General features: G+C 68.9%; 107 protein-coding genes and 1 pseudogene. 62 read left to right on the forward strand and 46 right to left on the reverse strand.

What is annotated here, in order from left to right:
- The 5 genes from DES41_RS35400 to DES41_RS35420 all read right to left on the reverse strand — a co-directional run.
- On the reverse strand, positions 1-783 hold a 783-nt coding region (locus tag DES41_RS35400), incomplete at its 3' end, for an enolase C-terminal domain-like protein (RefSeq protein ID WP_281277266.1).
- Positions 784-806: 23 nt separating this feature from the next.
- Complete coding sequence (locus tag DES41_RS35405) at positions 807-1,256, reverse strand: nuclear transport factor 2 family protein (protein ID WP_114472387.1); 450 nt, start codon at positions 1,254-1,256, stop codon at positions 807-809.
- Positions 1,257-1,305: 49 nt separating this feature from the next.
- Positions 1,306-2,217, reverse strand: coding sequence for a 5-dehydro-4-deoxyglucarate dehydratase (gene kdgD / locus DES41_RS35410; RefSeq protein WP_114472388.1), 912 nt, complete (start codon positions 2,215-2,217; stop codon positions 1,306-1,308).
- Positions 2,218-2,246: 29 nt separating this feature from the next.
- Positions 2,247-3,218, reverse strand: a complete 972-nt coding sequence (locus DES41_RS35415) for a Bug family tripartite tricarboxylate transporter substrate binding protein (RefSeq protein WP_114472389.1) — start codon at positions 3,216-3,218, stop codon at positions 2,247-2,249.
- 87 nt (positions 3,219-3,305) lie between these two features.
- Entirely contained in the window at positions 3,306-4,106 is an 801-nt protein-coding gene (locus DES41_RS35420) for a FadR/GntR family transcriptional regulator (RefSeq protein ID WP_114472390.1), read from the reverse strand.
- Positions 4,107-4,226: 120 nt separating this feature from the next.
- Between DES41_RS35420 and DES41_RS35425 the strand changes: the two genes are divergently transcribed.
- From DES41_RS35425 to DES41_RS35475, 11 genes are all read left to right on the forward strand, one after another.
- A complete protein-coding gene (locus DES41_RS35425; protein ID WP_170168395.1) occupies positions 4,227-5,249 on the forward strand; it encodes a LacI family DNA-binding transcriptional regulator in 1,023 nt (340 codons plus the stop codon).
- A gap of 175 nt (positions 5,250-5,424) precedes the next feature.
- Positions 5,425-6,252 (forward strand): NAD-dependent epimerase/dehydratase family protein, encoded by an 828-nt coding sequence (locus DES41_RS35430; protein WP_114472392.1) that lies wholly within the window; start codon positions 5,425-5,427, stop codon positions 6,250-6,252.
- Between the two features lies 1 nt (position 6,253).
- On the forward strand, positions 6,254-7,141 hold the full coding sequence (locus tag DES41_RS35435; RefSeq protein ID WP_114472393.1) for an SMP-30/gluconolactonase/LRE family protein: 888 nt from the start codon (positions 6,254-6,256) through the stop codon (positions 7,139-7,141).
- 39 nt (positions 7,142-7,180) lie between these two features.
- Entirely contained in the window at positions 7,181-8,161 is a 981-nt protein-coding gene (locus DES41_RS35440) for a TRAP transporter substrate-binding protein (RefSeq protein ID WP_114472394.1), read from the forward strand.
- A 90-nt stretch (positions 8,162-8,251) separates the two neighbouring features.
- On the forward strand, positions 8,252-8,782 hold the full coding sequence (locus DES41_RS35445) for a TRAP transporter small permease (RefSeq protein ID WP_114472395.1): 531 nt from the start codon (positions 8,252-8,254) through the stop codon (positions 8,780-8,782).
- Position 8,783: 1 nt separating this feature from the next.
- Positions 8,784-10,070 carry a TRAP transporter large permease gene (locus DES41_RS35450; protein ID WP_114472396.1) on the forward strand — a complete coding sequence of 429 codons (1,287 nt, stop codon included), beginning with the start codon at positions 8,784-8,786 and terminating at the stop codon, positions 10,068-10,070.
- Positions 10,071-10,151: 81 nt separating this feature from the next.
- A complete protein-coding gene (locus tag DES41_RS35455; protein WP_114472397.1) occupies positions 10,152-10,916 on the forward strand; it encodes an SDR family NAD(P)-dependent oxidoreductase in 765 nt (254 codons plus the stop codon).
- Complete coding sequence (locus DES41_RS35460) at positions 10,916-11,926, forward strand: Gfo/Idh/MocA family protein (RefSeq protein ID WP_114472398.1); 1,011 nt, start codon at positions 10,916-10,918, stop codon at positions 11,924-11,926. Before DES41_RS35455 ends, DES41_RS35460 begins: the two co-directional genes overlap by 1 nt.
- 111 nt (positions 11,927-12,037) lie before the next feature.
- On the forward strand, positions 12,038-13,453 hold the full coding sequence (gene pyk / locus DES41_RS35465) for a pyruvate kinase (protein ID WP_114472399.1): 1,416 nt from the start codon (positions 12,038-12,040) through the stop codon (positions 13,451-13,453).
- A gap of 11 nt (positions 13,454-13,464) precedes the next feature.
- A complete protein-coding gene (gene eno / locus DES41_RS35470; protein ID WP_114472400.1) occupies positions 13,465-14,757 on the forward strand; it encodes a phosphopyruvate hydratase in 1,293 nt (430 codons plus the stop codon).
- Positions 14,758-14,759: 2 nt separating this feature from the next.
- On the forward strand, positions 14,760-15,929 hold the full coding sequence (locus tag DES41_RS35475; protein ID WP_114472401.1) for a glycerate kinase: 1,170 nt from the start codon (positions 14,760-14,762) through the stop codon (positions 15,927-15,929).
- On the opposite strand, the gene DES41_RS35480 is transcribed toward DES41_RS35475, so the two are convergent.
- Positions 15,898-16,788: a LysR family transcriptional regulator gene (locus DES41_RS35480; protein WP_114472402.1), complete on the reverse strand. Its 891-nt coding sequence runs from the start codon at positions 16,786-16,788 to the stop codon at positions 15,898-15,900. The two genes, DES41_RS35475 and DES41_RS35480, sit on opposite strands and share 32 nt — an antisense overlap.
- 83 nt (positions 16,789-16,871) lie before the next feature.
- Between DES41_RS35480 and DES41_RS35485 the strand changes: the two genes are divergently transcribed.
- Positions 16,872-18,416 carry an acetolactate synthase large subunit gene (locus tag DES41_RS35485; RefSeq protein ID WP_114472403.1) on the forward strand — a complete coding sequence of 515 codons (1,545 nt, stop codon included), beginning with the start codon at positions 16,872-16,874 and terminating at the stop codon, positions 18,414-18,416.
- Between the two features lie 3 nt (positions 18,417-18,419).
- Here the strand turns inward: DES41_RS35485 and DES41_RS35490 are convergent, their stop codons facing one another.
- Positions 18,420-19,667, reverse strand: a complete 1,248-nt coding sequence (locus tag DES41_RS35490) for an NRAMP family divalent metal transporter (RefSeq protein ID WP_114472404.1) — start codon at positions 19,665-19,667, stop codon at positions 18,420-18,422.
- Between the two features lie 362 nt (positions 19,668-20,029).
- Between DES41_RS35490 and DES41_RS35495 the strand changes: the two genes are divergently transcribed.
- Complete coding sequence (locus DES41_RS35495) at positions 20,030-20,731, forward strand: TetR/AcrR family transcriptional regulator (RefSeq protein ID WP_114472405.1); 702 nt, start codon at positions 20,030-20,032, stop codon at positions 20,729-20,731.
- Positions 20,732-20,913: 182 nt separating this feature from the next.
- Here DES41_RS35495 and DES41_RS35500 read toward each other — a convergent pair whose 3' ends face one another.
- Genes DES41_RS35500 through DES41_RS35510 form a run of 3 tightly spaced genes read right to left on the reverse strand, consistent with a single transcriptional unit; the run spans position 20,914 to position 24,883 of the window.
- Positions 20,914-22,344, reverse strand: coding sequence for a CoA-binding protein (locus tag DES41_RS35500; protein WP_114472406.1), 1,431 nt, complete (start codon positions 22,342-22,344; stop codon positions 20,914-20,916).
- Positions 22,341-23,894 (reverse strand): class I adenylate-forming enzyme family protein, encoded by a 1,554-nt coding sequence (locus DES41_RS35505; protein ID WP_114472407.1) that lies wholly within the window; start codon positions 23,892-23,894, stop codon positions 22,341-22,343. Before DES41_RS35505 ends, DES41_RS35500 begins: the two co-directional genes overlap by 4 nt.
- Positions 23,891-24,883 (reverse strand): Bug family tripartite tricarboxylate transporter substrate binding protein, encoded by a 993-nt coding sequence (locus DES41_RS35510; RefSeq protein WP_114472408.1) that lies wholly within the window; start codon positions 24,881-24,883, stop codon positions 23,891-23,893. Before DES41_RS35510 ends, DES41_RS35505 begins: the two co-directional genes overlap by 4 nt.
- 328 nt (positions 24,884-25,211) lie before the next feature.
- Between DES41_RS35510 and DES41_RS35515 the strand changes: the two genes are divergently transcribed.
- From DES41_RS35515 to DES41_RS35530, 4 genes are read left to right on the forward strand one after another with little or no spacing between them, the layout of a single operon-like run.
- Positions 25,212-25,769: a cytochrome b gene (locus tag DES41_RS35515; protein WP_114472409.1), complete on the forward strand. Its 558-nt coding sequence runs from the start codon at positions 25,212-25,214 to the stop codon at positions 25,767-25,769.
- Between the two features lie 26 nt (positions 25,770-25,795).
- A complete protein-coding gene (locus DES41_RS35520) occupies positions 25,796-26,350 on the forward strand; it encodes a YceI family protein (RefSeq protein ID WP_114472410.1) in 555 nt (184 codons plus the stop codon).
- A 53-nt stretch (positions 26,351-26,403) separates the two neighbouring features.
- Positions 26,404-26,991, forward strand: coding sequence for a YceI family protein (locus DES41_RS35525; protein ID WP_114472411.1), 588 nt, complete (start codon positions 26,404-26,406; stop codon positions 26,989-26,991).
- 55 nt (positions 26,992-27,046) lie between these two features.
- Positions 27,047-27,952 carry a DUF2167 domain-containing protein gene (locus tag DES41_RS35530; RefSeq protein ID WP_114472495.1) on the forward strand — a complete coding sequence of 302 codons (906 nt, stop codon included), beginning with the start codon at positions 27,047-27,049 and terminating at the stop codon, positions 27,950-27,952.
- A gap of 199 nt (positions 27,953-28,151) precedes the next feature.
- On the opposite strand, the gene DES41_RS35535 is transcribed toward DES41_RS35530, so the two are convergent.
- From DES41_RS35535 to DES41_RS35550, 4 genes are all read right to left on the reverse strand, one after another.
- A complete protein-coding gene (locus DES41_RS35535) occupies positions 28,152-28,742 on the reverse strand; it encodes a nucleotidyltransferase family protein (protein ID WP_342769701.1) in 591 nt (196 codons plus the stop codon).
- Positions 28,739-29,335 (reverse strand): isochorismatase family protein, encoded by a 597-nt coding sequence (locus DES41_RS35540; protein WP_114472412.1) that lies wholly within the window; start codon positions 29,333-29,335, stop codon positions 28,739-28,741. The genes DES41_RS35535 and DES41_RS35540 overlap by 4 nt, the downstream gene beginning before the upstream one ends.
- 119 nt (positions 29,336-29,454) lie before the next feature.
- The gene (locus DES41_RS35545) at positions 29,455-30,372 is read right to left on the reverse strand and encodes a PEP-CTERM sorting domain-containing protein (protein ID WP_147283051.1); all 918 of its coding nucleotides are present in this window, start codon (positions 30,370-30,372) and stop codon (positions 29,455-29,457) included.
- 188 nt (positions 30,373-30,560) lie between these two features.
- Entirely contained in the window at positions 30,561-31,724 is a 1,164-nt protein-coding gene (locus DES41_RS35550; protein WP_114472414.1) for a PQQ-dependent sugar dehydrogenase, read from the reverse strand.
- 246 nt (positions 31,725-31,970) lie between these two features.
- Here DES41_RS35550 and DES41_RS35555 point away from each other — a divergent pair, with 246 nt between their 5' ends.
- Positions 31,971-32,588: a C40 family peptidase gene (locus DES41_RS35555; RefSeq protein ID WP_211333159.1), complete on the forward strand. Its 618-nt coding sequence runs from the start codon at positions 31,971-31,973 to the stop codon at positions 32,586-32,588.
- Positions 32,589-32,610: 22 nt separating this feature from the next.
- Here the strand turns inward: DES41_RS35555 and DES41_RS35560 are convergent, their stop codons facing one another.
- Positions 32,611-33,528 carry a LysR family transcriptional regulator gene (locus tag DES41_RS35560; protein WP_245966030.1) on the reverse strand — a complete coding sequence of 306 codons (918 nt, stop codon included), beginning with the start codon at positions 33,526-33,528 and terminating at the stop codon, positions 32,611-32,613.
- Positions 33,525-34,274, reverse strand: a complete 750-nt coding sequence (locus tag DES41_RS35565) for a response regulator (protein ID WP_245966031.1) — start codon at positions 34,272-34,274, stop codon at positions 33,525-33,527. Before DES41_RS35565 ends, DES41_RS35560 begins: the two co-directional genes overlap by 4 nt.
- 60 nt (positions 34,275-34,334) lie before the next feature.
- Between DES41_RS35565 and DES41_RS35570 the strand changes: the two genes are divergently transcribed.
- Complete coding sequence (locus tag DES41_RS35570) at positions 34,335-36,470, forward strand: ATP-binding protein (RefSeq protein ID WP_114472416.1); 2,136 nt, start codon at positions 34,335-34,337, stop codon at positions 36,468-36,470.
- A gap of 7 nt (positions 36,471-36,477) precedes the next feature.
- Here the strand turns inward: DES41_RS35570 and DES41_RS35575 are convergent, their stop codons facing one another.
- Positions 36,478-37,836 (reverse strand): M16 family metallopeptidase, encoded by a 1,359-nt coding sequence (locus tag DES41_RS35575; RefSeq protein ID WP_114472417.1) that lies wholly within the window; start codon positions 37,834-37,836, stop codon positions 36,478-36,480.
- Between the two features lie 3 nt (positions 37,837-37,839).
- Positions 37,840-38,097 carry a helix-turn-helix domain-containing protein gene (locus tag DES41_RS35580; RefSeq protein WP_114472418.1) on the reverse strand — a complete coding sequence of 86 codons (258 nt, stop codon included), beginning with the start codon at positions 38,095-38,097 and terminating at the stop codon, positions 37,840-37,842.
- A 452-nt stretch (positions 38,098-38,549) separates the two neighbouring features.
- Between DES41_RS35580 and DES41_RS35585 the strand changes: the two genes are divergently transcribed.
- The 8 genes from DES41_RS35585 to DES41_RS35620 all read left to right on the forward strand — a co-directional run bounded on the left by DES41_RS35585 (position 38,550) and on the right by DES41_RS35620 (position 47,433).
- Positions 38,550-39,950: a cytochrome c gene (locus DES41_RS35585; RefSeq protein ID WP_114472419.1), complete on the forward strand. Its 1,401-nt coding sequence runs from the start codon at positions 38,550-38,552 to the stop codon at positions 39,948-39,950.
- A 17-nt stretch (positions 39,951-39,967) separates the two neighbouring features.
- Positions 39,968-40,513: a sugar dehydrogenase complex small subunit gene (locus DES41_RS35590; RefSeq protein ID WP_114472420.1), complete on the forward strand. Its 546-nt coding sequence runs from the start codon at positions 39,968-39,970 to the stop codon at positions 40,511-40,513.
- Entirely contained in the window at positions 40,510-42,147 is a 1,638-nt protein-coding gene (locus DES41_RS35595; RefSeq protein WP_114472421.1) for a GMC family oxidoreductase, read from the forward strand. Before DES41_RS35590 ends, DES41_RS35595 begins: the two co-directional genes overlap by 4 nt.
- Before the next feature lie 112 nt (positions 42,148-42,259).
- A complete protein-coding gene (locus DES41_RS35600) occupies positions 42,260-43,228 on the forward strand; it encodes a Bug family tripartite tricarboxylate transporter substrate binding protein (RefSeq protein WP_114472422.1) in 969 nt (322 codons plus the stop codon).
- Positions 43,225-44,460, forward strand: a complete 1,236-nt coding sequence (locus tag DES41_RS35605) for a CaiB/BaiF CoA transferase family protein (RefSeq protein ID WP_114472423.1) — start codon at positions 43,225-43,227, stop codon at positions 44,458-44,460. The genes DES41_RS35600 and DES41_RS35605 overlap by 4 nt, the downstream gene beginning before the upstream one ends.
- The gene (locus DES41_RS35610; protein WP_114472424.1) at positions 44,457-45,614 is read left to right on the forward strand and encodes an acyl-CoA dehydrogenase family protein; all 1,158 of its coding nucleotides are present in this window, start codon (positions 44,457-44,459) and stop codon (positions 45,612-45,614) included. The genes DES41_RS35605 and DES41_RS35610 overlap by 4 nt, the downstream gene beginning before the upstream one ends.
- 16 nt (positions 45,615-45,630) lie before the next feature.
- The gene (locus DES41_RS35615) at positions 45,631-46,629 is read left to right on the forward strand and encodes an acyl-CoA dehydrogenase family protein (RefSeq protein WP_114472425.1); all 999 of its coding nucleotides are present in this window, start codon (positions 45,631-45,633) and stop codon (positions 46,627-46,629) included.
- A 15-nt stretch (positions 46,630-46,644) separates the two neighbouring features.
- A complete protein-coding gene (locus tag DES41_RS35620) occupies positions 46,645-47,433 on the forward strand; it encodes a crotonase/enoyl-CoA hydratase family protein (protein ID WP_114472426.1) in 789 nt (262 codons plus the stop codon).
- On the opposite strand, the gene DES41_RS35625 is transcribed toward DES41_RS35620, so the two are convergent.
- Genes DES41_RS35625 through cysS form a run of 5 tightly spaced genes read right to left on the reverse strand, consistent with a single transcriptional unit; the run spans position 47,434 to position 51,772 of the window.
- The gene (locus tag DES41_RS35625; RefSeq protein ID WP_245966032.1) at positions 47,434-47,970 is read right to left on the reverse strand and encodes a methylated-DNA--[protein]-cysteine S-methyltransferase; all 537 of its coding nucleotides are present in this window, start codon (positions 47,968-47,970) and stop codon (positions 47,434-47,436) included. It lies immediately after the preceding gene.
- 24 nt (positions 47,971-47,994) lie between these two features.
- Entirely contained in the window at positions 47,995-48,654 is a 660-nt protein-coding gene (locus tag DES41_RS35630) for a histidine phosphatase family protein (protein WP_114472427.1), read from the reverse strand.
- Between the two features lie 8 nt (positions 48,655-48,662).
- Positions 48,663-49,637, reverse strand: coding sequence for an acetyl-CoA carboxylase carboxyltransferase subunit alpha (locus DES41_RS35635; protein ID WP_114472428.1), 975 nt, complete (start codon positions 49,635-49,637; stop codon positions 48,663-48,665).
- 20 nt (positions 49,638-49,657) lie between these two features.
- Positions 49,658-50,323, reverse strand: coding sequence for a DNA-3-methyladenine glycosylase family protein (locus DES41_RS35640; RefSeq protein WP_170168396.1), 666 nt, complete (start codon positions 50,321-50,323; stop codon positions 49,658-49,660).
- Between the two features lie 45 nt (positions 50,324-50,368).
- A complete protein-coding gene (gene cysS / locus DES41_RS35645) occupies positions 50,369-51,772 on the reverse strand; it encodes a cysteine--tRNA ligase (RefSeq protein WP_114472430.1) in 1,404 nt (467 codons plus the stop codon).
- A gap of 184 nt (positions 51,773-51,956) precedes the next feature.
- Here cysS and DES41_RS35650 point away from each other — a divergent pair, with 184 nt between their 5' ends.
- The 5 genes from DES41_RS35650 to DES41_RS35670 all read left to right on the forward strand — a co-directional run bounded on the left by DES41_RS35650 (position 51,957) and on the right by DES41_RS35670 (position 55,343).
- Complete coding sequence (locus DES41_RS35650) at positions 51,957-52,532, forward strand: tetratricopeptide repeat protein (protein WP_114472431.1); 576 nt, start codon at positions 51,957-51,959, stop codon at positions 52,530-52,532.
- Positions 52,533-52,602: 70 nt separating this feature from the next.
- Positions 52,603-53,193, forward strand: a complete 591-nt coding sequence (locus DES41_RS35655) for a peptidylprolyl isomerase (protein WP_114472432.1) — start codon at positions 52,603-52,605, stop codon at positions 53,191-53,193.
- 1 nt (position 53,194) lies between these two features.
- Entirely contained in the window at positions 53,195-53,701 is a 507-nt protein-coding gene (locus DES41_RS35660) for a peptidylprolyl isomerase (protein WP_114472433.1), read from the forward strand.
- Complete coding sequence (locus DES41_RS35665; protein ID WP_114472434.1) at positions 53,701-54,513, forward strand: UDP-2,3-diacylglucosamine diphosphatase; 813 nt, start codon at positions 53,701-53,703, stop codon at positions 54,511-54,513. The genes DES41_RS35660 and DES41_RS35665 overlap by 1 nt, the downstream gene beginning before the upstream one ends.
- Positions 54,510-55,343 (forward strand): M90 family metallopeptidase, encoded by an 834-nt coding sequence (locus DES41_RS35670; protein WP_114472435.1) that lies wholly within the window; start codon positions 54,510-54,512, stop codon positions 55,341-55,343. The genes DES41_RS35665 and DES41_RS35670 overlap by 4 nt, the downstream gene beginning before the upstream one ends.
- Here DES41_RS35670 and DES41_RS35675 read toward each other — a convergent pair whose 3' ends face one another.
- Entirely contained in the window at positions 55,344-56,243 is a 900-nt protein-coding gene (locus DES41_RS35675; RefSeq protein WP_114472436.1) for a LysR family transcriptional regulator, read from the reverse strand.
- Between the two features lie 209 nt (positions 56,244-56,452).
- Positions 56,453-57,628, reverse strand: coding sequence for a pyridoxal phosphate-dependent aminotransferase (locus DES41_RS35680; RefSeq protein ID WP_281277268.1), 1,176 nt, complete (start codon positions 57,626-57,628; stop codon positions 56,453-56,455).
- A 72-nt stretch (positions 57,629-57,700) separates the two neighbouring features.
- On the opposite strand from DES41_RS35680, the gene DES41_RS35685 reads away from it, so the two are divergent.
- Positions 57,701-57,931 carry a hypothetical protein gene (locus tag DES41_RS35685; protein WP_114472438.1) on the forward strand — a complete coding sequence of 77 codons (231 nt, stop codon included), beginning with the start codon at positions 57,701-57,703 and terminating at the stop codon, positions 57,929-57,931.
- A 3-nt stretch (positions 57,932-57,934) separates the two neighbouring features.
- On the opposite strand, the gene DES41_RS35690 is transcribed toward DES41_RS35685, so the two are convergent.
- On the reverse strand, positions 57,935-59,209 hold the full coding sequence (locus tag DES41_RS35690) for a branched-chain amino acid ABC transporter substrate-binding protein (protein WP_114472439.1): 1,275 nt from the start codon (positions 59,207-59,209) through the stop codon (positions 57,935-57,937).
- 99 nt (positions 59,210-59,308) lie between these two features.
- Between DES41_RS35690 and DES41_RS35695 the strand changes: the two genes are divergently transcribed.
- Complete coding sequence (locus tag DES41_RS35695; protein WP_114472440.1) at positions 59,309-59,695, forward strand: Hsp20/alpha crystallin family protein; 387 nt, start codon at positions 59,309-59,311, stop codon at positions 59,693-59,695.
- A 40-nt stretch (positions 59,696-59,735) separates the two neighbouring features.
- Here the strand turns inward: DES41_RS35695 and tsaD are convergent, their stop codons facing one another.
- Positions 59,736-60,764: a tRNA (adenosine(37)-N6)-threonylcarbamoyltransferase complex transferase subunit TsaD gene (gene tsaD, locus DES41_RS35700; RefSeq protein ID WP_114472441.1), complete on the reverse strand. Its 1,029-nt coding sequence runs from the start codon at positions 60,762-60,764 to the stop codon at positions 59,736-59,738.
- 66 nt (positions 60,765-60,830) lie between these two features.
- Here tsaD and DES41_RS35705 point away from each other — a divergent pair, with 66 nt between their 5' ends.
- The 8 genes and pseudogenes from DES41_RS35705 to cobA all read left to right on the forward strand — a co-directional run bounded on the left by DES41_RS35705 (position 60,831) and on the right by cobA (position 71,274).
- Positions 60,831-62,048 carry a nitrate regulatory protein gene (locus tag DES41_RS35705; protein ID WP_114472442.1) on the forward strand — a complete coding sequence of 406 codons (1,218 nt, stop codon included), beginning with the start codon at positions 60,831-60,833 and terminating at the stop codon, positions 62,046-62,048.
- A gap of 325 nt (positions 62,049-62,373) precedes the next feature.
- The gene (locus DES41_RS35710; RefSeq protein WP_114472443.1) at positions 62,374-63,630 is read left to right on the forward strand and encodes a CmpA/NrtA family ABC transporter substrate-binding protein; all 1,257 of its coding nucleotides are present in this window, start codon (positions 62,374-62,376) and stop codon (positions 63,628-63,630) included.
- A gap of 20 nt (positions 63,631-63,650) precedes the next feature.
- Complete coding sequence (gene ntrB, locus DES41_RS35715) at positions 63,651-64,574, forward strand: nitrate ABC transporter permease (protein WP_114472444.1); 924 nt, start codon at positions 63,651-63,653, stop codon at positions 64,572-64,574.
- Positions 64,571-65,377 (forward strand): ABC transporter ATP-binding protein, encoded by an 807-nt coding sequence (locus tag DES41_RS35720; RefSeq protein WP_114472445.1) that lies wholly within the window; start codon positions 64,571-64,573, stop codon positions 65,375-65,377. Before ntrB ends, DES41_RS35720 begins: the two co-directional genes overlap by 4 nt.
- A 122-nt stretch (positions 65,378-65,499) precedes the next feature.
- Positions 65,500-66,702, forward strand: a pseudogene (locus DES41_RS35725) (NAD(P)/FAD-dependent oxidoreductase); the annotation flags it as partial.
- A gap of 8 nt (positions 66,703-66,710) precedes the next feature.
- Complete coding sequence (locus DES41_RS35730; protein ID WP_114472447.1) at positions 66,711-69,482, forward strand: nitrate reductase; 2,772 nt, start codon at positions 66,711-66,713, stop codon at positions 69,480-69,482.
- A gap of 74 nt (positions 69,483-69,556) precedes the next feature.
- Positions 69,557-70,465, forward strand: coding sequence for a DNA-binding protein YbiB (gene ybiB, locus DES41_RS35735; RefSeq protein ID WP_114472448.1), 909 nt, complete (start codon positions 69,557-69,559; stop codon positions 70,463-70,465).
- Entirely contained in the window at positions 70,462-71,274 is an 813-nt protein-coding gene (cobA, locus tag DES41_RS35740; RefSeq protein WP_114472449.1) for a uroporphyrinogen-III C-methyltransferase, read from the forward strand. Before ybiB ends, cobA begins: the two co-directional genes overlap by 4 nt.
- Before the next feature lie 155 nt (positions 71,275-71,429).
- Here cobA and DES41_RS35745 read toward each other — a convergent pair whose 3' ends face one another.
- From DES41_RS35745 to DES41_RS38170, 4 genes are read right to left on the reverse strand one after another with little or no spacing between them, the layout of a single operon-like run.
- Entirely contained in the window at positions 71,430-72,524 is a 1,095-nt protein-coding gene (locus DES41_RS35745; protein ID WP_170168397.1) for a nucleotidyltransferase domain-containing protein, read from the reverse strand.
- A complete protein-coding gene (locus tag DES41_RS35750; protein ID WP_245966033.1) occupies positions 72,517-73,449 on the reverse strand; it encodes an HprK-related kinase A in 933 nt (310 codons plus the stop codon). Before DES41_RS35750 ends, DES41_RS35745 begins: the two co-directional genes overlap by 8 nt.
- Complete coding sequence (locus tag DES41_RS38640) at positions 73,446-73,727, reverse strand: hypothetical protein (RefSeq protein WP_170168398.1); 282 nt, start codon at positions 73,725-73,727, stop codon at positions 73,446-73,448. The genes DES41_RS35750 and DES41_RS38640 overlap by 4 nt, the downstream gene beginning before the upstream one ends.
- Positions 73,728-73,775: 48 nt before the next feature.
- On the reverse strand, positions 73,776-74,399 hold the full coding sequence (locus tag DES41_RS38170; protein WP_147283052.1) for a hypothetical protein: 624 nt from the start codon (positions 74,397-74,399) through the stop codon (positions 73,776-73,778).
- A gap of 346 nt (positions 74,400-74,745) precedes the next feature.
- On the opposite strand from DES41_RS38170, the gene DES41_RS35760 reads away from it, so the two are divergent.
- The 4 genes from DES41_RS35760 to DES41_RS35775 all read left to right on the forward strand — a co-directional run bounded on the left by DES41_RS35760 (position 74,746) and on the right by DES41_RS35775 (position 78,523).
- Complete coding sequence (locus DES41_RS35760) at positions 74,746-75,948, forward strand: BaiN/RdsA family NAD(P)/FAD-dependent oxidoreductase (RefSeq protein WP_114472453.1); 1,203 nt, start codon at positions 74,746-74,748, stop codon at positions 75,946-75,948.
- Positions 75,949-76,066: 118 nt separating this feature from the next.
- The gene (gene rpsU, locus DES41_RS35765; protein ID WP_007833691.1) at positions 76,067-76,279 is read left to right on the forward strand and encodes a 30S ribosomal protein S21; all 213 of its coding nucleotides are present in this window, start codon (positions 76,067-76,069) and stop codon (positions 76,277-76,279) included.
- A gap of 80 nt (positions 76,280-76,359) precedes the next feature.
- Complete coding sequence (locus tag DES41_RS35770) at positions 76,360-76,818, forward strand: GatB/YqeY domain-containing protein (RefSeq protein WP_114472454.1); 459 nt, start codon at positions 76,360-76,362, stop codon at positions 76,816-76,818.
- A gap of 94 nt (positions 76,819-76,912) precedes the next feature.
- Entirely contained in the window at positions 76,913-78,523 is a 1,611-nt protein-coding gene (locus tag DES41_RS35775; protein ID WP_114472455.1) for a DUF6600 domain-containing protein, read from the forward strand.
- Here the strand turns inward: DES41_RS35775 and pmbA are convergent.
- Entirely contained in the window at positions 78,520-79,890 is a 1,371-nt protein-coding gene (gene pmbA, locus DES41_RS35780; RefSeq protein ID WP_114472456.1) for a metalloprotease PmbA, read from the reverse strand. The genes DES41_RS35775 and pmbA overlap by 4 nt on opposite strands.
- Positions 79,891-79,976: 86 nt before the next feature.
- Between pmbA and yjgA the strand changes: the two genes are divergently transcribed.
- Together yjgA and mog are read left to right on the forward strand one after the other, a co-directional pair.
- Entirely contained in the window at positions 79,977-80,618 is a 642-nt protein-coding gene (gene yjgA, locus DES41_RS35785; protein ID WP_114472457.1) for a ribosome biogenesis factor YjgA, read from the forward strand.
- A complete protein-coding gene (gene mog, locus DES41_RS35790; protein WP_114472458.1) occupies positions 80,599-81,198 on the forward strand; it encodes a molybdopterin adenylyltransferase in 600 nt (199 codons plus the stop codon). Before yjgA ends, mog begins: the two co-directional genes overlap by 20 nt.
- A gap of 7 nt (positions 81,199-81,205) precedes the next feature.
- Here the strand turns inward: mog and cysE are convergent, their stop codons facing one another.
- The gene (gene cysE, locus DES41_RS35795) at positions 81,206-81,982 is read right to left on the reverse strand and encodes a serine O-acetyltransferase (RefSeq protein WP_114472459.1); all 777 of its coding nucleotides are present in this window, start codon (positions 81,980-81,982) and stop codon (positions 81,206-81,208) included.
- A 9-nt stretch (positions 81,983-81,991) separates the two neighbouring features.
- Positions 81,992-82,729 (reverse strand): RNA methyltransferase, encoded by a 738-nt coding sequence (locus tag DES41_RS35800; protein ID WP_114472460.1) that lies wholly within the window; start codon positions 82,727-82,729, stop codon positions 81,992-81,994.
- Between the two features lie 87 nt (positions 82,730-82,816).
- Between DES41_RS35800 and DES41_RS35805 the strand changes: the two genes are divergently transcribed.
- Positions 82,817-83,740: an inositol monophosphatase family protein gene (locus tag DES41_RS35805; RefSeq protein ID WP_114472461.1), complete on the forward strand. Its 924-nt coding sequence runs from the start codon at positions 82,817-82,819 to the stop codon at positions 83,738-83,740.
- A gap of 14 nt (positions 83,741-83,754) precedes the next feature.
- On the opposite strand, the gene DES41_RS35810 is transcribed toward DES41_RS35805, so the two are convergent.
- From DES41_RS35810 to DES41_RS35830, 5 genes are all read right to left on the reverse strand, one after another.
- Positions 83,755-84,861 (reverse strand): response regulator, encoded by a 1,107-nt coding sequence (locus tag DES41_RS35810; protein ID WP_114472462.1) that lies wholly within the window; start codon positions 84,859-84,861, stop codon positions 83,755-83,757.
- Between the two features lie 18 nt (positions 84,862-84,879).
- Entirely contained in the window at positions 84,880-86,214 is a 1,335-nt protein-coding gene (locus tag DES41_RS35815) for a glycerate kinase type-2 family protein (RefSeq protein WP_114472463.1), read from the reverse strand.
- A 40-nt stretch (positions 86,215-86,254) separates the two neighbouring features.
- Positions 86,255-87,217, reverse strand: a complete 963-nt coding sequence (locus tag DES41_RS35820) for a tripartite tricarboxylate transporter substrate binding protein (protein WP_114472464.1) — start codon at positions 87,215-87,217, stop codon at positions 86,255-86,257.
- Positions 87,218-87,321: 104 nt separating this feature from the next.
- Positions 87,322-87,825, reverse strand: a complete 504-nt coding sequence (locus DES41_RS35825; RefSeq protein ID WP_114472465.1) for a DUF1993 domain-containing protein — start codon at positions 87,823-87,825, stop codon at positions 87,322-87,324.
- A 74-nt stretch (positions 87,826-87,899) separates the two neighbouring features.
- On the reverse strand, positions 87,900-89,105 hold the full coding sequence (locus DES41_RS35830) for a urate hydroxylase PuuD (protein ID WP_114472466.1): 1,206 nt from the start codon (positions 89,103-89,105) through the stop codon (positions 87,900-87,902).
- 278 nt (positions 89,106-89,383) lie between these two features.
- On the opposite strand from DES41_RS35830, the gene DES41_RS35835 reads away from it, so the two are divergent.
- Both DES41_RS35835 and DES41_RS35840 read left to right on the forward strand, forming a co-directional pair.
- The gene (locus DES41_RS35835; RefSeq protein ID WP_114472467.1) at positions 89,384-89,932 is read left to right on the forward strand and encodes a hypothetical protein; all 549 of its coding nucleotides are present in this window, start codon (positions 89,384-89,386) and stop codon (positions 89,930-89,932) included.
- Positions 89,933-89,995: 63 nt separating this feature from the next.
- The gene (locus tag DES41_RS35840) at positions 89,996-90,670 is read left to right on the forward strand and encodes a GntR family transcriptional regulator (protein WP_114472468.1); all 675 of its coding nucleotides are present in this window, start codon (positions 89,996-89,998) and stop codon (positions 90,668-90,670) included.
- Positions 90,671-90,738: 68 nt separating this feature from the next.
- Here DES41_RS35840 and guaD read toward each other — a convergent pair whose 3' ends face one another.
- The 5 genes from guaD to xdhA are packed head-to-tail and all read right to left on the reverse strand — an operon-like array spanning position 90,739 to position 98,447.
- Positions 90,739-92,043 carry a guanine deaminase gene (gene guaD / locus DES41_RS35845; protein ID WP_114472469.1) on the reverse strand — a complete coding sequence of 435 codons (1,305 nt, stop codon included), beginning with the start codon at positions 92,041-92,043 and terminating at the stop codon, positions 90,739-90,741.
- A gap of 5 nt (positions 92,044-92,048) precedes the next feature.
- The gene (locus DES41_RS35850; RefSeq protein ID WP_114472470.1) at positions 92,049-93,350 is read right to left on the reverse strand and encodes an NCS2 family permease; all 1,302 of its coding nucleotides are present in this window, start codon (positions 93,348-93,350) and stop codon (positions 92,049-92,051) included.
- Positions 93,351-93,389: 39 nt separating this feature from the next.
- Positions 93,390-94,394, reverse strand: coding sequence for a LysR family transcriptional regulator (locus DES41_RS35855; RefSeq protein WP_114472471.1), 1,005 nt, complete (start codon positions 94,392-94,394; stop codon positions 93,390-93,392).
- A 23-nt stretch (positions 94,395-94,417) separates the two neighbouring features.
- Positions 94,418-96,847 (reverse strand): xanthine dehydrogenase molybdopterin binding subunit, encoded by a 2,430-nt coding sequence (gene xdhB, locus DES41_RS35860; protein WP_114472472.1) that lies wholly within the window; start codon positions 96,845-96,847, stop codon positions 94,418-94,420.
- Positions 96,848-96,866: 19 nt separating this feature from the next.
- On the reverse strand, positions 96,867-98,447 hold the full coding sequence (gene xdhA, locus DES41_RS35865) for a xanthine dehydrogenase small subunit (RefSeq protein WP_114472500.1): 1,581 nt from the start codon (positions 98,445-98,447) through the stop codon (positions 96,867-96,869).
- A 207-nt stretch (positions 98,448-98,654) separates the two neighbouring features.
- Here xdhA and DES41_RS35870 point away from each other — a divergent pair, with 207 nt between their 5' ends.
- Positions 98,655-99,590 (forward strand): class I SAM-dependent methyltransferase, encoded by a 936-nt coding sequence (locus DES41_RS35870; protein WP_114472473.1) that lies wholly within the window; start codon positions 98,655-98,657, stop codon positions 99,588-99,590.
- Here the strand turns inward: DES41_RS35870 and xdhC are convergent.
- Positions 99,569-100,438, reverse strand: coding sequence for a xanthine dehydrogenase accessory protein XdhC (xdhC, locus tag DES41_RS35875; RefSeq protein ID WP_245966034.1), 870 nt, complete (start codon positions 100,436-100,438; stop codon positions 99,569-99,571). The two genes, DES41_RS35870 and xdhC, sit on opposite strands and share 22 nt — an antisense overlap.
- Before the next feature lie 182 nt (positions 100,439-100,620).
- Here xdhC and DES41_RS35880 point away from each other — a divergent pair, with 182 nt between their 5' ends.
- From DES41_RS35880 to DES41_RS35925, 10 genes are all read left to right on the forward strand, one after another.
- Positions 100,621-102,918, forward strand: coding sequence for an NADP-dependent malic enzyme (locus tag DES41_RS35880; RefSeq protein WP_114472474.1), 2,298 nt, complete (start codon positions 100,621-100,623; stop codon positions 102,916-102,918).
- Positions 102,919-103,054: 136 nt separating this feature from the next.
- Positions 103,055-104,092 carry an ABC transporter substrate-binding protein gene (locus tag DES41_RS35885; protein ID WP_114472475.1) on the forward strand — a complete coding sequence of 346 codons (1,038 nt, stop codon included), beginning with the start codon at positions 103,055-103,057 and terminating at the stop codon, positions 104,090-104,092.
- Complete coding sequence (locus DES41_RS35890) at positions 104,092-104,928, forward strand: ABC transporter ATP-binding protein (protein WP_114472476.1); 837 nt, start codon at positions 104,092-104,094, stop codon at positions 104,926-104,928. The genes DES41_RS35885 and DES41_RS35890 overlap by 1 nt, the downstream gene beginning before the upstream one ends.
- A gap of 13 nt (positions 104,929-104,941) precedes the next feature.
- Positions 104,942-105,709, forward strand: coding sequence for an ABC transporter permease (locus DES41_RS35895; RefSeq protein ID WP_114472477.1), 768 nt, complete (start codon positions 104,942-104,944; stop codon positions 105,707-105,709).
- A 5-nt stretch (positions 105,710-105,714) separates the two neighbouring features.
- On the forward strand, positions 105,715-106,191 hold the full coding sequence (locus DES41_RS35900; protein ID WP_114472478.1) for a nucleoside deaminase: 477 nt from the start codon (positions 105,715-105,717) through the stop codon (positions 106,189-106,191).
- A gap of 107 nt (positions 106,192-106,298) precedes the next feature.
- Positions 106,299-106,568, forward strand: coding sequence for a hypothetical protein (locus DES41_RS35905; RefSeq protein ID WP_114472479.1), 270 nt, complete (start codon positions 106,299-106,301; stop codon positions 106,566-106,568).
- Between the two features lie 126 nt (positions 106,569-106,694).
- Positions 106,695-108,287, forward strand: coding sequence for an OpgD/OpgG family glucan biosynthesis protein (locus tag DES41_RS35910; protein ID WP_114472480.1), 1,593 nt, complete (start codon positions 106,695-106,697; stop codon positions 108,285-108,287).
- Positions 108,288-108,291: 4 nt separating this feature from the next.
- A complete protein-coding gene (locus tag DES41_RS35915) occupies positions 108,292-109,122 on the forward strand; it encodes an urease accessory protein UreD (protein WP_114472481.1) in 831 nt (276 codons plus the stop codon).
- A 108-nt stretch (positions 109,123-109,230) separates the two neighbouring features.
- Positions 109,231-109,605, forward strand: coding sequence for a nuclear transport factor 2 family protein (locus DES41_RS35920; protein WP_114472482.1), 375 nt, complete (start codon positions 109,231-109,233; stop codon positions 109,603-109,605).
- A gap of 78 nt (positions 109,606-109,683) precedes the next feature.
- On the forward strand, positions 109,684-110,703 hold the full coding sequence (locus tag DES41_RS35925) for an ABC transporter substrate-binding protein (protein ID WP_114472483.1): 1,020 nt from the start codon (positions 109,684-109,686) through the stop codon (positions 110,701-110,703).
- A gap of 33 nt (positions 110,704-110,736) precedes the next feature.
- Here DES41_RS35925 and DES41_RS35930 read toward each other — a convergent pair whose 3' ends face one another.
- Complete coding sequence (locus tag DES41_RS35930) at positions 110,737-111,810, reverse strand: adenylate/guanylate cyclase domain-containing protein (protein WP_114472484.1); 1,074 nt, start codon at positions 111,808-111,810, stop codon at positions 110,737-110,739.
- Between the last annotated feature and the right edge of the window lies 1 nt (position 111,811).

Genomic DNA, 111,811 nt, shown 5'->3' on the forward strand with positions numbered 1-111,811 from the left:
GGCACCGCAGGGGTCTTCGGCATAGGCGACGACGCCTTGCATCTTGCGGCCCAGGCGGATGGCGTCCTGGAGGAGCCAGCCGCCGTTGGGGTCCAGCGTGACGCGCGCTTCCGGGAAGCGTTCGTGCAGGGCGGTGACAGCCTCGACCTCTTCGTCGCCACGCAGCACGCCGCCCTTGAGCTTGAAGTCCTGGAAGCCGTAACGCTGTTGCGCCGCTTCGGCCAGGCGCACGATGGCCTCGGGGGTCATGGCCATCTCGTGGCGCAGGCGGAACCAGGCGTTGTCGGCCTCGGGCTCGCGGCGGTAGGCCAGATCGGTCTTGTCACGGTCGCCGACGTAGAACAGGTAGCCCAGCATCTGCACGGCATCGCGCTGCTGGCCTTCGCCGAGCAGGGCGGCGACGGGCACTTCCAGGTGCTGGCCCAGCAGGTCGAGCAGCGCCGATTCGGCGGCCGTGACGGCGTGGATGGCCACGCGCAGGTCGAAGGTCTGCTGGCCGCGGCCCCCGGCATCGCGCTCGGCGAACTGCGTGCGCATGGCGTTCAGCACGGCCTGGTGGTTGCCGATGGGCTGGCCGACGATGAGCGCGCGGGCGTCTTCCAGCGTCTGGCGGATCTTCTCGCCCCCGGGCACCTCGCCCACGCCGGTGTGGCCGGCGTTGTCGGTCAGGATCAGCAGGTTGCGCGTGAAGTACGGGCCGTGCGCGCCCGACAGGTTCATGAGCATGTCGTCGTGGCCCGCCACGGGCACGACGCGCAACTCGGTGACGACAGGGGTGGACATGCAGCTTCCTGGGAAAAGGTGGTTCAGACCGGCGGACGCACGGCCTGGCGGGCCAGCAGTTTCCACTGTCCGCCCTGCTTTTGCCAGACGTGCAGGATCTTGATGTTGACCTTGCCCGGCTTGCCAGCGTCGTTGGTGTCTGCGACCAGCGTGTGACGCACGATGGCGGCATCGCCCACGACCTTGACGGTCTGCTCGCTGATGGCGATGGTCACGAAGTCGGACTTGGCGTCCAGCAGGTCGGCGATGAAGCTGGCCTTGGTGTCGACCTTGCCGCCCGAGTGGCCGTAGCTCAGGTCGTCGGCCACCAGCGCGGACAGGGCCTCGCGCGTGGGGTCGACCATGGCCACGCGCAGCTTCTCGGCTGCGGCGGCCACGGCCGCGGTGTCGTTCGCGCCGCTGCCCGAGGGCATGCCGGCGCAACCGGCGACCAGGGCGGCCGCAGCCGCCACGAGGAACAGTTTCTTGACCATGTGCGTGTCTCCTTGTTGTGTGTCGTTGTCTTGCGCGGTCGGGTCCGCCTTACTGCGGGCCGAGCTTCTTGATCAGCGCGGCCAGTTCTTCCATCTCATTGGGCTTCAGGTCGGACAGCGGTGCGCGCACCGGGCCGCCGTCGTGGCCGACGATCTTGGCGCCGGCCTTGATGATGGAGACCCCATAGCCTTCCACGCGGTTGCGGATGGCCAGGTAAGGCATGAAGAACTCCTTCAGCAGCTTGTGCTGTGTCGCCATGTCGTCGGTGGCCACGGCCTTGTAGAAGTCCATCGCCGTCTTCGGGATGAAGTTGAACACCGCCGACGAGTACACCGGCGTGCCCAGTGCCTTGTAGGCGGCGGCATAGACCTCGGCGGTGGGCAGGCCGCCCAGGTAGGCGAAGCGGTCGCCCAGCGCCATGAAGATCGAAGACATGGTCTCGATGTTGCCCACGCCGTCCTTGAAGCCCACCAGGTTCGGGCAGCGCTCGGCCAGGGTGATCAGCGATTTCGGGGTGAGCTTGGTGCGGTCGCGGTTGTAGACGATGACGCCGAACTTCACGCTCTTGCAGACCTGGGCCACGTGCTCGATCAGGCCTTCCTGGCCGGCTTCGGTCAGGTAGTGCGGCAGCAGCAGGATGCCGTGGGCGCCCAGGCGCTCGGCTTCCTGGGCATGGGCGATGGCGGTGCGGGTCGGGCCGCCGGCGCCGGCGATGATCGGCACCTTGCCGCGGCAGGTGTCCACGGCGGTCTTGATGACCTGGCTGTATTCCTCACCGGCCAGCGAGAAATACTCGCCCGTGCCGCCGGCGGCGAACAGTGCGCTGGCGCCGTAGGGAGCCAGCCACTCCAGGCGCTCGATGTAGGTCTTGGGACGGAAGTTGCCCTGCTCGTCGAAGTCCGTGATCGGGAACGAGAGCAGGCCGGAGCCCATGATGGATTTGAGTTCTTGCGGGTTCATGTCGGTGTCCTGTTTGTAGGGGTCGAAAATCAGTCGAGCTTGATGCCGGCGGCTTGCACCACGGATGCCCAGCGGGCACGCTCCTTGGCGAAGAACTGCTCTTCTTCGGCCGGTGCCATGGTCACCACCTCGGCGCCCTGCCCGGCCAGGCGTGAGCGGATGTCGGCCGAGCGGATCACGGTGATGAGCTCCTTGTTCAGGCGCTGCACGATGGCGTCCGGCGTGCCACGCGCCACGCGGATGCCTTGCCAGGTGCCCGACTCGTAGCCCGGCACGCCCTGCTCGGCGATGGTCGGCGTCTCGCCCACCAGCGGCATGCGCGTGCCCTTGGACACGGCCAGCAGCTTCAGCTTGCCGCTCTGCACGTGCGGCAGCGTGGCGAGCATGCCGTTCATGAGCACCTGCGTCTGGCCGCCCACGGTGTCCTGGATGGCCTGCACGCCGCCCTTGTAGGGCACGTAGACCCACTTGGCACCGGTGGCGCGTTCCAGCGCCACGCCAGCCAGGTGCGGCGCGCTACCGGTGGCGGTCACGGCGAAGTTCAGGTCGGTGGTCTTGGACAGCGCGACCAGTTCCTTCAGGTTGTTGGCCTTCACGGACGGATGCACCACCAGCAGATGCGGCGAGTAGGCCAGCATGGTCACGCCGCGCAGGTCCTTGGACGGATCGAAAGGCAGCTTGGTGTAGACCGAGGGGCTGATCGCCAGCGCGCCGACGTCGCACAGCAGCAGCGTGTAGCCATCGGGTTGGGACTTGGCGACGAAGTCGGCGCCCAGGTTGCCGTTGGCACCAGCCTTGTTCTCCACGATGACGGTCTGCTTGAGCGCATCGGCCAGCGGCACGCTGATGGCGCGCGCGATGATGTCCGACGACCCACCCGGCGGGTACGGCACGATGATGCGGATGGGCTTGCTTGGCCAGGCGTCCTTGGTCTGCGCCAGGCCCGGCAGGGCGACGGTGGCGGCAGCGGCGGCCAGCAGTTCGCGGCGTTTCAGTTGCATCGAGGTCTCCTCGGGTCGTGTGTTGCGATGAAGTCAGTCATCGTACAACCAAAGACGAACTGCCGCCAGATTTTTTTGTGGCGAAGTTCAGTCGGCGGCGCCGGCCGAGCGCTGGGCAGCCTCCTGCGCCAGGCGCAGCCGTTCGCGGCTGTTGGTCAGGTGGATGCGCATGGCGGCGCGCGCCGAGTCGGGGTCGCGGCGCGCGATGGCGGCGTAGATCTCTTCGTGCTCGCGGTTCACGCGGACCAGGTACTCGCCGCGCCGGTCGTGGTTGCGGATCGCGCTCACGCGCGTGCGCGGGATCAGGCCCGTGCCCAGGTGGCCCATGATGTCGGCGAAGTACGGGTTGCCCGTGGCCTGGGCGATCTGCAGGTGGAAGCTGAAGTCGTGCGCCACGGTGTCGCCGCCGGCCGCCACATTGGCTTCGAACGCGTCGAGCGCGGCGCGCAGACCCTGCAATTGCTCTTCGCTGCGGCGCAAAGCAGCCAGGCCGGCCGACTCGGTCTCCAGGCTGATGCGCAGCTCCAGCACCGCCAGCACGTCGACCGTGGTGGCGATGTCCGAGCCCTCCAGCCGGAACATGCCGGCCGCACGCGGCGGCAGCACGAAGGTGCCCACGCCGTGGTGGGTTTCCACCAGGCCGGAGGCCTGCAGCTTGGACAGCGCCTCGCGCACCACCGTACGGCTGACGCCATAGGCCTGCATGATGGCCGACTCGGTCGGCAGCTTGTCGCCCGTGCGCAGCTGCTGGCTGCGGATCTTCTCGGACAGATCGTCCACCAACCCGTGGGCCAGGCCGCGGCCACGCACGCGTGGAACGGCGGCCGCGAACGGCGCTGCGGCGGCGGTTTCGGGCGCGGTGGTCGGCCCGGATGACAGCGTGGACATGGGCTCATCATAGTTCTTCTAGCGGTTGTACGACAACAGACCATGGGCCGATCCGCATTTCGCGCTGCTGTCCATCTGTGGCATGGTTCGCGCCCTGCCTCACTTACGGCCCATCCACCCATGACTGTTCCGCGCAAGCGCGCCGCCACCATCCGCGACGTGGCCGAGGCCGCCCAGGTCTCCACCGCCACGGTGTCCAAGTTCGTCAACGGCAACCAGCGCTTCACGGCCGAGGTGGAGGCACGCATTGCGCAGGCCGTGCGCCAGCTGGGCTACTCGCTGAACCCGATGGCGCGCGGCATGATCACGGGCCAGACCGGCAACGTCGGCATCGTCATCCTGGACATCCGCAATCCCTATTTCACGAGCCTCGTGAAGGGCGCGGCGCGCCAGGCCGCCAGTGCCGGGCTCAACCTCATCATCGCGGACGCGGAAGAAAGCACCTCACCCGAGCTGGGGGTGCTGCAGTCGCTGCGCCGGCGCGTGGACGGGCTCATCGTCAGCGCGCGGCTGCCGGCGCCGGCCATCGAATCGCTGTTCGACAGCGGCACGCCCGTGGTGTTCTACGGCCGTCCCTCGCCCTACGAGAACAACCACAACGTGGGCTGCGACAACTACGCCGCCGCGCTGATGCTGGGCCGCCACCTGCGCGAACTGGGACACCGGCGCATCAGCTACCTGGGTTTTTCGGGCGCGCGCTGGAGCTTCGAGCGCGAGCGCGGGCTCAAGGATGCCTTCAAGGGCGTGGACGCGCGCTTTCGCAGCTTCGACGCCCACGCCCCCTCGGCCGAGGAAGGCGAACGCCTGGCCTCCACCGTGCTGCTGTCGCAGGAACTGGACGACGCCATCGTCACCTACAACGACCTGCTCGCCATGGGCCTGCTGGTGGAAGCCAAGTCGCTGGGCATCCGCGTGCCCGAGCAGGTCTCGGTGGCGGGCTTCGACAACCTGGCCTACGGCCGGCTCGTGAGCCCGGCCCTCACCAGCGTGGACATGATGGGCGAGGCCACGGGCGAACTGGCCATGCGCAAACTGGTCGGCGTGATCAAGGGCCAGCCCTCCGTGCACGAGGACGACGTGCTGCAGAGCCGCATCGTCGCGCGCGAGTCCACCGGCCCGCGGCGGACTAGGGTAAACGATTAGCTTGCGGGGATTGACGCCACCATGGCGCTGCAGGACGATCACCCCTGTTCGCCTGACGGCGTCTTTTTTTCGAGACCAGTTAAACGTTTACCTTGTTTCCTTGCGCTGGCGCAAGAAAACTTCTGGAAAGCCCGCACTGGTCGCCCGCTGAATCCACGTCCAAACTTTTGCTGCCATGTCCACTACGACTTCTTCCGATGCGCCCCGCCTGCAGCGCCTGCTCCTGACCGGTGCGGCTGGCGGCCTGGGCAAGGTGCTGCGCGAGCGCCTCGCCGGCCTGGCGCAGGTGCTGCGCGTCTCCGACATCGCAGCGCTCGGCGAGGCCCGCGGTGCGCACGAGGAAGTCGTGCCCTGCGACCTGTCCGACAAACAAGCCGTCGATGCGCTGCTGGCCGGCTGCGACGCCATCGTGCACCTGGGCGGCGTCTCGGTGGAACGGCCTTTCGAGGAGATCCTCGAGGCCAACATCAAGGGCATCTTCAATGTCTACGAAGCCGCGCGCCGCCATGGCGTCAAGCGTGTGGTCTTCGCCAGCTCCAACCATGTGATCGGCTTCTACGAGCAGACGGAGAAGCTGGACGCGAACGTGCTGCGCCGGCCCGACGGCTACTACGGCCTGTCCAAGTCGTTCGGCGAGGACATGGCGCAGTTCTACTTCGACCGCTACGGCATCGAGACCGTCAGCATCCGCATCGGCTCCTCGTTCCCCGAGCCGCTGAACCGCCGCATGATGAGCACCTGGCTCAGCTACGACGACCTGACCGCCTTGATCGAGAAGTCGCTGTTCACGCCGCAGGTGGGCCACGCCGTGGTCTACGGCGCCTCGGCCAACAAGGACGTCTGGTGGGACAACCATGCCGCCGCCAAGCTCGGCTGGACGCCGAAGGACAGCTCCGAGGCGTTCCGCGCCAAGGTCGAGGCACAGCCACCCGTGGCGCCGACCGACCCGAACGCGATCTACCAGGGCGGCGCCTTCACCGCCCAAGGCCCCTTCGGAGACTGAATTGAGCACCGCAGAACTGATCCTCGACGCACGCAACGGCACCGGCGAAAGCCCGGTCTGGCACGTGGGCGAGCAGGCGCTGTACTGGGTCGACATCCCGGGCAAGGCCATCCACCGCTGGTCGCCCGCGCAAGGCCACCGCCACTGGGCCACGGCCGAGATGCCGGCGTGCATCGCCGCCACGCCCACGCACGGCCGCTGGATCGCCGGCATGGAGACCGGCCTGTTCGCCTTGCAATTGCAGGACGATGGTCAAGTCCATGCCGAGCGCCTGGCCGCCGTGCAGCACAGTGCGCCCGCGATGCGCTTCAACGACGGCCGCTGCGACCGCCAGGGCCGCTTCTGGGCCGGCACCATGTGCCTGGACATGGCGGCCGCCATCCGTGCCGGCGCCTGGTACCGCTACGGCACCGGGGACACCGCCCTGCCGACGCAGCTGACCGACTTCATCGTGCCCAACGGCCTGGCCTTCAGCCCCGACGGCAAGACCATGTACCTGTCCGATTCGCATCCCCAGGTGCAGAGCATCTGGGCCTTCGATTACGACGTGGACAGCGGCACGCCATCCAACCGCCGCCTGTTCGTCGACATGAACGCCCTGCCCGGCCGCCCCGACGGCGCGGCCATCGACGTGGACGGCTGCTACTGGATCTGCGGCAACGACGCCGGGCTCGTGCACCGCTTCACGCCCGATGGCCGGCTCGACAAGTCCCTGGCCGTGCCCGTCAAGAAGCCCGCCATGTGCGCCTTCGGCGGCCCGCGGCTGGACACCTTGTACGTGACCTCGATCCGGCCGGGCGGCGACCTGTCGGACCAGCCGCTGGCCGGCGGCGTGTTTGCGCTGCGTCCGGGCGTGTGCGGATTGCCTGAACCCTCTTTCGCAGCATAGTTTTCATCCTGCCCCCCACCAACCCCTAGGAGACGACCCATGACCTTCCGCCGCAACTTCATCGCCACCGCTGTGGCCGTTCTGGCCGCCACCGCCGGCCTGCAAGCCTCCGCACAGAACGTGCTGAAGGCTTCCGATACCCACCCGGCGGGCTATCCCACCGTGGTGGCTGTCGAGAACCTCGGCAAGAAGCTCGATACGCAGACCAATGGGCGCATCAAGATGCGGATGTACCCCGGCGCGGTGTTGGGCGAAGAAAAGGAAACCGTCGAACAAACGCAGATCGGCGCGATCCAGATCAACCGCATCTCGCTGGGCGTGATCGGCCCGGTGGTACCGGAAGTCAACGTGTTCAACATGCCCTTCGTGTTCCGCGACATCGCGCACATGCGCAAGGTGATCGACGGCCAGGTGGGCGATGACCTGCTCGCCAAGGTGACGGCCAGCCCGGCGCGCCTGGTGGCACTGGGCTGGATGGACGGCGGCGCACGCAGTCTGTACACCAAGAAGATGGTCAAGACCCCCGCCGACCTGAAAGGCGTGAAGGTCCGCATGATGGGCAACCCGCTGTTCGTGGACACCATGAACGCCATGGGTGGCAATGGCATTTCCATGTCCTACGGCGAAGTGTTCAGCGCGCTGCAGACCGGCGTGATCGACGGCGCGGAGAACAACCCGCCCAGCATGTTCACCTCCAACCACTTCACCACCGGCGCCAAGTACTACGCGCAGACCAACCACCTGATCATTCCCGAGTTGCTGGTGATGTCCAAGGTGGCCTGGGACAAGCTCACGCCCGAAGACCAGGCGCTGATGAAAAAGCTGGGCCGCGAGGCGCAGATGGAGCAACGCGTGCTGTGGGACAAGAGCGTGGAAGACTACTCGGCCAAGCTCAAGGCCGCAGGCGTGGAGTTCGTGGCCGTCGACCAGAAGATGTTCTACGACGCCACCGCACCGGTGCGCGCCAAGTACGGTGCCAACTTCACCGACCTGATGAAGCGCATCTCCGACGTCAAGTAAGCGCCGCGTTCGTCAGTACAACGCTCCACTAGCAGATGCCCAGGGGCTGCCGACCATGGCAAGCCCCGGGGGTCAGGCCGGGCCAATAACATGAAACAACTTACCCTGCGCTTCAACGACCAGCTGTACCTCGCGTGCATCTGGATCGCAGGCCTTTCGATCTTCGTGATGACGCTGATCATCCCCTGGGGCATTTTCACGCGCTATGTCCTGGGCACGGGATCACAGTGGCCCGAACCGATCGCCATCCTCCTGATGGTGGTGTTCACCTTCTTCGGCGCGGCGGCTGGCTACCGCGCCCAGGCACACATCTCCGTGGCCATGGTGACAGACCGGTTGCCGGCGGCCATCCGTCCGCCCCTCGCCTGGTGCATGAACGTGCTGATGCTGCTGATCGCTTTGTTCATGGTCTGGTATGGCGCCAAGCTCTGCATGGGAACCTGGCACCAGAGCATCGGCCAGCTGCCCTGGATGCCGGTCGGCGCGACCTACCTGCCCGTCCCGCTGGGCGGCGTGATCACTGCGCTGTTTGTCCTGGAGAACCTGATCCTGGGCCAGCAGCATCACCGCGATGTGGTCACCTACGACCACGAGAAGAACATCGAACCCGAGGCACTCTGACATGGATGCGTTCGTTTTGCTGGGCTCGTTTCTGGGCCTCATGATCCTCGGGCTGCCCGTCGCCTATGCGCTGGGCCTGGCGGCCCTCGTCGGTGCCTGGTGGATCGACATTCCGCTCGACGCCGTGATGATCGCCATCTCCAGCGGCGTCAACAAGTTCTCGCTGCTGGCCATTCCCTTCTTCGTGCTGGCCGGCGCCATCATGGCCGAAGGCGGCATGTCGCGGCGGCTTGTCGCGTTCGCCAGTGTGCTGGTGGGCTTCGTGCGGGGCGGCCTGTCCCTCGTCAACATCCTGGCGTCGACCTTCTTCGGCGCGATCTCCGGCTCGTCCATGGCCGACACCGCCTCCATCGGTTCGGTGCTGATTCCCGAGATGGAGAAGAAGGGCTATCCGCGCGACTTCGCCACGGCCGTCACGGTCAGCGGATCGGTGCAGGCCATCCTGATCCCGCCAAGCCACAACGCGGTGATCTATTCGCTGGCTGCCGGTGGCGGCGTGTCCATCGCCGCACTGTTCCTGGCCGGCGTGCTGCCCGGCCTGATCCTGGGGCTGACGCTGGCGATCATGTGCCTGTTCATCGCCCGCAAGCGCGACTTTCCCAAAGGCGAGCGCATCCCGATGGCGCAGGCACTGCGCATCGCGGCCGATGCCCTGTGGGGGTTGATGACCATGGTGATCATCCTGGGTGGCATCCTGTCCGGCGTGTTCACCGCCACGGAGTCCGCGGCCATCGCCGTGCTCTGGGCGTTCTTCGTGACCATGTTCATCTACCGCGACTACAAGTGGAACGAGTTGCCCAAGCTGGTGCACCGCACGGTCAAGACGCTGTCCATCGTGATGATCCTGATCGCGTTCGCCGCAGCCTTCGGCTACGTCATGACGCTGATGCAGATTCCGCAGCAGATCACCGAACTGTTCACCAGCGTTTCCAGCAACAAGTACGTCGTGCTGTTGATGATCAACATCCTGTTGCTGGTCCTGGGCACCTTGATGGACATGGCGCCGCTGATCCTGATCATGACGCCGATCCTGTTGCCGGTGGTGACGCAGCTGGGCGTCGACCCCGTGCACTTCGGCATGATCATGATGGTCAACCTGGGCATGGGCCTGATCACGCCACCCGTGGGCGGGGTGCTGTTTGTCGGCGCGGCCGTGGCCAAACTGCCGATCGAGCGTGTGATCAAGGCGCTGTATCCCTTCTTCGGTGCGCTGTTCCTGGTGCTGCTCGCGGTGACCTACATCCCCGCGCTGTCCCTGTGGCTGCCGGGGCTGCTACTCGGGAAGTGATGCGTGGCGCAACGCGCCCACCACGCAGGGCGCCTACCCTTTGTCCTCGGACCTGACATACCAAGCCACGAAAGGCACGACATGCAAGACCTCAAAGGCAAGACCGCGCTCGTGACGGGCGCCAGCACCGGCATCGGCGCCGCCGTGGCGGCTGCGCTCGGCGCGCAGGGCTGCAAGGTGGTGGTGCACTACAACCAGAGCGAAGGCCCGGCGCAAGCCGTCGTCGCGCAGATCGTGCAGGGCGGCGGCCAAGCCGTCGCGCTGCGCGCCGACGTGCGCGACAGCGCAGCCATCAAGGCCTGCGTGGCCGCCACGGTGCAGGCCTTCGGCAGCGTCGACATCCTCGTCAACAACGCGGGCAGCCTGGTGCAGCGCGCGCCCATCGCCGAGTTCACCGACGCGCTGTTCGACGAGGTGCTGCACGTCAACGCGCTGTCGGCGCTGGTGTTCTGCCGCGAGGTGGTGCCGCTGATGCGCCAGCAGGGCCGCGGCGGCAGCATCATCAACGTGACCTCGGTGGCCGCGCGCAATGGCGGCGGCCCCGGCGCCTACCTGTACGCCGGCTCCAAGGGCTTCATCAGCACGGCCACGCGCGGCCTGGCCAAGGAACTGGTGCCCGACCGCATCCGCGTCAACGCGGTCGCGCCGGGCGTGATCGCCACGCCGTTCCAGGACCGCTTCTCCACGGCCCAGATGCTGGAGAACTTCAAGGCCAGCATTCCCATGGGGCGGCTCGGCACCGCCGAGGAATGCGTGGGCGCCTTCCTGTACCTCGCTTCGGACCAACTCTCGGGCTACGTGACCGGCCAGATTCTGGAAGTCAACGGCGGCCAGTACATGCCGTGATGCGCGTCGCCATCATCGGCGCCGGCGTGGCCGCGCCCCCGCACTTGCGCAGCCTGCACGACCTGCGCGACCGGGCCGAGGTGGCCTGGGCCTGGGGCCGCGACCTGCAACGCCTGGCAGCGGCCGGCTTGCCGGCCGGCACGCGCACGACGACGCGGCTGGAGGACGTGCTGGAGGACCAGAGCGTCGGCGCCGCCCTCGTGCTGACACCGCCCCACACCCACCTGGAGATCGTGGAACGGCTGGCCGCCGCGGGCAAGCATGTGCTGGTCGAGAAGCCGGTGGAACTCACGCTGGCCCGCGCCGAGGCGCTGGTCGCCGCCTGCGCACGGCATGGCGTACGCCTGGCCGTGATGCTGCAACACCGTGCCAGCCCCGCCGCGCTGCAACTGGCCGATCTGATCCGCAGCGGCAGCCTCGGCGCGCTGACGGGCGCCAGCGCTACGGTGCGCTGGTGGCGCCCGCAGAGCTACTACGACCAGCCCGGCCGCGGCACCATGGCGCGCGACGGCGGCGGCGTGCTCATGACCCAGGCCATCCACACGCTGGACCTGCTGCTGCACCTGGTCGGCACGCCGCAGCGCGTGCTGGGCCTGGCCGCCACCTCGCCCGTGCACCGCATGGAGACCGAGGACCAGGCCGCGGCCCTGCTGCACTGGGAGAACGGTGCCATCGGCGTGCTCGACGCGACCACGGCCGCCTACCCCGGCTACCCGGAGCGCATCGCGCTCAACTTCACGCAGGGCACGGCGACGCTGGAAGCCGGCGCGCTGGTCGTGGAACAGCCCGGCGCCGAGACGCTGCGCGTGGGCCAGGCCCAGGCCTCGGGTTCGGGCGCCAACCTCATGGGCTTCGACCATGCCGGCCACCGCGCCGTGATCGCGGACTTCCTGGACGCCATCGCCGAACGCCGTGCGCCGCTCACGGACGGCGCTTCGGCCCTGGCCGTGCAGCGGCTCATCGAGGCCGTGCTGCGCTCGTCGACCGAGGGCGTCGCGGTCCGCTGGTAGGGCGTCATTCCTGCGGGGCATGGCGGTGGTGCCGCAATGCCATTGGTCAAGGAGGCCGGCGGTGCCTAGAGTCGCCGCATCTGCCACCAACCGACCGGAATGCCCCGCACCATGCGACGCCAACGCCACGGAAAGATCATCGCCACGCTCGGCCCCGCCAGCTCGGACCGCGCCACCATCCAAAGCCTGTTCGAGGCCGGGGCCGACGTGTTCCGCCTCAACTTCAGCCACGGCAGCCACACCGACCACCAGGCCCGCTACGACCTGATCCGCGCCGTCGAGCGCGACTGTGGCCGGCCCATCGCCGTGCTGCTCGACCTGCAAGGCCCCAAGCTGCGCGTCGGCCGCTTCGCCGATGGCCCCGTCACGCTGGCCGACGGTGCGCGCTTCAGGCTCGACCTGGACAGCACGCCCGGCAACACCACGCGCGCGCCATTGCCCCACCCCGAGATCTTCGCCGCGCTGCAAGCCGGCCATGACCTGCTGCTCGACGACGGCAAGCTGCGCCTGCGGGTGCTGGCCTGCGGCGCCGACTTCGCCGAGACCGAAGTCATCGCCGGCGGTGTGCTGTCCGAACGCAAGGGCGTCAACGTGCCTTCGGTGCTGCTGCCGATCTCGGCGCTCACGCCCAAGGACCGCGCCGACCTCGCCTTCGGCCTGGAACTGGGCGTGGACTGGGTCGCTCTGTCCTTCGTGCAACGGCCCGAGGACGTGCAGGAACTGCGTTCGCTGGTGCAGGGCCGCGCCGGCATCCTCTCCAAGCTCGAGAAGCCCGCCGCCATCGACGGGCTGGACGCCATCGTCGCGCTGTCCGACGCCGTGATGGTGGCGCGCGGCGACCTCGGCGTGGAGATGCCGGCCGAGCAGGTGCCCCCGATCCAGAAGCGCATCGTGCGCAGCTGCCGCCAGGCCGGCAAGCCGGTGGTCGTGGCCACGCAGATGCTGGAATCCATGGTCAGCGCACCGGTGCCCACGCGGGCCGAGGCCTCCGACGTGGCGACCGCGGTCTACGACGGCGCCGACGCCGTGATGCTCTCGGCCGAATCGGCCTCGGGCCGCTACCCGCGCGAGGCGGTGGCCGTCATGGACGCCATCATCCGCGCGGCCGAGGCCGACCCGCACTGCCGCACCGTGGTCGAGGCCTCGGGCTTCGCGCCCCAGCCCACCGTGGGCGACGCGATCTGCGCCGCGCTGCAGCAGTCGGCCGAACTGCTGGGCGCGGCGGCCATCGTGACGTTCACGCGCTCGGGCTTCACGAGCCTGCGCGCGTCACGCGAACGGCCGCACGCACCCATCGTGAGCGTGACGCCCGACCTGGCCACGGCGCGCCGCCTGGCGCTGGCCTGGGGCGTGCATTCGGTCCATGTGCCGCACGATGTGGACGACGTGCCCGGCATGGTGCAGGCCGCCTGTGCGCTGGCGCGCGCCGAGGGCTTTGCGCAAGCTGGCGAGACGATCGTGATCGCTGCCGGCATGCCCTTCGGCAAGGCCGGCACCACCAACCTGCTGCACATCGCCCACGCCTGAGAGACCGCCCCATGTCCACCATCACCCACATCCAGGCCCTGGAGATCATCGACTCGCGTGGCAACCCCACGGTCGCCGCGCGCGTGCGGCTGGCCGACGGCAGCTGCGGCAGCGCCGCCGCGCCCTCGGGCGCATCGACCGGTTCGCGCGAGGCTGTGGAACTGCGCGACGGCGACACCGCGCGCTACAAGGGCAAGGGCGTGCGCCGCGCCGTCGCCCACGTGAACGGCGAGATCGCCCAGGCGCTGGCCGGCCAGGATGCGCTGGACCAGGCCGCGCTCGACCACACGCTCTGCACGCTGGACGGCACGCCCGACAAATCGCGCCTGGGCGCCAACGCGCTGCTGGCCGTGTCGCTGGCCACAGCCCAGGCCGCGGCCGCATCCCGGGGGCTGCCGCTGTACCGCCACCTTGCGCCCAGCGGCCCGCTCACGCTACCCGTGCCGATGATGAACATCATCAACGGCGGCGCACATGCCGACAACAACGTCGACATCCAGGAGTTCATGGTGCTGCCCATCGGCGCGCCGAGCTTCAGCGAGGCGCTGCGTTACGGCGTGGAAATCTTCCACGCGCTCAAGGCCTTGCTCAAGACGCGCGGCCTGGCCACCGCGGTCGGCGACGAAGGCGGCTTCGCGCCCGACCTACCGTCCAACGAGGCCGCGCTGGACACCATCGTGCGGGCCATCGAGCTGGCCGGCTTCGCGCCGGGCCGCGAGATCTTCCTGGGCATCGACGCGGCGAGTTCGGAGTTCCACGCGGGCGGCCGCTACACGCTGGCGTCCGAGAACCGCGCATTCGACTCCGCGGGCTTCGTCGACTACCTCGCGCGCTGGGTCGACGCCTACCCCATCGTCTCCATCGAGGATGGACTGGACGAGAGCGACTGGGCCGGCTGGAAGCTGCTGACCGAGCGCCTGGGCCGGCGCGTGCAGCTCGTCGGCGACGACCTGTTCGTCACCAACACCGCCATCCTGCAACGCGGCATCGATGGCGGCATCGCCAACGCCATCCTCGTCAAGCCCAACCAGATCGGCACGCTGACCGAGACCCTGGCCGCCATCGACATGGCGGCAGCGGCCGGCTACGGCGCCGTGGTGTCGCACCGCTCGGGCGAGACCGAGGATTGCTGCATCGCCGACCTGGCCGCCGCCACGCGCGCCACGCAGATCAAGACCGGCTCGCTGTGCCGCTCGGACCGCATGGCCAAGTACAACCGGCTGCTCTGGATCGAGGCCGAGCTCGGCCGCGATGCCGTCTACGCCGGCCGCGACGCCTTTCCCTTGCTGCGCCAGGGCGGCTGAGCATGCAGATCCTGATCGCCCCCGACTCGTTCAAGGAAAGTCTCAGCGCGCTCGCGGTGGCGCAGGCCATCGAGGCCGGCTTCCGCGAGATCTTCCCCGAGGCGCGCTACCGCCTCCTGCCCATGGCCGATGGCGGCGAGGGCACGGTGCAGGCGCTCGTCGATGCCACGGGCGGCCGGCTGCGCGAGGCCATGGTCACGGGCGCCACGGGCCGGCGCATCGCGGCCGGCTACGGCCTGGCGGCCGACAGCAACCTGGCCGTCATCGAGATGGCAGCCGCCAGCGGGCTCGAAGCCGTGCCGCCGGCCGAGCGCGACCCGCGCGGCGCCACCAGCTACGGCACCGGCGAGCTGATCGCCGACGCGCTCGATGCCGGCGCACGGCGCTTCGTGATCGGCCTGGGCGGCAGTGCCACCAACGACGGCGGCGCCGGCATGTTGCAGGCCCTGGGCGTGCGCCTCGTCGATGCCGACGGCCGGGATCTTCCCCGCGGCGGCGCGGCGCTCGCGCGGCTGCACCGCATCGACGCCAGCGGCCTGGACGCGCGCATCGCGCAGTGCCGCATCGACGTGGCCTGCGACGTGACCAACCCGCTGCTGGGCCCGCGCGGGGCCTCGGCGGTGTTCGGCCCGCAGAAGGGCGCCACGCCGGCCATGGTGGCCGAGCTCGACGGCTGTCTGCGGCGGCTGGCCGAGGCGCTGCGCCGCGACCTGGGCCAGGACGTGGCGGAGGTGCCCGGCACCGGCGCGGCCGGCGGCATGGGCGCGGCCCTGCTCGCGGTGCTGGGCGCCAAGCTGCGCCCGGGCAGCGAGGTCGTGGCCGACGCGCTGGGCCTGGACGCCGCAGTGCGCGAGGCCGACCTCGTCATCACCGGCGAAGGCCGCACCGACGGCCAGACCATCCACGGCAAGGCGCCCATCGGCGTGGCCCGCGTGGCGGCGCGCCACGGCGTGCCCGTGATCGGCCTGTCCGGTGCGCTGACGCCCGATTCGAGTGCGGTGCACGCGCACGGCATCGCGGCCGTGTTCAGCGCCGTGCGCAGCGTCTGCACCTTGGAAGAAGCGCTGCAAGACGCCGCGGCCAATGTGCGCGCCACCGCGCGCAACATCGCCATGGCGCTGCGGCTGGGCCAGCGCCTGGCTAGGCCTGCACCGCCGACGGCCAGACGCTGAAGACGCGCTCGCGCAGCGCGGCCTGCAAGGGCCGCGCCGCGTCCTCGGCCCGCATGAGCAGCGACAGCGGGCAGGCGATGCGCTCGCCGTCCCAGGCGACGAGGCGGCCGGTGGCCAGCAGGTCCTGCACGCGCCGTTCGCGCGCCAGGCACAGGCCCACGCCGGCCTGCACCAGATCGAGCATGGAGGACTCCTGGTCGGCCTCGGCCACGGTCTGGCGCGAGAGGCCCTGCTGGCGCAGCAGCCGCTCCATGATCACGGTCTGCGAACTGCCGCGCACCGTGCCGATCCAGGGCAGTGCCGCGAGCGCCGCCCAGTCCTGGCCCATCACGCGCGGCGCCCAGGCCGGCGGCAGCACCACGGCATACGACTCCACGCCCAGCGCGATGGCCGAGACCTCGGCATCGTCCACCTCGCCCAGGAAGAAGCAGGCATCGATCTCACCGGCCTTGAGTTGCTGCAACACCGTGCCCGAGATGCCGTGCGCCAGCCGCACGTCCACCTGCGGGCAGTGCTGCTGCATCTCGCTGAGCAGCTCGCCCAGCCGGATCGAGGCCGGATCGACGATGGTGCCCAGGCGCAGGGTGCCCGTCAGCTGGCCCTGCAGTTGCCGCGCGGCCGTGGCCAGCTCGCCCGCGGCCTCCAGCGTGCGCTGGGCCAGCGGCAGCAGGCGCCGGCCGATGGCGCTGGGGGCCATGCCGGTCGTGGTACGGTCGAACAGCGGGCCGCCCAATTCTTCCTCGAGCGCCTTGAGCTGCTTGGACACCGCCGACTGCGTCAGGTGCAGTTGCTCGGCCGCACGCGTCACATGGCCGACACGGGCGACAGCGACGAAGGCGCGCAGTTGGTAGATTTCCATGTTCCGGGGGTCTGGGCTTGCCGTGGCAGTTTGACACACGGCCCCCCCGCTCTTTCCCATCCATCCACACAAGGAGTTCGCCGATGAACGGTGCCCACAGCCTGGTCCACACATTGCTCGCCGCCGGTGTCGACACCTGCTTCGCCAACCCCGGCACCAGCGAGATGCACTTCGTCGCCGCGCTGGACCAGATTCCCGGCATGGACTGCGTGCTGGGCCTGCAGGAGAACGTGGTCACGGGCATGGCCGACGGCTACTGGCGCATCGCGCGCAAGCCGGCCTGCACGCTGCTGCACTGCGGCCCGGGCCTGGCGAACGGCCTGGCCAACCTGCACAACGCACGACGCGCCCACGCCGGCATCGTCAACATCGTGGGCGACCAGGCCACTTACCACCGTCCGCACGATGCGCCGCTGACAGCCGACACCGAGGCCCTGGCGCGCACCGTCTCGCACTGGGTGCGCACCAGCAGCCGCGCCGAGGACGTGGGCCGCGACGCGGCCGCCGCCGTGCAGGCCGCGCGCAGCGGGCCGGGCCAGGTGGCCACGCTGATCCTGCCGTCCGACGCGTCGTGGAACGAAGGCGCGGCCGCGGCCGAACCGCTGGCGGTGCCCGCGCTTGCAGCGCTCGATCCGTTCGCCGTCGACAACGCCGCGCGCGTGCTGCGCGCGGCCGGCCGCGACACGCTGATCCTGCTGGCCGACAGCGCCGTGCGCGGCCCCGCCCAGGCGCTGGCCTGGCGCGTGGCCCAGGCCACCGGCGCCACGCTGCTGGCCGACTTCATGAATGCGCATGTGGAGCGCGGCCGCGGCCGCCTGCCGCTCGAGCGCGTGCCCTATGTGACCGACCTGGCCATCAAGACGCTGGCGCGTTTCAAGCACATCGTGCTGGTCGGCGCCAAGCCGCCCGTGGGCTTCTTCGCCTACCCGGGCAAGCCCTCCACGCAGTACGCACCCGAGGCGCAACTGCACCGGCTTTCGCGCCTGGACCAGGACCCGGCCGCCGCACTGCGCGCCCTGGTGGAGGCGCTCGGCGCGCCCGAAGCCGCGTTGCCCGATCCCGGCCCGCGGCCCGAGCCCGCGCGCGGCAAGCCCACGCCCGAGGGCCTGGCCCAGACGGTGGCCGCGCTGATGCCCGACCGGGCCATCGTCTCCGACGAGAGCGTGTCCTTCGGCCGCGGCTTCTACGCCCACACGCAGGCAGCACCGGCGCACGACTGGCTGCACCTGGCCGGCGGCGCCATCGGCGATGGCCTGCCCGTGGCCACCGGCGCGGCCATCGGTGCCAAGCGCCAGCGCCGCGTGATCAGCCTGCAGGCCGACGGCTCGGCCATGTACTCGCTGCAATCGCTGTGGACGCAGGCGCGCGAGCAACTGCCCTGCACCACCATCATCCTGTCCAACCGCAAGTACAACATCCTGATCGGCGAGTACGCGGGCGTGGGCGCCACGCCCGGCGCCACCGCCATGCGCATGCTGGACCTTGGCAACCCCGACATCGACTGGGTGCGCCTGGCCGGCGGCATGGGCGTGGAGGCCGCGCGCGCCGAGACGCTGGAGCAGTGCGCCGACCTCATGCGCGCGAGCTTTCAGCGCGCCGGTCCGTTCCTGATCGAGCTGATGGTCTGAGGATCACAGGGTGGCGAACATCGCCACCACCGTCGCGCCCATCACCGCCGTGGCCAGCCAGCCGGTCGCCCGCAGGCGCGGCCCGATCACGTAGGGGCCCATCACCGCAGGGCGCGACGCCAGCAGCATCATCACGGCCATGATGGGCACCGAGATCACGCCGTTGAGCACGGCGGCCCAGAACAGCTCGCGCACCGCGTCCATGGGCGTGAAGCACAGCAGCACGCCGCCCAGCGTGGCCGCGGCGATCACGCCGTAGAAGCCGCGGCCCTCGCCACGGTCGAGCCGTGCGCTCAGCGTGCCGTTCCAGCCCGCGGCCTCGGCCACCGCATAGCCGGCAGAGCCTGCCAGCACCGGCACGGCCAGCAGGCCGGTGCCGATGATGCCCAGGCTGAACAGCCCAAACGTGAATTCGCCCGCCAGCGGCCGCAGCGCCTCGGCCGCCTGCGCGGAGGTCTGGATGTCGGTCACGCCGGCCGCGTGCAAAGTGGCCGCCGTGCTCAGGATGATGAAGAACGCGATCAGGTTGGAAAAGCCCATGCCGACCAGCGTGTCGAGCTTGATGCGGCGCAGGTGCCGGCGCACGTCGGCCGGCCCCTGCGGCGGGCCGTCGCGCGCGTCTTCCATCTCCTGCGCGGCCTGCCAGAAGAACAGATAGGGGCTGATGGTGGTGCCGAAGAGCGCCACCACCATCAGCAGCAGGTCGTGGTCCAGCGCCAGCTGCGGCCGTGCGGCGCTGCGCAGCACGGCCCACCAGTCGAGGTGCAGCGAGAACGCCACCGCCACGTAGGCCAGCAAAGCCAGCGTGAGCCACTTGAGCCAGCGCACGTAGGTCTGGTAGGGCAGGAACACCTGCAGCACCAGGCTCGCCAGGCCGAAGGTGACGGCATAGACATGGGACGAGCCGCCCAGCAGCAGGCGCAGCGCCTCGGCCATGGCGGCGATGTCGGCCGCGATGTTGAGCGTGTTGGCCACCACCAGCAGGCCGACAACGGCCAGCAGCACCCAGCGCGGAAACGCATCGCGGATGTTGGCCGCCAGCCCGCGCCGCGTGACATGGCCGATGCGCGCGCTGACCACCTGCACGGCGGCCATCAGCGGCAGCGTGACCACCGCCGTCCACAGCATGCCGTAGCCGAACTGGGCGCCGGCCTGCGAATAGGTGGCGATGCCGCTCGGGTCGTCGTCGGCCGCTCCGGTGATCAGGCCGGGACCCAGTTGGCGCAGGCCGCGCCATGCCTTCTGTTGCATCGCCTGCCTCCGCCGGCGTCAAACGCGGTGCGGAGAACCGGCCGCCACCTGTCCCACGTTCGCCCTGCCATCCAGGGCATGGGCGACGTGGTGGCGGCCAGAGTGCACGCGAGCGACGGAAAGGGGCGAAATGGTCTTGCGCATGGGCGACTCCCTGGTGCCGCAGGCAACGGCTTGCGGCCAGTTGGTTCCGCGCTGCCCTCGCAGTGCGGATGCGCCAGTGTCGGGCGCCACCGTTGCGCCAAGGTTTGCGCGCCAGCCGCTTGTGTTACTGCTGCAACGCGCTGTGGAACACGCATTCGCATCGCCGCCAGTGCCGATAATGCCGGGCGCGGCTTCGACGGCCCCACCTACCCCACGCCATGCCCGCCAAAGCCCCTCTTGCAGCTCCCTCCGAAGCAACGCCAGCCGGCAGTTGCGACGACGCAGACCACGCCGACCACGCGGCGCCCACCAGGAGGAGCTACCACCATGGCAACCTGCGTGACGAACTCGTGCGCCAGGGCATGGCGCTGCTGGAAGCGCAGGGCATGGCCAGGCTCAGCATGCGCGAGGTGGCACGCCAGATCGGCGTGGCGCAGACCGCGCCGCTGCACCATTTCGAGGGCAAGACGGGCCTGCTCGCGGCCATCGCTGCGCAAGGCTTCCGCGAGCTGTTCGCGTTCCGCATGCAGGCGCTGCAGCACAAGCGCGATCCCGAGGAGCGGCTGGTCGCGGTGATGCTGGCCTTCGTGGAATTCGCGCGTTCGCGCCCGGCGCTGTTCCAGCTCATGCACGGCCCCGAGATTCCCGACAAGAGTTTGTTCCCGGAACTGGACGAAGCCGCCACGCGCTCGTATGCCTTGCTGGAAACCTGCGTGGCCGACCACCTGCAGGCCACCGATGGCTCCATCGACCGCAGCCGCGAGGCCACGCTGGCGGCCTGGACCGCCTGCAGCGGCCTGGCCACCATCCTCACCAACCCGCAGAACACGCCGCGTTCGGTGCTGCGCAAGGACCCGATGGGCATCGCGCGCACCATCGTCGGCATGTTCCTGCGCGGTCTGAGCGAGCGGCCGGGCTGAAGATCGGCGCCCCTCGGGAGTGAGAGGTCCGAGCACCACGTTGTTCGCCTCGGTGCTGCGATGCCGGCACGCTGGGCCGCATGGCGCGGCACGTGGGCGCCACGCGTGGCATGTGCCTGGCGTTCAGGGCGCCGTGACAGGCCCGGCCGAAGGACGTGCGGGCATGGGAATCGGTGGCTACCTCATGCCCGAACGGCATCCGCGGGCAGCGGTGTGGCGCGACCCGCGAGATGGAGGGCGAAGCCCGCGATCTCTGCCACCGCCTCGGCCTCGCCACGGAACACGGGGAAGCCCTGCTGCGCAAAGCCCGAGCGCACATGCGCATGGGGGCTGAACAGCCACAGGCTCTTGCCCTCGGCCTCCACGGCGGCGCGGCAGTCGCGCGCGAAGCGGGCGATGTCGTAACTCGGCCCGCCCATCGCCAGCAAGCCCAGCACCACGGTATCCACCGCCGGGTCGGCCAGCGCGCAGGCCACCACGTCGCCCAGCAGTCCGGGCTGCCCCAGCAGCGCGGCGGTCAGGTCGAGCGGATTGCGGTTCAGCGAGAACGCAGGCAGCAACGCACCCATTCGCGCGCAGCTGGCGTCCGACAGCCGGGCCAGCGGCAGGCCGACGCGGCTGGCCTGGTCCGCGGCGAGGACGCAGTAGGCGCCCGAGTTGCTGACCACGGCCAGCCGTGGCTTGGCGGGCAAGCGCACACGCATGGCAGCCTGCGCGCGCTGCAGGTAGCCGGGCACGCAGCGCAGCAGGGCGTCCAGATCGGCCACGCTGCGGCAACCGGCACCGTCGAACAGCGCATCCAGGGCCGGCATGCCCGCACCCTGCGCCCCCGTGTGCAGGCCGGCCGAACGGCGGCCGTGCTCGGAGGCACCGGCGCGCACGGCCACCACCTGCACGCCGCACTCGCGCGCCAGCACGAGCGCGGCACGCATGCGCTCGGGGTCGCGCACGTTCTCCAGGTACAGCAGCACCAGGTGCACGCCGGGCCGTTGCGCCAGCGCAGCGATGAAGTCGGCGGTGTCGAGATCGGCCTCGTTGCCGGTGGCGGCCACGCAGCGCACGCCCACGCCGCGCTCGCGCAGCAGCGCGTAGAGCGACACGCCGAACGCACCGCTCTGCGAGACGATGGCCACGGGCCCGTCCTGCGGCGCGCAGTCGGCGTAGATCGAGGCGAACGACAGCACGGCGCCGCTGTCGAAGGAAGCGACGCCGATGCTGTTCGGACCGAGCAGCCGCACGCCGGCGCGCTGGCAGATCCGCTGCAAGTGCTGCTGGCGCTCCCGCCCTGCGCTGCCGGTCTCGGCATAGCCCGACGCGAACAGCACCACGGCCTTCACGCCCAGCCGTCCGCAGGCGACGAGCTGCTCTTCCACACCCTCCGAGGCGATGCAGACGACGACGGCGTCGGGCACCTCCGGCAGCGCCTCCAAGGACGGGTAGGCGCGCAGGCCCTGGACCGTGGCCGCACGCGGGTTCACCGGGTACACGCGGCCGCGAAAGCCCTGCTGCGCGAGGTACTGCAGCGGCCGGCCACCGACCTTGTGGATGTTGTCGGACGCGCCGACGACGGCGACCGCCGCGGGCGCCAGCAGCGCTTGCAGCGGCCCAGTCATGGCGCCGCCTCTTGCGCCTGCGTGCCCTGGTTCGCCAGCGCCTTGAGCTGCGCCTTGAGCAGCTTGCCCGTGCTCGACGCCGGCAACTGTGCCTGGCAGACGATGGCGCTGGGCAGCTTGTAGGGTGCCAGCCGTTCGCGCAGGAAGGCCAGCAGGCGGCCAGCATCGACGCTGCGCCCGGCGACTGGCTCCACATAGGCCACCACCTCCTCGTCGCCCGGCACGCGGCGGCCGACAACGGCACATTGCGCGACGTCGGGAAACGCGGCGATGGCCTTCTCGACCTCGGCCGGGTACACGTTGAAGCCACCGCGGATGATCATCTCCTTGCTGCGCCCGGCGATGGACAGGTCGCCTTCGGGGCCGAAGAAGCCGATGTCGCCCGTGTGCAGCCAGCCGCGCGCATCAACGGCTGCCGCCGTCTGCACCGGATCGCGGAAGTAGCCCTTCATGACGTTGGGCCCGCGGATGCAGACCTCGCCGCGTTCGCCATCGGGCAAGCGCGCGCCAGCGCCGTCCTGCACCTCCACCTCGATGCCGGGGATCGGCCAGCCCGCCGTGATGCCGCTGGGCGGCGGATGCCCGATGGTGCGCGTGGCGGCCGGCGCCGATTCGGTCAAGCCGTAGCCGTGGTGCAGGCGCACGCCGAGCAGGGCCTCGGTCTGGGCCTTGCGCGTGGCGTCGATCAGCGAGCCACCGATGTAGGCCAGGCGCAGCCGGTTCGGCACCAGTGCGCGGCCGCTCTGCTGCGCCCACTCGTGCAGGCGCGTGTACATCGCCGGCACGCCTTGAAACACCGTGACACCGCCCAGGATGGCATCTGCCAGCTTGGCCGCAGAGAAGCGCTCCACCAGCCGGAACGTGACGCCGGCGCGCAGGCCGTACAGCAATGCAGAGATCAGCCCGAAGGAGTGCGAGATCGGCAAGGCATGGAACACCACGTCCTGCGGCTGCACCATCTGCTGCGCGAGCGCGCAGCGCGTGACGAAGTCCAGATTGCCGTGCGTCAGCATCACGCCCTTGGGCGTGCCGGTGCTGCCCGAGGTGTAGACCATCAGCGCCACATCGTCGGCCGAACCGTTGTCGCTGCCGTCGGCGGCGGTGCCCGCACCCTCGCATTGCAGCAGTTGCCCGCCGGCCAGTTCTGCTGGTGCGGCGCCGGCCCGCAGCCGCTGCGCATGGGCCGCCGCCTCGGCCGAGGCGGAGGACGCGAAATAGACCAGCCGCGGTTCGCAATGGGCGCAAATGCCGTCGATCTCGCCCGGCGCCATGCGTGCGTTCAGCGGCACGGCCCAGCCGCCGGCCTGGATGGCGGCCAGCAGAACGACCACCATGTCCAGGCTGTTCTCGCCGACCATCACCATGCGCTGGCCGCGCTGCAGGCCAGCGCGGCGCAGCAGGCCCGCAGCCTGCGCGATGCGCTGCGCAAGGTCGGCGTAGGTCAGCGTGCGGCCATCCTCCAGCAACAGCGCGGGATGGGCGCCGCGCCCGCTGTCCACGACCTGCTGCACGATGGTGTCGATCCTCGGCGTCATGTCGGCGCGGCTCATTCGATGCGGATGTTCTTGGCCTGGATCAGCGGGCCCCAGACGGCGCGCTCGGCCTGCATGTAGTCGTTGAACGCGGCCGGCTTGAGCGGCGGCGGGATGACCAGGCCAAGGGCCTCGAACTGCTCGCGGAACGGCTTTTCGGCCTGGGCCTGGACGATGGCCTGGTTGAGCCGCTCCACCACCGCGGCAGGCGTGCCGGCCGGCGCCAGCACGCCATACCAGGTCGAGACGTTGTAGCCTGCCACGCCGCTCTCGGCCACCGTGGGCACCTGCGGCAGCACGGCCACGCGCTCGCGGGTGGTGACGGCGATCGGGCGCAGCTTGCCGCCCTTGATCAAGGCGGCGGTGCTCGCAACGGAGTCGATGGACGCCTGCGTGTCGCCGGCCAGCACCGAATTCATGCTGGGTGCGCTGCCGGCAAAGGGCACGTGGATCATCGAGATCCCGGCCTCCGCGAGCAGTATCTCCATCGCCAGGTGCGTGGAACTGCCGGTGCCGGGCGAGGCATAGGCCAGCTTGCCCGGCTCGGCCTTGGCCAGGCGCACCAGGTCGGCCAGCGTCTGGACGGGGCCGTTGGCGTTGACCGTCAGCACCAGCGGCGTGACGGCGACATTGGCCACCGCCGTGAAGTCCGTCGCCGGGTTGTAGCGCAGGTTGGGGATCAGCATGGGGTTCAGCACCGCGGTGCCCGCCGTCGCCAGCAGCAGGGTGTAGCCGTCGGCCGGCGCGCTGGCCACCTGGATGGCGCCGATGGCGGTGTTGGCGCCGGGCTTGTTCTCCACCACCACCGGCTGGTGCAGGCTGTTGCGCAGCGCATCGGCCAGGCGCCGCGCCAGCGTGTCGGCGATGCCGCCGGGCGCATACGGCACGACGAGCCGGATGGGTTTGTCGGGGTAGCCCTGCGCCCCTGCCGGGCCGGTGCCTGCCAGAACCAGGGCCGGAGCCAGTGCGGCGGCCGCACCCCATCGTGAAAAGCTGCGTCTGTCCATGTCTCGACTCCTTGCGTTGACATACCGGCCGCTGTCTCGGTCCGGTTATTTGATCGGTGATCAGATAGTAAGTCGAGCGAACAACAGAAACGAGAGGGTGAATACCCTATAGCTACCGGTCACCCATACGTCAAAACCTGATCGATGCTCACATTGCAGCGCCAGACGATGCGTGACGGCGTCGGTTGCGCGCCGGCGGTTTCGATCCGGCTTCGCCGCGTCGTTCATCCTTTTTGAATCCAGGAGGCGATTTGATTGAAACTCCCCGCACTGGGCCGACTCTAGGATCGGGCCAACAACAAAGTGCGGCTTCGTGCCGCCCCAACACATGTCTCCACCCCCTGCCGCCCGTTACGGCGCCACGGCGATCGCCCTCCACTGGCTGCTGGCCCTTGCCCTGGTCGGAATCTTCGCCGTGGGCCTGTACATGACCAGCCTGCCGTTCTCCCCGGCGCGGCTGAAGCTCTACAACTGGCACAAGTGGGCCGGCGTGACGATCCTGGCGCTGTCGGCGCTGCGGCTGCTGTGGCGCCTCACGCACCGGCCGCCTGCACTGCCGGCGGCGGTGCAGGCCGGCATGCCACGCTGGCAGCAGGTCGCCCACCACGCCACGCACCACCTGCTCTACCTGCTGTTCTTCGCCGTGCCGCTGATCGGCTGGGCCTACAGCTCGGCCGCGGGCTTTCCGATCGTGTTCCTGGGCCTGGTACCGTTGCCGAGCTTCGTGCCGGCCAATCCGGAACTTGCCGAACTGATCAAGCCGTGGCATGAGATCAGCGCCTATGCCCTGGCCGCGTTGGTCGTGTTGCACGTGGCAGCCGCACTGAAGCACCATTTCATCGACCGCGACGGCCTGCTCTCGCGCATGCTGCCGGGCCGCGGTTGACCCCTCCTCTTTCCTTCGGAGTTCCCATGAAGCTTGTCACCACCTTCGCCGGCCTGATGCTGGCCGCCACCGCCGCGCTGGCGCAACAGGCCCTGGTGCCCGCGCAGAGCGAGATCGCCTTCGTCAGCAAGCAGATGGGCGTGCCCGTCGAGGGGCGCTTCAAGAAGTTCGACGCCCAGGTCGCTTTCGACCCCGCCAAGCTGGCGACCAGCAAGGTGGCCTTCACGGTCGACATGGGCAGCGCCTCGCTCAGCAAGGAAGCCGATGCCGAACTGGTCAAGCCGGTCTGGTTCAACACGCCGAAGTTTCCGCAGGCCAAGTTCGAGTCCACCGCCATCAAGGCGCTCGGCGGGGGCAAGTACGAGGTCGCCGGCAAGCTGGACATCAAGGGCAACGCCCAGGATGTGGTGGTGCCGGTGACGCTCACGCAAAGCGGTGCCACCACCGTGGCCGCGGGCAGCTTCACGATCAAGCGCCTTGCCTTCAAGATCGGCGAGAACGAATGGACCGACACGTCCATGGTGGCCGACGACGTGCAGGTCAAGCTCAAGCTGGCCCTGACCGGCGTGCCCAAGCTCTGACTCCCTCTTTCCCTCCCCTCAACCACACCCTTTTCCCAACTGGAGATTCCTGGATGCAACGTCTCGCACTGACTGCCCTGGCCACGGCCGCCGCTTCGATCCTTCTGGCCGCCGGCAGCGCCCACGCGCAGAGCGCCACCTACGTGGTCGAACCGACGCACACCTTCGCCACCTTCGAGATCAGCCACTTCGGTGCTGCCGTGAACCGCGGCCGCTTCGAGAAGAAGGAAGGCCAGATCACGCTGGACAAGGCGGCCAAGACCGGCAAGGTCGAGATCACCTTCCAGATCGGCTCCATCAGCACCGGCACGCCGCCGTTCGACAAGCACCTGCAAAGCGCCGACATCTTCGACGCCGCCCAGTTCCCCACCGCCACCTTCGTGGGCGACAAGTTCACGTTCAACGGCGACAAGGTCAGCGAAGTGGCCGGCACGCTCACGCTCAAGGGCAAGAGCCAGCCCGTGACCTTCAAGGCCAAGCAGTTCAACTGCTACGAGAGCCCGATGCTCAAGCGCGAAGTCTGCGGCGGCGATTTCGAAACCACCATCGACCGCACCGCCTTCGGCGTGGACTACGGCATCAAGTTCGGCATCCCCAAGGAAGTGCGCATCGTGGCCCAGATCGAGGCCATCCAGCAGTAAGCGCCTCCCCTACACTCCTCCCACCCAGAATCGATCACAACAGGGGGGAGTGAACATGACGTACATCCTGCCGCGCCTCGTCGCGGCTTTTTTGATGGCGTGCGCCCTTGGCGCCCAGGCTGCCGGCACCGACATGCCATCGCCGCGGCAGGCCGAGCTCGACGCGGCCTACAAAGCCGCGCAGGACACGCACCTGCCCGGCCCGGCCGACATCGCCATGCGCGACCAGGCGCACCTCAAGCTGCCCGCCGGGTATCTGTGGATTCCGCAGCCGGCCGCCGGAAAGCTCATGCAGGCCATGGGCAACACGGTCGACGACAGCTTCGTCGGCGCCATCTTTCCTGCCGGCGACGGCGACTGGTTCGTCGTTGTCAAGTTCGTCAAAGAGGGCTACATCCGCGACGACGACGCCAAGGAATGGAACGCCGACGAGCTGCTGACCAGCCTGCGCGAAGGGACGGAAGCCGCCAACGAGGAACGCGCCAAGCGCGGCATCGGCGCCATCGAGGTGGTGGGTTGGGCCCAGAAGCCGCAGTACGACAGCGCCACGCACCGGCTCGCCTGGTCGGCACTGACACGCAGCAAGGGCGACACCAGCGGCGAACAGGGCGTGAACTACAACACCTACGCGCTCGGCCGCGAGGGCTATGTGAGCCTCAACATGGTGACGGCAGCCCACGCGCTGGAGAAATACAAGCCGGAAGCCCTGGCGCTTCTGGGCGCGCTGCAGTACGACGAGGGCAAGCGCTACGCCGACTTCAATGGCAGCACCGACAAGGTCGCGGCCTACGGGCTGACGGCCCTGGTCGCAGGGGCCGCCGCCAAGAAGCTGGGGCTGCTGGCGGTGATCGCCGCCTTCCTGGCCAAATTCGCCAAGGTGGCCATCGTGGCCGGTGGCGCGGCGGTCTGGGGCTTTGCCAAGCTGTTCGGCAAGAACAAATCCGAGGGCCCGAAGGCCTAGCCAGTGAAGGTGCTCCTGCCGCGCCTCAGGTGCTCAAGGCCTGGCGCTACGACCCCGCGGCGCCGGAGAACCGCAGCGACTACGCGGTGTGGCCGAAACCCGCCTGACCTATGCGCTTTACGACCTTGGGTTGCTGGCGTTCCTGGCAGTCATGGCCCAAGACACGCACGAGATGCTGGGCGCCCTGCGCTGACGCGGTTCACACGCGCAGCGCAGGCGGGTCCACCGGCACGATGCGCAACCACGGCCAGCGGGCCTGGTAGCTCTCGGCCTTGCGCAGGAACAGCGCAGGCGCAGGGTGCCAGGGGTTCATGCGCAGGACTCCAGCCTCGAGCTCCTCCAGCCCATGCGGCGCATACAGCGCGCCGCTGGCCAGTTCCAGGCCCACGCAGGTGCAGGCCACGAGGTAGCGGTCGATGCCGTCGCGGGCGCTGCGCAACTGCGGATAGTCCATGCCGAAGCGCTGGCGATACCACAGGTGCACGCGCGCCTGGTTCTTGACTTCGACCTCCACGCCCAAGTCGGCCGTGGCCGCGTGCACGGCACGGATCACGACGTCCTCGGCCTCCCAGGACAGGTCGCGCGCATCGAAGTAGAAGACGTCGTAATCCTTGACACCCCAGCCGGGCGCGTGGCCGCCCTGCCGGTTCCAGACCGACTGGTACAGGCAGCCTGCAACCACGTGGCCCTGTGGCAGGTGCATCCGCGCCAGGCGCTCGACGAGCGCGGCGTTGACCGGGTTGGCCAGCGCGCCCGCGACCAGGCCTTGCGGCGTGAGCGGCACGCTCACTTGATCAGCGCATGCACGGCCTTGAAGTCGGGATGCTCGGCCGTCTCCAGCCACTCGAACAGCACCATTTCCGTGGTCACGAGTTCGGCGCCGGCACCGGCCAGGCGGTCGAAGGCGGCGTCGCGGTTGCGCTCGGTGCGCGAGCCGCAGGCGTCGGTGACGACCCAGACCTCCATCTCGTCCTCGAGCAGTTCGAGCGCGGTCTGCAGCAGGCACACATGGGCCTCGCATCCGGCGATCACGATGCTGCCACGCTCCGCTTCGGCGGGCTTTTGCAGGTGCTTGGGCAGGCTGCGCGCGTTGCCTCCGGCGGGCTTCGCGGGCGGCTGCAGCCATTCGCCCAGGCCTTCGGCCACGGCGCTGAAGTGCATCTTGGCCAGCGTGCGCTGGCACAGCGCGCGCAGCTCGGGCAGGTTGGGCCCCAGCTTGGAGGGGTTCTGCTCCGTACCCCAGACGGGCACCTGCAGCAGCTGCGCAGCCTGGGCCAGCCGCAGCGCATTGGCCGCCACCTCGGCATGGCCGGCAATGACCGGCATGAGCTTTTGCTGGTAGTCGACCAGCACGAGTTGGGAGGCGGAGGCTTGCAGCAGCATGGATCGGACGGTCTTGGGGAAAGCCGCCCATGATAGGTGGGCGGCCGCGGCCCTTGCGCCGCCCGGACGTAAAAAAGCCCCGCCTGGGCGGGGCTCCGGGGGGAGGGGACGACGGGCCTTCAGCTGCCGCGGCGCTGGCCTGCACGCCCGCGGCGCCGCGCGGCACCCAGGGCGACCAGCGCCAGGCCAGCCAAGGTCAGCGTGCCCGGTTCCGGTACGTCGTTGCGCGACTGGAACAGGTAACCAGCGATGGCCAGTTCATCGAAGCCAGGATCCATGTCGCGCAGCGACATCTGGATCACGATGGAGTCGCTCGGCAGGAAACCGCCGTCGTACAGGTTGAAGGTCGGGAAGACCGCGAAGTAGTCGGGCTTGCCGCTGCCGCTGGTCTGCCACTTGTACGTGTTGGCGCTCGGCGTGAGGATGTTGCAGTCGCCCAGAGGCAGGTCCGGGTTGGCGCCCACCGTGGGACTGCCGCACGAGGTGACGCGGGCGTTGACGTCGTAGGAACCATTGGCCACCGTGTCCAGCGCGAACTCCTGCAACAGGGTGGCGCCCCGGTAGACCGCCACGCGGCCGGAGATCAGCAGGTTCGGGCTCTGCTGGTTCTCGTTGTGGTCGAACACAAACAAGGGCTGGTAGGCCGTGCCGCCGATGGTCAGCAGGGTGCGCAGCGCATTGATGGTGCCTGCCGCGCCCATGCCCCAGGTGCCATCAAAATCGCCGCTCCCGCCCGCGTTCATGGGCTGCTGGAAGGGCGACGGATTGGCCACGCCGTTGTTGGAGTACACGATGAGGCCCAGCGTGCCAGAGCCGACCGCGAAATCGAAGACGCTGTTGTTGCCGGGGATGAGGCCGGCGGCTTTCTGCTGGGCCAGCAAGGAGGAGGAATAGACCAGGGCCTGGTCGAACTGCTGGGGTCCGATGCCGTCGATCGGCGAGGTCGGCAAGGTGATGGTGGCTATGGCATGGGCCGAGTGCACGGCGCCGAACGCCAGTGCTGTTGCAATCAAACCTGAACGAATGGATCGGGACATGGTGCCTCCGGTTCTTTGTGTAGTGTGGGGACCACACGATCCGCATAAACCGGGCCATGTGCATACGATTTGCACATTTCTCCTCTGAACTACCTATGCACGCCGTGTCATAAGTCACGCGCAACCCATTTGTTCTGCAAGCAATATCGACACCGCCCGGGCCGGCATCTGCGCGGTTTGCTGTCGAATCAGGAATCGCCCGGCACCAAGCGCAACAACTGGCCGTTGCTGGCATCGGTCAGCACATAGAGCAGGCCATCCGGCCCCTGGCGCACGTCGCGCACGCGCTGGTCCACCTCTGCCAGCAGTTGCTGCTCGCGCGCCACCCGGCCGTCGGCGTCCAGTTCCAGCCGGTAGAGCCGGCCGAACTTGAGCGAGCCGACGAACAGGCTGCCCTGCCAGGCCTTGCCATAACGCCCGCTCGTCAGGAAGGCCATGCCCGAGGGCGCGATGGAGGGCACCCAGTAGTGCAGCGGCTGCTCCATGCCGGCCTTCGCGGTCAAGCCCTCGCCGATGCGGGCGCCACCGTAGTTCACGCCATGGGTGATGACCGGCCAGCCATGGTTGCGACCGGGCTGCGGCAGGTTGATTTCGTCACCGCCCTGGGCACCATGCTCGTGGGTCCAGAGCCGGCCGTCCGGCGCCAGTGCGGCGCCCTGCAGATTGCGGTGGCCGTAGCTCCAGATCTCGGGCAGCGCGCCGGCACGGCCGGCAAAGGGGTTGTCCCTGGGCACGCTGCCGTCCTTGCCCACGCGCACGACCTTGCCGTGGTGGTTGTCCAGGGTTTGCGCGTCGGCCATGCGGCTGTAGCGGTCGCCCAGTGTGAGGAACAGCGTGCCGTCCGGCTTGCCGCCGACACGGCGCTCGACGATGCGGCAGCCGAAATGCGCGCTGCTGGAGACCTTGGGCTTCTGGCTGAAGATCACCCGCAGTTCTTCCAGGCGGCTGCGGTCGTCCGACAGCCTGGCCCGGGCCAAGGCCGTGCTGTTGGCGCGGCCGTCCCCTGCCGGCTCGCTGTAGCAGAAGTAGAGCGTGCGGTTGTCGGCGAAGCCGCTGTCCACCACCACGTCCAGCAGGCCGCCCTGGCCGCCCGCCGCGATCTCGGGCAGGCCGGCCAGCGGAGCACCGAGCTTGCCATCGGCTTCCACCACACGCATGCGGCCAGGTCGCTCGGTCACCAGGAAGCGGCCTTCGGGCAGGAAGGCCAGCCCCCAGGGGTTCTGCAACCCGGCGGCCACCGCCTGCACGCGCGCTGGCGTCTGGGCCGTTGCGGGCCACGCGAGCACAAGGCCGAGGCCAGCCAGCACGAGGCCAATGCGCCGCGCGGAGGGGACGAAAGGGAACAGGGGCATGCGTCAGATCCTGGAAAACGGCAGTGCATGGCAGGCACAGCGCCAGCATTCGCACGCCGCTTGGAGCAATGCGGCGCGCGATTCGTTCGGCCTCGATTTCATCCGTTTGTAGGAGCACACCCCTTGTTTTTGTCCGACAAAGGGGGTCGCTGTTACAAATTTAATTTGTAAAACATTACGAATCAAACACTTACAATCCAATCCTCGCTTGACGCCTCAATAGCGCAGGCTTTACTCTCCCGCCCCATGCCTCGCTGGACCGCCGTTTTCATCCTCGCCTGCTGCGTCGCCAGCGCCGCCCAAGCCGCCCCCCCGGAGTCTTCCCTGCCGGCCGCATCGCCCGAGATGCCGGCCGACATGCAGCGCGCGCTGGCCGAGCGCGGCCTGGTCCGGCAAACCCTGGGCCACATCGAGCAGGTTGGCCAGACCATGCGCGACACCACCTCCGACCTGGTCGGCACGGCCATGGGCTTCCTGGGCGTGCCCTACCGGCGTGGCGGCAACTCGGCGGAATCGGGCTTCGACTGCAGCGGTTTCGTGCGGGCCGTCTATTCGCAGACCGTGGGCCTGGTGCTGCCGCGCCGCGCCAACGAGCAGGCCGCCGCCACCGACACCATCGAGAAGCGCGACCTGCAACCAGGCGACCTGGTGTTCTTCAACACCATGCGCCGCACCTTCAGCCACGTGGGCATCTACGTGGGCGATGGCAAGTTCGTGCACGCACCGCGCAGCGGCGCCAAGGTGCGCGTCGAAGACATGGACAGCAGCTACTGGAAGCGCCGCTTCGATGGTGCCCGCCGTGTCGAGACCGACACGCCGCTGGACGCCAGCGCGCTGACCAAGCTGGGCGCCGGCGGCAACTGAGCCGCCGCCCGCCGCTTCCCTCTCATTCGCCGAACTCCTGCGCCGCCAGCTGGCGCATGCGCTGCACGGCCGGCTTGCTGCTGCCGGGCCGGTAGGCCAGCGCGAGTGCGACCAAGGCCTGGTCCGCCAGGTCGCGCAGCGGCCGGAACACCAGCTGCGCGTTCGGCAGCTCGGCCATCATGGATGGCACCAGCGCGATGCCCAGCCCGGTCTGCACCAGGGCCAGCACGGTCTGGATCTGGATCGCCTCCTGCGCCGCCCGCGGCACGAAGCCGGCGCGCTGGCACAGCAGCATGCACACGCTGCGCATGCCTTCGGCCTGCGTGCGGTCGTAGAGGATGAAGTTCTCGCCCTGCAGGTCGGCCAGCACGAGGCTGCGCCGGCGCGCCAGCGGATGGCCCTGCGGCAGCGCGGCCACCAGGGTCTGGCGCTGCAGCGTCAGGAACTCCGCGCCCATGGCGTCGAGCACCGGCGTCCAGAGCAGGCCGATGTCGATGCTCTCTTCGGCCAGGCCGCGCAGGATCTGCATCGAGGAGCTGTCGCGCAGCAGCAGCTCGACCTGTGGATGCTCGGCCCGAAAGCGCGGGATCAGCCGCTGCAACAGCCCGTGCGTGGCCGAACCGACGAAGCCCACGCGCAGCAGCCCGGCCATGCCGCTCTGGGCCAGCGCGGCCATCTCGGAGAACGCGGCGGCGTGGTGCAGCATCTGGCGGGCCGCGTCCAGCGCGGCCTCGCCGCTGGGCGTCAGGCGCACGCCCTTGGCGCTGCGCTCGAACAGCCGCACGCCGAGTTCGGTCTCCAGCTTCTGGATCGACACCGTGAGCGGCGGCTGCGTCATGTGCAGCAACTGGGCGGCACGGTGGAAGTTCAGCGTCTCGGCCAGCACCACGAAGTGGCGGATGCGGCGCAGGTCCACGCCGCGCAGGGCCGCCACCGTCATGCCAGCCGGTCCACGCGCGCGTGGAAGATGTAGCCCGCGCCGCGCTCGGTGCGGATCAGCCGCGGCGTGGCCGGGTCGGCCTCGATCTTGCGGCGCAGCCGCAGGATCTGCACGTCGATCGAGCGGTCATAGACCTCGGCGCCGTGCAGGCGCGAGAGCTCCAGCAACTGCTCGCGCGAGAGCACGCGCTGCGGCGCCTCGCACAGGGCCTGCAGCAGGTTGAATTCGCCGTTGCTGAGGGCCACCGCCTGGCCCTGCGGATCGGTCAGGTGGCGCCCCTGGACGTGGAGCTCCCAGCCCTCGAACCGGTAGGCGCGTACGCGCGTCGGCGCGGCCGGCGATGCGGCCGGCACCTGGGCCTGCGTGCGCCGCAGCACGGCGCGGATGCGCGCGAGGATCTCGCGGTTGCTGAAGGGCTTGGTCACGTAGTCGTCGGCGGCCAGCTCCAGGCCCATCACGCGGTCGGCCTCCTCGTCGCGGCCGGTCAGGATGATCACCGGGATGGCGCTGTGCTCGCGCAGTTCGCGCGCGAGCTGCATGCCGTCCTCGCCATCGAGCCGCAGGTCCATGAGCACGAGGTCGATGACCTGGGCGGCCAGCACGGCGCGCATCGCGGCGCCCGAGGCGGCGCCGCTCACGCGCAGCGCGTGCCCGCCCAGGTAGTCGCCGAGCAGCTCGCGCAGGGCGGGATCGTCATCGACGACGAGAATGTGCGGGGAGTGCGCCATGGTGGCGGCATGCGTCATGGAGATTGCGGAAATTCGGCCCGAGGCCCACTGTTTCGACTGTAGCCGGGGCGAGGCCCCATGAAGCCCGCCGCACGCCTGCGTAGCGGCATCGTGGCCGGCGGCCTGGTGCTGGTCGCGGCCTTCGCGGGCTCGGCCGCCTGGGACGGCTGGCGCCTGCACCAGCAGGTGCTGGACCTCAACGCGCGCGAGATGGGAAACCTGGCCCGTGCGCTGGCCGGCGAGGCCGCCCGCAACCTGCAGGCCGTGGACGTGCTGCTGCGCGACACCGCGATCTGGTACGAGGCCCTGCCCCGCACGGCCGACGCACTGGCCGTCAACAGCAGCCTGGACGCGCGCGCCGCCGGAGCACCGCAGGTCAGCGTGCTGGCCATCGTTGCGGCCGACGGGCAGCAGACGCACCGCTCGCGCGCCGCCGGCCGGCCACTGACCGACACCTCTGCCCGCGCCTATTTCCGCCGCCAGCGCGAGGATGCGCAGGCAGGGCTCGTCATCGACGGCCCGCTGCTCGCGCGCACCGAGGGCCAGGCCGCGGTCGTGGTCTCGCGCCGGCTGGCCCGTCCCGATGGCGGCTTCGACGGTGTGGTGGCCGCCACCGTGCGCCTGGATGCGCTGCAGCAGGCCTACGCGGCCATCGCACTCGGCGCGGGCAGCCGGCTGCTGCTGGCCCAGCCGGACGGCAGTGTGCTCGTGCAGCTGCCCGGCGATGCGGCCGGCCAGCGCATGCCGGACTCTCTGGCGCGGCTGCAAGGCCCCGCCGTCCAGCCCTGGACCGACCCGGCCGACGGCCGCCTGCAACTGGCGGCCGTGGTGCCGGTCGGCCCCCTGCCCCTGCGTCTGGCCATCACCCGCGAGCGCGACACCGCCCTGCAGCCCTGGCGCCAGGAAATGCGCAGCGCCGCCGCGCGCGTGCTGGCCGTGGGCCTGCTGGTCGCCCTGGCCGCCACTGTGCTGCTGCGCCAGTTGCGCCAGCGCGATGAGGCAGCGCGCGAACGTGAACGTCTCGAACAGCGCCTGCAGCAGACGGCGCGCATGGAGGCCCTGGGCCAGCTGGCCGGCGGCATCGCGCACGACTTCAACAACATCCTGAGCGCCATCTTGGGTTTCGGCGACATGGCGCAGCAGGAAGCGCCGCCCGGCAGCGCGCTGCGCCGCCACATCGACCGCGTGCTCGAAGGCGGCCAGCGCGCGCGCCTGCTCGTGCAGGGCATCCTGGACTTCAGCCGCAGCGGCGTGGCCGAGCCGCTGCCCGTGCATGTGCAAAGCCTGCTGGCCGAACTGGCGGCGTTGCTGGCCGAGGCGGCACCGCCCGGCGTGCAGGTGCAGGTGCGGTTGCAGGCCGGCGACAGCGCCGTGCTGGGCGACGCCACGCAGATCTACCGCGTGGCCATGAACCTGTGCAGCAACGCCATCCAGGCCGTGGCGGATGGTGGCGAGGGTGCCGGCACCGTGGCGCTCACGCTCGAGCGGCTGGAACTGCCCCAGCCGCGCGAGCTCTCGCATGGCGAACTGCGCGCCGGCGCGCACGTGTGCCTCACGGTGCAGGACGACGGGCCCGGCATCCCGCCCGAGGTGCAGGCGCGCATGTTCGAACCCTTCTTCACGACCAGGCGGCCCGGCCAGGGCACGGGCCTGGGCCTGGCCGTCGCGCACGGCATCGTGCTGGGCATGGGCGGCGCGATCGACGTGCAGTCGGCGCCCGGCGCCGGCACGCGCATCGCGGTCTGGCTGCCGTCACCCGGCCATTGCGCAGCGCCGACGCCCACGCCCGCCGCCGAACCGGCCGACGGCCAGGGCCGCTGCATCATGGTCGTCGACGACGAGCGCGCGCTGGTCGAACTGGCCGAGGAGACGCTGGCCGGCCTGGGCTACGAGCCGGTCGGCTACGCAAGCGCCGAGCACGCACTTGAAGCCTTCGCCGCCGCGCCCGATCGCTTCGACGCGGTGCTCAGCGACGAGACGCTGCCCGGCCTGTCGGGCAGCGTGCTGGCCCAGCGCTTGCGCGCGCAGCGGCCCGGCCTGCCGGTGCTGCTCATGAGCGGCCAGGCCGACGCCGCGCTGGCGCAGCGCGCGCGGGTGGCTGGCGTGCATGCCGTGCTGCCCAAACCCTTGGCCCGGCACACACTGGCGGCGGCGCTGGCCAGCGCGTTGCGCAAGGACGCCCGACCATCCATGCCGGACACCCGGCGCCGCTGAAGGCCGGCTACCGCGCCGCCGCACCCGCAGGTGGGACCTGCCCCGGGCCCAGTGCCGCCAGGCGCGCGGCCAGCTGGCGCGCGCCCCGGGCGGTGGCGCCCTTGCCCGTGATCGCCAGCGCGGGCGCATGGGCCAGCATGCGCTGGAAGACGGCGCGCACTTCGTCTGCGCCGATGTCCTCGATGATCGCCAGCGCCTGGGCCATCGGCATCACCGCGCCGCTGGCCTGCAGTTCTTCCACGGCCTGCTCCATCGTGGCGTAGGTGCGTTCAGCGGCGCGCACGCGCGACACGGTCAGCTGGTTCTTGGCGCGCTCCAGGTGCACGGGGTCGATCGCAGCCGCCTGTGCACGCAGCAGGTCGCCCGTGGCTGCGACCAGCGCCTCCAGCTTGTCGGGCGTCGTCACGGCATTCACGACAAAGTTGGCCCACACGTCCCCCTTGTCGATCGTGGCATCGGCCGTATAGGCCAGGCCGAGCTTCTCCCGGATGGTGTCGACCAGCGGCGACGACATCCCGCCGCCGAACAGGTTGGCCGCCACCGACGCCACCAGGCGCCAGCGCTGCTGCGACACGGCATCCAGTTGCGCCGGCGCCACCGGGTAGGCGATGTTCAGGAACACCTGGGAGACCTGGGTGAAGCGCCGCGCCACGGCCTGCCCCACATAGGTGGCAGGCGCCGGTGGCTCGACCACCGAGGGATCGTGCGCCGCCGGCATCGCGCCGAACAGCTCCCCGGCCAACGCCATCCAGGCCGCGACATCGAAATTGCCCGCTGCGGCGACGACCGTCTTCTGTGCAACGTAGTGCGACTGCACGTGGCGCACGAGGTCGCTGCGCGAGAAGCCTTCGATGTTGCCGAGGGTGCCGATCACGGGCATGCCCATGGATGCGTCGCCCCAGATGGCACGGTCGAGCAGGTCGTCGGCGCTGTCCTGCGGATCCTCGTCGTACTCGATGGCCTCCTGCCGGATCACTTCCAGCTCGCGGCGCAACTCGTGCTCGGGAAAGCTGCTGTTCAACACGATGTCGGCCGTCATGCGCAGCAACTGGTCGGCATGCCGGCCCAGGCCCGTCATGAAGTAGCCCGTGGCGTCCTTGCCGGTGAACGCGTTGACATCGGCGCCGAGCCGCTCGGCGTCCAGGTTGATCGCCTGGACGGAGCGGGTGGCCGTGCCTTTGAACGCCATGTGCTCCAGGACATGGCTGATGCCATTGGTGGCCGGCGTCTCGTCGCGGGAACCGACCCGCAGGAAGACGCCCACGCTGACGCTCTGCACATGCGGCATCGGCACGGCCAGCAGCCTCACGCCGTTGGCCAGCGTGCGAAGCGCCGCGGCGCTCCCTCCGTCCGGGTGATGGGCCATGGCTCAACGCTCCTGCGGCTGCTGCGGCTGGAGCCCGACGCCGTAGAGCGCCAGCAGGCCGACCATGTGCCCGATGGACACGCCGGGCTCGCCCGCTTCGACGCGGCCGATGGTCTGCACATGCACGCCCAGGCGCGCGGCCGCCGCGGCCTGGCCTTCGCCTGCCGCCAGCCGCGCCGCCTTGGCGGCCGCGCCCAGGGCGCGGATGGTCTGCAAGGCGTCCTCGCCGATGTCTGTGGAAATGCGCTTGCCTTGGGTCATCGGCGGATTGTCGCCGCGCCGCAGCGGGCCGCTTGTGCGGCGGCGCCACCCGGGCACCGGCCCATGCGGCCCCGGCAACCGCGGCTGGCCGCCTTGCAGGCGGGCCGGCCGAGCCGACGGTTACAGCTGAAATCCACGCCCCTGCGCTGAAATCGGGCCGACATCCGGCGCGGCGAGCATTGCGGCCGCGACAGCGCCCGCTCGAACGGGCCCGCGCCCCCAGGCCGGCAGCCCCATGTGCCCCAGGCCGGCATCGATTCCTGTCCGCACCGGCCACCAGGCCGCTGCGGAGGCCGACGCTCTGCGGGCGCGGCCCGCCTCGGCGCGCGCACCCACGAAGAGAACGCCAGGAGCAGCATGCACCATCCCCACCCAGCCCCGTGCGGCGACGCGCGCGCACGCACAGCGCCCCCTCGCCCCGCCCACCGTCCGCAGCCCGAGGCACGATCCGCATGCCGCTGAACCGGACCGCAGCCGCCCTGCTGCTGGTGCTGGCCGGCGGCCCTGCCCTTGCCGCCGACACCGCGCCCGCCACCAACCCGCTCGTCGAGCGCGGCCGCCAGCTCTCCATCGCGGCCGATTGCGTGGCTTGCCACACCGCCCCCAACGGCGGCGCGCCGTTCGCGGGTGGCTATGCCATCGATTCGCCGATGGGGCCGATCTTCTCGACCAACATCACGCCCTCGAAGACGCACGGCATCGGCAACTACACGCTGGAGCAGTTCAGCCGCGCGCTGCGCCAGGGCGTGCGGCCCGACGGTGCCCACCTGTACCCGGCCATGCCCTACACGGCCTACACGCAGATCAGCGATGCGGACACCGAGGCGCTGTACAGCTACTTCATGCACGGCGTGCAGCCCGCGGACCAGCCCACGCCGGCCACGCAGCTGCCCTTCCCTTTCAGCGTGCGCGCTTCGATGGCGGCGTGGAACGCACTGTTCCTCCAGGACCAACGCTTCACGCCCGACGCCGCCAAGACCACCGAGGTCAACCGCGGTGCCTACCTGGCCGAGGCCCTGGCCCACTGCAGCACCTGCCACACGCCACGCAACGCGCTGATGGCCGAACGACTGGGCGACCGCCACCTGGCCGGCGGCGCAGTCGGCCCCTGGTACGCGCCCAACATCACGTCCGACCCGCAGCACGGCATCGGCGGCTGGACCGAGGCGGAACTGGTGCAGTACCTGCGCACGGGCCACATCGACCACAAGGCCCAGGCCGCCGGCCCCATGGCCGAGGCCATCGAGCACAGCCTGCAGCACTTGCCTGCGTCGGACCTGAAGGCCATCGCCGCCTACCTGAAGCAGACCCCACCCATCGGCGCCGAGCAGGCCGGCGCGCCGACGCGCTTCGACCGCGGCCAGGCGTCGCGCAGCGAATTCGACCTGCGTGGCCAGGCCACGGTCGATGCCGGCTGGCGCATCTTCAGCGGCAGCTGCGCGGCCTGCCACCAGGCCAACGGCACGGGCACCGGAAACGGCGCCTACCCGGCGCTGTTCCACAACTCGGTGACCGGCGCCGACCGCGCCGACAACCTGATCGCGACCATCCTGCACGGCGTGAGCCGCACGGTGGACGGCAAGCCGCAGTTCATGCCGGCCTTCGGCGACGCGGCCGCGTTCACCGACCGGCTCAGCGACCAGGAGATCGCCGAGCTCAGCAACTACGTGCTGGCGCAGTACGGCGGCAGCGCCCTGCGCGTGGATGCGGAACAGGTGCGCGTGGCGCGCGCCGGTGGCGAGAAGCCGCTGCTCGCGAAGGCGCAGCCCTTCATGCTCCCCGCCCTCATGGTGCTGGCTTTGCTGGTGCTGGTGGCCCTGGTGGCCCTCGTGCTGCGCCGGCGCGCCCGCTGACCCCAAGAAAGAACCCCATGACCCAAGAACAAGCCATCCACGGGCCGCTGCTGTCGCGGCGCGCCCTGCTCGAAACCGCTGCCGCAGCCGGCGTCGCGCTGGGCCTGGCTGCGGTGTCCATGCCCGCCGCGCTGGCGCAGGCGCAGCCACCCGCAGGCGGCCTGGCCGCGGCCGACTTCCATCGCCTGTCGCAGTTCCTCACAGGCGGCGAGCCGCTGGACGCGGCGCTGGCCGCCCGCTACCAGGCCGTGCTGCGCAAGCGTGACCCGGCCTTCGACCAGGCCGCGCAGGACCTGCTGCGCCTGGTGGACGGCAGCCAGGCCGCGCATGTCGACGCCCTGCTGCAGCAGCCGCAACTGGCCGAGGGCCCGCTGCACGACACGCTCAAGCGCATCGTCTCGGCCTGGTACCTGGGCATCGTGGGCGACGACAACGGCACCGAACTGGTGGCGTATGCCAACGCACTGATGTACCGCCCCACGCGCGGCATCCTGGACATCCCCAGCTATGGCTCCGGGCCCGACACCTGGGGCCAAAAGCCGCAGACCGAAAGCACGACATGAACAACAGCAGCCAATTCGACGCCGACCTCATCGTCATCGGCTCGGGCGTGATGGGCGGCCTGATCGCCACGCGCCTGGCCAAGGCCGGCAAGTCGGTCATCATCCTGGAGGCCGGCCCGCGCGTGAAGCGTGCCGACATCGTCGAAACCTACCGCAACGCGCCGGTCAAGCTCTCGCTGGCCAACATGAAGGCCCAGGGCAGCGGCTCGCCCTTCCCGAACCCGCCGCACATCCCGTCGACCTACGGCGACTACCTGCAGCAGGTCGGCCCCGTGAAGTACCCGACCAAGTATTTGCGCGTGGTGGGCGGCACCACCTGGCATTTCGGCTCGGCGCTGTGGCGCATGATCCCGAACGACTTCAAGCTGCGCACGCTGTACGGCCGCGGCCGCGACTGGCCCATCGGCTACGACGAACTGGAGCACTACTACAACGAGGCCGAGGCCGAACTCGGCGTCTCGGGCGTGGACGGCCAGGACGAGAGCGGCCATGGCGGCGCGGCGCATCCGCCGCGCTCCAAGCCCTTCCCGATGAAGGGCCTGAACGAGCCCTACTTCATGCAGCGCGTGGCCGAGATGCTGAAACCCGGGGGCTACAACCCCGTGATCGAGCCGCACGGCCGCGCCAGCCGCCCCTACGGCAACCGGCCGGTCTGCGCCGGCAACAACAACTGCAACCCGGTCTGCCCCATCGGCGCCAAGTACGACGGCTCCATGCACATCGACGCGGCCGAGCGCCATGGCGCCAAGCTGCTGGACAACGCCGTGGTGCACAAGATCGAGGCAGGTGACGACGGCAAGATCACGGCCGTGCAGTACACCCGCCCCGACGGCAGCACGCACCGGCTGACGGCGCGCCATTTCGTGCTGGCCGCCTATGGCATCGAGAGCCCCAAGCTGCTGCTGATGTCGACCTCGGAGAAGTACCCGAACGGCATCGCCAATTCGTCCGACCAGGTGGGCCGCAACCTGATGGGCCACACCGGCATCAGCATGAACATCATGATGGGCGAGGACGTGTGGCCGGGCCAGGGGCCGACCGAACTGCTGGTCTACCTGAACTGGCGCGACGGGCCGTTCCGCAAGGACATCCCGAGCTACAAGACCAAGTTCCGCAACACCGTGCCGACCTCGCAGATCGCTTCCGGCCTGATCGAGAAGGGCGTGTTCGGCAGCCGGCTCGACGCCGAGATCCGGCGGCAGTCGGCGCGCTCGCTGAACGTGGCCGTGGACTTCGAGACCGAGGCGCTGCCGCAGAACCGCATCGTGCCGAGCAAGACCAAACGCGACGCCATCGGCATTCCCTTGCCCGAGATCTACTACAGCGTGAACGACTACTGGAACGCGGGCCGCGACTTCGGCGTGACGGATTTGAAGCGCATGGCCGCGCTCATGAACGCCGAGATCCTCAAGATGGACACCAGCCACCAGGACCGCCAGCACATCATGGGCACGACCATCATGGGCGACGACCCGAAGGATTCAGTGGTCGACCGCGACTGCCGCACGCACGACCACCCGAACCTCTTCATCGCGGGCACCAGCGTGATGCCGTCGGCCTCGTGCATGAACCCGACGCTGACGGGCGCCGCGCTGAGCGTGCGCATTGCCGACCAACTGCTCAAGGAGATCTGAGCGGCGCGCGGGCCTGATTCGAAACCCGTATCAGGCCGGCGCAAATCGGTATTGGACGACCTATCGACGCGGCGGTAAGGTCGGCTCCATCAACAACGATGGAGACACGCGCATGCTGCACCGCCGCGCCCTGCTGGCCCTGGCCGCCGCGTCCTCCCTGGCCGGCGCCCTGCCGGCCCAGGCCCAGGACTTCCCGCACAAGCCGATCAAGTTCGTCGTGCCCTTCCCACCGGGCAGCGGCACCGACACCTCGGCCCGCTACTTCGGCAAGAAGCTCTCGGAGCTGACCGGCCAGCCGGTGGTGGTCGAGAACAAGGCCGGTGCCAACGGCTTCCTCGCGGTGCAGGCCGTGCTGGCCGCGCCGGCCGATGGCTACACCGTGTTCGTCGGCAGCAACTCGACGCTGGCCGTCAACGTGGCGCTGTTCAAGTCGCTGCCCTACGACCCCGTGGTCGATTTCGCGCCGCTCACCATGATGATGCGTTCGCCGGCGTTGCTGATCGTGCCGGGCAACTCCCCTCACAAGACGCTGCCCGAACTGATCGCCGCGGCCAAGGCCAAGCCGACCGCGCTGAACTGCGGCGCCGGCTCCGCGGGCTACCAGCTCATGGCCGAACTGTTCAACGACGCGGCCAAGGTGCAGCTCACGCACGTGCCCTTCAAGGGCGCGAACGAGGCCGTGGCCGCGGTGGCGGCCGGCACGGTGGAGATGGCCTTCGCCGAGATGACGAGCGCGCAGGAGATGGTCAAGGGCGGACGCATCCGCGCGCTGGCCGTGGCATCGGACAAGCGCACGGTCGCGCTGCCCGAGGTCACGACCGCGGCCGAGGCCGGCCTGCCCGGCTTCACGGCCTACACCTGGGTCGGCGCCATGGTCTCGGCCAAGACGCCGAAGGCCGAGGCCGACAAGCTGGCCGCGCTGCTGACGCAGATCGAACGTCTGCCCGAGACGCGCGCCTTCTACGAGCGCATCGGCGCCGAGGTCATGCAAGGCGGCCCGCAGGAGATGCGCGCCTTCCAGGCCGAGGAGATCCGGCTGTGGAAGCGCATTGCCACGCAGGCCAAGGTGGAGCTGCAATGACGGCACCCGAGGGCGCCTTGAGCGGCATCCGCGTGCTGGACCTTTCGCGCGTGCTGGCCGGCCCCTGGGCCGCGCAGCTGCTCGGCGACCTGGGCGCAGAAGTCATCAAGGTCGAACGCCCCGGCGCTGGCGACGACACGCGCACCTGGGGACCGCCCTTCGTGCGCGACGGCGCGGGCGAGCCGACCACGGACGCCGCCTACTACCTCTGCACCAACCGCAACAAGCGCTCGATCACGGTGGACATGCAGACGCCCGAAGGCCAGCGCTTGCTGCAGGAACTGGCGCGCCAGAGCGACGTGGTGGTGGAGAACTTCAGGACGGGCAGCCTGGCGCAATACGGGCTGGACTACGCCACGCTGTCCGCGCTGAACCCGCGTTTGGTCTACTGCTCGATCACGGGCTTTGGCCAGACCGGACCCTACGCGCAGCGCGCGGGCTACGACTTCCTGATCCAGGGCATGGGCGGTCTCATGAGCATCACGGGCCAGCCCGATGGCGCGCCCGGCGCCGGGCCCATGAAGGTGGGCGTGGCGCTGACCGACATCCTGACCGGCCTGTACGCGGCCAACGCGATCCAGGCCGCACTGCATGCCCGCGCGCGCACCGGCCGCGGCCAGTACATCGACCTGGCTTTGCTCGACGTGGGCGTGGCCTGCCTGGGCAACCAGGCCATGAACTACCTGCACAGCGGCACAGCGCCGCAGCGCATGGGCAACGCCCACCCCAACACAGTGCCCTACCAGGACTTTCCGACGGCCGACGGCCACATGATCCTGGCCACGGGCAACGACGGGCAGTACGCACGCTTTTGCGAGGCCGCGGGCCACCCCGAATGGGCGAGCGACCCGCGCTTCGCGCGCAACACCGGCCGGCTGCAGCACCGCGACGTGCTGATCCCCCTGCTGCGCTCGGCCACGGTGCAGCGCACCACCGCCGACTGGATCGCGCTGCTGGAGAAGGCCGGCGTGCCCTGCGGCCCGATCAACAGCATCGCCGACGTGTTCGCCGACCCGCAGGTGCGCGCACGCGGCCTGCAGATGGCGATGCCGCACGCGGGCGGCGCCGATGTGGCGCTGGTGGCCAACCCGATCCGCCTGTCGGACACCCCCGTGCAATACCGCGAGGCCCCGCCGCAGCTGGGTCAGCACACGCGCGCGGTGCTGCACGACATCCTGAAGATGAACGACGAGGACATCGATGCATTGCAAAGCAAAGGAGCACTCGGATGAGCGCGCTTGATTCACTCGCCCTGACCGCGATACCGCCCGAGGACGAGGCCCTGCGCGCACCCGTGCGCGCCTTCCTGGCCGAGGCCCTGAAAGACGTGCCCGCGCATGTGCGCGCCAAATCGTGGAGCGGCTACGACCCGGAATTCAGCCGCAAGCTCGGCGCCCAGGGCTGGCTCGGCATCACGCTGCCGCCGGCCTATGGCGGCGGCGGCCGCAGCGCGTTCGCGCGTTACGTGCTGGTCGAGGAGTTCCTGAACTGGGGCGCGCCCGTGGGCTCGCACTGGATCGCCGACCGCCAGAGCGCGCCGCTGATCCTGCGCTTCGGCACCGAGGCCCAGAAGCAGCGCTACGTGCCGCCGATCTGCCGCGGCGAGTCGTACTTCTGCATCGGCATGAGCGAGCCGGGCGCCGGCTCGGACCTGGCCAGCGTGCGCACCCGCGCCACGCCGAACGAGGCCGGCTGGCTGCTCAACGGCCAGAAGATCTGGACCACCAACGCCCACCACTGCAGCCACATGATCGCGCTGGTGCGCACCTCGGGCACCACCGAGGACCGGCAGAAGGGCCTGTCGCAGCTGATCGTCGACCTGAAGCTGCCGGGCGTGCGCGTGCGGCCCATCACCGACCAGTCAGGCGACGCGCACTTCTGCGAGGTGTTCTTCGACAACGTGCAGCTGGACCACGACGCGCTGGTCGGCGCCGAGGGCAAGGGCTGGGAGCAGGTCAACGCCGAGCTGGCCTTCGAGCGCAGCGGGCCGGAACGGCTGTTCTCCAGCATCGTGCTGTTCGACCAATGGGCCGCGTGGGCGCGCACGCCGGCAGGCCGCACGCCGCAGGCCGAACGCCTGGCCGGCCGCATCGTCTGCGCGCTGGCGCCGCTGCGTGCGATGTCGGTGGCCGTGACGGAGAAGCTCACGCGCGGCGAGAGCCCGCTGGTCGAGGCGGCGCTGGTGAAGGACCTGGGCACCGGCGTGGAGCAACTGGTTCCATCGGCCATCGCCGACGACCTGTTCTCGCGGGAGGGCGGCAGCGTGCCTTTGGAATTGCTGCACACGCTCGACTACGTGACCCAGGTCGCGCCCTCGTTCTCGCTGCGTGGCGGCACGCGCGAGATCTTGCGCGGCATGATCGCGCGCGGCCTGGGCCTGCGCTGAAAAAGGACCAGACACCATGGACGATCTGTTTTCCGACGCGGTCGCGCAACTGCTGCGCGACCTTTCCACCCCCGACGCCGTGCGCGCCATCGAGGCCGGCGGCGAGCACCGCACGCTCTGGCAGGCCATCGAGGACGCCGGCTTTGCCGACGCGCTCGTGCCCGAGGCCCAGGGCGGCGCGGGCCTCGCGCTGCACGAGGTCTTCGGCGTGCTGAGCCTGTGCGGCACGCATGCCGTGCCCGTGCCGCTCGGCGAGACCGTGCTCGCGCGGGGCTGGCTGGCGCGCGCTGGCGTGGCCGTGCCGAAAGGCAGCACCGTGTTCGCCGAGGCCGAAGCCACGACGGACGCGGTCATCTGCCCGCTCGTGCGCACGGGCCGTGTGGCCGACCAGGTGCTGGTCGCGCGCGGGGGCACGCTGCGCTTGCTGCCCGCCGCCACGGCACAGGCCACGCCGGCCGGCTTCGTGCTCGACGTGGCGCTGCGCTGGACGGCGCAGGCCTGGGAGGCCGGCACGCCAGTGACTGGCGATGCGCAGGAACTGCGCTTGCTGCAGGCCGCCCTGTACGCAGCCCAGTTGGCCGGTGCGCTGCGCGCGGCCTTCGACCGCACCCTGGCCTATGCCAACGAGCGTCAGCAGTTCGGCCGGCCGATCGGCAAGTTCCAGGCGATCCAGCACCAGTTGGCCCAGATGGCGGAGCACGTCTTCGCCGCGCGCACCGCTGCGCAACTCGGCTGCCGCGCCGAGGGCCTCGTGCCGCAGGCGCTGCAGGTGGCCATCGCCAAGGCCCGCACCAGCGAGGCCGCGCTCGAAGTGGCCGGCATGGCCCACGCCATCCACGGCGCCATCGGGTTCACAGCCGAGTTCGACCTGCAGATCTTCACGCGCCGGCTGCACGCCTGGCGCCAGGCTGCGGGCAGCGAGTCGTACTGGCACGGCGTGGCCGGCCGTCACCACCTGGACAGCGGCAACGCCCTGGTGCTCGATACGATCCGCGCCGCCACCACCGTCCACTGAACCGCGAGAACACCCATGAGCTTTCTGACCACCGAGCGCGATGGCGCCATCCTCACCCTGACCATGAACCAGCCGGAGACGCGCAACGCGCTGACCGGCAACACGGCTGTCGACGAGTTCGTACAGGCTTGCGAAGCGATCCGCCGGGACACCTCGGTGCGCGCCGTGATCATCACGGGCACTGGCCCCGTGTTCAGCTCGGGCGGCAACGTCAAGGACATGCAGCGCTTCTTTGGCGACACCTTGTCGCCCGAGGTGATCCGCGAGGAGTACCGCAACGGCATCCAGCGCATTCCCAAGGCGCTCTACAACCTGGACGTGCCCACGATCTGTGCCATCAACGGCCCGGCCATCGGCGCCGGGCTGGACCTGACCTGCATGTGCGACATCCGCATCGCCTCGGAGAACGCCACCTTCGCCGAGAGCTTCGTGAAGGTCGGCATCGTGCCCGGCGATGGCGGCGCCTGGCTGCTGCCGCGCGCAGTCGGCATGTCCAAGGCCGCCGAGATGGCGTTCACGGGCGAGGCGCTCAATGCGCAGCAGGCGCTGGCCTGCGGCCTGGTGTCGCGCGTGGTGCCCGCCGAGGCGCTGATGGCCGAGGCGCGCACGCTGGCGGCCAAGATCGCAGTGAATCCGGGCGGCGTGCTGCGCATGACCAAGCGGTTGCTGCGCGAAGGCCAGAACAGCACGCTGGAATCGCTGCTGGAGATGTCTGCCGGCTACCAGGCCATCGCGCACAAGACGGCCGACCACGAGGAAGCCGTGCGCGCCTTCATGGAAAAGCGCGCGCCCAAGTTCAGCTGATCAGTCGAACAGGCCGGGCGCGCCGAACGCGGCGTGCTCGGCCAGCAGCATGCGCAGCTTGGTGTCCACGCCGCCGGGCGCCGAGAAGCCGCCCGAGCGCGCGCCCGCCGCCAGGATGCGGTGGCATGGCACGATGGGCGCGAAGGGGTTGAGGCCCAGCGCCTGGCCGACCGCACGCGCGGCGCCGGGGTCGCCGATGTCGGCCGCCAGTTCGCCGTAGGTGATGGTGCGGCCCGGCGGAATGGCCCGGGCACGCGCGTAGACGCGCTGGTGGAAGAGCGCGATGCCGTGCATGTCGAGAGCCACGTCCAGCAGGCCATCGTGCGCGCCTTCGAGCAGGGCGATGGTGCGGTCGGCCGCGCGGCGCACGGCGTCGGGCGGCGTGGCGATCTGTGCGCCGGGCAGGCGCTGCTGCAGCCGGGCCAGCAGCCGCGCATCGCTGTGGTCGGGCAATTGCACCGACGCGATGCCGCGCACGGACCAACCCATGCCACAGCGGCCGATGGACGTGTCGAACAGGTACAGGCCGGTGGTCACGTCGCCATGGCCTGGCGCACAGGCTCAGGCGAGGTTCGGCGCGGCGTCTGCCACGGCGGCAGTGCCGAGCCGGGTGACGGTCCAGCCCGCGCCTGCACGGTCGAAGCGCAGCGGCGTGGCGTTTGAAAGCAGTGCCGCATCGAGCACGACGCCCAGCGCGCTGGCCAGCACATGCAGGGTGCCGCCATGGGCGACGACCACGACGGGCGCCGGATGCGCCACGGCGTCGCCCAGCGCGGCCAGGGTGCGCTCCACGAACTGGTCGAGCGTCTCGCCGCCCTCGGGCGCACAGTCCCAATCGATGTTGGCCGACGACGAGCCGATCAGCGCGCCGAAGTGGCGCTCGCGCAGGCCGGCGTGCAGACGCTCTTCGCGGGCCAGCCGGCGCGCGACGGTGCGGGCGGTGGTCAGCGCGCGCGGTGCATCGCTGCAGACGATGTGCACGCCCTCCTCATGGCCCGCCAGTTCTTCGGCCAGCAAGGCAGCAGCCTGCTCGGCCTGGGCCAGGCCGGTCTCATTCAACGGTTCGTCGATGCTCTGGAAGATGCGCAGCGCGTTGCGCGCGGTCTGCCCGTGGCGCAGGAAGTAGAAGCGCTGCAAGCCCTCGGGCAGCTTGCAGCCTGCGGCGCACAGCACCGGCAGGCGCTCCAGGCCACGGCTCACGTGGAGCGGTGCAGTTGCCATGGCGCGGCCTACTTCTCGGCCTTGGTGTCGTTGAAGCGGCCGTAGCTCTGCAGCCGCTCATAACGCCGATCGGTCAGTTCCTTGACCTTGAGGTCGCTGACCTGGCGGAACGCGTCGTTGAGGCCGCGCTTGAGGAAGGCGGCCATCTGCTTGTGGTCGCGGTGCGCGCCGCCCACCGGCTCGTTGACGATCTTGTCGATCAGGCCCAAGGCCTTGAGCCGGTGCGCGGTGATGCCCAGTGCATCTGCAGCGTCCTGCGCGCGGTCGGAGGTCTTCCAGAGGATGGAAGCGCAGCCTTCGGGGCTGATCACCGAGTAGATCGAGTACTGCAGCATCAGCACCTGGTCGGCCACGGCGATGGCCAGCGCACCGCCGGAGCCGCCCTCGCCGATGATGGTGGTGATGATGGGCACCTCGAGCTGCGCCATCTCGAAGATGTTGCGGCCGATGGCTTCGGACTGGCCGCGCTCTTCGGCGTCGATGCCGGGGTAGGCGCCCGGCGTGTCGACGAAGGTGAACACCGGCAGCTTGAACTTTTCGGCCGTCTTCATGAGCCGCAGCGCCTTGCGGTAGCCCTCGGGCTTGGTCATGCCGAAGTTGCGCAGCGCACGTTCCTTGGTGTCGCGGCCCTTCTGGTGGCCCAGCACCATGCAGGCATGGCCGTTGAAGCGCGCCAGGCCGCCGACGATGGACAGGTCGTCGGAGAAATGCCGGTCGCCGTGCATCTCGACGAAGTCGGTGAAGATCTCGTTCACGTAGTCGAGCGTGTAAGGCCGCTCGGCATGGCGCGCGATCTTGGTGATCTGCCACGGCGACAGCACGCCGTAGATGTCCTTGGTCAGCTGCAGGCTCTTCTTGCCGAGCTGGTCGATCTCGGCCGAGATGTCGACCGCGGATTCGGTCTGCACATAGCGCAACTCTTCGATCTTGGATTCGAGGTCCGCAATGGGCTGTTCGAAATCGAGGAAGGTTCTTTTGGGCAAAGCCGCTCCTTCAGTGTTCTTCAGTACCCGACCGGCAGCGGGTCGAGCGATCGCCAAATATACCAAGTGGCCACGCTGGCAAAGGGGGCCCAGGCGGCCGCCACTTCACGCAGATCGCTGCGGCTCACCGGGTCTCCGGAAAAGTAGTTCTGGCTCACGCCGTTGATGAGCCCGATGTCGTCCAGCGGCAGCACGTTGGGCCGCATGAGGTGGAAGATCAGGAACATCTCGGCGGTCCAGCGGCCGATGCCGCGGATCGCGACGAGCTCGGCGATGATGGCTTCGTCCTCCATCGCGTGCCAGTCGCGCACGTGCAGCGCACCGGATTCGAAGTGCAGCGCCAGGTCGACCAGGTACTCCACCTTGCGCGCCGACAGGCCGGCCGCACGCATGTCGTCGACCTTGAGCTTGAGCACGCTGGCCGGCGTCAACTCGCTGGGCAGCAGTGCGAAGCGGTCCCACACGGTCTGCGCAGCCTTGACCGAGATCTGCTGGCCGATGATGCTGCGCGCCAGCGTGATGAAGGCGTCGCCGCGCGTCTCCAGGCAGGCGTCGCCGAACTGCGGGATCAGCCGCTTCATGACGCGGTCCTTGCGCACCAGGTGGCGGCAGGCGTCCTGCCAGTACTCCGGCGTGTAGACCTGAACCACGGGCATGTCGGCCATCTTGCGTGCCCTAGCCGCCATGGGCCATCCTCGCCGCGCCAGCGCGCGGCGCCTGGGGAGCCTGTATCACTGCGCGGCCTCCCAGGTGGTACCGGTCGGGCTGTCCTTCAGCACCACGCCCTGCGCCAGCAGGCTCTTGCGGATGCGGTCGGCTTCGGCGAAGTCCTTGGCAGCCTTGGCGGCTGCGCGTGCGGTGATGGCTGCGGCGATGGCGTCGGGCGACAGGCCCGCGGCCGCGTCGGAGGAAGCCTCCGCGGCGCGCCATTGCTTGAACGCCACGGGGTCGCCCTGCAGCAGGCCCAGCGTGCCAGCCAATGCCTTGAGCAGCCCGGCGGTCTCGACCGAGCGCGTGCGGTTGACCTCGGCTGCAAGGTCGAACAGCACGGCCACGGCCTCGGGTGTGCCGAAGTCCTCGTCCATCGCGGCCTTGAAGCGGGCGGCTTGCGGCTGGGCCCAGTCGATCGCCACAGTCGCAGGCGCCACAGACTCGAGCGCCGTGTACAGGCGGCGCAGCGCACTGCGGGCGTCGTCCAGATGGGCATCGCTGTAGTTCAGCGGGCTGCGGTAGTGCGTGCGCACCATGAAGAAGCGCAGCGTCTCGGCGTCGTACTTCTTGAGCACCTCGCGGATGGTGAAGAAGTTTCCGAGGCTCTTGGACATCTTCTCGTTGTCCACGCGCACGAAGCCGTTGTGCACCCAGAAACGCGCCAGCAGCTTGCCGCTCGCGCCCTCGCTCTGGGCGATCTCGTTCTCGTGGTGGGGGAACTGCAGGTCGGCACCGCCGCCATGCAGGTCGAAGCTCTCACCGAGCAACGCGCAGCTCATGGCCGAGCATTCGATGTGCCAGCCAGGCCGGCCCCGGCCGAACGGGCCGTCCCACTGCGCATCGGCCGGCTCCTCGGGCTTGGCGGCCTTCCACAGCACGAAGTCGAGCGGGTCGTCCTTGCCATCGAGCACGGCCACGCGCTCGCCGGCCCGCAACTCGTCCAACGACTTGCCCGACAGCTTGCCGTAGCCGGGGAACTTGCGCACCGCAAAGTTCACGTCGCCGCTGCTGGCACGGTACGCCAGGGCCTTGCCCTCCAGCGTCTCGATCAGGCTCAGCATCTGCGGCACGTATTCGGTGGCACGCGGCTCGTGCGTGGGCGGCTCGATGCCCAGCGCGCCGATGTCCTGGTGCATGGCCGCCGTCATCTCGTCGGTCAACGCGCGGATGGTGATGCCGCGCTCGACGGCGCGGCGGATGATCTTGTCGTCGATGTCGGTGATGTTGCGCACATACGTCACGCGCAGGCCGCTGCACTTGAGCCAGCGCTGCACCACGTCGAACGCCATCATCATGCGGGCATGGCCCACATGGCACAGGTCGTAGATCGTCATGCCGCAGACGTACATGCGGACATGGCCGGGCTCGATCGGCGAAAAAACGTCCAAAGCACGCGTCAGCGTGTTGTAGATGCGCAAACTCATGGAATCCGGGGAAAACACAGGACTGCTCGAAGACATCCTGGGGGTCGACCGGGCCGTCAAGGCCCGCTTTCACGAGGGTGGCTGCACTGGCGCTGCGCCTGGCCGCACACCCCCCTCGGCTAGAATCGCCGGCATTCTATAGCCGCGTGCGCAGGCTGTCTTTACGTATTCCGCAAGAGGTTCTATGAAGCAAGCGCTGTCCCGCATCCTGCCCCGTACGCGCATGTTGGTGGCACGCGTGCTGGTGCTCGCCGGTGCGGCGTGCGCCGGCCAGGCCGCCATCGCGCAGGCCGATCCCTACGCCGAAGTGGGCCAACTCGTGCGCACCGGCAAGCTGGCCGAGGCCAGCACCAAGGTCGAGCAGTACCTGGCCGGCAAGCCGCGCGATCCTCAGATGCGCTTCCTCAAAAGCGTGGTGCAGACCGAGCAGGGCAAGCCCGACGAAGCGGTCGAGACGCTCACGCAGATCACGCAGGAATTCCCGGAGCTGCCCGAGCCGTACAACAACCTCGCCGTGCTCTACGCAGGCCAGAACCAGTACGACAAGGCGCGCACGGCGCTGGAGATGGCGATCCGCCTGAACCCGAACTACGCCACCGCGCACGAGAACCTGGGGGATGTCTACGCCAAGCTGGCCAGCCAGTCCTATGGCCGCTCTTTGCAACTGCAGGCCAACAACCCGCAGGCCACGCAGAAGGTCGCGGCACTTGCCACGATGCTGGCACCCCAGGCCGCCAAGCCGCGCGCGCCCAGCAAGTAAGTTCGTGCTCCGCCGCGCCGGGCCGCAAGGCTGCAGCGCGCATTGTTTTGTCCAACCACCTAGTCGCTCCATGACCGCTCGCCTGTTTCCGTTGTCGCGCCGCGCCCTCGTGTTGGCCGCCGGCCTTGCCCTCGCCCCGCTGACCCAGGCCGCCGATGCACCGCGCGTGCTGTTCAAGACCAGCGTGGGCAGCTTCACGGTCGAGGTCTACCCTGACAAAGCGCCCAAGACGGTGGAGAACTTCCTGCAGTACGTGCGCGAGAAGCACTACGACGGCACCATCTTCCACCGCGTGATTCCCAACTTCATGGCCCAGGGCGGCGGCTACGACCAGAACTACAAGGAAAAGCCGACGCGCGCGCCCGTCACCAATGAAGCCAGCAATGGCCTGAAGAACGACACCTACACCATCGCGATGGCGCGCACGGGCGAGCCGCATTCGGCCACCTCGCAGTTCTTCATCAACGTCAACGACAACGCCTTCCTGAACCACACCGCCCCCACGCCGCGGGGCTGGGGTTACACGGTGTTCGGCAAGGTCGTCGCCGGCATGGACGTGGTACAAAAGATCAAGGCCGTGCCGACCGGCCCGGGCGGCCCCTTCCCGACGGATGTGCCGCAAACGCCCATCCTCATCCAATCCGCAACACTGGTGAAATGACATGAGCCAACCCCAAGTCGAACTGCACATTGCCAACTACGGCGTCATCACGCTGGAACTGGACGCCGAGAAGGCGCCCAAGTCGGCAGAGAACTTCCTGGCCTATGTGAAGAAGGGCCACTACGACAACACCATCTTCCACCGCGTGATCCCGGGCTTCATGGTCCAGGGCGGTGGCTTCGAACCGGGCATGAAGCAGAAGAGTTCCGACGCGCCGATCAACAACGAGGCCAACAACGGCCTGAAGAACGACAAGTACACGGTCGCAATGGCTCGTACCAACGACCCGCACTCGGCCACGGCCCAGTTCTTCATCAACGTGGTCGACAACGCATTTCTGAACCACACCGCGCCCTCGGCCCAGGGTTGGGGCTATGCCGTGTTCGGCAAGGTCGTCGGCGGCACCGAGATCGTCGACAAGCTCAAGGCGGTGAAGACGGGCCGCAAGGGTTTCCACGACGACGTGCCCGTCGAAGACCTGGTCATCGAAAAGGCAGTCGCACTCTGATGCAGCCGCAGCCGGCCCTGCCGACGTTCGCCGAGCTCGTCGCGCCGGGCGACTGGCGCAGCATCGAACTGCTGTCCGATGTGCATTTGCGTCCTGAGGAGCCGGCCACGTTCGCCGCCTGGCAGCAGGCCATCACGCAGAGCCGAGCCGATGCGCTGTTCATGCTCGGTGATCTGTTCGAGGTTTGGGTCGGCGACGACGCACTGGACCCGGCCATGGGCGACGACAGCCCGCTCGGGCAGTTCGAACGCCAGTGCGCCGAAGTGATTCGGTCCGTGTCGGCGCAGCGGCCCGTGTACTTCATGCACGGCAACCGCGATTTCCTGTTCGGCCCCGCGGGGCTGGCCGCCACCGGCATGCAGTTGCTGCAGGACCCCACGGTGCTGGTTTTCGGTGGCCGCCGGTGGCTGCTGAGCCATGGCGACGCGCTGTGCCTGGACGACGTGGCCTACCAGCAGTTCCGCCTGCAGGTGCAGAACCCGGCCTGGCAGAAGGCCTCGCTGCAGCATCCGCTGGCCATGCGCCGGCAGATGGCGCGGCAGATCCGCCAGGCCAGCGAGCAGCGCAAGGACCAGGGGCTGGGCTATGCCGACGTCGATACCGGCGCGGCCCGTGCCTGGCTGCACGCCGCGCAGAGCGGCACACTCATCCACGGCCACACCCACATGCCGGCCGACCACGATCTCGGCGAAGGCCTTCAGCGCATCGTGATGAGCGACTGGGAAGCCACCGCCCGACCGCCGCGGCTGGAGTTGCTGCGGCTGGCCATCGACGCCCCGCACCGGCGCATTGCCGTCACGCCCGCCGCATGAGCGGCGGCTGGGGCCGACTGCTGCGCTGGTGGCAGCGCGCACCACGGGCCATCCCCGATCCGCTGTGGCAAGCCGTGCTGGCCGACTACGGCTTTCTGCAAACCCTCTCCCCCGACGAACAGCAAGGCTTGCGCGCCCTCTGCACCGAATTCCTTGCGGAGAAGGAATTCCACGGCGCTGGCGGCTTGCAGGTCACGGATCCCATGGCGATCGCCATCGCGGCGCAGGCCTGCCTGCCCTTGCTGCACCTCACCGCCCGCCCGGATGGAGGCACGCCTGGCCGCGGCTCCGTGCTGCGCTGGTACGCCGACTTCGTCGGCATCGTGGTACAGCCAGGCGAAGTCGTTGCGCGCCGAGAGTCTATCGACGAGACCGGCGTGGTTCATGCCTACGATGAAGTGCTGGCCGGCGAGGCCATGGAGCAGGGCCCGATCATGCTGAGCTGGCAAGCCGTGCGCGAGGCTGGCGACAGCGCGGACGCGGGCTACAACGTGGTCATCCACGAGTTCGCGCACAAGCTGGACATGGCCGACGGCGCGCCGGATGGTTGCCCGCCCTTGCCGCCTGGCTTCATGGGCGCGCGCAGCGCCACGCAGGCGCGACGGCAGTGGCTTGAGGTCTGGGAGGGAGCCTATGCGCAGTTCTGCGACCAGGTCGTGGTCGCGGAGCGCTTCGGCGGGGAGATGCCCTGGCTGGACAGCTATGGAAGCCAAAGCCTGGATGAATTCTTCGCGGTGGCTTGCGAGGCCTACTTCGTGAACCGTCCGCGCTTCAGCGCGGACTTCGCCAACTTGCTGCCGTTGCTCGACGCGTTCTTCCGTCCGGCTTGATCAACGGTCCCACAGGGGCGTGTTGCCCAGGCGCTGCGTCAGGAAATCGAGCAGCGTGCGCAGGCTCGCGGGCTGGTGGCGGCGCGAGATGTAGAACGCATAGATGCCGAGCTCGTCGGCATGCCAGTCGGGCAGCACGCTGACCAGTTCGCCGTCGCGCAGCATTGGCGCCACCACGTAATTCGGCAGCACGGCCAAGCCACCGCCGGCACGCACCGCCTCCACCAGGCTCATGGTGTCGTTGGCACTGAAGCTGCCCGAGACCTGCACCAGGCATTCCTCACCCTGGCGCGAAAAGCTCCATTGGCTCTTTTCCACGCGCGAATGGGACAGGCAATTGTGCTGGGTGAGATCGTCTGGCGTCTTGGGCGCATCGTTCTTTTCCAGATAGACCGGCGTGCAGCAGAGCACGGCGCGGCAGGTGCTCAACTTCTTGGCGATCAGTGCGGGATCCAACTCGTTGGTCATGCGGATCGCCAGGTCGATGCGCTCATCGACAAGATTGAGCGGCTGGTCGCTGAGCACCAGATCGATCTTGGTGCGCGGGTACCGGGCCAGATAGTCGACCAGGATGGCGGACAGGTACGCTTGGCCGAATGCAGGACTGCACTGCACGCGGATCTGGCCGTGCGGCTCGGTGTCGCGCTGGCCGACCACCTGCTCCACATCGTTGACAAGTTCGAGCAACTGGCGGCTACGCACCACGCAGGCTTCGCCAGCCTCTGTCAGCGACAGCCGGCGCGTGGAGCGCTGCAACAGGCGCGCGCCCAGCCAGCGCTCCAGTTCACCGATATGCCGGGTCACCATGGCCCGGGACATGCCCAAGGTGTTGGCGGCCGCCGTGAAGCTGCCACGCGTCACCACTTCACTGAACACACGCATCGCGGAAATTCGGTCCATCGCACACCTGTAGGAAACAACTTGCTCGGCTCAGCTCGGAAAACCCGATTCGGCACTAGAGTGAGCAAATCTTAAGGGGGCAAGCTGTAACGCAGTACACAACAAAATCACGTTTCCGGATGAATACACCTGGTTTTGTGACCAAACAAAAAGGTTTTGCCTTTTTTATGTATGCAATTATATGCAAATCGGTAGGTATGCAGCGGCTGTCAGGCAGAAGGATTGCGAAGCCAGCGATCCAGTCGCTCGGCCCCCTGCACCAATCGCTGCAGATCGCGGGACGCGAAGCACCAGCGCAGCCAGCCTTGCGCCTGCGGCGCGAACGCCGACCCCGGGGCCAGGCCCAGGCCAGCTTCCCGTACCAGGCGCTTGGCCACGGCCAGTGAATCGTCGACCCCTTCCAGGCGGAAGAAGGCGTACATCCCGCCCTGCGCAGCCGATACGCGCACTCGCGGCATGGCGGCCAGCAAAGGCACCAGCGTGTCGCGGCACTGGCGCAGATGCGCCACCACGCGCGGCGTGACCTCGCTGCGGCCCGCCAGTGCGGCCAGGGCCGCGCGCTGTGTGAACACGCTGGCACAGGAAGTGTTGAATTCGATGAGCTTGCCCATCGCCTGCGTCAGCGTGGCGGGCATGACCAGCCAGCCAAGCCGCCAGCCCGTCATCAAGAAGCTCTTGGAGAAACTGTGCACCACCACCAGCCGGTCTTGCGGCTGCGCTTGGTCGAGGAAGCTTGGCGCGCAGGCCCGTGGCGAGGGCGCGTAGTACAGGCGCTCATAGACCTCGTCGGCCAGGATCCAGGTGCCGGTGCGGCGGCAATGCGCAAGCAGTGCAGCCTGCTCTTCGGCGCTCAGCGTCCAACCGGTGGGGTTGTTCGGGGCATTGACGATCAACAGCCGGGTGGTCGGTGTGATGGCGGCCAGCAACGCGTCCAGATCCAGCGTCCACCGCCCCTCCCCTGGCCGCAGCGGCACGCAGCGCAGGCGCGCGCCGAGAACGATGGGCTGGGCCGTGAGGTTGGGCCACACGGGTGTCACGGCCACCACCTCGTCGCCTGGATCGACCAGGCACTGGACGGCCAGCATCAAGGCATTGACGCCGCCTGAAGTGACAGCGATGCGGTCCGCCGCCACCGGTCCATGCAACTCCGACATGTAGCCGGCGATGGATTCGCGCAGTTCGGGCAGGCCCAGGTTGTGGCTGTAGAAGGTCTCGCCCCGCTGCAGCGAGGCGATGGCGGCGTCGCGGATGAACGCCGGCGTCACCTCGTCGCTTTCACCGAACCAGAACGGCAGCACGTCGTCGCGGCCGATACCGGCATTGGCCACCTCGCGGATCTGGGATTCGGCGAGGTCCTGGATGGCTTTTCTCATGGATTCGGGCAAAGGTTCACGCGGCGGCCCATGGTAGCGGCCGCTCGCCCGCCAGACACTGCTGTGTCCTCGGGAGAAACCATCATGCACATGTCCATGCCCCTGTCCGCTGCGTGCCTCGCGCTGAGCCTGCTGACCACCCTGCCAGCCATTGGCGCCAAGGCCCAGGACGCCACCGCGGCCAAGAAGAAGACCGCCGCACCCAAGTTCATTCCCAACAGTTCGCAGGAGAGCGCGCGCGAACGCGAACGCCGGCTGCTGCGTGAATGCAAGGGCCGCCCCAACGCCGGCGCCTGTGCTGGCTACGCCAGCTGAGCTTCAAGCCCCTGGCCGCACCATCTGGCAACTGGTTGGCATCTCGGCGCGAGCGGCCGCCACCTGCTTGATCACGCGGAAGCCGTAGCCCGAGCCTTCCACGTCGAATTTGACGCCCGGTGCGCCCTGCCGGTCCATCACGCCCACAACCAGGGTCTGCTGGAACTGGTGGTCGGATGCCCGCATGCGGCCGGTCTGCCCGTACAGGGTCACATGGGCCTGCTCCAGCGCCGCGCCCACCTTCACGGCATCCAGGCTGTCTGCCTTCTCGATGGCCTGGGCCAGGGCCTCGACCATGAGCTGCATGCGCATGTGGACGTAGTCGTCCGCTGGCTTGGAATAGCGCTGGCGAAAGGCCTGGTAGAAGGTCTCGCTCGGCGCGGTCTGCAGGTTGGGCAGCCAGTCGGCCACCGCGATCACCTTGCCGATGCCGGCATCGCCCAGCGCCGCCGGCGCGCCCAGCGCGTTGCCGTAGAAGGTGTAGAACTTGCCCTCGAAACCGGATTCGCGCGCGGCCTTGACGAGGAGCGTGAGGTCGTTGCCCCAGTTGCCGGTGATGACGGCGCCGGCGCCGCTGGCCTTGATCTTGGCGGCGTAGGGCAGGAAGTCCTTCACGCGGCCCATGGGATGCAGTTCATCGCCGACGATGGCCACGTCGGGCCGCTGCGCCTGCAGCTGCCGCCGCGCCTCGCGCAGCACCGCCTGGCCGAAGCTGTAGTCCTGGCCGATCAGGTAGGCGCTCTTGACCGTCTCGTCCTCGCGCAGCACCTCCATGAGCGCAGCCATGCGCATGTCGGCATGGGCGTCGAAGCGGAAGTGCCAGAAGCTGCAGCGCTCGTTGGTCAGGATGGGGTCGACCGCCGAGTAGTTCAGGTACAGCGCGCGGCGCTTGGGCTCGCGCTCGTTGTGCTTGTTCAGTGCATCGAGCAGGGCCGCCGCCGTCGCGGACGAGTTGCCCTGGGCCACGAAGCCCACCCCATCGTCGATGGCCGAGCGCAATGCGCTCAGTGCTTCCTCGTTCTGGCCCTTGCTGTCATAGCGCGCGATGGCCAGCGGACGCGCGCCGCCGGACAGCTTGATACCGCCGCGTGCATTCACGCGTTCGGCCGCCCACACGAGGTTGCGGAACACCGCCTCACCGGTATTGGCGAAAGGGCCGCTCAGAGTCTCGATCATGGCCAGGCGCACCGGCGCCGGCTGCGCCGCCACAAATGGAAAGGCCGTCACAGATAGCGCTGCTGCGGCGCTTTTCAAGACCCGTCGACGTGGTACGTGCATTCAAAAAATCCTCTTGAAAATCAAAGCGATGCACGCAGATTGGAAGCATGCGGCGCTCACGGTGAGAGCCGCGGAGTGTAAAGAGACCAGGAGTCCCTCATGTTCTTCGCCCCCGTCATCCGTCAGGCCAACTACAGCCCCGCCGTACGTTCGCTGGACCGCAGCTTCGAGCGCTTCTTCAACGACGTCGCCTACGTGCGCCAAAGCGGCACCAAAGGCCACAGCCTGAGCCAGGACGACAGCAGCTGGACGCTGTCCGTCGACCTGCCCGGCGTGGCAAAGGACCAGCTCAACATCGGCATCGAAGGCGCCGTGGTGCGCATCGAAAGCACCGAGGCAGCGAGCCGCAAGGTCAAAGCCGCCTACGAGTTGCCACTGGAGATCGACGCCACCGCGAGCACGGCCACGCTGGAGAACGGCGTGCTGATGCTCAAGCTGGCCAAGAAGCTGCCACAGAGCAACGTCACCGCGCTGTCCATCCAGTAAGCCCGCTCCGCGCTCCGCACCGCCCGGCGCCGTCTGGTTTTCAGATGGCGTCGAGCGGCCAGCGTGGCTTCACGTCGAAGGCATAGCGCTTGTCGGCCTGTTGCACGCCCGCCTGCATGCGCATGGCCGCAGCCATGGCGATCATGGCGCCGTTGTCGGTGCACAGCGCCAGCTCCGGGTAATGCACCCGCAGCCTTCTCTTCGCGCACGCAACATCGAGCTGCGCACGCAATTCCCGGTTCGCCCCCACCCCACCCGCCACGACCAGGCGCTGCAGACCGCTCTCCTTGAGCGCGGCCAGCGACTTGCGCACCAGCACCTCGACGATGGCCGCCTGGGTGGAGGCCGCCAGGTCGGCACTGCGCGCCGGCAGCGTCTCGCCCAGCTTCTTGGCCTGGGTCAGCACGGCGGTCTTCAACCCCGCGAATGAAAAATCCAGGTCGCCGCTGTGCAGCAGAGGCCGCGGCAACGCGAAAGCCTTGGCATCGCCCTGCTCGGCCAAGCGCGCCAGCGCCGGCCCGCCCGGATAGCCCAGGCCCATCAACTTGGCCGACTTGTCGAAGGCCTCGCCGGCCGCGTCGTCGATGGTCTCGCCCAGCATGGCGTAGCGGCCCACGCCGTCCACGCGCATGAGCTGCGTGTGGCCACCGGACACCAGCAGCACCACGAATGGAAACTCCGGCGGATCGGCACCCATGAAGGGCGAGAGCAGGTGCCCCTCCAGGTGGTGCACGCCCAGCACGGGCTTGTCCAGTGCCGCGCCCAGCGCGCAAGCCACGCCGGCACCCACTAACAGCGCACCGGCCAGGCCCGGGCCGCGCGTGTAAGCCACGACATCGACCTCTGCGACACTGCGGCCCGCCTCGCGCAACACGGTCTCGGCCAGCGGCAGCGCGCGGCGGATGTGGTCGCGACTGGCGAGTTCGGGCACCACGCCGCCGTAGTCGGCGTGCATGCGCACCTGGCTGTGCAGCGCATGCGCCAGCAGCCGCGGCAGCCGCGTGCCCTCGGACTGCACCAGCGCAACACCCGTTTCGTCGCAGGAAGATTCGAATCCCAATACCAGCATGGGGCGCGAGTGTAGTGAGCCGGCAGGCGCGGCACGGTTGTTGCTCTGAATTCCATGGCCACTACGATGAAATCTGGACTGCATTTTTTGATTGCCGCGCGCGAATGCGAGATCGGCGACCTCGAACAGCTCACCCTCACCGGCGAGCTGGTGGGTGTGATCGGCCAGCTGGTGCACGCGCTGCAGCGCGAGCGGGGGCTGTCCAACCTGCTGCTCGGCTCGCGCGGCACGCGCTTCGCACAGGCACGCGAGCACCAGCTGCGCGAATGCGATGCCGCGGCCTTGCAGCTGCGCCAGCATTTCGACGCCATGGACACGCAAGGCACGGCGGTGCGCAACGGCGCGAGGCTGTTCGGCCGCATCGCCACGGTGTTGCAGGCGCTGGACGGATTGCCGGCGCTGCGCAGCGACATCGCCGCCCTGGCGGTCACGCCGCAGGCGGCCACGGCCGCTTTCGTGCGGCTTGTGGCCGGGCTGCTCCAGGTGGTGTTCGAGGCCGCCGACAGCGCCACCGACCCGCAGATCTCGCGTGCGCTCGTGGCCTTGTTCAACTTCATGCAGGGCAAGGAGTTCGCTGGACAGGAGCGTGCCTTCGGCGGCACCTGCTTCGCCGAAGGCCAGATGGAGAGCAGCCGCGCCCAGCAATGGCTGGAACTCATCGAATCGCAGGAGCGGTGCTTTCTCATCGCGCTCGACTTTTCCGACACGGCCGTGCAGGCCGCCTGGCGCGGCGCCGTCGACACGCGCACCCAGGCCGACCTCGAACGGCTGCGCCGCATCGGCTGCACGCTGCGCGCCGACGGCCTGCTCGACCCGGAACTGGCCCAGGGCTGGTATGACTGCTGCACCCAGCGCATCGACGCGATGCGCGGCGTCGAGGAACTGCAGGCCGCCCAGCTGTTGCAGCTGTGCGCCTCGCGCATCGCTAAGGCGCGCGACGAACTGCGCAACCACGAGGCCATCCGCGACGCGCTGGTGCGCACGGCCGGAACGAGCGACGCGGGCGAACAGGTGCCGAACTACGGCCCGCACCTGGAGCGCTCCATCCTCGACCTGGTGCAGGACCAGGCACGCCGGCTGCAGCAGATGGCCGACGAGCTGGACACCGTGCGCGCCTCGCTCAACGAGCGCAAGATCATCGAGCGTGCCAAGGGCCTGCTCATGGCCACGCGCAAGCTCAGCGAGGCCGACGCGCACAAGATGCTGCGCCAGACCGCAATGAACCAGAACCGCAAGCTGCTGGACGTGGCGCAGTCGGTGCTGGCGCTGTCCGACTACCTCTGAACGGTGCGTGCCGCGCCGCACGAGTTTTGTGCCCGGGCCACGGCGCGCACCATCTTCGCCCATGCACCATGCCAGCGGCACGCCATCAACAATCCACCACAAGCTGTTGATTTGTATGGGAAGCATGCGCTGAGCACCGTCATCAACCAGGCTGGCACGCGACCTGCATAGCACCAGCACACCCGAGCCAACGGCGGCCTGGGTTCAAGGCTTCAGGGCCACAAGGACAACGGCGTCCATTTCTCGAACCGCGACATGTCGCGGTCAGGAAATGGACGCCGTTTTTGTTTTCCAGCTTCCCTTCTGTTCCATCCCAGGAGTTCGCATGACCCTACACGCTCCCTCCCGCCCGGCCCCGGCACGGCGCGACTTCATCCGCAAAGCCGGCGCCGTCGCGACCACCGCCCTGCTGGGCGACCTGGTCACGCGCGGCGCCTGGGCCGCGGGCTCCGATGCGCCCGAAAAGAAGGAAGTGAAGATCGGCTTCATCCCGTTGACCGACTGCGCCAGCGTGGTCATGGCCTCGGTGCTGGGCATCGACCAGAAATACGGCGTCAAGATCATCCCGAGCAAGGAAGCCAGCTGGGCCGGCGTGCGCGACAAGCTCACCAACGGCGAGCTGGACATGGCCCACGTGCTGTACGGCCTGGTCTACGGCGTGCACGTCGGCGTCGGTGGCCCCAAGAAGGACATGGCCGTGCTGATGGGGCTGAACCGCAACGGCCAGGCCATCACGTTGTCCAAGCAGCTGGCCGACAAGGGTGCGGTGGACGGCCCGTCGCTGGCCAAGCTGATGGCCAAGGAAAAGCGCACCTACACCTTCGCCGGCACCTTCCCCACCAGCACGCACACCATGTGGCTGAACTACTGGATGGCGTCCGCAGGCATCAGCCCCGTGGCGGACGCCAAGGTCATCGTGGTGCCGCCGCCGCAGATGGTGGCCAACATGCGCGTGGGCAACATGGACGGCTTCTGCGTGGGTGAGCCCTGGAACCAGCGCGCCATCATCGACAAGATCGGCGTGACCGCGATCACCACCCAGGACATCTGGAAGGACCATCCCGAGAAGGTCCTCGGCACGCAGGCCGACTACGTCAAGGCCAACCCGAACACCTGCCGCGCCGTGATGATGGCCGTGATGGAGGCCGGCAAGTGGATCGACGCCAACTTGCAGAACAAGGCCAAGATGGCCGACGTGGTGGCCGAGAAGTCCTTCATCAACACCAGCGCCGACGCCATCAACCAGCGCATCCTGGGCCGCTACGACAACGGCATGGGCAAGACCTGGGACGACCCCAACCACATGAAGTTCTTCGACGACGGCGCGGTGAACTTCCCCTACCTGTCCGACGGCATGTGGTTCCTGACCCAGCACAAGCGCTGGGGGCTGCTGAAGGAGCACCCCGACTATCTGGCGGTTGCCAAGCAGATCAACCAGATCGACCTCTACAAGGAAGCCGCCAGCGCGCTGAAGGTCAGCGTGCCCAAGGACCCGATGCGCTCCAGCAAGCTGCTGGACGGCGTGGTCTGGGACGGCAAGGACCCCGCCAAGTACGCCGACGGTTTCAAGGTCAAGGCCTGAGCGCCAGAAAGGAGCACCCCATGGTTTCCGCTGTCTTCCATTCCCCCATCGAGGCCATCGCGCCCGATGCCGCGCCGCGCGACCTCAAGGTCGTGCCCAAGGCCGCCGCCAACGACGCGCCTTCTGCTGCTGCCCCTGCCCCCGTGCGCAAGCTGCCCTTCGACTGGCGCGGCCTGTGGCTGCGCGTGCTGCCGCCGCTGGCCGGGCTGGGCCTGCTGGTGGTGCTGTGGGAGATCGTCTCGGTCACCACGGCCGGCAGCATCCCGACGCCGCGCGACACCTGGGCGCAGGCCGTCGACGTGTTCAGCAACCCCTTCTACAGCAACGGCCCGAACGACCAGGGCGTGGGCTGGAACGTGCTGTCCTCGCTGCAGCGCGTGGCCATGGGCTTCGGCCTGGCGGCGTTGGTGGGCATTCCAGCGGGCTTCGCGATCGGGCGCTTCACCTTTCTGTCGCGCATGTTCAACCCGCTGATCGCCCTGTTGCGACCCGTGTCACCGCTGGCCTGGCTGCCGATTGGCCTGCTGGTGTTCAAGGGCGCGAACCCGGCCGCGATTTGGACCATTTTCATCTGCTCGATCTGGCCCATGATCATCAACACCGCGGTGGGCGTGCAGCGTGTGCCGCAGGACTACATGAACGTGGCCCGCGTGCTGAACCTGTCGGAATGGAAGATCGTCACCAAGATCCTGTTCCCGGCCGTGCTGCCCTACATGCTGACCGGCGTGCGCCTCGCGGTAGGCACGGCCTGGCTCGTGATCGTGGCGGCCGAGATGCTGACCGGCGGCGTCGGCATCGGCTTCTGGGTCTGGGACGAATGGAACAACCTCAACGTCAAGAACATCATCATCGCCATCTTCGTGATCGGCATCGTCGGACTGCTGCTGGAGTACGCGCTCATCAAGCTGGCCTCCGCTTTCACATTCGAAGAGGTGAAGTCATGAGCGACAAAAAGTTCATCGAAATCCAGGGCATCGAGCAGACCTTCAAGACCGCCCGCGGCCCCTTCATCGCGCTGCGCGACATCCATCTCACGGTGGCCAAGGGCGAATTCGTCGCGTTGATCGGCCACTCGGGCTGCGGCAAGTCCACGCTACTGAACCTGATCGCCGGCCTGACCTTGCCGACCCAGGGCACGCTGCTGTGCGCCAACAAGGAGATCGCCGGCCCCGGGCCCGAGCGCGCCGTGGTGTTCCAGAACCATTCGCTGCTCCCCTGGCTGACCTGCTTCGAGAACATCTACCTGGGCGTGGAGCGCGTGTTCGGCAGCAAGGAGAGCAAGGCCCAACTGAAGCAACGCACCGACGCCGCGCTCGCGCTGGTTGGCCTGACGCCTGCCACGCACAAGCGCCCCGGCGAGATCTCCGGCGGCATGAAGCAGCGTGTGGGCATCGCCCGCGCGCTGGCCATGGAGCCCAAGGTGCTGCTCATGGACGAGCCCTTCGGCGCGCTGGACGCACTCACGCGTGCCAAGCTGCAGGACGAGCTGCTGGCCATCGTGCAGAAGACGCAGAGCACGGTGGTGATGGTCACGCACGATGTGGACGAGGCCGTGCTGCTGTCCGACAAGATCGTGATGATGACCAACGGCCCGGCCGCCACCATCGGCGAGGTGCTGAGCGTCGACCTGCCGCGCCCGCGCAACCGCGTTGAACTGGCCGAGGACCGCGACTACGTGATGTACCGCAAGGCCGTGATCGACTTCCTCTACACGCGCCAGGCGCATGTGGAGAAGCACGCCGCGTGAGGCCGCGGTGCCACGCACAGCCTTCATCCGCGTCGCTGGCCTCTGCCGGCGCAGGACGGCGGCGCGCGATGGGGCGGGCAGGCTGTGCGATCGACCGCCTGCATCTGTAGAAAGGCCAACCCATGAAGAAGATGAAACTCGTGATGGTGGGGAACGGCATGGCTGGCGTGCGCACGCTGGAGGAGTTGCTCAAGATCGCGCCGGGCCTGTACGACATCACGGTCTTCGGCGCCGAGCCCCATCCCAACTACAACCGCATCATGCTGTCGCCCGTGCTGGCGGGCGAGCAAACGCTGGACGAGATCGTCCTGAACCCGTGGAACTGGTACCGCGACAACGGCATCACGCTGCATGCGGGCAAGAAGGTCGTGTCGGTGGACCGCCGCCAGCGCACCGTGCGCGCCGAGGACGGCACCGAGGCCGCCTACGACCGGCTGCTGCTCGCCACGGGCTCCAACCCCTTCATGCTGCCGCTGCCGGGCGCAGACCTGCAGGGCGTGGTGGCCTACCGCGACATCGCCGACACGCAGGCCATGATCGAGGCGGCCATGACCTACCGGCATGCCGTGGTGATCGGCGGCGGACTGCTGGGCCTGGAAGCGGCCAACGGCCTGAAGCTGCGCGGCATGGAGGTCAGCGTGGTGCACCACGGCGACTGGTTGATGGAGCGCCAGCTGGACTCCACCGCCGGCGCGCTGCTGCGCGGCGCGCTGGAGCAGCGCGGCCTGCACTTCCTGCTCAACGCGCACACAGCCGAGATGCTCGGCAACGACCAGGGGCGCGTGTGCGCGGTGCGCTTCCAGGACGGACGCGAAGTGCCAGCCGACCTGGTGGTGATGGCCGTGGGCATCCGGCCCAACATCGCGCTGGCGCAGCAGATGCGCCTGCACTGCGAACACGCCATCGTGGTGAATGACACCATGCAAACCGTGACCGACGCGCGCATCTACGCGGTCGGCGAATGCGCCCAGCACCGGGGCGTGGCCTACGGCTTGGTGGCGCCGCTGTTCGAGCAGGGCAAGGTGGCGGCCAACCACCTGGCCCAGCATGGCATCGGCCGCTACCAGGGATCCCAGACGTCGACCAAGCTCAAGGTCACGGGCCTGGACCTGTTCTCGGCCGGCGATTTCAAGGGCGGCGAGGGCACGGAGGAGATCGTCATGAGCGACCCGTTCAGCGGCGTCTACAAGAAGCTCGTGCTGCAGGGCGACAAGCTGGTCGGTGCCTGCCTGTACGGCGATACCGTGGACGGCAACTGGTACTTCGAGCTGCTGCGCGAGGGCCGCGATGTGGGCGCACTGCGCAACCAGCTGATGTTCGGGGAACCCACCGCATGAGCCCTTCCACCCAGACCCGCTCCACGTGCCCCTACTGCGGCGTCGGCTGCGGCGTGGTCATCGAGGCGCAGGCCGGCCAGATCATCGGCGTGCGGGGCGATCCGGACCACCCCGCCAACTTCGGCCGGCTGTGCACCAAGGGCTCGACGCTGCACCTGACCGCCACCGCGGAGGTCACGCGCCAGACGCGCTTGCTGCAGCCCATGCAGCGCGCAGCGCGCGGCGCGGCGCCGCAGCCGCTGGGCTGGAACGCAGCGCTGGACGGCGCGGCCGAGCGCTTCGCCCGCGTGATCGCCGAGCACGGGCCGGATGCCGTGGGCTTCTACCTCTCGGGCCAACTGCTGACCGAGGACTATTACGTCTTCAACAAGCTGGCCAAGGGGCTCATCGGCACCAACAACCTGGACACCAATTCGCGCCTGTGCATGAGCAGCGCGGTGGCCGGCTACAAGCAGACATTGGGCGCGGACGCGCCGCCGGCCTGCTACGACGACCTGCAGCACGCCGGCTGCCTGTTCATCGTGGGCAGCAACACGGCCTGGGCGCACCCCATCCTGTTCCGCCGCATCGAGGACGCCAAGCGCGCCAACCCGGCGCTTCAGATCGTGGTGGTGGACCCGCGCCGCACCGACACCTGCGAGATCGCCGACCTGCACCTCGCCCTGCAGCCGGGCACCGACGTGATGCTGTTCCACGGCATGCTGCACCTGATGCTGCGCGAGGGCTGGACGCAGCCGGGCTACATCGCGGCCCACACCAGCGGTTTCGACGCGCTCGCCGCCCTGGTGCGCGACTGCACGCCCGAGGCCGTGGCCCAGGTCTGCGGCATCACGCAGAACGCGCTGGCCCGGGCCACGCGCCTGTTCGCCACCTCGCCGGCCACGCTGAGCCTGTACTGCATGGGCATGAACCAGTCGACCAGCGGCACGGCCAAGAACGCGGCGCTGATCAACCTGCACCTGGCCACGGCCCAGATCGGCCGCGCCGGCGCCGGCCCCTTCTCGCTGACCGGCCAGCCCAATGCCATGGGCGGGCGCGAGGTGGGCGGGCTGTCCAACCTGCTGCCCGCGCACCGCGACATGGCCAATGCCACCCACCGCGCGGAAGTTGCGGCGTTCTGGGGCGTGGAGAGCATCCCGGCCCTGCCTGGCAAGAGCGCGATCGAGATGTTCCAGGCCGCGGCCGACGGCGAGATCCGCGCGCTGTGGATCGCCTGCACGAATCCGGCCCAGTCCATGCCCGACCAGGCCACCGTGCGGCGTGCGCTGGAGCGCGCGGAGTTCGTCGTGGTGCAGGAGGCCTTTGCCGGCACCGCCACCTGCGCCTTCGCCGACCTGCTGCTGCCGGCCACGACCTGGGGCGAGAAGGAAGGCACGGTCACCAACAGCGAGCGGCGCATCTCGCGCGTGCGGGCGGCCGTGCCGCCATCGGGCGAGGCGCGGCACGACTGGACCATCGCGGCCGACTTCGCGCGCCGGCTGGCCGGCCGGCTCGGGCGTGGCGCAGCGCTGTTCCCGTACCGCACGCCCGAGTCGGTCTGGAACGAGCACCGCGAGACCACGCGCGGCCGCGACCTGGACATCACCGGCATGGACTACGCCATGCTGGAGGCCGCGCCGCAGCAGTGGCCGCTGCCGGCAGGTGCCACGCAGGGCAAGCCGCGCCTGTACGAGGACGGCCGCTTCGCCACGGCCGACGGCCGGGCGCGCTTTGCCGCCGCGCCCTACCAGCCCGTGGCGGAGCCGCGCGACGGGCGCTACCCCTTCTCGCTGAACACCGGCCGCCTGCGCGACCAATGGCACGGCATGAGCCGCACGGGCACGCTGGGCCGGCTGTTCGGCCACGTGCCCGAACCCACGGTGCAGATGCATGCGCAGGACATGGCCCGCCAGCACCTGGCAGAGGGGGACCTGGTCTACCTGACCTCGCGGCGCGGCAGCATCGTGGTGCCGGTGGCGGCCAGCCCCGACCTGGGTGCCTCACAGGCCTTCATCGCCATGCACTGGGGGCCCGAATACCTGGGCGGGCGCAGCAGCACCGGCACGGCCCTGGCCGGCGTGAACGCCCTGACGACGCCTGCGCACTGCCCTGTCTCCAAGCAGCCCGAACTCAAGCACACCGCGGTCAAGATCCTCAAGGCCGAGCTGCCCTGGTCGCTGCTGGCCATGGCCTGGCTGCCCGAAGACCAGGCGCTGCGCGTGCGCGCGCAGCTGCGCGCGCTGGCTGACGCCCTGCCCTTCGTGAGTTGCGTGCCGTTCGGCGGCACGGGGCGCACCGGCGTGCTACTGCGCGCCGCGGGCCACGAGGCGCCGGACAGCAGCCTGCTGGCGCAGATCGAGCAGCTGCTGGGCCTGTCGGGCTCGGACACGCTGCGCTACGCCGATCCACGGCGCGGCCAGCGCCGTGCCGTGCGGCTGCAACGCGAGGGTGCAGCCGCCCATGTGGTGGGCGTGCTGCTGGCCGGTGACACGCGCGCAGAGGCCTGGATCCGCGCGCTGTTGCAAGACCAGCTGCCGGCGCAGGATTTCGGCCGCCAGCTGCTGTCGTTCCAGGCCAAGGCGCCAGCCGGTGTCCAGTCACGCGGCAAGGTCGTGTGCAGCTGCTTCGGCGTCAGCGAGTCGGCCATCCGCGACAGGCTCAGCCAGTGCAGCGGCAGCGGCGAGCAACGCCTGGCCGCGCTGCAGGGCGCGCTGCAGTGCGGCACCAACTGCGGCTCCTGCGTGCCCGAGCTCAAGCGCATGGTCCGCGCCACGGAGGCGCTCGCATGAACGCCCTACCCTGCGCCGACGGCATAAGCCGACTCACGATCCGGCATAAGCCCTGCGGGACAATCGCCCCAACCATGGGAAGCATTGCGCACTACATCAAGGAAATCGGCCGCGGCGCACGGGGCGCCAAGCCGCTCGCGCGCGAGCAGGCGGCCGATCTGTTCGGCCAGATCCTGGACGGGGCGGTGACCGATCTGGAGATCGGCGCTTTCTGCCTGGCCATGCGCGTCAAGGGGGAGACCACCTCCGAGATGGCCGGCTTCCTGGACGCCACGCATGCCCGTCTCGCCAAGCTGCCGGCCAGCGACCGGCCGGTCGTGGTGCTGCCAAGCTACAACGGGGCGCGCAAGCTGCCGGTGCTGACGCCGCTGCTGGCCTTGCTGCTCGCCCGCGAGGGCCTGCCGGTGCTGGTGCATGGAAGCGCCACCGAATCGAGCCGCGTGCTGGCCAGCGAGGTGCTTGCGCTGCTCGATCGGCCGGCCTGGTCCAGCCTCCGCCGGATCGGCGATGGCGAGGTGGCCATGGTGGGCACCGAATTGCTGCACCCAGGCCTGCAGCGCCTGCTCGATGTGCGCCGCGTGGTCGGGCTGCGCAACGCCGGGCACAGCGTCGTCAAGCTCATGCAGCCGGTGGACGGCCCGGCCGTGGTGATCGGCAGCTACACCCATCCGGCGTTCGCTGCCGTCATGACCGAATTGTTCGAACTGCTGGGCATGACGGCCCTGCTCTCGCGCGGGCTGGAAGGCGAGGTCGTCAGCGACCCGCGCCGCACGCCGCAGCTGGACGGCTTCCTGCGCGGCCGGCCGGTCCCCCTGCAGGCCCAGCAACCCGGCACGCAGGCCGAGGTGCCAGGCCTGCCTGCCTCGATCGCCGCAGCCGACACCGCCGAGTACACGCGCAGCGTGCTGGCCGGCCGCCTGCCCGTACCGCCGGCCATCGCTGCCCAGGTCGACCACATCCTCCAATTGACGTCCCACGCATGAACACGACCACCACCCCACCGCTGGGCACCTGCACGCTGGTCGGCGCAGGCCCAGGCGACCCCGAACTGCTGACGCTCAAGGCCGTCAAGGCCATCCAGGCCGCGACCGTGCTGTTGGTCGACGACCTGGTCAACGACGCTGTGCTGGCCTGGGCGAGGCCCGAGGCCCGCATCGTCCATGTGGGCAAGCGCGGCGGCTGCAAAAGCACGCCGCAGGCCTTCATCGAGAAGCTCATGGTGACGGCCGTGCGCGACGGTGAGCACGTGGTGCGCCTGAAGGGTGGCGACCCCTTCATCTTCGGCCGCGGTGGCGAGGAGATCGAGCACCTGCGTGCCGAAGGCATCGCCTGCCAGGTGGTCAACGGCATCACGGCGGGGCTGGCGGCCGTCACCTCGCTCGGTGTGCCGCTCACGCACCGCGACCATGCGCACGGCGTGGTGTTCATGACGGGTCATGCCAAGCCGGGCCATGCGGCCATGGACTGGCGCGCCGTCGGCGCCAGCGCGCATGCGCTGGGCCTGACCTTGGTCGTGTACATGGGAGTGGGTGCCGCCGAACAGATCGCCGACGGCCTGCTGCAGGCCATGCCGGCCGACACGCCCGTCGCCATCATCGAAAACGCCAGCAAGCCGGAACAACGCCACGCGACAGCGCGGCTGGGCCAGCTCATCAGCACCTTGAACGACAGCGGGCTCGGCAGCCCCGCCGTGATCGTGGTGGGCGACGTGCTGCGTGCCATGGCCTCGGCGGAGTTCACGGCCCAGACTTCGGCGCTCGCCATGCACCAGGAAGAACGCCGCCTGGGCTGACAGGTGGTGAGCCTGCCGGCCTTGCTGCACAAGTCGTGGCAAGAAAGAGGGTCACCACGTGCAAGTCGCGGTCCGGCGCCGAGTCCCAAACGAGCAAACAGCCGCCAACAGTTCGTCGCTGACCCCCTCTACCCGAACGACGACCTGGCCCGCCTTCAGCCCGCCTGCTGGATGCCAGTCCGCGCCGGGAAGCGCGCCATGTAGGCTTTGCGGATCAGGTGCGGAAGCAGCAAGTGCAGTGGCATGCGCAGCCAGTGCGAGCGCACATAGAGTAGCCAGCGGGCGAGACGAGCCGTCGGGCTGTCGCAGCTCGGGTGGTTGGGCCGCACCGCCTGTTCAAGCAGTGCCGCAACGAGCGACGTGGCGAGCCCGCGGGAAAGGTACGCATCCAACGCGGCCGTTGCTTCGCTTGGAAGGGGCAAACCGAAGAGGCGCTGCACCTGATGGAGCAGGTGGAACAGCGGCTCCTCCAGGCCCAGCTCCCTGGCACGCGCCAGCAACGCAGACCAGAACGCAGGCTCGCGGCCGAAGTGCAGCAGCAGGTCGCGCAGGTCGAGCAGGTCGCGCAGCCCATGGTCGAACTCGCTCTCCTGGTACAGATGGAGGGCACTGTGCAGCACCATGTCCTCGGGACCAAGGACGAAAAGGCCGCTCGAGCCGACCGGCCGGACACGCTCGAGCAAGCGCTTCGCATCGACCTTGAAACGCGAAGTCGGCGGCGCAATCGTGTGGTGCAGGTCGATCACGCTGCCGCGTTGCACATGCCGCAACGGCGGCACCTCGTGCATCCACTCGCGGTAGTAGCGCTGGTTGTAGGCGTCGCGCTCCTCGCTGATCCAGCCGCCCGCCAGCAACGCCCCCTCTACCACGGCGATCTGGCCACGCTCGACCATGATGTCGAGGTCGGAAAATATGCGCGCGCGTGCCGGTGGGAGTTCCGCGAACAGGTACGCCGCGCCCTTCAGCAGTACCACCGGAGTTGTCAGACCATGCAGCGCGCGTCGCATATGGGCCACTTCGGCCAGCACGTCATGACGCTGCCGCTGCACGAGACGCAGGGCGCCTCGAAGATAGTGCTGCTGCGGCGAAGGCAGCGAGGCAAGGCCGCCGTCCTGGTCCTCGAAATGACGAGCCAGCCGAGGCAGCAGGCGGGCACGCCGCGCCTGACCCATCAATATTTCCCAGTCGGCCGGCGAAAATTGTTCCGTCCTGACCTGGGCTTTCCAAACGCTGCTCAACAGATCAGTCATCGCGGCGTTGCGTGAGCGCAGCATCGGCGAGCCGGTCGAACACGGCCACTGCGTCGTCCAGTCGGCCGTAACTGAACTGATAGCAGTCGCTCATCCCGATCATCGCCGTCAGCGCTTCGAAACCAGTCAGCCCGAGCAGCGTGTAGTTGAACGAGTTGCTGCCAAGCTCAAGCACACTGTGACCGCGTGGGCGCTGCACGAGTTCGGCAGGAGCATCGGCCACGTACTTTGGAAAGATGACCCAGCGCGGCACGGCCGTCTCGCCCATGCGATCCAATGCAGCGACCGGCACCTTCATGTGGGTCACCGAGCCCTTCGTCGTGCCGTGTGTGGTGCGGCTGAACACCGCATCGGGGACAAAAGCTCCAATCACCTCGATCGACTTGTTCTTCAGGCTGATCGGCCGCACAGCAGGCGTGATCGCCGCACCGTCCAGGCTGACGAGGGCGATCTCGTCGGACAACAGCCGCCAACCGCGGTGCACAAGGCCTGCACACAGCGTGCTCTTTCCAGATCCTGGCGGCGCAGCCAACACGGCGGCGAAACCGTTGCGCTCAACGACCGCGGCGTGCAGCATCAAGTACTGGTGCGCCCGCGTTGAGACGCACCAGTTCATCGCCCATTCGAGTTGCGGATAAGCGTGCGATTGCGGCAGCGGTTCGAACGGATAGAAGCCGTCTGTGCTGAAGCGGACTTGGCGGTGCCACCACCGATGGATCCCTGCGCCAGGTTCCATCACGAGGGAAAAATCGGCAAAGCTGGCCGGATCGTCAAGAGGATAGTCTGCGTAAAGAACGCGCAGGCCATCAACGATCGGCGGCAGGGTCGACTTGATGCGGTAGCCGAACGGCCCCGCGCGGATCACAAGCTCGCCCTCTGCAAGCCGGCGCCGAAGCGACGCATCCGTCAAGCTCGCCAGGATCACCGGGTCTCCGCTCGGACCAGACCAAGGCCGCTCAGAAATTCGAGACCCGTCATGACACGCGGAACCAACACCTCGGCTTCCGGCCATTGCAGATCAGCGCGGATCTGCGTTTCGATCTCAGGCAGACTCAGTGGCCCACTCTCGAGCGCCATCAGGCTGGCTGCCATCAAAGCGTCCGCGACCAAGGTCTGCGCCGAGCTTTCATCAAAGATCACCCATTCATCGCCCCACTGCCGCCAATGCAGAACCGCCAGTTCGTTCAGCTGCCAACGCTCCATCGAACGGCTACGGCCCGATGGCAGGCAGACAAAGCGTGCCGTATGCGCTCAAAGATTCTCCAGATAGGTCGTGAAGAAGCTGTACGCATTCTGGTTGCCCGTCAGATAGAAGCCGAGCACCTCGGACGAAGTGTAGGGAAAACCGTAAGGGAGCAGTGCCCCTTGCTCGCCCGCCTTCGCGTTGAGGTAGGCGCAGAGCCAATGGCGCTCGGACGTGCTTGCGTACGTCGACTTGCTCATCAGCTCGAACAGCGTCAGCGATCGCAAATTGGATGGCGCCATGGTCAACACGGTCGAAACCTTCTCCCTCCAATCCACAGGCCACGGCCGTTTAGGCTCACCGGTCTTGTTGGACTGGCCCCACCATCCGGGGCTTTTACCGCCCGCCGGAACCCTCTCCGTATCTGGACCGAAGGAATGGGCGGCCGACTGCACGCCAGACAAAGTACACAGCCCCTCCTTACCGCTTGTTCCAATGCAGGTATAGACGGTCGATTGCGAGGTCGCCAATGCACCGATCGGCGTCAGTGCAGCCAATGCGGTCGCACTTGCGGTGGTCCCGCGGAGCAGTAGTCGGCGACGGGCCAAGGCCGCGCTCGACATGCCGTGAGCGGCCGACTGGTGGTCGTCGCTCGGCCGCGAATTATCCTGAACTGGAGACATATTGCTCATATTGAACCTCGACAGAAGCGACGGTCATCCCAAATTCAGACGTCACCGCACACCTGAAGATCGATATTTCATCGCGATAAAGAACTCAGAAGCAATTTCCGGGCCGTCGTCATCAGCGACCCTTTTCTTGTTTTAAATTAAGGGCTTAAGAAAAATTGCCGCAAAATAATCGGAACATGCAGCTTACAAGTGTAAGCTCCGTCGACGAGCATTCGAGCGCTGAAGCCTCGCTCGTTCGCGCCACTTTTGCGCATTACTGCACCGCCGCGCTGCCAGTTGGCATTGCCAATGCCGACCGCACTCCAATCGCCCCGCAACACGCGCAGATCGCGTACGCAACCGATCCATGGACCACTTCGACGTCACCATCCTCGGCGCCGGCGCCGCCGGCCTGTTCTGCGCCGGCATCGCAGGCCAGCGCGGCCTGCGGGTTCTGCTGCTGGACCACAGCGCCAAAGTCGCGGAGAAAATCCGCATCTCCGGCGGCGGCCGGGCCAACTTCACGAACATGGAGGTCGGCCCGCGCAACTTCCTGTCCGACAACCCCAACTTCTGCCGCGGAGCGCTCGCTCGCTTCACGCCTCGGCAGTTCATCGCGCTGCTGCAGCGCGATGGCATCGGTTTCCACGAGAAGCACCGCGGCCAACTGTTCTGCGACCGCTCGGCCGAGGACCTGATCGACCTGCTGCTGCGCGAATGCGCGGCCGGCCAAGTGACGCGCTGGCAACCCTGCGCCGTGCACGAGGTGCGCACCGGCGACACACCCGCGCGTTACGTGCTGTCTACCGACCGCGGCGAGGTGCATTCCCATTCTGTGGTGGTCGCGACCGGTGGCCTGTCCATCCCCAAGATCGGCGCCAGCGACTTCGGCTACCGCCTTGCGCGCCAGTTCGGGCTGCGCCTGGTCGAGCAGCGGCCGGCGCTGGTGCCCTTGACTTTCGACGAGCGGGCCTGGCAGTCCTTCGCGCAACTGGCCGGACTTTCCCTGCCCGTGGACATCGCAACAGGGGAGAAGAAGGCCCGCACCAGTTTCTCGGAAGACCTGCTGTTCACGCACCGCGGCCTGAGCGGCCCGGCGGTGCTGCAAATCTCGAGCTACTGGAAGCCCGGGACGCCCATCGGCGTGGACCTCTCTCCACAGACCGCACTGCAGCCCACCCTACAGGAAGCCAAGCTCAGCACACGACGCCTGCTTCCAAATGTGCTGGGCGAGCACCTGCCCGCGCGCCTCGCCGCCGCCTGGACGAGCGCCGATGCAACTTGGCAAAGGCCGATCAACGAGACGGCCGACAAGGCGCTCAACGCTCTGGCCAGCAGCCTGCACGCCTGGCAGGTCACGCCCACCGGCACCGAGGGCTATCGCAAGGCCGAGGTCACCGCCGGCGGGGTGGACACGCGTGACCTGTCGTCTCAGACCATGGAGTCGCGCCAGCCCGGCCTGTACTTCATCGGCGAAGTGGTCGACGTAACGGGCTGGCTTGGTGGTTACAACTTCCAATGGGCTTGGTCCAGCGCGTACAGTTGTGCCCACGCCCTCGCATTGCCATGAATGCGCGCTATAATGCTTGGCTAACTCCGGCCTACCCTCAGCGGGCCATATGCTTTTGAGTTGAGGAAACCCCGGCCACGGCTCCCGATCTTGCCCGGCCAATCAGCCAACGAGATACATGACCACCATTCGCGTTAAAGAAAACGAGCCGTTCGACGTCGCACTGCGCCGCTTCAAGCGCACCATCGAAAAACTGGGCCTGCTGACCGACCTGCGCGCCCGCGAGTTCTATGAGAAGCCCACGGCCGAGCGCAAGCGCAAGAAGGCTGCTGCCGTGAAGCGCCACTACAAGCGCGTGCGCAGCATGCAGCTGCCCAAGAAGCTGTACTGATCCAGCACCCGACCGGCTCACGGTTGAAGGCCCGCCCTGGTGCATCCAGCGCGGGCTTTTTTCATTCACAGGATTGCACCATGGACAACACCCCGACCCTCAAGGACCGCATCACCCAGGACATGAAGGACGCCATGCGTGCCAAGGACGCCGAGCGCCTTTCCACCATCCGCCTGCTGCTGGCCGCGCTGAAGCAAAAGGAAGTGGACGAGCGCATCACGCTGGACGACGTTGCCGTCGTCGCCATCGTGGACAAACTGATCAAGCAGCGCAAGGACTCCATCACCGCTTTCGCGCAAGCCGGCCGCCAGGACCTGGCCGACAAGGAAGCTGCCGAGCAGCGTGTGCTGCAGGCCTATCTGCCCGAGCGCATGGACGCCGATGCCGTGCTGGCCGCCGTGCGCGCCTTGGTGGCCCGCCTCGACGCCAAGGGCCCCGGCGACATGGGCCGCGTGATGGCCGCGGCCAAGGCCGAACTGGCCGGCAAGGCGGAGATGGCCCATGTGTCTGCAGCCGTCAAGCAGGCTCTGGCCGGCTGAACTTGCCAAGGTTTACAGGTCTTTGCACACCCGCAGGCGAACCAAAACGCGACCTCGCGCGTTCTAACGTTCTCAGCTGGAAAGGAGGCCCGCCATGGCCGCAAGGATCTGGAGAAATTGGGCCGCGGCCGCCACGCTGGCATGGGCAACCGCCGTCAGCCTTCCGGCCGGCGCCCAGCAGGAGCCGCCGGGCCGCGCGGCCCGGCTTTCGCAACCCGACGGTGGCGTGCAATGGTCGGGCGCCGATGGCAACTGGCAGGCTGCCGACCCCAATTGGCCGTTCACCGCCGGCGACAGCATCCGCGTGGCTGCGGGCAGTCGCGCAGAACTGCACGCCGGCGCCCACGCCCTGCGCCTGCAAGGCCCCGCCGAATTGGGCATCGACGCGCTCGACGACAACGACCTGCGCCTGACGCTGCGCCAGGGCAGCCTCAACCTGCGCGTGCGCGACATGGCGCCCGACGAGCGCATCGAGGTCAACACCCAGAACCTGGCCATGCTGGTAGACCGGCCCGGTGAATTCCGCGTCGACCTGGAACCCGGCAGCACACGCGTGCTGGCACGTGCCGGCACCGCCACCCTGTTTGGCGAGAACGGCGAATCCGCCACGCTCGCCCCCGCCCAGCAGGCGCGCTACGTGGGCCGCAACCTCAGCGCCATCGCCGCCCAGGGCGCGGGCCCGCGCGATGCGCTGGACCAATGGGCAGCAGACCGCAGCCTGGCCGAAGACCGCTCGCCCAGCGCTCAGCATCTATCGCGCGAAGTGCTGGGCTACCAGGAGCTCGACGCGCACGGCGAATGGAGCAGTACCATGGAGTACGGCACCGTCTGGTACCCGCGCACAACCATCGCAAACTGGGAGCCCTACCGCCACGGCCAATGGCGCTGGGTCGACCCCTGGGGCTGGACCTGGTTCGACGATGCGCGCTGGGGCTTCGCACCCTTCCACTATGGTCGCTGGGTGCAGATCGGCCCCCGTTGGGCCTGGGCGCCCGGCCCGCGCGGGCCGCGGCAGTTCTACGCGCCGGCACTGGTCGGTTTTGCCGGCGCGCCGGCACCGCGACCGCCGAACTTCAACCGGCACCGCACGCCGGGCACGGACTGGTTTCCGCTGGCGCCAGGCCAGCCCTGGCGCCCCGGATTCGGCGGCAATCCGCGCGACCCGGGCCGCGGCAACGTGGGCCTGCCGTTACCAGCGCCCTTGCGCAACACCCAGCGCGAGCGCCCACCGGGACCGAGCATCGCCACGCCAGCGCCCGGCTTCCAGGGCGGGCGCGCCGACCAAGAGCGCCGCGACCGCTGGCAGCGCGACCAGGAGTGGCAGCAGCAACGGCGCCAGCAGCAGCAGCAGCAGGACCAGAACCGCAACGAGATGCACCAGCGCCACAATCAGGTCCGCCAGGAGCAACTGCAGCGCCAGGACCAGATGCAACAGCAGCAACGCGCGCTGCAGGAGCAGCAGATGCGCCAGATGCAGCAACTGCGTCAGCAACAGGACCAGCAACAGCGTCAGTTGCAGGAGCCGCAACGCCAGCAGGAGCGCTTCATGCGTGATCAACGCGACCAGCGCGATCAACGCGATCATTCGGAGCGCCGCGAACAGCGCGAGCAACGCCAGGACCGCCCACAGCCGCCGCGTGCCGCGCCGCCACAAGACCTCCGCCAACCCGGCGAGCGCGGCGGCCGCTTCGGCAACCGCGATTAGCTGCCGGCCACCTTCATGCGCTCGACCAGCACCGAGCCAACCGTCTTGGCGCCGTAGTTGTAGGCATCTGCGCCCAGGGCGACGATGCCCTGGAACATGTCCTTGAGGTTGCCAGCGATGGTGATTTCCTCAACCGGATGGACGATCTGGCCGTTCTCGACCCAGAAGCCGCTGGCGCCACGCGAGTAATCGCCCGTCACGTAGTTCACGCCCTGGCCCATCAGCTCGGTCACGAACAGGCCGCGGCCCAGCTTGCGCAGCATGGCATCGAGGTCGTCGCCGGGCTGGGTCAGGCGTGATTGCAGCACCAGGTTGTGCGAGCCGCCGGCATTGCCGGTGGTGCGCATGCCCAGCTTGCGGGCCGAGTAGGTCGACAGGAAATAGCCCTGCACGCGACCGGCGTCCACGACCTTGCGTGCGGCCACGCGCACGCCCTCTTCGTCGAACGGCGAACTGCCCTTGCCACGCAACACGAACGGATCTTCGAGCAGGTCGATGTGCTCGGGGAACACCGCTTTGCCCAGTGCATCGAGCAGGAAACTGCTGCGCCGGTACAACGCGCCGCCGCTGACCGCCTGCACGAAGCCGCCGACCAGCCCGGCCGCCAACGGCGACTCGAACAGCACAGGGCATTCCAGCGTCTTGATCTTGCGTCCCTTCAGACGCGACAGCGCGCGCTCAGCGGCGTAGCGCCCCACGGCCTCGGGCGAGGCCAGCGCGTCTGCATTGCGCATCGAGCTGTACCAGGCGTCGCGCTGCATCTGTGCGCCGCGGCCCGCGATCGGTGCAACCGAAAGCGAATGGCGCGAACTCGCGTAGCCGCCGCGAAAGCCAGAGCTGTGCCCGGTGAAAAAGTGCGATTGCTGGGCCGAGACGCCTGCGCCCTCGCTGTTGGTGATGCGCTTGTCGGTAGCGAAAGCCGCCGCTTCGCAGCGCAGCGCCAGCGTGGCCGCGCCTTCGGAGTCGATGTCCCAGGGATGGAACAGATCCAGATCGGGCTGCTCGGTCGCCATGTCCTGCGCGTCGGGCAGCCCGGCTGCCGGATCCTCGGCCGTGAAGCGCGCGATGTCGAACGCCGCCTGAACGGTCTGGCGGATCGCCGCGGGTGAGAAATCGGAGGTGCTGGCATTGCCGCGGCGCTTGCCGGCATAGACCGTCACGCCCAGCGATTTGTCGCGGTTGCGCTCCACGTTCTCCAGCTCGCCCTTGCGCACCGAGACCGAGAGGCCGCAGCCCTCGGAGGCCTCGGCCCCCGCATCGGTGGCGCCGATCTTCTTGGCATGGGCCAGGGCCTGCTCCACGAGTTCCTGGAAGAACGTACGGCTGTAGCTGAAGCCGGCCGCGGCTGCTTGGGGAGATGCATTCATGTTGCCGGCTATGATACCGGCCGCACCGGCCTCGCCCGGCCGCCTGGGCATTGTCCAAGCCCTCACCCTTCCCCACCGTTTTCCCGATGTCGCGCAAACCCAAAAAAGGCTATTTCGTGCGGGGCCAGTTCGTCGCCGAAGGCAGCGAACTCGACCTCGAGCTCAAGGCCGAGCTCAAAGGCACGGACGGCGCCAGCCGCACCGACATGAAGCGCGAGAGCGATGCACTGCAGGATCTGGGCGAGGAACTGCTGACCTTGCGCGCCGACCGGCTGGCCCAGCTGGGCCTGCCCGACAAGCTGACCGATGCCCTGGCCGAACTGCGCCGCATCACCAATTTCGAGGGCCGGCGCCGCCAGGCGCAGTTCGTCGGCAAGCTCATGCGCAAGCTCGACGAAGGCGCCGTGGACCAAGCCCGCGCTGCGCTGGCCGAGCAGCGCCGCGGCCCGGCGCGCGAGGCAGCCTTGCTGCACCACGCCGAACAATGGCGCACGCTGCTGCTGGAAGGCGACGATGCCCTGGCGCGCTGGATGACCCAGTACCCCGAAACCGATGCGCAGCAGCTGCGCTCGCTCGTGCGCCAGGCGCGCAAGGATGCCGTGCCCGAGAAGCCGGGGCTGGCGCCGCGCCACGGCCGCGCCTACCGCGACATCTTCCAGCTGCTGCGCGCGCAACTGAACGAGCCCGACGAGCCGACCGAGCCAACCGATGACGACAACGACCTTTGAACTTGCGCGCATCGGCCTGGTCTCCATCAGCGACCGCGCCTCGGCCGGGGTCTACGAAGACAAAGGCTTGCCCGCGCTGCGCGACTGGCTGAGCCGTGCGCTGCGCAACCCGCTCAGCTTCGAGGAGCGCCTGATTCCCGACGAACAGGCCGGCATCAGCGCCACGCTGGTCGAACTCGTCGACGCCGGCTGCAATCTGGTGCTCACCACCGGCGGCACCGGCCCCGCACCGCGCGACGTGACGCCAGAAGCCACGCTGGCCGTGGCCGAGAAGGAGTTGCCGGGCTTTGGCGAACAGATGCGCCAGATCGGCCTGCGCTTCGTGCCCACGTCCATCCTGTCGCGCCAGGTTGCCGTGGTGCGCGGGCGTTGCCTGATCGTGAACCTGCCGGGCCAGCCCAAGGCCATCCAGGAAACGCTGGAGGGCTTGAAGGACGCGCAGGGCGCACAACTGGTGCCCGGCATCTTCGCAGCCGTGCCCTACTGCATCGACCTGATCGGCGGCCCCTATCTGGAATCGAACGACGCCGTCTGCGCCGCCTTCCGTCCCAAGTCGGCACGGCGCCAGCCGGCCGTCTGAGACCGGGCTATTTGCCGATCAGCTGCGCGAGCTTTTCGGCTTCGAAGCACTCGGCGCGCGCCGCATCCTGTGGCACGCAGTCGCCCTGCTTCTGCTGGCGTGACAGCTGCTCGACGGCTTTCCAGAGCAATGTGATCTGGTGGTCCTGTGCGGCCGTGCTGTCGATCAGGCCGCGCATGGCCTGGCTCAGCGGATCGTCCTCGGGCGTGACGCCGTAGGCCGAAAAGCGCGGTGTAGACATCGCGGCATCGCCCGTGTTCTCGCCCTTGGGCATGATGATGCGCGCCGGAATGCCCACGGCCGTGGCGCCGGCCGGCACGGGCTTGATGACCACGGCATTCGAGCCGATCTTGGCGCCATCGCCCACAACGAAGCCGCCCAACACCTTGGCGCCCGCGCTGACCACCACGTCGCGGCCCAGCGTGGGGTGGCGTTTGGTGCCCTTGTAGAGCGAGGTGCCGCCCAGGGTCACGCCCTGGTAGATCGTGCAGCCGTCGCCGATCTCGGCCGTCTCGCCGACCACCACGCCCATGGCATGGTCGAAGAACACGCGCTCGCCCACTTTGGCCCCCGGATGGATCTCGATGCCGGTGAGCCAGCGCGACAGCTGCGAGGTGGCCCGGCCCAACCACTTGAAGCCATGGTTCCAGAACCAGTGCGCGCGCCGGTGCAGGATCAGCGCGTGGATGCCCGGGTAACAGGTCAACACCTCCCAGCCACTGCGCGCAGCGGGGTCGCGCTCGAGGATGCAACGGATGTCTGTGCGCAGGCGGGCGAAAAACATCGGGCGAGTCTAGCGATTTGCCCGTTCCGCTGCTTTCAGCATGGCCTTGGCGACGCCGCGCAGGATGTGGATTTCCTCCTGGCTGGGCTGGGCGCGGTTGAACAGCTGGTTCAGCCGCGGCATGAGCTTCTTGGGCGCCTCAGGATCCAGGTAGTCGAGCGCGACCAGGGCCTCGCGCCAATGCTCCAGCATGCCGTTCAGATGGCGCGCATCGGCTGGCTGGTGCTCGGCCGTGCTGGACTGCACCGCGTAGCCACCCAGCGCCTGGCGCCATTCGTAGGCCACGACCTGGATCGCCGCACCCAGGTTCAGCGAGCCGAAGGACGGATTGGCCGGGATGCTCATGGCGACGTGGCAGCGGTAGACGTCCTCGTTGGCCATGCCGAAGCGCTCGGAGCCGAACAGGAAGGCCACACCGCCGGGCCGCAGCGCATCGGGCGCCAGCAAGGCCTCGAAGTGCGGCCGCGGCGCGCGCGTGGGCGGACCGAAGTCGCGCGGTGTCATGGCCGTGGCGCACAAATGGTCCATGCCGTCCAGCGCCTCGTCCAGCGTTTCGACGATGCGTGCCTTCTCCAGCACATCCAAGGCGCCACTCGCGCGCTGGATGGTTTCCTGGCGCCGCAGCACGTTGGGCCAGCGCGGCGCGACCAGCACCAGGTCGTCGAAACCCATGACCTTCATGGCGCGCGCGGCGGCACCCACGTTGCCGGCATGGCTGGTGCGGATCAGGACAAAACGGGTGCGCATGGCGTAAATGGCTGGAGCATCGGTAAAATCCCGCGATTCTCGCCGGCCTGATCGCAGACCGCCCCGCTTCGCTCCTCTTCACAAACCATGTCGTTCAACCAGCACCCCATGCTCAATGTGGCCGTCAAGGCCGCTCGCGCCGCCGGCGCCATCATCAACCGCGCCGCACTCGACGTCGAGGCCGTGCGGATCTCGCAAAAGCAGGTGAACGACTTCGTGACGGAGGTCGACCAGGCGAGCGAGGCCATCATCATCCAGACGCTGCTGGAGGCCTACCCGGGCCACGGCATCCTGGCCGAGGAATCGGGCTCCGAGCATGGCGCCAAGGATTCCGAGTTCGTCTGGATCATCGATCCGCTGGACGGCACCACCAACTTCATCCACGGCTTCCCGTTCTACTGCGTGAGCATCGCGCTGGCCGTCAAGGGCCGCATCGAGCAGGCCGTGGTCTACGACCCCACGCGCAACGACCTGTTCACGGCCACGCGCGGCCGCGGCGCCTACCTGAACGATCGCCGCCTGCGCGTCTCGCGCCGCGTGCGCCTGGGCGAGTGCCTGATCTCCACGGGCTTCCCGTTCCGCCCGGGCGACAACTTCAAGGAATACATGTCCATGATGGGCGACGTGATGCAGCGCACGGCCGGCATTCGCCGTCCTGGCGCCGCCGCGCTGGACCTGGCCTATGTCGCGGCGGGCTACACCGACGGTTTCTTCGAGAAGGGCCTGTCGCCCTGGGACGCAGCCGCGGGCTCGCTGCTCGTGACCGAGGCCGGCGGCCTGATCGGCAACCTGTCGGGTGAGGCCGATTTCCTGGACCAGAAGGAATGCCTGGCCGCCAACCCCAAGATCTACGGCCTGTTGATCGGCCTGGTGGGCAAGTACAGCAAGTTCGCGACCGCTGGCGAGAAGGCCGGCGTGCGCCAGAAGCTCACGCTGTCGGACAGCGCGCCAGCCGATGACAAGGCCGGCATGACGGACGGCGAAGCCGCCGACGACAAGGGCGAAGCCTAAGCCCCGCCCTGCCGTCAGTTGTCGTCGCGGTGCGTGGCGGCGATCTGGCGGAAATCCTCGGCCACGGCCAGGAAGGCGTCGACCACGTCCGGGTCGAAGTGCTTGCCGCGGCCTTCGACCACGATGCGCACCGCCTCCTCGTGCGGGAAGGCCGGCTTGTAGACGCGCTTGCTGATCAGCGCGTCGTACACGTCGGCCAGCGCCATGAGCCGGGCCGACAGCGGGATCGCTTCGCCCGCCAGCGCCTGCGGGTAGCCCGAGCCGTCCCACTTCTCCTGGTGCGACAGCGCGATCTCCTTGGCCAGCGAGAGGAAGTCCACCTTCATGCCCAGGCGCTGCTCGGCCTCCGAGATCGCAGCATGGCCCAGCGTGGTGTGGGTCTTCATGACCTCGAACTCCTCGGGCGTGAGCTTGCCCGGCTTGAGCAGGATCTCGTCCGGGATGCCGACCTTGCCGATGTCGTGCAGCGGCGCGGACTTGTACAGCAGCTCGATGGTGCGCTCGGTCAGGTCGCCCGAGAAGCGCGGGTGGTCCTTCAGTTGCTCGGCCAGCCGGCGCACGTACAGCTGGGTGCGCCGGATGTGCGCGCCGGTCTCGTTGTCGCGCGTTTCCGCCAGCGAGGCCATGGCCATGATGGTTACGTCCTGGATGGCCTGCACCTCGGCCGTGCGCTTGGCCACCTCGGCCTGCAGGTAGGCGCTCTTGTCGCGCAGGAAGTCCGCGTGCGCCTTCAGCGTCAGGTGGGCATGCACGCGCGCCAGCACGATGGGCGGACTGATGGGCTTGGTGATGTAGTCGGCCGCGCCGAGCTCCAGCCCGCGGGTCTCGTCCTCCACCTCTGAACGCGCGGTCAGGAAGATCACCGGGATGTCGCGCGTGCGTGGCTCGGCCTTGAGCCGCGCGCAGACCTCGTAGCCGTCGATGTCCGGCATCATGATGTCCAACAGGATCAGGTCGGGCGGCGGGTCGGAGTTGGCGATGCGCAGGCCGCGCTCGCCATGGTTGGCCACCTTGACCTTGTACAGATCCTTGAGCAGCGCGCTCATGAGCGACAGGTTGTCCGGCGTGTCGTCCACCACCAGCACGGTGGGCTTGGTCAGCCCGGGAGAAGCAGCATCCATGGGTCGTCCAGCAAGCGCCTACAGAACCAGCAAGGCGCGGAAGTCGTTGACATTGGTGTGCGTGGGCCCGGTCACGACCAGGTCGCCCAGCGCGTCGAAGTAGCCGTAGGCGTCGTTGCGGTCCAGGTGGGCCGCCACCTTGAGGCCGGCGGCCTCGGCCCGCGCCAAGGTGTCGGGCTGCACGCTGGCGCCAGCGTTATCCTCCACGCCGTCGATGCCGTCGGTATCGGCGGCCAGCGCGTACACGCCGGCCTGGCCTTGCAGGGCCTGGGCCAGGCCCAGGCAGAACTCGCCGGCGCGCCCGCCCCGGCCGCGCGGCGTGCCCTCGGGCTGGCGCCGCACCGTGACGGTGGTCTCCCCGCCCGACAGGATCACGCAGGGCCGCGCAAAAGGCTGGCCACGCTGGGCCACGGCGCGCGCAAGCGCCGCATGCACCTTGCCGACCTCGCGCGACTCGCCCTCGATCTCGTCGGACAGGATGTGCGGCGTGATGCCGGCCGCACGTGCGGCGGCCGCCGCGGCCTCCAGCGACTGCTGCGGCGTGGCGATCATGCGCACGGCGTGGCCTTCGAAGCGCGCGTCGCCGGGTTTGGGGGTTTCGAGTGCACCGGAGCGCAACGCCGCGTCGATCGCCGCAGGCACAGCGATGCCGTAGCGCGCGAGGATGGCGAGCGCCTCTGCGCAGGTCGTCGTGTCGGGCACGGTCGGGCCGCTGCCGATCACCGAAGGGTCGTCGCCCGGCACGTCGCTGATGGTCAACGTGAGCACTTGCGCCGGCGCGCAGGCCGCAGCCAGCCGGCCGCCCTTGATGCGCGAAAGGTGCTTGCGCACGCAGTTCATCTCGTGGATGCCGGCGCCCGAGGCCAGCAGTTCGCGGTTGATGCGCTGCTTGTCTTCCAGCACCAGCCCGTCGGCCGGCAGGGTCAGCAGCGCAGAGGCACCGCCCGACATCAGGCACAGCACGAGGTCGTCCGCCGTGAGGCCTTCGGTCAACGCCAGCATGCGCTGCGCGGCCGCCAGGCCAGCCGCATCCGGCACGGGATGCGCGGCCTCCACGACCTCGATGCGTTGGGCGAGGCCTGCGGGCCGCGGCGGAACATGGTGGTAACGCGTGACGACCAGGCCTTCCAGGGGGGCGTCGGCCGGCCACAGCGCTTCCAGGGCCTGCGCCATGGCGCCGCCGGCCTTGCCGGCGCCCAGCACCAGCGTGCGGCCGCGCGGCGGCGCGGGCAGGTGCGCAGCCATGTTGTGCAACGGCAAGGCGCGCTCCACCGCGGCGCGGTACAGGTGCAGCAGGAAGTCGCGCGGGGCCTGCGCAGGATCGGGGGCGGTGGTGGCGGTGGTGGCGGTCATGGGCTGGGGTCTCCGCCGCGCATTGTGCCGCCCCGGCCGGCTACTTCCTGCCCAGGCCCAGCCGCTGTGCGCTTTCGGTGTAGAGCCGCGTCTTGTCCTGCATGAAAGAGGGCATCTGCTCGCTGCCGACCTGCACCAGCTCCAGGCCGTTGCGGGCCGCCAGCTCTTTCATCTCCGGGTCCTGGTTGATGGCGGCCCACAGATCCGCGAGCCGCTTGCGCGCCTCCGGCGGGGTGGACTTGGGCACGCCGATGCCGCGGTAGGCGCCGTCGACCCAGTCCACGCCCAGTTCACGGAAGGTCGGCACATCGGGCAGCAGCGGATGGCGCTGCTCCATCGCCACGGCCAGGCCGCGCACCTTGCCCTTGTTGTTGATGGTCCAGGCGGTGTAGGTCATGGCACCGCCGATCTGCGCACCGAGCAGCGCGACCGACATGTCGCCCGTGCCCTTGTAGGGGATGTAGGTGGTCTTCACCCCGAAGGCCGCGTTCATGCGTTCGTGCGCCGCATGGTTGGCCGAATTCAGCCCCGAGCCGCCCAGGCTCAGCTTGCCGGGATCGGCCTTGGCCGCCTGCACGAACTCGGCGAAGGTCTTGATCGGGCTCTGCTCGGGCACGACCAGGATGTCGGGCGTGTAGTGGAACCAGAACACCGGCGTGATGTCGTCGGTCTTGTACTGCACCTGCCCCTCCAGAGGCTGGAACACGATGTGCGGCAGGTTGATGCCCACGATGTTGAGGCCGTCGCCAGGCATCTGGTTCATCTGGCCCCAGAGCAGGCCGCCCCCGGCGCCCGGCTTGTACTGCACGATGGTGTCGATGGCCGGGCAGCGCTTCTTGAGCACGACCTGCTGGTGCCGTGCCGCCAGGTCGGTCTCACCGCCAGGCGGGAAAGCCAACCAATACAGCAGGTTCTTCTCCGGACAGCCGGGACCCTGTGCCAGGGCGGCGGATGCGGCGAGGGCGCAGGCCAGGGCGGCCGCGCATTTCCAGCGTGCAAGCATGTCGTGTCTCCTTTGTGGTGGTGGGTCGACCGACGATGGTCGGCGCCCACTCTAGCCTCGGGACGCTGCGCGCCGCAGTGGCAACAACCCGGCCTGCGCCGGATTCAGGAGCCCAGGAAGTCCCGCTTGCCGATCGCCACGCCCTGGTGGCGCAGGATCGCGTAGGCCGTGGTCACGTGGAAGAAGAAGTTGGGCAGCACGAAGCCCAGCAGGTAGGGCTGGCCTTCGAACGGCATCTCACGCCCGCCGACCTTGAGAACGATGGACTTGCCCTCGCTGCCATCGAACTGGGCGGGCTGCACCGTGGCCAGGAACTCCAGCGTGCCGGCGATGCGCGCCTGCAGCTCCTCGAACGTGGCCTCGTTGTCCTCGAAGCGCGGCGGCGTGATGCCGGCAAGCCGTGCGGCACCGAACTTGGCCGCATCGCTGGCGCCTTGCACCTGGCCGGCCAGCGTGTACATGTCGGGTGCCAGCCGCGCCTGCACCAGCGTGGCCGGTTCCAGGCCCTGGGCCTGCACATGGGCCAGGCCCTTGTGCAGCAGTTGCGACAGCACGCCGAGTTGGCGCTGGAACACGGGCACCGAGGCCTGGTACATGGAAAGGGGCATGGGACGTCTCGCTCCTGGCGAACAGGAAAATGGGAGCGTGACCATACGCCAAAGCCCGCCGCCGTGCTGGCGGCTCAGTTCGTCTTGGCGCCTTCCTGGAACCAGCGGCCGATCAAGGCGCGGTCGGCTTCGGTCATGCCGGTGGCGTTGCCCATGGGCATGATCTTGGTCACCGTCACCTGCTGGTAGATCGCCTGGGCGTGCTGCGCAATGCCCGCCGTCGAATCGAGCCGCACGTTCTTCATCTGCACCTGGGCGCCGTGGCAGGCCAGGCAGTGCTGCTGCACCAGCTGCTGCACCTGCGCAAGGCCCACGGCCGGCGTGGCAGCCGAAGCGTCGACCGGCGCTGCCGGTTGCGGCTTGAGCAACACGATGACGCCGACCAGGATGGCCACGCCGACCAGCGCGTACGGCAGCGGGTGCGAGGCCCGGCCCAGCTTCCAGTGGTGGCGCACGACGAAGAACTGACGGATCAGCGCGCCGCCCAGCATGATCGCCACCAGCACCATCCAGTTCTGCGGATGCGTGTAGGTGAAGCTGTAGTGCCCGCTCAGCATCGCGAACAGCACCGGCAGCGTGAAGTAGGTGTTGTGCACGCTGCGCTGCTTGCCGCGGATGCCGTGGATCGGGTCGACCGGCAGGCCGGCACGCAGGTTGGCGACGTTCTTGCGCTGGCCGGGGATGATCCAGAAGAACACGTTGGCGCTCATCGTGGTGGCCAGCATGGCGCCGACCAGCAGGAAGGCGGCGCGGCCGGCGAACCAATGACAGGCCAGCCAGGCCGCGAAGCAGATGAACACGAACAGCAGGAAGCCGACGATGCCATCACCGTTCTTGCGCTTGCCGAACACCTGGCAGATGGTGTCGTAGACCATCCAGAACACCACGAAGAAGGCCAGCGCCACGCCGATGGCAGCGCCTGGGGACCAGTCCATCTTGGACTTGTCGATCAGGTAGGTGCTGGCGTTCCAGAGGTAGGAGACAGAGAACAGCGCGAAGCCGCTGAGCCAGGTGGAGTAGCTCTCCCAGTACGACCAGTGCAGGTGGTCGGGCAGCTTCTTCGGCGAGACGGTGTACTTCTGCGCGTTGTAGAAGCCGCCGCCGTGCACGGCCCATTGCTCGCCGCCGACGCCCTTGTCCAGCGATTCCTGGTCCTTGGGTTTTTCGAGGCTGCTGTCCAGCATCACGAAGTAGAACGATGCGCCGATCCAGGCGATCGCGGTGATGACGTGCAGCCAACGCAGCAGCAGGTTGGCCCAGTCCAGGTAGTAGCTTTCCATCTCAAACCTCGGGGTGCGCGATGGCACCGTGGGGAAAGCTGCTCACCACTGCGGGCGCTCTGAGCAAGCGGGGGGCCGCGCTGAGGTGTCCGTGAACCGGGCACCGCGCCGCTGCGACCGGGCGGGATTTTAGGCAAAAAGATTCGAACATGTCATCGCTTTCTTGTGGTTGTGGTCGCGTGGCCACGCGCCCGGAAAAAACGGCCGTGGACCGCCGCGACGGCGCAGGGCGGCCCCTTCGGTAGACTGCGCCGCTGTTTCCAGCTTTGCGAGCATCCATGCCCTTGTCCACCCTGCAGCGCCGTTTGTGGACGAGCGCCCTCGTCGGCGGTTCGGCCGCCCTGTTGATCGGCTGTGCGCCGCTGGGCCAGCCGCCGGCCGCATCGCCGTCGCCGGCCGCGCAACCGGGCGCGCCCGATGGCGGCGGCCGCCCTGGCCCGCAGGGCAGTGCGCCCGGCCCTGCCAGCCGGCCGGCCGCACCACGCGTGTCCAACGCCGGCACACCGCGCGACTACCGTCAGGACGCTGCCACACACCTGTACGCTGCCAATGCCGAGCGCATCTATGCCGGCCGGTTGCCACCCAACCTGTACGCCATCGGCGTGCTGGAGGTCGAACTGGACCGCCAAGGCCAGGTGCAACGCCTGCACTGGATGCGCGCGCCCAGCCATGCGCCCGAGGTGGTGCGCGAGATCGAGCGCACCGTGCGCGCCGCCGCACCCTTCCCCCAGCCGGCCCGGCTGGGCCGCGTGCGCTATGTGGACACCTGGCTGTGGCACCGCAGCGGCCGCTTCCAGCTCGACACCTTGTCGGAAGGCCAGGACTGACGACGGCGCGCTTACAAATGAAACATTCGTGTATACGAATACGAATGCAGCTATGATGGTGCAATGGACAATACCGGCACCAACACCACAACCATCGTCGACGCGCTCACCAAGGCCATCGTCGAACACCGACTGCATCCCGGCACCAAGCTGGCGGAGCAGAAGCTCGCGGACCACTTCGGCGTCTCGCGCACGCTGGTGCGCCAGGCGCTGTTCCAGCTGTCGCAGAACCGGCTGATCCGGCTCGAGCCCGCGCGCGGTGCCTTCGTCGCCGCGCCCTCGGTGAACGAGGCGCGCCAAGTCTTCGCGGTGCGGCGCATGCTGGAGGCCGAGATGACGCGCGCATTCGTGCGCGAGGCCACACCGTCGCGCATCAAGTCGCTGCGCGAGCACCTGGGGCGGCAGAAGGCCGTGATCAAGGAAAGCAAGGACGCCGCGCAGCGCATCGAATTGGCCGGCGACTTCCATTTGCAGATGGCCCGCCTGCTCGACAACGAAGTGCTGGTGCAGATGATGGTGGAGCTGCTGTCGCGCTGCTCGCTGATCACGCTGATGTACCAGAAGGACACCGGCCCGGAGTTCGCCGACGATGAGCACGACGCACTGCTCGATGCGATTTCCGAACGCGCCGAGGAGCGCGCCGTGCAGCTCATGGAGCAGCACCTGCAGCGCCTGGAATCCTCGCTGACCTTCGACCGCAAGATCCCCAGCAACGACATCTCGATGGCGCTGGCCTGAGCGCTGGGCGGGCCACGCCCGCCGCCGCCTGCCATGCCGCAGCCACCGGTCTTCGCGCATGGCGTCTTTCAGGCGGGCGTGGCAGCGCCCGCCGTGACCACCTGCTCCACCAGGCGGTCGTCGCCCAGCACGATCAGCGCGAACAACAACTCCTCCAGGTTGTCTGCCAGCGCCGTCTTGCGCGCCAGCAGCGGTGTGGCTGCCGGGTTGAGCACGAGGAAATCGGCCTCGGTGCCGGCCTGCAGCGTGCCCACCACGCCCTGCAGCCCCAGGGCCTGCGCCGCGCCGCCGGTGTGGTTCCACCACAGGCGCGAAGGCGCCAGGCTCAGGCCCGGCTTGGTCTGGCCCTCGCGTCCCACGTAGTAGGCCGCCAGCATGGTGTGGAAGGGGCTGAAGCTCGTGCCCCCTCCCACGTCGCTGGCCAGGCCATGGCGCATGCCGACACGGTCCGCCCCTTCATAGTCGAAGAACCCGCTGCCCAGGAACAGGTTGCTGGTCGGGCTCACGGCCGCGGCTGTCCCGGTTTCGCGCATCAGCGCGCGGTCGGCATCGTCGAAATGGATGCAGTGCGCATAGACCGCACGTTCGCGCATCAGGCCGAAGCCGGTGTAGACATCCAGGTAGGAACGCGCCTCGGGAAACAGCTCGCGCGCCCAGCGCACCTCGTCCTTGTTTTCCGCCACGTGCGAGTGGATCCAGGTGTCCGGGTATTTGGCAGCGAGTTCGCCCGCGCCGCGCAGCTGCGCGTCGGTGCTGGTCGGCGCGAAGCGCGGCGTGATCGCATAGCCCAGCCGCCCCTTGTTGTGCCACTTGCGAATCAGCGCCTCGGTGTCGATGAGGCTTTGCTCGGTCTCGTCGCGCACGCCGTCGGGTGAGTGCCGGTCTTGCAGCACCTTGCCGCCCATCATGCGCAGGCCGCGCCGCTGCGCCTCGCCGAAGAACGCGTCGACGGAAGCGGGATGCGAGGTGCAGAAGGTCAGCGCCGTGGTCACGCCGTTGCGCTGCAGTTCGTCGAAGAAGAAGCCCGCGACGTCGGCAGCATGCGCGGCGTCGGCGAACCGTGTCTCGGCCGGGAAGGTGTAGTTCTCCAGCCAGGGCAGCAGCCCCTCGGCCGGCGCGCCGATGATGTCGGTCTGCGGGAAGTGCACGTGCATGTCCAGGAAACCCGGGGCGATGATGCGGTCGGGCCAGTAGGTGACCGGCACCTGCGCGTGGCGTGCGGCAAGGTCGCGGTAGGGGCCGGCCTCGCGGACGCGCTGCACGCCGTCGGCGTCGGTGCCGACCACCAGCAGGCCATCCTCCTCGAACAGGGCCTCGCCCTGGGGCGAGAAACGCAGCAGGCGCGCGCGGTAGGCTTTCGTGGACGCAGTCATGTGGCTCAGTGGCCTCCGATGTAGATGAACTTGAACAGGAACACGCCGCCGATGACCCAGACCATCCAGTGCACTTCGCGCATCTTGCCGGTGAACAGCTTGAGCGCCGCATACGTGATGAAGCCGAAGGCCAGGCCGTTGGCGATGGAATAGGTGAAGGGCATGGTCAGCGCCGTCACGGCGGCCGGGATCACCTCGGTGGTGTCGTCCCAGTCGAGTTCGGTGAGTTCGCGCAGCATCAGGCAGGCGACGAAGAACAGCGCCGGCGCGGTTGCATAGGCCGGCACCACACCGGCCAGCGGCGCGATGAACAGGCAGGCCAGGAACAGCACGGCCACGGTCACCGCCGTGAGGCCGGTGCGGCCGCCGGCCTGCACACCGGCAGCGCTCTCCACGTAGGCCGTGGTGCTGGAGGTGCCCAGCAGCGAGCCCGCGAAGATGGCGCCGCTGTCGGCCAGCAGCGACTTGTTGAGGCGGTCCATCTTGCCCGGCACCAGCAGGCCGGCGCGCTTGGCCACGCCCATCAGCGTGCCGGTGGCGTCGAACAGCTCGACCAGGAAAAACACCATGACGACGTTGAGCAGGCCACCCGTCAGCGCACCCTTGATGTCCAGCTGCAGGAAGGTCGGCGCGATCGAAGGCGGTGCCGAGAAGACGCCGCGGAACTGGTTGCCGCCGAAGAAGAACGAGGCGACGGTCACGGCCACGATGCCGATCAGGATGGCCCCCGGCACCTTGAGCTTGTCCAGCACCACGATCAGCACGAAGCCCAGAACGGCCAGCACCACGGGCGCCGTGTGCAGGTCGCCCAGCGTCACGAAGGTGGCCGGCGAAGCCGCCACGATGCCCGCGCTCTTGAGTGCGATCAACGCCAGGAACAGGCCGATGCCCACCGTGATGGCGTAGCGCAGCGACAGCGGGATGCCGCGGATGATGAGCCCGCGCAGCCGGAACAGCGTGACCAGCAGGAACAGGCAACCCGAGACGAACACCGCGCCCAGCGCGGCCTGCCAGGTGAAGCCCATCTTGAGCACCACCACATAGGCGAAGTAGGCGTTCAGCCCCATGCCGGGCGCCAGGGCGATCGGATAGTTGGCGTAAAGGCCCATGATGGTCGTGCCCAGCGCCGCGATCAGGCAGGTGGCGACGAACACGGCGTCCTTGGGCATGCCGGCGTCGCCCAGGATCGAGGGGTTGACGAAGATGATGTAGGCCATCGTCAGGAAGGTGGTGAGCCCGGCCATCAGCTCGGTGCGCACCGTGGTCTCGTGTTCTTTCAGCTTGAACACGCGTTCTGTCCAGTTCATGGGGTCTCCGTCCGTTTGGAAATGTTGTGTTTGGGAAATTCAGCGGTCCGCGGACGTGCGCAGCGCGGCGGCCACATCCTTGGTGCGCGCACGCAGCCAGCGCGCGGCGATCGAACTGTGGCTGCGCGCATGCCAGAGCTGGTAGTACATCAGTCGCGGCAGCGCGGCCGGGCAGTCGAGGATGGCCAGCGGCAGCCGTGCGGCGGCGCGCTCGCAGTACTGGCGGCCGGTGGTCAGCACCAGCAGGCTGTTGGCCACCATGTCGGGGATCAGGCCGAAGTAGGCGCAGCGCGCCACCACGTTGCGCCGCTGTCCCTGGCGGTCCAGCATCTGGTCGATGATGCCGCGCGCGCCGGGGTGCGTCGGCATGGGCGCGATGTGCTCGGCTGCCAGCCAGGTGTCCAGGTCCCAGCCGCGGCGCACGGCCGGGTGGTCGCGGCTCACCATGGACACCACCTCGTCGCCGAACAGCCGCGCCATGTGCAAGTCCTCCGGCGGCTCCATCCAGTTGCCGATCACCAGGTCGACATGGCCTTGCGCGAGATGGGCCTGGTAGTCGGAATCGGGCGACAGCGGGTGGATCTCGATGTGCACGCCAGGCGCCTGGCGCTTGATGTCGGCCACCAGCGTGGGCAGGAACAACGGGTCCAGGTAGTCGCTGGCGGCGATGCGGAAGGTGTCGGTCGCGGTCTGCGGATCGAAGCTGCGCGCGTCGGCGAACAGCATCTCGGCCGCCCGCAGGATGCTGGCCGCCGGCTCCACCATCCGCAGTGCGGCATCGGTGGGCACCATGCGCCCACCGGTGCGCACCAGCAGCGGGTCGCCGGACAGCACGCGCAGCCGCTTGAGCGCGGCCGATACCGCCGGCTGGTGCATGCCCAGCCGGATCGCCGCGCGCGACACGCTGCGCTCGGTCAGCACCACATGCAGCACCCGGATCAGGTGCAGGTCGATGCGGTCGAACAGTGCCTGGCCGGACGCTGCCGCACTCTTGGCGGCAACGCCGGGTGCGGCAGTCCTCTGGATCGGAACGACGTTGGCCATGGCCGGCTCCGGTGGGTCACGCGTCAGCCGGCCTGCACGGCGCCGAGCGCACGCAGGATGGATTCGCCCGTGGCGGGCGCCGTCAATGGCGGGTCGGTGCGGTGGCCACCGGCGGCCGACACCGCATCGCGGATCGCGAAGAACACCGAGAACGGCAGCAGCAGCGGCGGCTCGCCAACAGCCTTGCTGCGGTGGATGGAATCCTCCACGTTCGCGCGGTCGAACAGCCGCACGTTGAACACCGGCGGGCAGTCGTTGGCCGTCGGGATCTTGTAGGTGCTGGGCGCATGCGTCGTCAGCTTGCCGCTCTCCGGGTGCCAGACAAGCTCTTCGGTGGTGAGCCAGCCCATGCCCTGGATGAAGGCGCCCTCGACCTGGCCGATGTCCACGGCGGGGTTCAGCGACTTGCCGGCGTCGTGCAGGATGTCCGCGCGCAGCAGCTTCCATTCGCCCGTGAGCGTGTCGATGACGACCTCGGCCACGGCCGCGCCATAGGCGAAGTAGTAGAACGGCCGGCCGGTCATGGTCTCGCGGTCCCAGGACAGCCCCGGCGTGGCGTAGAAGCCGTCCGACCACAGCTGCACGCGGTCCAGGTAGGCCTCGCCCACCACCACGTCGAAGCCGAGTTCGCGGCCGTTGACGAAGACCTTGTCGTTGGCAAAGCGCACCTGCTCGGGCGTGCCGCCATGGCGCGCCGCGGCGCAGGCCGCCAGCCGCTCGCGGATCTGGCGCGCTGCGTCCTGCGCGGCCTTGCCGTTCAGGTCGGCGCCGGTCGATGCGGCCGTGGCCGAGGTGTTGGCCACCTTGGTCGTGTCGGTCGCCGTGGCGCGCACGCGCTCGAAGGCCACGCCCAGTTCGTGCGCGACGACCTGGCAGACCTTGGTGTTCAGGCCCTGGCCCATTTCGGTGCCGCCATGGTTCACGAGGATGGAGCCATCGGTGTAGACATGGACCAGCGCGCCGGCCTGGTTGAAGCGCTTGACGTTGAAGCTGATGCCGAACTTGAGCGGCGTGAGCGCCAGCCCGCGCTTGAGCACCGGGCTCGTGGCGTTGAAGGCCGCCACGGCGGCGCGGCGCGCGGCGTAGTCGCTGCTGGCCTCCAGTTCGCCGACCAGGGGCTCCAGGATGTTGTCCTGCACGGTCTGCTGGTAGGGCGTGACGTTGCGCTCGCCGATGCCGTAGAAGTTGGCGCGGCGCACGGCCAGCGGATCGCGGCCGAGCCGGCGCGCGATGCTGTCCAGGATGTTCTCGATGGCGATGGCGCCCTGCGGCCCGCCGAAGCCGCGGAAGGCGGTGTTGCTCTGCGTGTTGGTGCGGCCCGAGTAGCCGTGCATGGCCACCTCGGGCAGCCAGTAGGCGTTGTCGAAGTGGCACAGCGCGCGCGTCATCACCGGCGCCGACAGGTCGGCCGAATGGCCGGCGCGCGAGACCATGCTGATCTCCGCGCCGAGGATGCGCCCCTCGTCGTCGTAGCCGATGTCGTACTCGTACCAGAAGCAATGGCGCCGGCCCGTGACCATGAAGTCGTCGTCGCGGTCCAGCCGCAGCTTGACGGGCTTGCGCAGCGCGCGCGCCGCCACCGCCGCGACACAGGCGAACAGGCCGGACTGCGACTCCTTGCCGCCGAAGCCGCCGCCCATGCGCCGGCACTCCACGTGCACGGCATGGGCCGGCAGGTGCAGCGCATGCGCCACCAGGTGCTGCATCTCGCTCGGGTGCTGCGTGGAGCAGTGCACGTGCACGGCGCCGCCCTCCTTCGGGATGGCGTAGCTGATCTGCCCTTCCAGGTAGAACTGCTCCTGGCCGCCCACGTCCAGGCTGTCGGTCAGGCGGTGCGGCGCGGCGGCGATGGCCGCGCGGATGCCCTCGGCATCGCGGCCGCTCGTGCTGCGTACCAGGTGCATGGGCGGCACCACGTAGTGGCCGCCGGCATGGGCGTCGCGCGGCGTCAGCACCGGCTTGGCCGGCTCGACCTGCAGCACCTTCTTGGCCAGCGCGGCGGCGCGGCGCGCGGCGTCGCGCGTGCTGGCGATCACGGCGAACACGGGCTGGCCCAGGTAGCGGATCTCGCCATCGCACAGGATGGGGTCGTCGTGCACGATGGAGCCGCAGTCGTTCGTGCCCGGGATGTCGGCCGCCACCAGCACACGCACCACACCCGGCATGGCCTGCACGGCCGCCAGGTCAATGCCCAGCAGCCGGCCGGCCGCCACGGGCGACAGGCCCAGCGCGCAGTGCAGGGTGCCGGCCAGTTCGGGGATGTCGTCGATGTAGGTGGCCGCACCCGCCACGTGCAGCGCGGCCGATTCGTGCGCGCGGCTGATGCCCACGCGTGCGCCGGCGTCGTGGGCGCGCGCCTCGGCTTCGGCATCGACGCGCGCGGCGGTGTTGTCCTGGTAGCTGGCGAAGGCCGTGGCCGCCTCCAGCAGATGCTCGGCAATGGGTTTGTTCATCGTGGACTCCTGATCGACCTCAAGCCGCAGCATGCGGCAGCACGCTGAACACGCTGGTGGCGCTGGCCGGCAGCGGATCGCCGGGCCGGGTTTCCAGCCACAGGCGTTGCAGCAGGTTCTGGGCGACCTGCAGGCGGAAGTCTGCGCTGGCCCGCATGTCCGACAGCGGCTTGAAGTCCAGCGCCAGCGCCGCCTGCGCGGCCCGCACCGAGGCCTGGGTCCAGGGCTTGCCGAGCAGCGCCGCCTCGGCCTGGGCCGCGCGCTTGACGGTGGCGGCCATACCGCCATAGGCCAGGCGCACGCTGGCCACGGTCTCGCCGTCCAGCGCGATGGCCATGCCGGCGCACAGGGCCGAGATATCGCAGTCGAAGCGCTTGCTGATCTTGTAGCCGCGCACCTGGCGCGCGAAGGCGGCCAGCGGCACGGCCAGGCCCTGGACGAACTCGCCGGGTTCCAGGGCGCTCTGCATGTAGTCGAGGTAGAAGTCCGTGAGCGGCATGCGCCGCACGCGGGCGCCCCGGCGCAGCTCGATCTCGGCATCCAGCGCCATCAGGATCGGCGGCGCATCGCCGATCGGCGAGCCGTTGGCCACGTTGCCGCCCATGGTGCCGGCATGGCGGATCGGCGGCGATGCGAAGCGCAGCCAGACATCGGCCAGGGTGGGCGCGCGCTGCACGAGGGCACGCCAGGCCGCCTCCAGCGACGCGCCGGCGCCGATGTAGAGCGAGTCGCCGCGCTCCTCCACGCACTGCAGTTCGGCGACGTTGCCCAGGTAGATCAGTTCACCGACATCGCGGAACTGCTTGTTGACCCACAGCCCGATGTCGGTGGAGCCGGCCAGCAGGCGCGCCTGTGGCTTCGCTTCGCGCAGCGCAGCCAGCGTGTCCAGCGTGGCGGGCGCGTGGAACGCGTCCAGCCGCTGGCCATCGGGCAGTGCCAGCGGCGCGGCGTAGGCGAGGCCCCCGTCGCGGCGCAGGCCCTGCAGCGCCTGCACCACGGCCGCGCGGTCCAGCCGCACAGCGGGCAGGTCGAACATGCGCTGGCCGGCGTCCAGGATCGGCCGGTAGCCGGTGCAGCGGCACAGGTTGCCCGACAGGTCGTCGGCCAGCTGCTGGCGCGAGGGCCGCGTTCCGGCCTGCTGGTGGGCCTCGTAGCTGGACCACAGCGACATCACGAACCCCGGCGTGCAGAAGCCGCACTGCGAGCCGTGGCACTCCACCATGGCCTGCTGCACCGGATGCAGCGCCTGTGCCTCGGCCCCGCCATGTGCCGGTGCCGCACATGCGCCGGCGCACTGCTCCTGCAGGTCTTCCACCGTGAACAACGCCTTGCCGTCCAGCGTGGGCAGGAACTGGATGCAGGCGTTGCGGCTTTCCAGCTGCAGCACGCCCTGTGCATCGAGTTCGCCGACGACCACCGTGCAGGCGCCGCAGTCGCCCTCGTTGCAGCCCTCCTTGGTGCCTGTACAGTGCGCGTCCTCGCGCAGCCAGTCCAGCACCGAGCGCGTGGTGCGCACGCCCTCGACCGCGACGACCTCGCCGCGGTGGTAGAAGCGGATCGGCTGGCTGGGGGCTTCCTGCGCGCTGTGGGGGCTGTTCATGTGCATGCTCGTGGAATGGTTTCGGCGGCGATCCTCGCTGGTGTCGCCCGGTAGTGGATGGTCACGGTTCATACGGCTTGTGGCATACCAACATCACCATAGTGCATATGCGGAGCGCGTTATGAACGCCCCGGGTAAACCCGCAAGCGTCCGCAGCAACACTTGTGCCACCGCCGGAACCGGCGCGGCGCCCATCTCTTGACGACCATGCAAGCACTTCTCGAGGCCATCGCAGCGATGGCACCCTGCACCGATGTCCAACGCGTCTTCCACGGCCGCGGCGCGCGCCAGCCCGGCTGCGAGCACCTGGTGCTGGACGCCTATCCGCCCGTGTGGCTGCTGACCAGCTTCGCCCCCTTGCCGGAGCCCGACGTGGTCGCCATCGGCGATGCGCTGGCCCAGCGCTGGCACGCCATCGCGCCCGGGCAGCCGCTCAACTGGGTGCTGCAGACGCGGCCCTCCAGCGGCCCGGCCGAAACCCGGCTCATGGCCGGCAGCGTGCCCGATCCCCACGTGGTGACAGAGCACGGCGCGCGTTACCTCGTGCACCTGCTGCGCGGGCAGAACCACGGCCTGTTCCCCGACATGGCGGCGGGCCGCGCCTGGGTGCACCGCACCGTGGCTGCGCACGCCGCGCCGCAGCGCATGCGCGTGCTGAACCTGTTCGCCTACACCTGCGCGTTCTCGGTCGTGGCGCGGCTGGCCGGCGCCGGCCAGGTGCTCAACATGGACATGAGCCGCGCCGCGCTGGCCATCGGCCAGCAGAACCACCAGCTCAACGGCGTGGCCGCCGGTGCCAGCTTCGCCGCGCACGACGTGTTCAGCAGCTGGGGCAAGATCAACCGCGGCGGCGCCTACGACCTCATCGTGGTCGACCCGCCCAGCTACCAGAAAGGCAGCTTCGTCGCGACGAAGGACTATGCGCGCGTGATGCGCCGGCTGCCCGACCTGCTGATGCCGGGCGGCCACGCGCTGCTGTGCCTGAACGCACCGGAACTGGGCGTGGACTTCCTGACGGGCCACATGGCCGAGCAGGCGCCGGAGCTGCAGTTCGTGGAGCGCGTCGCCAACCCGCCTGCCTTCGCCGATGCCGACGAAGAGCGCAGCCTCAAGGTGCTGGCCTACCGCGCGCCGGCCGCCTGAAGCGCTGCCGCGGCCGGCAGGGCTTGGGGCGGGGCCACCTGCAGCAGCTGCGCCGCCACGGCCACCGCGATCACCTCGGGCTCCTTGCCCGTGATGCCGGGCACGCCGATCGGGCAGGTGATGCGCGCCAGCTCCTCGGCCGTGAAGCCGCGCGCCTCGAGCCGGTGCCGGAACGTGGCCCACTTGGTCTTGCTGCCGATCAGGCCCACGAACGGCAGGTCGCCACGCGTGCGCAGGCGCTGCAGGCAGGCGATCACGATGTCCAGATCCTCGGCGTGGCTGAAGCTCATGATCAGCACGCGCGAGCCCGCAGGCAGCGCGGCGACGGCGTCCTGCACGGGTTCGCTGTGCTCGGTCTCCACCTGTGCCGGCAAGGCAGGCGGGAAGACGCCATCGCGGCTGTCGATCCAGCGCACGGCATACGGCAGCCCCGCGAGCAGGCGCACGATCGCGCCGCCCACATGCCCGCCACCGAACAGCGCCACCGGTGCCAGCCGGTCGGCCAGGGCACCGCGCAGCGACGCCGCATCGGCCGCGCCGATGCGCCGGTACCGCAGGAACACCACGCCGCCGCAGCACTGGCCCAGCGTGGGCCCGAGCGGATAGCGCACCACGGCGTTCTGCGCCACCGAGCCGCCCTGCCCCTGCAGCAGCGCGCGCGCGGCGGCGATGGCCTGGTACTCCAGCTGGCCGCCGCCGATGGTGCCGGTCAGCGCACCGCGCCAGACCGCCATCCAGGTGCCGGCCTCGCGCGGGGCCGAGCCCTGCGTGGCCTCGACCTGCACGAGCACGCCGTCCTCGCGTGCAAGGCGGTCCAGGCAGTCGTCGAGCGGGGGGGGCGTCATCATGCGGGCATTCTGCGCCGGCGCCGACGCAGCCACATCATCCAACTCGTATAGAGGCAACTGGTAATTCCCTATAACGCCACGCTCGGAAGCACCGTGCGCATGGGGTAGGCTAGCGCCCCGCGTAGCGGCAGGGCCCCCGGCCCGCCGCCACCCGGCCAGCGTTACACACCGAGGAGTTCCCAGTGAGCAAAGAACTGTCCCCTGCCGAGCAGGCCCTGCGCGACGCCGCGCGTGACTACCACCGTTTCCCGAGCAAGGGCAAGATCTCCGTCACGCCCACCAAGCCGCTGCTGAACCAGCGCGACCTGTCGCTGGCCTACTCGCCCGGCGTGGCCTACCCCTGCCTGGACATCGAGGCCGACCCCAGCCTGGCGGCCGAGTACACCTCGCGCGGCAACCTGGTCGGCGTGATCACCAACGGCACGGCCGTGCTGGGCCTGGGCAACATCGGCCCGCTGGCCTCCAAGCCAGTGATGGAAGGCAAGGGTTGCCTGTTCAAGAAGTTCGCCGGCGTCGACGTGTTCGACATCGAACTGGCCGAGAACGACCCCGACAAGCTGGTGGAGATCATTGCCGCCATGGAACCCACGCTGGGCGGCGTGAACCTGGAAGACATCAAGGCACCTGAGTGCTTCTACATCGAGCAGAAGCTGCGCGAGCGCATGAACATCCCGGTGTTCCATGACGACCAGCACGGCACGGCGATCATCTCGTCGGCCGCCCTGCTCAACGGCCTGGAGCTGGTCGGCAAAAAGATCGAGGACGTGAAGGTGGCCGTCTCCGGCGCCGGCGCCGCCGCCATCGCCTGCCTGGACGTGATGGTCGGCCTGGGCGTGCAGCGCAAGAACATCTACGCCGTCGACTCCAAGGGCGTGATTTACCACGGCCGCCCGGGCGGCTTCGACGTCTCCAAGGAAAAGTACGCACAAGACACCTTGGCCCGCACGCTGGCCGACGCGGTCGACGGCGCCGACGTGTTCCTGGGCTGCTCGGCCGCCGGCGTGCTCACGCAGGACATGGTCAAGACGATGGCCGACAAGCCCATCATCCTGGCGCTGGCCAACCCGGAACCCGAGATCCGGCCCGAACTGGCCAAGGCCGTGCGGCCCGACGTGATCATCGCCACCGGCCGTTCGGACTACCCGAACCAGGTCAACAACGTGCTGTGCTTCCCGTACATCTTCCGCGGCGCGCTGGATTGCGGCGCGACCAAGATCACCGAGGAGATGAAGCTGGCCTGCGTGCGCGAGATCGCCGAACTGGCCAAGGCCGACATCAGCGAGGAAGTGGCCACGGCCTACGCCGGCAAGGAGCTGTCGTTCGGGCCGGACTACATCATCCCCACGCCGTTCGACTCGCGCCTGATCCTGCGCATCGCACCGGCCGTGGCCAAGGCCGCCGCCGCCTCCGGCGTGGCCACGCGCCCCATCGAAGACCTGGACGCCTACGCCCAGCACCTGCAGCGCTTCGTGTACCACACCGGCATGTTCATGCGCCCGGTGTTCACGGCCGCCAAGCTGGCCACGAAGAAGCGCGTGGCCTATGCCGAGGGCGAGGACGACCGCGCGCTGCGCGCCGCCCAGTTGGCCGTGGACGAAGGCCTGGCCAAACCCATCCTGATCGGCCGCCCGGACATCATCGCCGCGCGCGTGAAGAAGGCCGGCCTGCACCTGCGTCCCGGCATCGACGCCGAGGTGGTCGACCCCGAGAACGACCCGCGCTTCCGCCAGTACTGGGAGGCCTACCACCAGCTGATGGGCCGGCGCGGCATCACGCCCGAGGCCGCCAAGGCCATGGTGCGCCGCTCGAACACCACCATCGCCGCGCTGATGGTTCACCTGGGCGATGCCGACGCCATGCTGTGCGGCCTGGTCGGCCGCTTCGACAGCCACCTGAAGATCCTCGACCAGCTGCTGGGCACGCAGAAGGGCGGCCCGGGCTTTGCCACCGTCAACGCGCTCACGCTGGACAAGTACACGCTGTTCGTGGCCGACACCAGCGTGCACGACGACCCCACGGCCGAGCAGCTGGCGCAGATCGCGCTGATGGCCGCCGAAGAGGTGCGCCGCTTCGGCCTGCCGCCCAAGGTGGCCTTCCTGTCGCATTCGAACTTCGGCACCTCCGAGCGCGCCTCGGCACGCAAGATGCGCGAGGCACGCGAGCTGTTCGCCAAGCTGGCACCCGACATCGAATCCGAAGGCGAGATGCACGGCGACTCGGCGCTGTCCGAGGACGTGCGCCGCAGCACGCTGCCCGGCAGCACGATGACCGGCGAGGCCAACCTCTTGATCTGCCCCAACCTGGACGCAGCCAACATCCTGTTCAACGTGCTCAAGATGACCGGCGCGAATGGCGTGACGGTGGGCCCCATCCTGCTGGGCGCCGCCAAGCCGGCCCATGTGCTGACGCCGTCCGCCACGGTGCGCCGCGTGGTCAACATGACCGCCCTGGCCGTGGCCGACGCCAACATCGCCAAGTAACGCACCACTGCGGCACACCACGCCCCACCATGGGACCCCATGGTGGGGCGTTTTCTTTTGTGTCGTCGGGGCTGGCACCAATGGCGTGCAGGCACCCTACTTGCTTAAATCGCGGACTTTCGACTTCGAGACACCGATGAACAAGCGCCACCTGCTCCAGAGCTTCCTCGCCGCCTCCGCACTCGCCTTGGGCTTGCCGGCCGCCCAGGCCCAGACCACACCGATCAAGTTCCAGCTCGACTGGCGTTTCGAGGGCCCCGCTGCGTTGTTCCTGCAACCGGCCGCCAAGGGCTATTTCAAGGCCGCCGGCCTGGACGTGGCCATCGATGCAGGCAACGGCTCTGGCGGCACCGTCACGCGCGTGGCCTCGGGCGCCTACGACATGGGCTTCGCCGACCTGGCCGCACTCATGGAGTTCCACGCCAACAACCCCGACGCGCCGAACAAGCCGGTCGCGGTGATGATGGTCTACAACGACACACCGGCCTCGGTCATGGCGCTCAAGAAGAGCGGCATCAAGACCCCGGCCGACCTGACCGGCAAGAAGCTCGGTGCCCCGGTGTTCGACGCCGGCCGCCGCGCCTTCCCGATCTTCGCCAAGGCCAACAACGTGGGCAACGTGCAGTGGACCGCGATGGACCCGCCGCTGCGCGAGACCATGCTGGTGCGCGGCGACATCGACGCCATCACGGGCTTCACCTTCACCTCCCTGCTGAACCTGGAGGCGCGCGGCGCCAAGGTCGAGGACGTGGTGGTGCTGCCCTACCCGCAGTACGGCGTGAAGCTGTACGGCAACGTCGTCATCGCATCGCCGAAGATGGTCAAGGAGAACCCGGCCGCCATCAAGGCCTTCCTCGTGGCCTTCGCCAAGGGCGCCAAGGAGGTCATGGCCAACCCGCCCGCCGCCATCGAGTACGTGAAGGCGCGCGACGGCATCGTCAACACGGCGCTGGAAACGCGCCGCCTGCAGCTGGCCATCGACACCGTCGTCGCCAGCCCCAACGCGCGCGCCGAGGGCTTTGGCCAGGTCAACCCGGGCCGGCTGTCGCTGATGGCCTCGCAGGTGTCGGACGCCTTCGGCACCAAGACCCGCGTGAACCCCGAAGCGGTGTGGAACGGCAGCTTCCTGCCCAGCGCCGCCGAGCTCAACGTCCTGCCCCCGGCCAAGAAGTGATGGAAGCGGACACCCCGTTCGTCGATTTCCGCGATGTCTGGCTGGCCTACAACGAGCAGCTGCTGCGCGAGAACCACTTCGCCGTCGAAGCCATCGACCTGAAGGTCAAGAAGGGCGAGTTCATCGCCATCGTCGGGCCTTCGGGCTGCGGCAAGTCGACCTTCATGAAGCTCACCACGGGCCTGAAGATGCCCTCCATGGGCAAGATCTTCATCGACGGGCAGCCCGTCACGGGGCCGCTCAAGATCTCGGGGATGGCGTTCCAGGCGTCGTCGCTGCTGCCCTGGCGCACCACCGTCGACAACGTGCTACTGCCGCTGGAGATCGTCGAGCCCTACCGCTCCACCTTCAAGCAAAAGCGCAAGCAGTACGTCGAGCGCGCGCGCCGGCTGTTGCAAAAGGTTGGCCTGGCCGGCTACGAGGACAAGTTCCCCTGGCAGCTGTCGGGCGGCATGCAGCAGCGCGCCAGCATCTGCCGCGCACTGATCCACGAGCCCAAGATGCTGCTGCTCGACGAGCCCTTCGGCGCGCTCGACGCGTTCACGCGCGAGGAGCTCTGGTGCATCCTGCGCGACCTGTGGACCGAGCAGCAGTTCAACGTGATCCTGGTCACGCACGACCTGCGCGAATCGGTGTTCCTGGCCGACACGGTGTACGTGATGAGCAAGAGCCCCGGCCGCTTCGTGGTCAAGCGCGAGATCGAACTCCCACGCCCGCGCGAACTGGAGGTGACCTACACCAAGGAATTCACCGACATCGTGCTGGAACTGCGCAGCCACATCGGCGCCATCCGCAGCGGTGCAGCCAAGCCCGCCGATACCGCCCTGCCCGTCTGACCCGATCGATTCCATGCACAAGAAAACCGTCGAAGCCTGGTCGCCCTGGCTGCTGCTGTTCGTCGTCGTCGCGCTGTGGCAGATCCTCTGCGCGGCCTTCAACGTCTCCGAGTTCATCTTCCCCAGTCCGCTGCGGATCTGGGAGCAGTTCTGGGAGTTCAAGGCCATCATCGCCGGCCACGCCTGGCGCACCTTCTGGGTGACGATGGCGGGCTTCGGCCTTGCCATCGTGGTCGGCGTGCTGCTGGGCTTTTTGATCGGCTCCTCGCGCCTGGCCTATGCGGCGGTCTACCCGCTCATGACGGCCTTCAACGCGCTGCCCAAGGCGGCGTTCGTGCCCATCCTCGTGGTGTGGTTCGGCATCGGTGTCGGGCCGGCCATCCTCACGGCCTTCCTGATCAGCTTCTTCCCCATCATGGTCAACATCGCCACCGGGCTGGCGACGCTGGAGCCCGAACTGGAAGACGTGCTGCGCGTGCTGGGTGCCAAGCGCTGGGACGTGCTCGTCAAGGTCGGCCTGCCGCGCTCCATGCCGTACTTCTACGGCTCGCTCAAGGTGGCGATCACGCTGGCCTTCGTCGGCACCACGGTGTCCGAGATGACGGCCGCCAACGAGGGCATCGGCTACCTGCTGATCTCGGCCGGCTCGTCCATGCAGATGGGCCTGGCCTTCGCCGGCCTGCTGGTGGTGGGCGCCATGGCGATGCTCATGTACGAGCTGTTCAGCTTCGTCGAGAAGCACACGACGGGCTGGGCACACCGCGGCTCGCAGAACGCGTGAGTCCGATGACCGAGGAGCAGGCCGTCCGCCAGCTGCGCCGCGCCGACACCGTCGCGCGGCGCGCCATGGCCATGGGGCGGCACCCGTTCGGCGCGCTGCTGGTCGCGCCTGACGGCGAGACCGTGCTGGCCGAGCAGGGCAACATCGACACCGTGAACCACGCCGAGTCCACGCTCGCGCGCCACGCTGCGGACAACTACCCCGGCGCCTACCTCGCGCAGTGCACGCTGGTCACCACCTTCGAGCCCTGCGCGATGTGCGCGGGCACCGTCTACTGGGCCGGCATCGGCCGCGTGGTCTACGGTGCCGAAGAGTCTGCGCTGCTGGCACTGACGGGCGACCATCCGGAGAACCCCACGCTGTCCCTGCCCTGCCGCGAGGTGTTCGCGCGCGGGCAGCGCACGGTGGCGGTGGTCGGCCCGGTGCCCGCCGTCGCGGCCGAGATGGTGGCCACGCACGCAGGCTTCTGGCAGACGCGCTGACGGCGCCCGCATTGGCCCAACCGGCACCAAGGCCGTTACACAAAAATGCGGGGCAAGCGGTCGGGCCGCCTGCACAATTGGCTGACTACGCGCTTACGGAGGAACCCATGCCGCTGGACTACCTCGCCCGGCTCGAACGGGCCCGTTTCCCTTTGCTGGTGCGCAAGGCCAGCGATGTCGACAAGGTTCGCGTGCTCAAGGCTGCCGAATACATCACCGCATCGGTCCCGCTGGGGCCCTTGAACACCGCCTTCGGTGAAGAGGGCGAGGCCGTGATCTTCGGTCTCACCGAGCGTGGCGAGTCGGCCTTGCGCAGTCCGCTCCCGCCGCCAGAAGCGCCGCTGCAGCGCGGCCGGCACGACAGCCTGGACGACTGAGCCTTCCCCTGTTCTCCCGTGCTGACCGCACCGGTGTAGGCGCAAGCCGCGACCCGCCGTCGCCCAATCGCCCATCGCCGGCGGGCCCTCTCGGACAGGGCTTGCGGCTCCGGTACATTCGGTCCGATGTTGCACCGCAGAACCCTTCTGACAGCCGGCGGCACCACCGCCGCGCTGGCCGCACTCGGGCTGTCGCCCCAGGCCATGGCCCAGGCCGGCCTCAAGCTCGGCCCGGCCACACCGTTCTCCTTCGACAGCTTGGTCACACGCGCCCGCGCACTCGCCGCCAAGCCGTACGCACCGCCGCCGCCGCTGCCCGCCGATGTGCTCGAGCGCATTGACTACGACGCGCATGGCAAGCTGAAGTACAAGACCGATTTCGCGTTGTTCAAGGACGGGCCGGGGCCCTTCCCCGTCACCTTCTTCCACATGGGCCGCTACTTCCAGACGCCCGTGCACATGCATGTGCTGGACAAGGCCGGCAGCGGCGCGCGCGGTCGCGAGATCCTCTACGACCCGGCCTACTTCGAGATGCCGGCCGACAGCCCGGCCAAGGCACTGCCCCAGGGCGCGGGCTTCGCGGGCTTCCGCTTCCAGGAGAGCCGCAGCGGCGACCAGACCAAGCTGCCGTGGCAGGGCAACGACTGGGTGGCCTTCCTGGGTGCCTCGTACTTCCGCGCCATCGGCGGCCTGTACCAGTACGGCCTGTCGGCGCGCGGCGTGGCGCTGGACGTGGCCGTGGCCGGCAAGAACGAGGAATTTCCCGCCTTCACGCAGGTCTGGTTCGAGCCGCCCGCCGACGGCAGCGACACAGTGGTGGTCCATGCGCTGCTGGAAGGCCCCAGCATCGCCGGCGCCTACCGCTTCCAGATGCGGCGCGACCAGGCGGTCACCATGGAGATCGACTGCAAGCTGTTCCTGCGCCAGGACGTGGCGCGGCTCGGCCTGGTGCCGCTGACCTCGATGTACTGGTACTCGGACAAGCTCAAGCCCAGCGGCATCGACTGGCGCCCCGAGGTGCACGACTCCGACGGCCTGGCGCTGTGGACCGGTGGCGGCGAACGCATCTGGCGTCCGCTCAACAACCCGGCCGGCACCGGCGTCTCGGCCTTCGGCGACAAGTCGCCCAAGGGCTTCGGCCTGATGCAGCGCGACCGCAACTTCGACCATTACCTGGACGGCGTGAACTACGACAAGCGGCCCAGCCTGTGGGTCGAGCCGCTGTCCGACTTCGGCGAGGGCGCGGTCGAACTGGTCGAGATTCCGACGGACGACGAGATCCACGACAACATCGGCGCGTTCTGGGTGCCCAAGGCCAAGGCCGTGGCCGGCGCCAACTACGACCTGCGCTACCGCCTGCACTGGGTTGCAGACGAACCCTTCCCCTCGCCGCTGGCGCGCTGCGTGGCCACGCGCATCGGCCGGGGCGGCGTGCCGGGCCAGCCGCGGCCGCAGGGCGTGCGCAAGTTCATGGTCGAGTTCCTGGGTGGGCCGCTGGCCAACCTGCCCTTCGGCGTGAAGCCCGAGGCGGTGCTGAGCGCAGCCCGCGGCAGCTTCTCGTACGTCTTTACCGAGGCCGTGCCGAACAACGTGGCGGGCCACTGGCGCGCCCAGTTCGACTACACGCCCGAAGGCAACGGGCCGGTGGACCTGCGCCTCTTCCTCAAGAACGGCGACCAGACCCTCTCCGAGACCTGGCTCTACCAGCTGCTGTTGTAAGGCGATGGCCTGGCATGCCAGCCTGGCGCTGGACTACCGTCTCGAAGCGGGCCGCAGCGTCGCGCGGCACCGCCACCAAGGGCCGCTGCGCGTGCTGCAAAGCCTGTACCCCGAGCGCGAGAGCATCTGCCACAACGTGCTGGTGCACCCGCCGGGCGGGCTCGTGGGCGGCGACGTGCTGGACATCCGCGTCGACGTGGGCGAAGGCGCGCACGGGCTCGTGACCACGCCCGGCGCCGCGCGCTTCTACCGCAGCGCGGGCGAGACCGCCGCACAGCACACGCAGCTGTCGCTGGCGCCTGGCGCGCGCTTCGAATGGCTGCCGGCCGAGACGCTCTGCTACGACCAGTGCCTGGCCGAGAACCGGCTCAGCCTGCAGCTGGCACCCGGCGCCGAGACGATCGCCTGGGACATCACGGCCTTCGGCCTGCCGCATGCCGGCAAGCCCTTCACGCAGGGCGCGCTGCACCAGCAGCTGGAACTGCCCGGCATCTGGCTCGAGCGTGCGCGCATCGCCGCCGACGACGCGCTGCTGATGGACAGCCCGCTCGGCATGGCCGGCCAGCGCTGCATCGCCACGCTGTTCTTCGCCTGCGGCGACAAGCTGGCCCGCGGCCGGCGCGAGCAGGTGCTGGACGCCGCGCGCGGCGTGATCGAGGGCCACGCGCTGCGCGCCACCGCTGGCGCCACCAGCCCGAACGCGCAGGTCGTCGTGGTGCGCGCGCTGGCGCCCGTGGTCGAGCCGGCCATGGGCCTCATGCAGCAGATCTGGGCCGCCTGGCGCGGCGCCTGCTGGCAGCTGCCGGCCACGCCGCCGCGCATCTGGGCCGTGTAGCCACGCTGCGGACATGACCTGCCAGGTCATGGCCCGCGCGCAGGCCGCGCCCTACTCTTGCGCCATGGCGTTCCACAGGGGAACGCTGCAACGCAGGAGAGCTTGTCCATGAACACCGTCAACGACTACCAGGCCATCGCCCAGCAGTACATCGCCGCCTGGAACGCCAGCGGCGCCGAACGCACCCATGCCATCGCGCAGGCCTTCGCGCCCGATGCGCGCTACACCGACCCGCTCATGCAGGCCCGCGGCCACGCGGCGCTGGACCAGATGATCGGCGCGGCGCAGCAGCAGTTCGGCGGCCTGCGCTTCCACCTCGACGGCCAGGCCGATGGCCATGGCGAACGCCTGCGCTTTCGCTGGACGCTGGGCCCCGACGCCGACACGGCCGTGGCCAAGGGCACGGACTTCGCGCTGCTCGCGGGCGACGGCCGGCTGGCCGAGGTCAGCGGCTTCCTAGACCTGGTGCCGCAAGCGGGCTGACGGCCGGCTGAAAACCCGAAGGGCATGCGCGGGCGGGCCATCCCACAATGGTCCGCACCCACAACAAAAGGAGACCGCATGCCCTTCACCCGCACCCTCACCGCCCTGGCCCTCGCCGCCCTCGCAGGCAGCGTCCAGGCCCAGGGCACGGTCAACGCCCTGTGCAGCACCGACGCCCCCTGGTGCGAGGCCGCCGCGGCCGAGTTCACGCGCCAGACGGGCATCAAGGTCAACCAGGCGCACAAGGGCACGGGCGAGATCGGCGCCCAGCTGCGTGCCGAGGCGCAGAACCCCAAGACCGACATCTGGTGGGGCGGCACGGGCGACCCGTTCCTGCAGGCCGCCGAGGCCGGGCTGCTCGATGCGTACCGCCCTGCCTACATCAACGACCTGCACGAATGGGCCGTGCGCCAGTACGCCATGAGCGGCAACCAGGTCGGCGGCTTCTACACCAGCACCATCGGCTTCGGCTTCAACACCGACCTGCTCAAGAAGAAGGGCCTGCCCGAGCCCAAGTGCTGGGCCGACCTGGTCAAGCCCGAATACAAGGGCGACATCGAGATCTCGCACCCGGCCTCCAGCGGCACGGCCTACACCGTGATCGCCGGCCTGGTGCAGCAGATGGGCGAGGAGCAGGCCTTCGAGTACCTCAAGAAGCTGCACCGCAACGTGACCCAGTACACGCGCAGCGGCCAGGCCCAGGCGCCCAACGTGGCCAAGGGCGAGGTCGCCATCGGCGTGACCTTCGCCTTCAACTTCGAGAAGTGGAAGCACGACAAGTACCCCGTGAAGACGGCCGCGCCCTGCGAGGGCACGAGCTACGAGATCGGCGGCATCGCGCTCGTGAAGGGGGCGCGCAACAAGGCCAACGCGCAGAAGTACTACGACTGGCTCATGGGCCCGGCCGGGCAGGCCGTGGGCGCCAGGGTCGGCAGCTACCAGACGCCGGCCAACCGCACCTTCAAGCCCGACCCGCGCATCCCGGCCATCGACAGCGTCAAGCTGGTCAAGTACGACTTCGAGAAGTACGGCAAGTCGGCCGAGCGCAAGCGCTTGATCGACCGCTGGACCAAGGAGGTGGAGGCGCTGCCGCGCTGACCTGCGCTGCCCGCGGCACGCCCTGCGAACCGGTCAGCCCGCCCCCACCAGCAACTGCACGAACATCTGGATCTTGGCGTTGGTCTCCACGCCGATGTGCGTGAACTCCAGGCCGGCCAGCAGCCGGCCTTCCTCGCGCTTGACCTTGGTCACGCGGGCACGCACATCGCTGACCTGGTAGTCCACCAGCGTCAGGTCGAAGGCCAGGGCCACCTCGTCCTGCGGGGCCAGCGGGCGCTCCAGTTCGAGCAGCAGGCCGTGGTAGCCCACGTCGCGGATGAGCGCACGCTGCACCTCGCCCACGGGCTGCTCGTTGTCGAGCCGGCGCATGCTGCAGGGCACGCGCACCTCCACCCGGTGGCTGCGGCGGAACTCCTGGCGCGGCACCTTCAGGCGCCGCGACGCGATGGCGATGAGCTCGCGCACCTTGACCGGCAGGCTCTTGCCGGCGACGAACACCTCTTTGGGCTCGGTGGCCGAGGCCACGCCATTGCAGCGCGCGTAGGTGTTCTCGCTGATCAGCACCTGCCCGCGCAGGCTGAAGGATTCGATGCGCGAGGCCAGGCTGACCTGGTTGCCGATCACGGCGTATTCCGAATAGGCCTGGCTGCCGAAGCGCCCGGCCATCACCATGCCGGTGTTCACGCCGATGCCCAGGTGCAACTCGGGCATCTGGCGGCGCAGGTAGTGGTTGTTGAGCTCGCGCATGGCCAGCTGCATCTCCACGGCGCAGCACAGCGCGCGCAGCACGTCGTCCTCGCGCGCGGTGGGCGCGCCGAACAGCACGGTCAGCGAATCGCCGTTGAACTTGTCGATCACGCCCTCGTAGCGGAACACCACCTCCGAGAGCCTGGACAGGCACAGGTTCAGCATGGTCACGATGGTGCCGGCCGGCTGCGTGGCCGTCAGCGCCGTGAAACCGCGCAGGTCGGCCACCAGGATGGTCACCTCGCGCTGGTCCACCGCCAGTTCAGCCGGCACATCGCGGCGCGCCGCGAGGATGGTGGCGAGCTCCGCCTGCACCGCAGGCGCCACGGGCGCCTGGGTTTCACGCGCCAGCACGGCCAGCACGGCGGCCAGCGCGGGGTGTTGTTCTGCTGTGGTCATG

Origin of the sequence: Pseudorhodoferax soli (assembly GCF_003337555.1) — a bacterium.
GTDB lineage: Bacteria > Pseudomonadota > Gammaproteobacteria > Burkholderiales > Burkholderiaceae_C > Pseudorhodoferax > Pseudorhodoferax soli.

What these genes read in the sequence shown, in the direction of transcription:
- cysE (WP_114472459.1), bottom strand. Translation starts at nt 81,982, where the DNA reads ATGTTTTTCGCCCGCCTGCGCACAGACATCCGTTGCATCCTCGAGCGC.
- DES41_RS35445 (WP_114472395.1), top strand. Translation starts at nt 8,252, where the DNA reads ATGAAACAACTTACCCTGCGCTTCAACGACCAGCTGTACCTCGCGTGC.
- kdgD (WP_114472388.1), bottom strand. Translation starts at nt 2,217, where the DNA reads ATGAACCCGCAAGAACTCAAATCCATCATGGGCTCCGGCCTGCTCTCG.
- DES41_RS35615 (WP_114472425.1), top strand. Translation starts at nt 45,631, where the DNA reads ATGGACGATCTGTTTTCCGACGCGGTCGCGCAACTGCTGCGCGACCTT.
- DES41_RS35705 (WP_114472442.1), top strand. Translation starts at nt 60,831, where the DNA reads ATGAAATCTGGACTGCATTTTTTGATTGCCGCGCGCGAATGCGAGATC.
- DES41_RS35515 (WP_114472409.1), top strand. Translation starts at nt 25,212, where the DNA reads ATGTCTCCACCCCCTGCCGCCCGTTACGGCGCCACGGCGATCGCCCTC.
- tsaD (WP_114472441.1), bottom strand. Translation starts at nt 60,764, where the DNA reads ATGCTGGTATTGGGATTCGAATCTTCCTGCGACGAAACGGGTGTTGCG.
- DES41_RS35420 (WP_114472390.1), bottom strand. Translation starts at nt 4,106, where the DNA reads ATGTCCACGCTGTCATCCGGGCCGACCACCGCGCCCGAAACCGCCGCC.
- DES41_RS35600 (WP_114472422.1), top strand. Translation starts at nt 42,260, where the DNA reads ATGCTGCACCGCCGCGCCCTGCTGGCCCTGGCCGCCGCGTCCTCCCTG.
- DES41_RS35580 (WP_114472418.1), bottom strand. Translation starts at nt 38,097, where the DNA reads ATGACCCAAGGCAAGCGCATTTCCACAGACATCGGCGAGGACGCCTTG.
- DES41_RS35475 (WP_114472401.1), top strand. Translation starts at nt 14,760, where the DNA reads ATGCAGATCCTGATCGCCCCCGACTCGTTCAAGGAAAGTCTCAGCGCG.
- DES41_RS35590 (WP_114472420.1), top strand. Translation starts at nt 39,968, where the DNA reads ATGACCCAAGAACAAGCCATCCACGGGCCGCTGCTGTCGCGGCGCGCC.
- DES41_RS35650 (WP_114472431.1), top strand. Translation starts at nt 51,957, where the DNA reads ATGAAGCAAGCGCTGTCCCGCATCCTGCCCCGTACGCGCATGTTGGTG.
- DES41_RS35430 (WP_114472392.1), top strand. Translation starts at nt 5,425, where the DNA reads ATGTCCACTACGACTTCTTCCGATGCGCCCCGCCTGCAGCGCCTGCTC.
- DES41_RS35565 (WP_245966031.1), bottom strand. Translation starts at nt 34,274, where the DNA reads ATGACGCATGCCGCCACCATGGCGCACTCCCCGCACATTCTCGTCGTC.
- DES41_RS35490 (WP_114472404.1), bottom strand. Translation starts at nt 19,667, where the DNA reads ATGCAACAGAAGGCATGGCGCGGCCTGCGCCAACTGGGTCCCGGCCTG.
- DES41_RS35540 (WP_114472412.1), bottom strand. Translation starts at nt 29,335, where the DNA reads ATGCTGCTGCAAGCCTCCGCCTCCCAACTCGTGCTGGTCGACTACCAG.
- DES41_RS38170 (WP_147283052.1), bottom strand. Translation starts at nt 74,399, where the DNA reads ATGAGCAATATGTCTCCAGTTCAGGATAATTCGCGGCCGAGCGACGAC.
- DES41_RS35575 (WP_114472417.1), bottom strand. Translation starts at nt 37,836, where the DNA reads ATGGCCCATCACCCGGACGGAGGGAGCGCCGCGGCGCTTCGCACGCTG.
- DES41_RS35855 (WP_114472471.1), bottom strand. Translation starts at nt 94,394, where the DNA reads ATGGCCAACGTCGTTCCGATCCAGAGGACTGCCGCACCCGGCGTTGCC.
- DES41_RS35820 (WP_114472464.1), bottom strand. Translation starts at nt 87,217, where the DNA reads ATGCTTGCACGCTGGAAATGCGCGGCCGCCCTGGCCTGCGCCCTCGCC.
- DES41_RS35610 (WP_114472424.1), top strand. Translation starts at nt 44,457, where the DNA reads ATGAGCGCGCTTGATTCACTCGCCCTGACCGCGATACCGCCCGAGGAC.
- DES41_RS35670 (WP_114472435.1), top strand. Translation starts at nt 54,510, where the DNA reads ATGAGCGGCGGCTGGGGCCGACTGCTGCGCTGGTGGCAGCGCGCACCA.
- DES41_RS35500 (WP_114472406.1), bottom strand. Translation starts at nt 22,344, where the DNA reads ATGACTGGGCCGCTGCAAGCGCTGCTGGCGCCCGCGGCGGTCGCCGTC.
- yjgA (WP_114472457.1), top strand. Translation starts at nt 79,977, where the DNA reads ATGTCGCGCAAACCCAAAAAAGGCTATTTCGTGCGGGGCCAGTTCGTC.
- DES41_RS35760 (WP_114472453.1), top strand. Translation starts at nt 74,746, where the DNA reads ATGGACCACTTCGACGTCACCATCCTCGGCGCCGGCGCCGCCGGCCTG.
- DES41_RS35495 (WP_114472405.1), top strand. Translation starts at nt 20,030, where the DNA reads ATGCCCGCCAAAGCCCCTCTTGCAGCTCCCTCCGAAGCAACGCCAGCC.
- DES41_RS35800 (WP_114472460.1), bottom strand. Translation starts at nt 82,729, where the DNA reads ATGCGCACCCGTTTTGTCCTGATCCGCACCAGCCATGCCGGCAACGTG.
- DES41_RS35665 (WP_114472434.1), top strand. Translation starts at nt 53,701, where the DNA reads ATGCAGCCGCAGCCGGCCCTGCCGACGTTCGCCGAGCTCGTCGCGCCG.
- DES41_RS35510 (WP_114472408.1), bottom strand. Translation starts at nt 24,883, where the DNA reads ATGGACAGACGCAGCTTTTCACGATGGGGTGCGGCCGCCGCACTGGCT.
- DES41_RS35685 (WP_114472438.1), top strand. Translation starts at nt 57,701, where the DNA reads ATGCACATGTCCATGCCCCTGTCCGCTGCGTGCCTCGCGCTGAGCCTG.
- DES41_RS35480 (WP_114472402.1), bottom strand. Translation starts at nt 16,788, where the DNA reads ATGGAAATCTACCAACTGCGCGCCTTCGTCGCTGTCGCCCGTGTCGGC.
- DES41_RS35450 (WP_114472396.1), top strand. Translation starts at nt 8,784, where the DNA reads ATGGATGCGTTCGTTTTGCTGGGCTCGTTTCTGGGCCTCATGATCCTC.
- DES41_RS35885 (WP_114472475.1), top strand. Translation starts at nt 103,055, where the DNA reads ATGAACAAGCGCCACCTGCTCCAGAGCTTCCTCGCCGCCTCCGCACTC.
- DES41_RS35840 (WP_114472468.1), top strand. Translation starts at nt 89,996, where the DNA reads ATGGACAATACCGGCACCAACACCACAACCATCGTCGACGCGCTCACC.
- DES41_RS35925 (WP_114472483.1), top strand. Translation starts at nt 109,684, where the DNA reads ATGCCCTTCACCCGCACCCTCACCGCCCTGGCCCTCGCCGCCCTCGCA.
- DES41_RS35520 (WP_114472410.1), top strand. Translation starts at nt 25,796, where the DNA reads ATGAAGCTTGTCACCACCTTCGCCGGCCTGATGCTGGCCGCCACCGCC.
- DES41_RS35895 (WP_114472477.1), top strand. Translation starts at nt 104,942, where the DNA reads ATGCACAAGAAAACCGTCGAAGCCTGGTCGCCCTGGCTGCTGCTGTTC.
- DES41_RS35530 (WP_114472495.1), top strand. Translation starts at nt 27,047, where the DNA reads ATGACGTACATCCTGCCGCGCCTCGTCGCGGCTTTTTTGATGGCGTGC.
- mog (WP_114472458.1), top strand. Translation starts at nt 80,599, where the DNA reads ATGACGACAACGACCTTTGAACTTGCGCGCATCGGCCTGGTCTCCATC.
- cysS (WP_114472430.1), bottom strand. Translation starts at nt 51,772, where the DNA reads ATGAGTTTGCGCATCTACAACACGCTGACGCGTGCTTTGGACGTTTTT.
- eno (WP_114472400.1), top strand. Translation starts at nt 13,465, where the DNA reads ATGTCCACCATCACCCACATCCAGGCCCTGGAGATCATCGACTCGCGT.
- DES41_RS35440 (WP_114472394.1), top strand. Translation starts at nt 7,181, where the DNA reads ATGACCTTCCGCCGCAACTTCATCGCCACCGCTGTGGCCGTTCTGGCC.
- DES41_RS35595 (WP_114472421.1), top strand. Translation starts at nt 40,510, where the DNA reads ATGAACAACAGCAGCCAATTCGACGCCGACCTCATCGTCATCGGCTCG.
- DES41_RS35900 (WP_114472478.1), top strand. Translation starts at nt 105,715, where the DNA reads ATGACCGAGGAGCAGGCCGTCCGCCAGCTGCGCCGCGCCGACACCGTC.
- cobA (WP_114472449.1), top strand. Translation starts at nt 70,462, where the DNA reads ATGAACACGACCACCACCCCACCGCTGGGCACCTGCACGCTGGTCGGC.
- DES41_RS35525 (WP_114472411.1), top strand. Translation starts at nt 26,404, where the DNA reads ATGCAACGTCTCGCACTGACTGCCCTGGCCACGGCCGCCGCTTCGATC.
- rpsU (WP_007833691.1), top strand. Translation starts at nt 76,067, where the DNA reads ATGACCACCATTCGCGTTAAAGAAAACGAGCCGTTCGACGTCGCACTG.
- DES41_RS35550 (WP_114472414.1), bottom strand. Translation starts at nt 31,724, where the DNA reads ATGCCCCTGTTCCCTTTCGTCCCCTCCGCGCGGCGCATTGGCCTCGTG.
- DES41_RS35830 (WP_114472466.1), bottom strand. Translation starts at nt 89,105, where the DNA reads ATGGAAAGCTACTACCTGGACTGGGCCAACCTGCTGCTGCGTTGGCTG.
- xdhC (WP_245966034.1), bottom strand. Translation starts at nt 100,438, where the DNA reads ATGATGACGCCCCCCCCGCTCGACGACTGCCTGGACCGCCTTGCACGC.
- DES41_RS35690 (WP_114472439.1), bottom strand. Translation starts at nt 59,209, where the DNA reads ATGCACGTACCACGTCGACGGGTCTTGAAAAGCGCCGCAGCAGCGCTA.
- DES41_RS35905 (WP_114472479.1), top strand. Translation starts at nt 106,299, where the DNA reads ATGCCGCTGGACTACCTCGCCCGGCTCGAACGGGCCCGTTTCCCTTTG.
- DES41_RS35460 (WP_114472398.1), top strand. Translation starts at nt 10,916, where the DNA reads ATGCGCGTCGCCATCATCGGCGCCGGCGTGGCCGCGCCCCCGCACTTG.
- DES41_RS35570 (WP_114472416.1), top strand. Translation starts at nt 34,335, where the DNA reads ATGAAGCCCGCCGCACGCCTGCGTAGCGGCATCGTGGCCGGCGGCCTG.
- DES41_RS35620 (WP_114472426.1), top strand. Translation starts at nt 46,645, where the DNA reads ATGAGCTTTCTGACCACCGAGCGCGATGGCGCCATCCTCACCCTGACC.
- DES41_RS35695 (WP_114472440.1), top strand. Translation starts at nt 59,309, where the DNA reads ATGTTCTTCGCCCCCGTCATCCGTCAGGCCAACTACAGCCCCGCCGTA.
- xdhA (WP_114472500.1), bottom strand. Translation starts at nt 98,447, where the DNA reads ATGAACAGCCCCCACAGCGCGCAGGAAGCCCCCAGCCAGCCGATCCGC.
- DES41_RS35835 (WP_114472467.1), top strand. Translation starts at nt 89,384, where the DNA reads ATGCCCTTGTCCACCCTGCAGCGCCGTTTGTGGACGAGCGCCCTCGTC.
- DES41_RS35805 (WP_114472461.1), top strand. Translation starts at nt 82,817, where the DNA reads ATGTCGTTCAACCAGCACCCCATGCTCAATGTGGCCGTCAAGGCCGCT.
- DES41_RS35745 (WP_170168397.1), bottom strand. Translation starts at nt 72,524, where the DNA reads ATGACTGATCTGTTGAGCAGCGTTTGGAAAGCCCAGGTCAGGACGGAA.
- DES41_RS35655 (WP_114472432.1), top strand. Translation starts at nt 52,603, where the DNA reads ATGACCGCTCGCCTGTTTCCGTTGTCGCGCCGCGCCCTCGTGTTGGCC.
- DES41_RS35930 (WP_114472484.1), bottom strand. Translation starts at nt 111,810, where the DNA reads ATGACCACAGCAGAACAACACCCCGCGCTGGCCGCCGTGCTGGCCGTG.
- DES41_RS35920 (WP_114472482.1), top strand. Translation starts at nt 109,231, where the DNA reads ATGAACACCGTCAACGACTACCAGGCCATCGCCCAGCAGTACATCGCC.
- DES41_RS35850 (WP_114472470.1), bottom strand. Translation starts at nt 93,350, where the DNA reads ATGAACTGGACAGAACGCGTGTTCAAGCTGAAAGAACACGAGACCACG.
- DES41_RS35640 (WP_170168396.1), bottom strand. Translation starts at nt 50,323, where the DNA reads ATGGCGGCTAGGGCACGCAAGATGGCCGACATGCCCGTGGTTCAGGTC.
- DES41_RS35870 (WP_114472473.1), top strand. Translation starts at nt 98,655, where the DNA reads ATGCAAGCACTTCTCGAGGCCATCGCAGCGATGGCACCCTGCACCGAT.
- DES41_RS35415 (WP_114472389.1), bottom strand. Translation starts at nt 3,218, where the DNA reads ATGCAACTGAAACGCCGCGAACTGCTGGCCGCCGCTGCCGCCACCGTC.
- DES41_RS35560 (WP_245966030.1), bottom strand. Translation starts at nt 33,528, where the DNA reads ATGACGGTGGCGGCCCTGCGCGGCGTGGACCTGCGCCGCATCCGCCAC.
- DES41_RS35555 (WP_211333159.1), top strand. Translation starts at nt 31,971, where the DNA reads ATGCCTCGCTGGACCGCCGTTTTCATCCTCGCCTGCTGCGTCGCCAGC.
- DES41_RS35545 (WP_147283051.1), bottom strand. Translation starts at nt 30,372, where the DNA reads ATGTCCCGATCCATTCGTTCAGGTTTGATTGCAACAGCACTGGCGTTC.
- DES41_RS35505 (WP_114472407.1), bottom strand. Translation starts at nt 23,894, where the DNA reads ATGAGCCGCGCCGACATGACGCCGAGGATCGACACCATCGTGCAGCAG.
- DES41_RS35770 (WP_114472454.1), top strand. Translation starts at nt 76,360, where the DNA reads ATGGACAACACCCCGACCCTCAAGGACCGCATCACCCAGGACATGAAG.
- DES41_RS35405 (WP_114472387.1), bottom strand. Translation starts at nt 1,256, where the DNA reads ATGGTCAAGAAACTGTTCCTCGTGGCGGCTGCGGCCGCCCTGGTCGCC.
- DES41_RS35425 (WP_170168395.1), top strand. Translation starts at nt 4,227, where the DNA reads ATGACTGTTCCGCGCAAGCGCGCCGCCACCATCCGCGACGTGGCCGAG.
- guaD (WP_114472469.1), bottom strand. Translation starts at nt 92,043, where the DNA reads ATGACTGCGTCCACGAAAGCCTACCGCGCGCGCCTGCTGCGTTTCTCG.
- DES41_RS35910 (WP_114472480.1), top strand. Translation starts at nt 106,695, where the DNA reads ATGTTGCACCGCAGAACCCTTCTGACAGCCGGCGGCACCACCGCCGCG.
- pyk (WP_114472399.1), top strand. Translation starts at nt 12,038, where the DNA reads ATGCGACGCCAACGCCACGGAAAGATCATCGCCACGCTCGGCCCCGCC.
- DES41_RS35730 (WP_114472447.1), top strand. Translation starts at nt 66,711, where the DNA reads ATGAGCCCTTCCACCCAGACCCGCTCCACGTGCCCCTACTGCGGCGTC.
- xdhB (WP_114472472.1), bottom strand. Translation starts at nt 96,847, where the DNA reads ATGAACAAACCCATTGCCGAGCATCTGCTGGAGGCGGCCACGGCCTTC.
- pmbA (WP_114472456.1), bottom strand. Translation starts at nt 79,890, where the DNA reads ATGAATGCATCTCCCCAAGCAGCCGCGGCCGGCTTCAGCTACAGCCGT.
- DES41_RS35915 (WP_114472481.1), top strand. Translation starts at nt 108,292, where the DNA reads ATGGCCTGGCATGCCAGCCTGGCGCTGGACTACCGTCTCGAAGCGGGC.
- DES41_RS35890 (WP_114472476.1), top strand. Translation starts at nt 104,092, where the DNA reads ATGGAAGCGGACACCCCGTTCGTCGATTTCCGCGATGTCTGGCTGGCC.
- DES41_RS35710 (WP_114472443.1), top strand. Translation starts at nt 62,374, where the DNA reads ATGACCCTACACGCTCCCTCCCGCCCGGCCCCGGCACGGCGCGACTTC.
- DES41_RS35810 (WP_114472462.1), bottom strand. Translation starts at nt 84,861, where the DNA reads ATGGATGCTGCTTCTCCCGGGCTGACCAAGCCCACCGTGCTGGTGGTG.
- DES41_RS35825 (WP_114472465.1), bottom strand. Translation starts at nt 87,825, where the DNA reads ATGCCCCTTTCCATGTACCAGGCCTCGGTGCCCGTGTTCCAGCGCCAA.
- DES41_RS35605 (WP_114472423.1), top strand. Translation starts at nt 43,225, where the DNA reads ATGACGGCACCCGAGGGCGCCTTGAGCGGCATCCGCGTGCTGGACCTT.
- DES41_RS35775 (WP_114472455.1), top strand. Translation starts at nt 76,913, where the DNA reads ATGGCCGCAAGGATCTGGAGAAATTGGGCCGCGGCCGCCACGCTGGCA.
- DES41_RS35720 (WP_114472445.1), top strand. Translation starts at nt 64,571, where the DNA reads ATGAGCGACAAAAAGTTCATCGAAATCCAGGGCATCGAGCAGACCTTC.
- DES41_RS35815 (WP_114472463.1), bottom strand. Translation starts at nt 86,214, where the DNA reads ATGACCGCCACCACCGCCACCACCGCCCCCGATCCTGCGCAGGCCCCG.
- DES41_RS38640 (WP_170168398.1), bottom strand. Translation starts at nt 73,727, where the DNA reads ATGGAGCGTTGGCAGCTGAACGAACTGGCGGTTCTGCATTGGCGGCAG.
- DES41_RS35660 (WP_114472433.1), top strand. Translation starts at nt 53,195, where the DNA reads ATGAGCCAACCCCAAGTCGAACTGCACATTGCCAACTACGGCGTCATC.
- DES41_RS35630 (WP_114472427.1), bottom strand. Translation starts at nt 48,654, where the DNA reads ATGGCAACTGCACCGCTCCACGTGAGCCGTGGCCTGGAGCGCCTGCCG.
- ntrB (WP_114472444.1), top strand. Translation starts at nt 63,651, where the DNA reads ATGGTTTCCGCTGTCTTCCATTCCCCCATCGAGGCCATCGCGCCCGAT.
- DES41_RS35585 (WP_114472419.1), top strand. Translation starts at nt 38,550, where the DNA reads ATGCCGCTGAACCGGACCGCAGCCGCCCTGCTGCTGGTGCTGGCCGGC.
- DES41_RS35455 (WP_114472397.1), top strand. Translation starts at nt 10,152, where the DNA reads ATGCAAGACCTCAAAGGCAAGACCGCGCTCGTGACGGGCGCCAGCACC.
- ybiB (WP_114472448.1), top strand. Translation starts at nt 69,557, where the DNA reads ATGGGAAGCATTGCGCACTACATCAAGGAAATCGGCCGCGGCGCACGG.
- DES41_RS35485 (WP_114472403.1), top strand. Translation starts at nt 16,872, where the DNA reads ATGAACGGTGCCCACAGCCTGGTCCACACATTGCTCGCCGCCGGTGTC.
- DES41_RS35675 (WP_114472436.1), bottom strand. Translation starts at nt 56,243, where the DNA reads ATGGACCGAATTTCCGCGATGCGTGTGTTCAGTGAAGTGGTGACGCGT.